Origin of the sequence: Neorhizobium descurainiae (assembly GCF_051400715.1) — a bacterium.
In the GTDB taxonomy this organism is placed as follows: domain Bacteria; phylum Pseudomonadota; class Alphaproteobacteria; order Rhizobiales; family Rhizobiaceae; genus Neorhizobium.
In genome coordinates this window covers 1-110254 of sequence record NZ_JBLFFK010000006.1, presented here as the reverse complement: position 1 = coordinate 110254, position 110254 = coordinate 1, and the positions used below count along the sequence as shown (strand labels likewise).

The window sequence follows — 110254 nt, the reverse complement described above, 5'->3', positions numbered from 1 at the left end:
CTTGGTGAAGCCTTTCGAACCCTCGAGCTGGGCTGCCGCGGCGGAAGGTCCGAAGACCGCGATATCTTCGGCACGAAGGACATCGGCGAGGCCGGCCACCAGCGGCGCCTCCGGCCCGACCACGACGAGGTCGATCTGATTTTCGAGGCAGAAGGACGCGACGGCCGGATGATCGTCGATATCGAGCGCCACGGGATCGGCATGTTCGGCGATGCCGGGATTGCCGGGCGCGGCATAGAACTTCGTGAGTTTCGGGGACAGGGCGAGTTTCCAGGCGAGCGCATGCTCGCGGCCGCCCGAACCGATCAAGAGAACCTTCATGCCTCGCCCTCGTTTGCGCCTGAGGAATTATACTCCGGGCGGTTAAGGGGAGGGGCGGCAAAGGTCAAGAGGCCAAAGCCTTGTGATGGCCTCTCACCCCGTGGCGGACACGCCATGTTCGGTGAGAGCGCCATCACGTAAGCGAAATCTATATTTCTCTTCCCCTCCGCACGTTGCCGTTCCGACGGATGTCGAGTGTCGCCTGGAAGATCTTCCTGTTCCGGTACGCGAGAAAGGGTACCGGTTCGTTCCTCGAGGCTGCGCCGCTCAGCTTTTGATTGAGATAGCAAATGATGGCTTCGAGCTCCTCATCCGCAACCGTCGTTTCGAATGCCAGAGTCCTGGCTGTCTTGCTAGGCATACATACCTCCTTGCTGGCCGCGTCATGCGACTCGGGAAAATGTAATTCCGGACTTGGGAACATGAGAGCGGATAAGTTCTTTTCCACAGCGCTGCGGTTAGCAAATTCTTCAAGCCTGTCCTATTCTGGTACGCTGTCGCGCAAGCTGTGGACCTTCCGCGCCCTTGGTTGCCTTGCCGAAAACTTTCACTATGGTCGCGCCTCCGGTTTCAGAAGGGGACATGCATGGCCGCCGATACCCGTATGCTTGCCGCTGCGATTGCTGCGGAAATCAATGCCCGCCCGGAACAGGCCGCTGCCGCGATCGGGCTGATCGATGAGGGGGCCACCGTTCCGTTCATCGCGCGCTACCGCAAGGAAGTCACCGGCGGGCTGGACGACACGCAGCTTCGCACGCTTTCGGAGCGTCTCGTCTATCTGCGCGAGCTGGAAGCCCGGCGCGTATCGATCGTCGAATCGATCACCTCGCAGGGCAAGATGACCGACGAGCTCTCCGCGAAGATCGCCAGGGCCGCCACCAAGGCGGAGCTGGAAGACCTTTACCTGCCCTACAAGCCGAAGCGCCGCACCCGCGCCGAGATCGCCCGCGAGCGTGGCCTCGGACCGCTCGCCGAAGCGATCTGGGCCGACCGCGCCGCCGATCCCGTAAAGCTTGCCGAAGCCTATGTCGCAGGCGAGGTGACGGACGTGAAGGCGGCGCTCGACGGCGCACGCGACATCGTCGCCGAGACGATCTCGGAAAATGCCGACCTGCTCGGCAAATTGCGCCAGCACATGCGCTCCGGCGCAATCCTTAAGGCCAGGGTGGTCGACGGCAAGCAGGAGCAGGGCTCGAAATTCGCCGACTATTTCGACCATTCCGAACGCTGGGCGACGGCGCCCGGCCACCGTGCGCTCGCCATGCTGCGCGGCTGGAACGAGGAGGTACTGACGCTGACGATCGAGGTGGATCAGGACGATCCGTCGCCGGTCAAGCCGGCGCAGCGCATCGTCGCCGCCGCCTTCGACATCCGCGATAAGGGAGCCGCCGATCGCTGGCTGATGGATGTCGCCGGCTGGGCCTGGCGCGTCAAGCTCTCCGTATCCCTGTCGCTCGACCTGATGCGCGAGCTTCGCGAACGGGCAGAGGAGGAGGCGATCCACGTCTTCGCCCGCAATTTGAAGGACCTGCTGTTGGCCGCTCCTGCCGGTTCGCGCGCCACGATGGGCCTCGATCCGGGCATCCGCACCGGCGTCAAGGTCGCCGTGGTCGACGGCACCGGCAAGCTGCTCGAGACCACGACGGTCTACCCGTTCCCGCCGAAGAACGACGTGCGCGGCACGCAGGCGGAGCTCGCGTCGCTGATTCGCAAGCACGGGGTCGAGCTGATCGCCATCGGCAACGGCACCGGCAGCCGCGAGACGGAAAAGCTGGTGGCCGACATGCTGGCGAACCTGCCGGTGCTTCCCTCCGGAGCCAAGCCGACCAAGGTCATCGTCTCGGAAGCGGGCGCTTCGGTCTATTCCGCGTCCGAGACCGCAGCCGCGGAATTCCCCGAGCTCGACGTGTCGCTGCGCGGCGCCGTCTCCATCGCCCGCCGCCTGCAGGACCCGCTTGCCGAGCTCGTCAAGATCGAGCCGAAATCGATCGGTGTCGGCCAATATCAGCACGACGTCGATCAGGGAAAACTTTCCCGCTCGCTCGATGCGGTGGTCGAGGACGCCGTGAACGCGGTGGGCGTCGATCTCAATACGGCATCCGCGCCGCTGCTCGCCCGCGTCTCGGGCCTCAGCCGCTCGATCGCCGAGGCGATCGTCGTTCACCGCGACCAGAACGGCCCTTTCGGTAGCCGCAAGGAGCTGCTGAAGGTCGCCCGTCTCGGCAACCGCACCTTCGAGCAGGCCGCCGGCTTCCTGCGCATTCCGAACGGCAAGGAGCCGCTCGACGCCTCGGCCGTCCATCCGGAAGCCTATGGGGTCGCCAAGAAGATCGTTGCCGCCTGCGGCCGCGATCTGCGTTCGCTGATGGGCGACAGCGCCGCGCTGAAGGCGCTCGACCCGCGCAGGTTCATCGACGAGCAATTCGGCCTGCCGACGGTGAAGGACATCATCTCGGAACTCGAAAAGCCCGGCCGCGACCCGCGCCCGAGCTTCAAGACCGCGACGTTTGCGGAAGGCGTCAACGAGATCGACGACCTGAAGCCCGGCATGATGCTGGAAGGCACGGTGACGAATGTCGCCGCCTTCGGCGCCTTCGTGGATATCGGCGTGCATCAGGATGGCCTCGTGCACGTCTCCCAGCTCGCCGACCGGTTCGTCAAGGATCCGCACGAAGTGGTGAAAGCCGGCGACGTGGTGAAGGTCCGCGTGGTGGAAGTCGATGTGAGGCGCAAGCGAATCGGGCTTTCCATGCGCAAGGATGGCGGCGAGCCGGCGTCCGTATCGCGCGGCGGCGACCGCGGCAAGCCCGCGAACCCGAAGTTCATGAAGACGGAGAAATCGTCTTCGCAGGGCGCATTCGGCGCGGCACTCGCGGAAGCGTTGAAACGGAAGTAAAAACCTTCGACGTGTCCCGTAAAAATCAATCAGGAGCTGCAGCCGTCAAACATATTTGACGGCTGGATTTTTTGTGTCATTTTTGTGGCGCCGATGTGCTTGCATGTTGTGCGGAATGTACTATTTCTTTGCAATTGATAAGGCAGCCTTAGCATTCCAGGAGGTGAGTCCATGGCCTCGTCCCTTCACAATCTCCTCAACAAAATCATCAAGACCGGTACCCTGACCGTTCGCGGTTCGGGCGGCGAGCAGCGTTACGGCGGAGGCGGGGGCAGGGCGGTGACCCTCCGGTTCACGGACGAGGCTGCCGAACGGGAACTCGTCAACGATCCGCAGTTGAAGCTCGGCGAACTCTATATGGAGGGCCGTCTTCTCGTCGAAGACGGCGATATCTACGAGCTTCTCGCGCTCATCAAGGACAACACGCTGAGCGAAGGCCTGAGCTTCGGCATGATCTGGCACGGCCTTGCCCGGATGATCGTTTCCCAGTTCCGCAACCGCGTGCCGATCAACCACAACCGGCGCAACGTCGCCCATCATTACGACCTGGATGAAAAGCTGTTCTCGCTCTTCCTCGACGAGGACTGGCAGTATTCCTGCGCTTATTTCAATCCGCCCGGCATTTCGCTCGACGAGGCGCAGCTTGCCAAGAAGCGCCACATCGTCGCCAAGCTTTTGGCCGAGCCCGGCCAGAAGGCGCTGGAGATCGGCTCCGGCTGGGGCGGCATGGCCATGTATCTCGCCGAATCCTCCGGCGTCGATGTCACGGGCATCACGCTGTCGACGGAACAGCTCAAGATTTCCCGGGAGCGCGCGGCCAAGCGCGGGCTTGCCAGCAGCGTCCGCTTCGAGCTGCAGGACTATTACTACCTGCCGGCCGACAAGAGCTATGACCGCATCGTTTCCGTCGGCATGTTCGAGCATGTCGGCCGGCTGAACTATCGCAAGTTCTTCAACAAGGTGAACGACGTGCTGACCGATGACGGCGTCATGCTGCTGCACTCGATCGGCCAGCCCTATCCGGCGATCATCAACAATCCCTGGATCGAGAAATACATCTTCCCCGGCGGCTATATCCCGTCGATCGCCGAAGTGATGCCGGCAGTCGAGAAGGCGGGCCTTCTGGTCTCCGACATCGAGATCCTGCCGATGCATTACGCCTATACGCTGCGCCACTGGCGCCAGCGCTTCATGGCGAACAGGGAGAAGGCGGCCGCCCTCTACGACGAGCGTTTCGTGCGCATGTGGGAATTCTATCTCGCCGGCTCCGAAATGGCCTTCACGCACGAGAAATTCTTCATCTTCCAGATGCAGATCGTCAAGAAGCGCACCGCCGTTCCGGACAACCGCAACTATATCTATGAGCGCGAAGCGGAGCTGAAGGCCTTCGAGCAGCGCCGCGTGCCGCTCGACAGGATTGCTGTGTGAGATTTGCCGACGGAGCGCGGACCGCGGAAGGCTGCGGCCCGTGCTTGACCGCCCGCTTCGCCGGGCGCTAGAACCTCGCCATGACGAACGCCGACAATTTCAGCGGCCGCGTGGCCGACGCACCCTCCGACAATTGGGTCTACCGCGTTCTGCCGCGGCCGGCCTGGCCCTATGCCCAGCTTGCCAGATGGGACCGGCCGATCGGCTGGCAACTCCTGATGTGGCCCTGCTTCTGGTCGGCGGCGCTGGCGGCCAATGCCGCTCAGGACGAAGGGATGTTCTCCTTCGGTCTTTTCCTCTTTCACCTCGTTCTCTTCTTCATCGGCTCGGTCGCTATGCGCGGCGCCGGCTGCACCTATAACGATCTCGTCGATCACGACATCGACATGGAAGTGGCGCGCACCCGTTCGCGTCCGCTGCCGTCCGGCCGCATGTCCCGATTCGAAGCGAAGGTGTTCATCGCCGTTCAGGCTCTGATCGGCCTGCTTGTTCTGATTCAGTTCAACGCTTTTTCGATCCTCCTCGGCATCCTGTCGCTGGCGGTCGTGGCGATCTATCCTTTTGCCAAGCGCTTTACCGATTGGCCGCAGTTCTTTTTGGGACTTGCCTTTTCCTGGGGCGCGCTGATGGGCTGGGCCGGTGTGTTCGGCAGCCTCTCATGGGCGGCACTCTGGCTTTATCTTGCAGCGATTGCCTGGACGATCGGCTACGACACGATCTACGCACACCAGGACAAGGAGGACGACGAGTTGATCGGCGTGCGTTCGACGGCGCGCCTTTTTGCGGAGGACACCAAGGCCTGGCTTGTCGGCCTCTACGGCCTGGCGCTTCTGTTCCTGCTCTTCGCCTTCGCGGCGGCGGGCGTCGGGTTCCTGGCCTATCTCGGCCTTTTCACGGCCGCCCTCATGTTCGCCTGGCAGGTGCTGATCCTCGACATCGACAATGCCGACCAGTGCCTGAGGCTCTTCAAGTCCAACAATCGCGTGGGCGCGATCCTGTTCATCGGTCTCGTTCTGTCGCTGGCCGTCTAAAAGGAAAAGCCCGACCGGACCGGTCGGGCTTCCTCCCCTGGCGCGTGCGTTCTGGGCAAAGGGACAAGCAAAGCCCTAGCTGCGCGCGATAATCTCCTTGCCTTCGATCTTCATCGAAACACCCAGGCTGCCGGTGGTGCGGCGGACCAGGAAGCGCGGGCGGCGTGCAGCGAAATAGGAATGGCGCCGGCGCGGCTGTGCGCCGTTGGCGCGCACGTCGCCGATATGGTTTTCGAGCGGGCGGGCCACGCCGTCGGCTTCCACCATCAGCATGGGGATGCGGAAGGCCTCCGCCCAGCTCCGCCAGTCGGCGGCGATGTCGCAGAGGTCGTGAGCCACCAGAAGCGGAATGCAGAGATCCGGGTCTTCATGGTGGAGTTCCAGCGTGACGGTCACTTCACCGTCGCCGTGGTCGATGGCGCGGGCGGCCACGCCCCTGAAGGCGCGGGCCGGAAGGGCGAAGGAGAGCGGCAGACCGCTCGAGGGAAGAACCTTGCGCAGCACGGCGCCGCGCTCGTCGATGGTGATGGTGACATCTCCTGATGTCTCGCGCAGCGCATAGGTAACCTGCTGCGGGAAACGAGACGGATCGAGCCTCAATGTCGATCCTGCCCAAACGGGCTTCAGAACGGTATTGGTCATCGGTATGCTACCCTTGTTTTACCTGAGAGCCGTTGACGGTTTCTCTGCGGGACTTTTGTCCTCTGGCGCCAAACATAGGGGCTGGCATCTTCGAGACTGCTTAAAAATCGCGGTTAAGGAAGCTTTGCCTGCCTGGATGGTTAGCGAAAGGGCACGCTTTTGGGTTTCCGGAACGTGAATCGCCGGACCCTGTGCAGAGTCGGGACATGGACCGGGACATGCGGATGCCGATGGATGGAGACCGCTGAAAAGCCACGGGCAAGGCTGGGTCGCGATACTTGCGGCAGCATCATTCCGACTCGTGGGGCTTGTTCATGGTATCGACCTATCTGACCTTCGATCTTGTCAATCGCGACATACAGAAAAGCCTGAATCAGATCGGCAACCAGACGATGGTCGCCAATGATACCAAATATTACCAGGACAATATCGGCAACGTGAAGACGGTCGACGAGTTCCTCGACGACTACCGCCTGTATTCCTATGCGATGACCGCCTACGGCCTGGAAGACATGATCTACGCCAAGGCCTTCATGAAGCAGGTGCTGGAAAGCGATCTCAGCGACGACAACAGCTTTGCCAACCGCCTGACCGACGACCGCTACAAGAACTTCGCCTCCGCCTTCAATTTCGGCTCGTCCGCCTCCGACACGGCCACCGCCCAATCGGACGGGCAGATGGACGAGCTCTTCGACACTTACGACCGGACGATCGCCGCACTCAACGACACGACCGAGGAGGAGACGCGCTATTTCAAAGTGATGCTGGGCGAGACCGGCAATATCAAGAACGTCGACGAGTTCCTCAGGAACGACCGGCTGCGCGACTATATGTTCACGGCCTACGGTTACGATGCGACATACTATAATTATAACGCGATCCGCGGTGTGCTGACCAGCGATCCCGACGATCCGAACAGCTATTACAACACCGCCTATGGCAGCCGGATCGACCAGTACAATGCGGCAAAGACCGAAGATGCCGAGCTGGTGGAGCGGCAGTCCATCCTCGGCCTGCAGGATTCGATCGCGCTCGGAGAACAGCTCAAGGCCGAGCTCGAAGAGCAGATGGCCGCCAAGCAGGAGGAGCTGGACAACGGCGGCGACCCCGACGTCCTGCAGCCCGAGATCGACGCCCTGCAGGCCGAGATCACCAAGACCGAAAACCTGATCCAGAAGGATCGTGACGCCTTCGAAACGCAGCAGCCCCGGCTCGAGGAATTGAACTCCCGGCTCGTCCCGCCCGAACAGACGAACCAGCGGCGTGCAGAGCTCGCGAAGATCATCGAGAACACCAAGACTGATGTTCCGTTCCTGCAGCTCATGGAGATGCTGGCCGAGGATTTCCACTTCAATGCCGACGGGACTGTTCCGGCCGAAGGGGCCGTGACGCCGGAAAAGCTGCAGGAGATCGTCGGCGGCTATTTCAACAAGCAGACGCGCGTGACGCATGCCGAAGCGATGTTCAATCAGGAATATTTCGAGCAGAAGGTCAAAACGGCGACAAGCGTTTCCGATCTCACCGGCGACCCGCGTATTCTCGACTATATCAAGGCCGCCTTTGATCTGACCGACAGCTATATCGTGAAGTCGACGATCGAGCGGATTTTGATCAATGACGGCGGCATCGTGGAGGAATACGAGGCGGAGCGTCCGCAATACAGGGAGCTTTACGAGGCCTTCAACTTCAATGCGGATGGCACCGTCGCGGCGGGGGAAGCGCAGACCGACTTCCAGACCAACAAGACCCGCAATGACTACATGAGCCGGTGGGACGACAAGCAGGAAGAAGACTACGACAAGGCCGCCAAGTTCTACAAGACGGACATGGCGGCCGTCAAAACGCTCGATGATCTTTTCAGTTCGGATGCCGAGAGCACCCTCCAGTTCGCTTTGGAGGCCGTCGGCATCGAGCCTTCCGAATACTCGGCATACAAGCTCAAGAGCGTGTTGCGAAGCGATCTGTCCGATCCGAACAGCTATGTCTATCAGCTGAAGGACGAACGGCTCGTGACCTTCGCCAAGTTGTTCAACTTCGACAAGGACGGCGATATCACCACGCCGGTGCTGGCCCAGTCCAATGCGACGATTACCAACGTCGCCAAGGACTACATCTTGCGCAAGACCCGCTTCCTCGAAGGCGACGAACTGGAAGCGGCCAAGAAAAAGGCCGAGGAAGAGGCGAAATACTATACGGACACCCTGCAGCGCATCGACAGCCGCGACGAGCTGCTCGCCGACCGCAAGTTGCTCGACATCCTTCTGACGTCGAAGGGCATCGATCCTGAGACGGTGACCGACGATTTCCTGAAACAGGCCTTCAACTCCGATCTCGACGACCCGGAAAGCTTCGTCAACAAGCAGGACGACAAGCGGTTTGCGCAGCTTGTCGGCACCTTCAACTTCGATTCCCAGGGCAATATCGACCGCAGTTCCGTCGGCGAGGCCCAGAACGGCGGCGAGGTGGCCGCAACCCTGAGCCTCTACGTGCGGCAGCTTCTGGAAACGCAGCAGGGCGAGGAAAACGCGGGCGTCCGCCTGGCGCTTTATTTCCAGCGCATGGCCGACACCATCACCGACCCCTACGTCATCCTCGGCGACGAGGCGCTGATGGAGTTCTTCCGCGTCACTTTCCAGCTGCCGCAGGAACTCGGCAACATGGATGTCGATCAGCAGGCGAAGATCGTCGAGAAGAATCTCAATCTCGAAGATCTGTCCGACCCGGAAAAGCTCGACAAGCTGATCGAGCGCTTCACGATGATGTACGACCTGGAGAACACCACCGTGAGTTCGTCGGCGCTCGACATCCTCTATGGCGGCAGCGGTTCCGCAGGCATCAGCGCCGATACCCTGTGGGCATTGTCCCAGATCAAGATGGGTTAAGGCGGCAGAGCCTCTCAGACGTCGTTTTTGCCCGCCGGTTCGAAATTCGGATCGGCATTGTCCGCCAGCCAGTCGAGATCGGCGTGCATCGCGCCGCGGCTTGCCTCCTCCATGCGGCGATACCGGGAAAGCAGTTCCTGGCCGAATTCGGTCAGGCCGGCTCCGCCGCCGCTTTTTCCGCCGTGGCGGGTGAAGATCGACGGCTCGCGAAACATGCGGTTGATCTCGTCGCCGAGCAGCCATGCCCGGCGATACGACATGCCGATCGCCGCACCCGCGGCCCGGATCGAGCCGTGTTCGGCGATGAGCTGGAGAAGCTGCGCCTTTCCGGGACCAAGCCTCACGCCGTTGCCGAGATCGATGCGGATCGTGGTTCGCGCAGACCGGCTCATGGGATCGCCACCACCTTGCCCGGGTTCATGATGCCGGCCGGATCGAAGGCCTTCTTGATCCGCCGCATGAGATCCATTTCGATCGGCGAGCGGATATGCGCGAGCTCGTCGCGCTTCAACTGGCCGATACCGTGTTCGGCCGAGATCGAGCCGCCGGCCGCCAGCACGATGCTGTGCACGATCTCGTTGATCTCCCGCCAGCGGGCGATGAAGGCCCCCTTGTCGGCCGCCATGTCGGCACTGACGGGCTGGGAAATGTTGTAATGGATATTGCCGTCGCCGAGATGGCCGAAGGCGCAGATGCGGGCGCCGGGAACGGCGGCCATGACCGCCTTACCGGCTTCCGCCATGAAGGCCGGGATTTTCGAGACCGGCACCGAGACGTCGTGCTTGATCGAGCCGCCTTCCGGCTTCTGGGCGTCGGACATGCTTTCCCGCATATGCCAGAGCGCCTTCTGCTGGGCGACGGAGGAGGCGATCACCGCGTCGCGGATGAGCCCCGCTTCGAACCCCTGTTCGAGCAGCGACTGGATCATGGTCTCTGCCGTCCCGGCGGAATCGGAGGTGGAGATATCGATCAGCGCGTACCAGGGATGCGGCTCGGAAAGCGGATCGCGCACGCCCTCGATGTGGCGGGTGGTGAATTCGATGCCGATGCGCGGCATCAGCTCGAAACCCGTCAGCGCCGTGCCGCAAAGGTTCGAGGCCCGCTCGAAGAGCTTCAGGGCATCTTCAGGGGAGTCGAGGCCCGCCAGCGCCACCTGGTGGCCGGCCGGCTGCGGAAAGAGTTTCAGGACGGCGCCGGTGATGATGCCGAGCGTGCCTTCCGCGCCGATGAAGAGGTCGCGCAGGTCGTAGCCGGTATTGTCCTTCTTGAGGCGGCGCAGCCCGTCCCAGATCTCGCCCGTCGGCAATACAACCTCCAGACCGAGGCAGAGCTGGCGCATGTTGCCGTAGGCGAGCACGGCGGTGCCGCCGGCATTGGTGGAGAGATTGCCGCCGATGCGGCAGGAGCCTTCCGAACCGAGCGACAGCGGAAACAGCCGGCCGGCCGCCTCGGCCGCCTTCTGCACGTCGGCGAGGATCGCGCCGCCATCGGCGACGAGCACGTTGGCAACGGGGTCGACATCGCGGATGCGGTTCATCCGTTCGAGCGAGACGATCAGGTCGCTGCCGCCGGTGCGGGGCGTCTGGCCGCCGACGAGGCCGGTATTGCCCGTTTGCGGCACGATCGGCGTCCCGGTCTCGCTCGCGAGCTTGAGGATTTCCGAAACCTCCTGCGTCGAGCCGGGCTTCAGCAGCATGGGCGAGGAGCCCTGATAGAGCCCGCGGCCCTCGACGAGATGCGGGGCCATGTCCTGCGGGTCGCGCAGGACATGGCTTTCGCCGACGATCGCCGCGAAGCGGTCGAGAAGCTCTGGTTTCGGTCCGGAAATATCCATCGGCAGCCTCCTCCTATTCCCGTGGCGCGGCGGCGCGGGCCAGCCGGTCGTTGATCGCCTCGCCAAGCCCGTGGTCGGGAATGGGCGTGACGGCAATACGGGCCGCACCGGTCGCATCGGCGCGCTTCAGGTAAGCGAACAGATTTGCCGCCGCCTGCGCAAGATCGCCGGAAGGGCTCAAATCAAAAACCGCGGTGGCAAGCTCTATTCCCTTTACCGGGGCGGAACCCAGCCGGATCAGCGCTTCGCCGGGTTCGACGTGATCGGCGTTGAGCCGGACGGCCGCGCCCGGCGCATAGTGGGAGGCGAGCATGCCCGGCGCCTCGATGATCGCCGCCGGGCCGTCCGGCCGGATCACCGGGAGGCCGGTGGCTTTCTCGATCTCCTCCACCGCGACGCCGCCGGGTCTCAGTAGGCGGATAATGCCGTCCTCGACGCGGACGATGGTCGATTCCACGCCGACGGGGGCTGCGCCGCCATCGACGATGAGCTTGAGCCTGTCGCCCAGGTCCTCCGCCACATGCTGCGCGCTTGTCGGGCTCACCTTGCCGGACGTGTTGGCGCTCGGCGCGGCAAGCGGCTTCCCGAAGGCGCGGATGAGCTCGGATGCGAACCCTTTCGGCAGGCGGATGCCGATCGTGTCGAGACCCGCGGTGGCGAGCGAGTGGATGCCGCTTTCCGGCTTCAGCGGCAGGATCAGCGTCAGCGGCCCCGGCCAGAAGGTCTCGGCGAGCTTTTTCGAGATCGGGTCGAAAACCGCATAGCGCTCGGCCATGGAAAGATCGGCCGCATGGCAGATCAGCGGGTTGAAGCGCGGCCGGCCCTTGGTCTCGTAAATGCGGGCAATGGCTGCCGGGTTGGTGGCGTCCGCGGCAAGCCCGTAAACGGTCTCGGTGGGGATCGCCACCGGATAACCTTCCGCCAAGACGGCTGAGGCCTTGAGGAGCGCGCGTTCATGATCCCGGGTGATGTCGATGATGTCGGCCGTCATGTCCGCCCGTCAATAGCGCGGACCGGGCTTCCGTCAAAGCTTTTTGATGATTTCGCGCAGCGCATGGCTCGATGCGCCGAGCGTCAGCACGTTCTTGATCGCTTCCATCGGATCGTTGGTCTGGAACAGGAGCCCGTTCTTGCGGATCGAGCGGTCGATCCGGAACGGTTCGCCCGGCTCCCCCTCGATCGCCACGGCGAAGTACATGCGCGAATAGGTCGTGCTGATGCGTTCGAAGAACCTTTCCTCCTCGCCGATCTCGGAAAAGAAATTGGCGATATAGAAGGACCAGCTGACCGGCATGCGGCGTCCGAGGAACGTTCTCGCGGCCGTGACATGGCAGTAGCCGAGATGCGGACGCTCGTCGAGCGTGCGGTGGAAGATGATCTTCGGGAACTGGATCGATCGATGGAATGCGTTGATCCGCTCGTGGCTCTTTTCTCCGGCTGCTTCCAGTTTCTTGCCGGTGCGCGCGGCGACGTCCGCATAACCGATATAGCGCCGTTCTGCCGGCACCCAGATGGCGCTGTCGCGGGCGATGCGTCCGGTCCGCAGGAATTCCGAATGCGCGGTAGGCTTCGTCCCCGCCGGCGCGGGAGGCTTCGGCGGAGGAGCTTCGTAGTAGCGGAATTTTCCTTTGGCCTGCACGGGGGCATCGCTCCTGTTGATGCCGGAAATCTTGAGCTTCAGCCCTCAATGACAGGTTTTCCTTTCGCGGGGCTTAAGGGTTTTCCGAAGCCGTCGTCAATGCGGTTGCCGATGTCGCAATGTTGCCTATGCGACACGTGGGGCAGATGATTATATCCGCTGCAAGCTCAAGGTGCCGCCTCGCTAGGGAGGGCGGAGAATTGGGAAGCCGGTCGAAGCCCGGCGCTGCCCCCGCAACGGTGGTGGAGTGTAAGAGGCATGGCACAAGCCACTGGGAAAGAGCCGCAAGGGCCGCCCGGGAAGGCGCCATGCCCGTCCCGCGAGGGACAGCTCCTGAGCCCGGAAACCAGCCTGAGGTGAAAGAGAATTTGACCGATCGCGGCGGGCGCTCGGGACGCGGAGATTGGCGGGGCGAGACCGGCCGGCGTTTCCATGTCCTTCCGCAGGCCGCCCCAAGGCTCGCTTCGACAAGGAAGGCAAGATGGAAACTCGCAGTCAGGTCCTGCGGCAGCTCAAGAACCGCCGCGAAGGCTTCAGCCTCGAACAGGCCTTTTACACCGATCCCGATTATTACAAGCTCGATCTCGAATTGATCTGGTATCGCGATTGGCTGTTCGTCGGCCACGATTGCGAACTGCCCAAGGCCGGCAGCTATTTCACGTTGCAGATCGGCGACTATCCGGTCGTCGTCGTGCGCGGCCGTGACGGCCTGATCCGGGCGCTCCACAATACCTGCCGCCACCGCGGCAGCCGGGTATGCACCAAGGAAAGCGGCTCGGCGGTGCGGCTCGTCTGTCCCTACCATCAATGGACCTACGAACTCGACGGCTCGCTGCTCATCGCCCGGCAGATGGGCCAGGATTTCGACAAGAGAGAGTTCGGGTTGAAGAAGGTCCATTGCGAGAGCGTCGCCGGCTACATCTTCATCTGCCTTGCCAACGAGGCGCCGGATTTCGCGCCCGTTCGCGAGGCGATCGAGCCCTATATGGCGCCGCACCGCCTGTCGGAGGCCAAGGTCGCCCACCAGTCGACGATCATCGAGAAGGGCAATTGGAAGCTCGTCTGGGAAAACAACCGCGAATGCTATCATTGCGCCGGCAATCACCCGGAACTCTGCCGCACGTTTCCGGAAGCGCCTACCGTCACCGGCGTGTCGGGCGCGATCGACGATCCGGTCATCATCGAGCACTGGCGGCGCTGCGAGGCGGCCGATCTGCCGAGCGAGTTCAGGATATCGCCGGACGGCCAGTTCCGCGTCGCCCGCATGCCGCTGATCGAGGGCGCCGAAAGCTACACGATGTCGGGCAGGAATGCCGTGCAGCGAAAACTCTCCGACGACGTGACGATCGATGGGATCGGCACGATGCTGCTCTTCCATTACCCGACCACGTGGAACCACATGCTGGGCGACCATGCGGTCTCCTTCCGCGTCACACCACTCGGACCGGAGGAAACGGCGGTCACCACCAAATGGCTGGTCCACAAGGATGCGGTCGAGGGCGTCGATTACAATCTCGAAGAGCTGACGCATGTCTGGAACATGACCAACGACCAGGACCGCCAGATCGTCGAGGAAAACGCCTTCGGGATCCGTTCGCCGGCATATGAGCCGGGACCTTATTCGGCGATCCACGAGGGCGGCGTCATGCAGTTCGTCGAATGGTATTCGAATTTCATGGTCAATCGCCTTCAGGGCGATCAGACGATGCTTTCGATCGTCGCATGATGCAGTTTGCCCTGGGACCGATCGCTTATTCGTGATTGGCTCCAGCCCGGCCGTCATGGAACCAAGTCCTTCTATCCGCGTTGTTTTCTGCCAATACTTCCTGAAAGGAAACACCAGGATGAGACCCCTCCACCTGCGTTTGACCGCGGCAGCGCTTGCGGTCGCTTCTGCGCTCACCAGCTTCACATCGGCTCAGGCTTTGCAGATGCCTTCGGCTCCCGCCATTTCGGCTGCAAGCGCCGTGACGGATGTCCAGTACCGGGATCGCCGTGACTGGCGGCGCGACCGCTACGGCTGGCATCGCGGTTATCGCGGCTATCGCGATCGCCGTCCGGGCTATCGGTATTACAATGGCTTCTGGTTCCCGCTGGCGGCCTTCGGCACCGGGGTAATCATCGGCGGAGCGATTGCAAATGATCGCGGCCCTTATTCCGGCCGACATGTCGCCTGGTGCGAGAGCCGCTACCGTAGCTATCGCGCATCGGACAATACCTATGTGCCGCGCGCCGGCGTCCGGGCGCGATGCGTATCGCCGTACCGGTAAAAATCGTCTCGGGGCTGGATGTGGAACCCGGTTCGGGCACGCTGCCCGGGCCGGGCTTCCGTTGCTCCGGGGCGTTAATCACGCATTCAGGATGAATTTCCTAGGATCGCCGCGAAGTTACGGTCCGCCGATGGCAGACGCCGTCGAGGCCGGCGAAGGAAACAGAAAACATCGACCAAGGGTTGGGAGAGTTCAATATGACGCTGTTCAAGAAAATTGCGGTCGCGGGCATTTCCGCCGCCGTTCTGGTTGGCTCGCTGATGCCGGCCGGGGCAATGCCGCTGCCGGTCGCTCCGGCGGCCGGGATCGAGGCGAGTTCGGACGTAAATCTGGTGCAGTATCGCCGCGACTGGCGTGACGGCCGCGATTGGCGTGACCGCCGCGATTGGGGTGACCGCCGGGGCTGGTACCGCGGCCATCGCGGCTATCGTGATCGCCGCCCGGGCTACCGTTATCACGAGGGCTACTGGTTCCCGCTGGCGGCATTCGGCGCCGGCGCGCTGATCGGCGGCGCCATCGCTGCCCAGCCGCGCTATGTCGAGCCGGCTCCCGCCCCGGTCTATGGCGGCGGTGGTCTCAATCCGCGCCACTACGAATGGTGCTCTTCCCGTTATCGGTCCTACGATGCCTATTCGAACTCGTTCCAGCCCTATAACGGCCCGCGCCAGACCTGCTACTCGCCCTATTACTGAGGCGAGGGAAATCCCTTTGAAAACCCGTTCGGTGCAAGCCGGGCGGGTTTTCGTTTGCGAGGCCGGGATCAGAGAATGCCGACCCGCCTCAATAGCCACCAGGCGGCGAGCACGGACAGGACGATGAGGCCGAGCGCATAGGCTGTCCCGCCCACGCCTTCCGCGAAGGGCAGGGAGGACGTGTTCATGCCGAAGAAGCCGGTGACCAGCGTCGGCGGCAGCAGGAAGGCCGTCATCAGCGACAGGATGTAGAGGTGCCGGTTCGTCTCGGAGGAGAGCTTCGAGTCGATTTCCTCGTGCAGCAGCCGGGCGCGCTCCTGCAGCGCATAGACGTCGTGGTCGACCGCTTCCAGCCGGCCGACGAGGCGCGAGGCGGCATCGTCGAAACCGGGCGGCATTTCGTCGCCGTCGGCGGCCGCTGCCCGCCGCATCAGCGTCAGCACGGTCCTCAGGTGCCGATGCAGCCTGACCACTGTTCGCCGGACCGGCGCAAGCCGCCGGCGCTCATCGCGCGGCGCATTGTCGTAGACGAAATCCTCGATGAGGTTCAGCTCCTCGGTGAGCTCCATGACGAGGCTGATCAGGGTGCGCTGGAATTCGGCGACCAGCGTTTCGAACACGTCGATCGGCTGCCTGTAGCGCGAGGCGTTCTTTTCGATGGCCGCCCGTGCGCGGTCGATCGACCTGAGCGGCTGCAGCCGTGTGGTGATGATCACCCTGTCGGAGACGAAGAAATGCAGCCAGCCGATATCGCGCGTGTCGCTGTCGAACTCCCGCTGGAAATCGACCAGCGTGCCGTAGACGAGCTGTTCGTCGAGCGTGATGGCTGCGTGGGTGTCATGCGTGGTCAGCGCCGCGATGGCCGGCGGGGTGAGGCCCGGAAAATTTTCGAGGAAAGCGGTGACGCGCGTATCGGCGAGATTGAGGTGAAGCCAGAGGAAGCCCTCGGCCACGTCGAGATCGCTGCGCGCCGCGTCGAGCGGCAATCGGGTGCACGGCGCCGAACCCGGACGGAAGTGATAGGCCCAGACGAGGCCTGGAACGGCGGGGGCGAGGATGGACATGGGCGAGGAATCCGGAAGCATGCGCGTCACTCCTTAGGCCTCTTGTGTAACGCCGGTTCGACAAGATTTTCTAAAGCGAAAGAGATAGTGATGGGAAGCTGCCTGCCGCTGTAGTTGACAATCACATTTACGTTTACGTAAAAGAAAGGGCAGGAGCGGGCAGCATGCGGCAAGGCGCGCATGCGCCAAGGAGGAGCATCATGTACAAGGCACCGGTCGAGGAGATCGCCTTCACCCTGAACCATGTAGCGGGCCTGGCGGAGGCCGTGGAGATCGGCCGGTTCGGCGATCTTTCCGCCGATCTGGTCGATGCGATCCTGGAGGAGGCCGGCCGCTTCGCCGGCAACGAGATGGCGCCGCTCGGCGAGGTCGGCGATCGGCAGGGTGCGCGCCTCGTCGACGGCGAGGTGAAGACGCCGGACGGCTGGCCGGACCTCTACCGCCGCTGGCGCGAGGGGGGCTGGAACGGGCTGACCGCCCCCGAAGCCTTCGGCGGCCAGCATCTGCCGCATATGCTGAACGTCGCGGCGCTCGAAATGTGGAATTCCGCCTCCATGGCCTTCGCGCTCGCGCCGACGCTCACCATGGGCGCGATCGAGGCGCTCGTGGCCCACGGCAGCGACGCGCTCAAGGAAAAATATCTCGCGAAGATGGTCTCCGGCGAATGGACCGGCACCATGAACCTCACCGAGCCGCATGCCGGCTCCGATCTCGGCGTGCTGAAGACCCGCGCCGAACGTCGCGACGACGGCACCTACCGCATCTTCGGCCAGAAAATTTTCATTACCTGGGGCGAGCACGATGCGGCGGATAACATCATCCATCTCGTGCTTGCGCGCCTCCCCGATGCGCCGGCCGGCACGCGCGGCATCTCGCTCTTCCTGGTGCCGAAATTCCTCGTCGGTGACGACGGTTCGCTCGGCCCCCGCAACGACGTCTTTTGTCATTCGATCGAACACAAGCTCGGCATCCACGGTTCTCCAACCTGCACGATGATCTACGGCGACGGGGTTTTCGGCGAGGAGAAGGGGGCGGTCGGCTGGCTGATCGGCGAGGAGAACAAGGGTCTCGCCTGCATGTTCACCATGATGAACAATGCCCGGCTCGCGGTCGGCATGCAGGGTGTGGCGATCGCCGAAGCCGCAACGCAGAAGGCGGTTGCCTATGCCCGCGAGCGGACGCAGGGCAAGGCGCCCGGCTGGTCCGGATCGGACATGAGCCCGATTCTCGAGCATCCGGATATTGCTCAGACGCTCATCACCATGAAGGCGCTGACCCAGGGCGCGCGCGCCATCTGCTATGCCTGCGCCTATGCGATCGACATGTCGCACCACACGGAAGGCGAAGAGGCCCGCCACTGGAGCGAGCGCGCCGCACTCCTGACGCCCGTCGCCAAGTCTTTCGCCACGGATATCGGTGTCGATGTCGCCTCGCTCGGCATCCAGGTGCATGGCGGCATGGGCTTCATCGAGGAGACGGGTGCTGCCCGTTATCTCCGCGACGCCCGCATCGCGCCGATCTACGAGGGCACCAACGGCATCCAGGCGATCGATCTCGTGACCCGCAAGCTGCCGCTCTCCTCCGGCGAGCAGGTGCGCGGCTTCATCGGCGAGATGAAGGAGGTTGCCGACAGGGTGGCTGCTTCAAACGATCCGACTTTTGGCGAAACCGGCGACAGGCTGAAGGCCGCGATCGCCGCGCTCGAGACCGCCACCAACTGGCTGCTGGAAACGCAGGCCGATGGCAGGGCGGCCGATTCGCTTTCCGGCGCGACGCCCTATCAGCGCCTGTTCGGCCTGACGCTCACCGGCTGCTACCTCGGCAAGGGCGCGCTTGCCGACATCGGCGACGGTGGGGCGGAAAAGCGTGTGGCGCTCTGCCGCTTCATGGCGGAAAACCTGCTTGCCGAAACCTCGGCGCTGAAGGACCGTGTCGTCTCTGGCGCCGCGAGCCTCGAAGCAGCCCGCGCAATCCTCGCCTGAAGGAGTTTTCCGTGAGCGACAGCCATATCCTCGTCGAACGCCCGCAGACCCGGCCGGGCGTGATGGTGATCCGCTTCAACCGGCCGGAAAAGAAGAACGCGATTACTTCGGCCATGTACCACCGCATGACCGCGGCGCTGGAAGAGGCGAATGGCGACGAGACGGTGCGTGCCGTCGCCTTCCTGGGTAGCGAGGGCTGTTTCTCGGCCGGCAACGACATGGGCGATTTCCTGACCTATGCCCTCTCGGGTTCCAAGGAGGTGCCCGCCGCAGCCGTTTTCATCAAGGCGCTGGCACTTGCCGAAAAGCCGCTGGTCTCCGGCGTCGACGGACTGGCAATCGGCATCGGCACGACGCTCAACCTGCATTGCGACATGACGGTCGCCTCCGGCCGCAGCCTGTTCAAGACGCCTTTCGTCGATCTGGCGCTGGTGCCGGAAGCCGCCTCCAGCCTTCTGGCGCCGAGGGTCATGGGCCATCAGCGCGCCTTCGCCATGCTGGTGGCGGGCGAAGGTTTTTCCGCGAAGGCCGCACTGGAAGCCGGCCTCGTCTGGAAGATCGTCGAGCCCGAAGTCGTAGAGGCGGAAACGCTCTCGCTTGCCGCAGGCCTGGCCGCCAAGCCGCCACAGGCGCTGAAGATCGCCCGCGATCTGGTGCGCGGTTCCCGCGACGAGGTTCTCGCCCGCATCGACGAGGAACTCGTGCATTTCTCCGCGCAGCTCAAAAGCCCGGAGGCGCGCGCCGCATTCGAGGCCTTCATGCGGCGTTAACGCTGCCGAGCGGGAAAATCCGGCCATCCCCTTCTTTCGGCAGGCGAGCAGGGTTAGTTCTTCTTCCGAAAGGGAGGAATCTCATGCGCAAAATCCTGTCGTGCCTCGCGATCCTGCTGACATCCTGTTCCACGGCCGCGGCGGGGGATTTCTCTGCCGGGGCGCCGATGACATTGATCCAGTACCAGGGCGATACCCGCACGAGGACCGACGATCGCCGGCCGCGACCGCAGCGCTATGTCTGTGTCGTGCCGCCGCGCCAGAGCGACGACCGCAACCGGCCCTATGTCTGCCGCGCCGATGCGGGCCGCGTCGGAGGCCGCTGCCGCTGCCCTAACGTCGTCGGCAATGGCCGGCTGGACCTGGATTTCTAGGAATTATTTCTCCAGCAGCGCCACCGCTTCCACATGCGGCGACCAGAGGAACTGGTCGATCGGCGTCACCGATTTGATGCGATAGCCGCCGTCCACCAATATTCGCAGGTCGCGGGCGAGTGTGACCGGATTGCAGCTCACCGCGGCGATGGCCTTCACGCCGGAACGGACGAGTTCCTTCACCTGTGCCTCGGCGCCGGCGCGCGGCGGATCGAAGACGACCGCATCGTAATTCTTCAGCTCCTGCGGGATCATCGGCCGGCGGAAAAGATCCCGTTTCTCGACGGTGACCGGTTTCAGTCCCTGCGTGTTGCGGGCGGCATGGTCGAGCGCCTTCAGCGGCTTCTCCTCGCTTTCCACCGCATGCACCTTGGCGCTCCGCGCCAACCTCAAGGCAAACGTGCCGGAACCGGCGAAGAGGTCGAGCACGCGTTTCGCCTTGCCCACATGGCCGAGCACCAGCACGGCCATGGCGTCCTCCGCCGGTTTTGTCGCCTGCGTGAAGGCGCCCGGCGGCGGCGAGACTTTCACGCCGCCGAAATCGATCAGCGGCTTCTGCGGTTCGATGACGACTTCGCCGTTGACCGAAACCCGCGCGATACCCCTGAGGCCGAGCACGGTTTCGGTCACGGCGCGCCGCTGCTTGTCGGAAAGCGGCTTCAGCCCATCGACGGCGATGTCGAGGCCCGAGAGTGTTTCGAGAACTGTGATGCGGAAGATATCGGAGCCGGTCGCCAGCGCCTGACCGATCGCCCGGATAGCATCGAGCCGCGCCATGATGCCAGGTGCTGCGATCGGACATTCCTCGATCGAGACGATGTGGTTGGTCTCGGCGCGGTTGAAGCCGAGCAGGAGTTCCTTCTCCGTCTTGCGGGCGGAGAAGACGGCACGCCGCCGCTCGCGCGGATGCGCGGCGATGAGTTCGCCGACTTCCGGCGTGAGGCCCCTGGATTTCAGCGCCTCGACGACCAGTTCGCGCTTGAAGGCGCGGTAGGGCGCCTCCGCCAGATGCTGCAGCGAACAGCCGCCGCAGGCGTCCCGGTCCGGATCGAAATGCCGACAGAGCGGCGCCGCACGGTCCGGCGAGGCCTCGGCGATCGAGATCAGCATGCCGTGATTGCCGTTGCGGGCGATCGCCACCGTCTCCCCCGGCAGCGCATGGGGCACGTAGACCGGTCCCTTTTCGCCCTCGGCAATGCCGTGGCCCTGCGCGCCGAGCCGCGCGATCTTCACTGTTTCTGTGCTCATTCTGGCTTTCGTCCTGCGAGCAGGAATTCCTGGTTGCCGTCGCCGCCGGAGATGGGCGAGGGGATGAGGCCGAAACTCGTCCAGCCCATGTCTTCGGTCAGCCAGCGCTCCAGCTCCGCCGCGACCTGCGGCGCGCTCTCCGGATCACGCAGGAGGCCCCCCTTGCCGATCGCCTCGCGGCCGGCCTCGAATTGCGGCTTGACCAGAAGCACGCATATGGCGCCGGGCGCGGCAAGCTTCAATGCCGGCGGCAGCGCCAGCTTCAGCGAGATGAACGAGACGTCCGAGACGACGAAATCGATCGCGCGGCCGCTAAGATCGGCTGCGGTGAGGTTGCGGGCGTTCAGCCCCTCGATATTCGTCACGCGTGGGTCGGCGGCGATCCGCGCATGCGTCTGCCCGTGTCCCACGTCGATCGCCGTGACATGCGCCGCGCCGCGTTGAAGCAGGACTTCGGTAAAGCCGCCGGTGGAAGCGCCCACGTCGAGACAGGTTTTGCCGGCCGGATCGAGGCGGAAATGATCGAGCGCCGCGACAAGCTTCAGCGCCGCGCGGGAGACATAGGCCTTGGCAGGGTCGTCGATCGCAATTGCCGCGTCAGGAGAAACCACCTGGCCCGCCTTCGTCACCACCTGACCGTTCACGGTCACCGTGCCGCGCGCGATCGCGTCGCGTGCCCGCGATCGGCTTTCGAACAGGTCGAGCGATATGAGAAGCTGGTCGAGGCGTTGGTTTTCAGCGGATTTGGCCATGCCGCCAGTCAATGCCTGCCGGCGGGCCGATGCGCAAGTGTCTCATGGAGTGAAAACTCGTGGGCGTCGTTCAATCAAATTTTAATCATGTTGGGATTCTCTCGCCTGCGGAGGAGCCTGCAATCCTTTGACCGAGAGTGGAAGCCCTCATGGCGCTCAAAAACCTTTCCCTGAACAAGAAGCTCATCATTACTTTCGCGGCGTTGATGTCGGTCTGTCTTCTGGCATCGGCCGGTGTTTACTGGCAGGCGCTGAAGTCGAGCCGCGCTTCCGCCCAGCAGGCCGTTTCGCAAGCCATCATGATGCAGGTGGACAACGCGCTGGAAGCCATGCTTGAGCAGGCCGTCAACCAGCGCGGCTTTCTGCTCTTCAAGAGCGACAGCACCTATAACGACGTCTTCGCCAATCGCGACAGGATGATCGCCGCGATCGATGCCGCCAAGCGGACCGCTGCCGGCATGCCGGATCTTGTCGCCTCGCTCGACGCCATGCGCGCCGCGGCCGACGTCTTCCACACCCAGCTCACGGTGCCGCAGCTCGAGGCCCGCAAGAACACCGACAGGCCGATTGAGGAAATTATCGAGATCGGCCGAAACCAGGCGAGGGGCCAGCTCGACGGGTTCCGCGAGGCAGCCGGAAAGATCAAGAAACAGGCATTCGATCTAACGACCGGCCTGCAGAATACGCAGGCGAACGCCCATCGTGACCTGCTGCTCACGCTGCTTCTCGGCGGCGGCATCGCCGGCGTGATCGCCGTAGCGCTCGTTCTCGCTCTCTCTCGCGCCATCGTCACCCCGATCGTCGGCATGACCGAAGCCATGACCCGGCTCGCCGGCGGCAACCACGACATCAAGGTTCCGGCGCTCGACCGCACGGATGAAGTGGGCCGCATGGCCAGGGCGGTCGCGGTCTTCAAGGACGCGGCGATCGAAAAGCAGCTCCTTGCCCGCGATGCGGATGCGCTGCGCGAGAACAGCGAGCGCGAACGTCTCGCCAACGATGCGCAGAAGGCACGTGAAGCCGCGGAGATCGAATTCGCGATCGATTCGCTTGCCACCGGTCTTGCAAGCCTCGCCAATGGCGACGTCGCCTACCGCCTTGAAAAGCCCTTCGCGGATCGTCTCGACCGGCTGCGGACCGACTTCAACCAGGCGCTCGGCAAGCTGCAGGCTGCACTCCAGGCGGTCGGCGAGAATGCCTCCGCCATCAGCGCCGGCGCCGGCGAGATCCGCGCCGCTGCAGACGATCTCGGCCGCCGCACCGAGCAGCAGGCCGCCGCCGTCGAGGAGACCGCCGCAGCTCTCGAAGAGGTGACGACGACGGTGAAGGAATCCGCCCGCCGTGCGGAGGATGTCGGCCAGCGCGTCGAGCGCACCCGCATCGGCGCGGAGAAGTCGGGCGATGTGGTCCGCCGCGCCGTCTCCGCCATGGAGCAGATCGCGAAATCTTCCGGCGAGATCATCAACATTATCAGCGTCATCGACGATATCGCCTTCCAGACCAACCTTCTGGCGCTCAACGCAGGCGTCGAGGCGGCCCGTGCGGGCGATGCCGGCAAGGGCTTCGCGGTCGTCGCCCAGGAAGTGCGCGAACTGGCCCAGCGTTCGGCCAATGCGGCGAAGGAGATCAAGGCGCTCATCACCACCTCCAGCCAGCAGGTGGATGCGGGCGTGGCGCTGGTCGGCGAGACCGGCCAGGCGCTGGAGGCGATCGTCGGCGAAGTGCAGCAGATCAACGAACACCTGAACGCGATCGTGGTCTCCACCCGCGAGCAGTCGACAGGCCTGCAGGAGATCAATTCCTCGGTCAACAACATGGACCAGAACACTCAGCAGAACGCGGCCATGGTCGAAGAGCAGACGGCCGCCAGCCACAAGCTCGCTCAGGAAGCCCAGGCGCTCGATGCCTTGCTGAAGCAGTTCAACTTCGGCGGTTCCTCGGCGCTCCGCGCTTCCCGCCCGATTGCCGCGCCGGCGGAAGCCCGCCCCGTCGCATCGCCCGCCAATGCGCTGCGCTCCACCCTTGCCCGCGCCTTCTCGGGCAAGGCCGCGACGACTGCGGCCGTCAAGGAAGAGTGGCCGGAATTCTGATCCGCCGGATGGTTTGTGACGTGTTGGAAGGCAGGCCGGAGATTGTCCGGCCTGCCTTCTCTGTTTTCGCAATCCGGTCTATCTTGCCGGCCGTAACGAGGCTGGAGGTAGGATATGCGCTGTATACTGCTCATAGGCGGATTGCTCTCTGTGGCACCGCCGGCATTCGCAAATGATACCACTGCGGAACTGACCACCGGCGGCCTCAGCTATCTCCAGACCTCCGATGTGACGATGGAGCAGGAAAACCTTTATATTTCCCGGAAGGAGGTTCTGGTCGACTATGTCTTCAGGAACACCGGAACTTCGGATTTCGAGAGCATCATCGCTTTTCCGATGCCGGACGTCACTGGCGGCTCGCAAAGCGATATCGCCTATGGAGACCCGGAAAGCGATAATTTCCTCGGCTTTTCGGTCGTGCAGGACGGCAAGCAGATCACGCCGGAACTGCAGCAGCGCGCCATTGCGATAGGCGTGGACAGGACCGACGAACTCGTCTCCCATAAGATCCCGCTTCTCCCGTATAGCGACAAAACGTATGAAGCGCTGAAAACGCTGCCCCAGGACGTGAAGACACGATGGATCGCCGAAGGCCTCGTCTATGTGGACCGCTACGATGCGGGCAAGGGCTGGCAGGAGGATTTGCGGCCGACCTGGACGCTCCGCTCGGTCTATTGGTGGAAGACGATGTTTCCGGCTGGCAAACCCGTACGCGTCAGCCACCGGTATGCGCCGAGCGTCGGCGGCACCGTCGCCATGACCTTCATCGACCAGGGCAAGCCGGGTACGAGCTACAAGGATTATGCCGAACGTTACTGCATAGACGGCGCCTTCATGAAGACGGCGGCCAAGCTCGAGGCGGCGGCCGGCAAGTCCGGCCCGAACTACATGGAGCAATGGGTCTCCTATATCTTGACCACGGGTGCGAATTGGGGCGGCCCGATCGGCAAGTTCAAGCTCACGATCGACAAGGGCCGGCCGCAGGATTACGTCAGCTTCTGCGGCAGCGGGATCAGGAAGGTCGGTCCGACGACCTTCGAGATGACGGCGGAGGATTTTTATCCGGAAAAGGATCTCCATATCCTGTTCCTGACCGCGGCGGACCAATAGGCTCCACGACTGTTGAAGCGGTGTGATCTCTTCGCGACTTGCCGAAGAGCAAGTTGGGGAGGATGATCCCGGACGAGATTTCCGGGAAGCCAGTCATGCGTCGTCCTGCCGATCGCTATGATCCACTCGCGATCATCCTGCACTGGCTGATCGCAGCTCTTATTCTTGGCCTCATGGTGCTCGGCTTTGCGATGACCAGGCCGTCCATCGACCCTGCTCTGCAATTTTCGCTCTTCCAGTGGCATAAATCCCTGGGAATGCTGGCCCTCCTGTTCGCCGTCGTCAGGTTTGCCCATTCGCTGATCCGTGTCCGGGTGACGCCGGTCGCCGGCATGAGCCGGCTTGAGCATCTGGCGGCAAAGGGCATGCACCACGTGCTTGCGGCATTGGCAGTTGCGGTTCCTCTGGCCGGCTGGATGATCGCTTCGGTCTCGCCGCTGGAGATTCCGACCTTCGCCTTCAACCTCGTCGTCATTCCGCATCTGCCGGTGCCGAAGTCGGACGCGGCGGAAGCCTGGTGGACGACGGCCCATGCGGCGCTCGCCTATGCCACGCTGGTGCTCGTGTTTCTCCATTCCGGCGCGGCGCTCTACCACCATTACCGCCGGCATGACGACGTGCTGACCCGCATGATCGGCGGCCGGCGCCATCGGATCAGAACGTCCACCAGGGAGTCGCGGCCATGACCCACAAGACAGCTCTCATCGCGGCCCTGTTTGTCGCCGCGTCGCTTCCCGAGACAAGCCGATCGGCGGTCGAGGTGCCGAGCCTGTCCGAGGTCGCCGGGCGCTATGCCATCACGCCGGGATCGCGCATCGCGTTTACCGTCGATCAGGTGGGCGGCGGCGGCATCAAGGGCGAGTTCGGAAAGTTTTCCGGCACCTTCAATCTCAGGGCCGGCGATCTCCCTCATTCCATGGTGAATTTCGAGCTGAAACCCGAAAGCGTCAGGACCGGCCAGGCGCGGATCGATGCATTCCTGCGGTCAGGTGCGGTCTTCGACACAGACCGCTTCGACACGATCTCCTTCCGCTCGAGCCGTGTGGAGCAGACGGGACCCGACAGCGCCCGTATCACCGGGACTTTGACCGCCAAGGGACGCAGCATGTCCGAAAGCTTCGACGTGAAGTTGACGGCCTGGAGCGGCCGAAAGATCGCCTTCAACGTCAGCGGCAGGATCTTCCGCTCGCGTTATGCGATGGATGTCGGCACGCCGATCTATTCCAACGTCGTCCAGTTCGACATGATGATCGAGGGGCTGCGCAGCTGATCTCAGCCGGCGGCTCCGACGCCGATCCGCGGCTGGCCGAGCGTTTTGAAGACGGTCGAGACGATGCCGGCCCGATCGAGGCCCGCCTTGGCATACATCGCGTCCGGATTGGCCTGTTCCATCCAGATATCCGGCAACACGAGGGAGCGGATCTTCAGCCCGTTGTCGAGCAGGCCTTCCATTGCGAGGAACTGCAGCACATGGCTGCCGAAGCCGCCGACGGAACCTTCTTCCACGGTGATCAGCACCTCGTGGTGATGGGCAAGCTGGCGGATCAGGTCGTGGTCGAGCGGCTTGGCGAAACGGGCATCCGCAACCGTGGTGGAAAGCCCGGCAGCATCCAGGTCTTCCGCCGCCAGCAGACATTCCTTGAGCCGCGTGCCGAAGGAAAGCAGCGCCACTTTTGAACCTTGCTTCACCACGCGGCCCTTGCCGATTTCGAGGATCTGGCCCCGCTCCGGCAGCTCGACGCCGACGCCTTCGCCGCGCGGATAGCGGAAGGAGATCGGTCCTTCGTTATAGGCTGCGGCGGTGCGCACCATGTGCTTCAGCTCCGCCTCGTCGGCGGCGGCCATCACCACCATGCCCGGCAGGGTGGCGAGGAACGTCGTGTCGAAGGAACCCGCATGGGTCGGGCCGTCGGCGCCGACGAAGCCGGCGCGGTCGATCGGGAAACGGACGGGCAGGCCCTGGATCGCCACGTCGTGAACGACCTGGTCGTAGCCGCGTTGCAGGAAGGTCGAATAGAGAGCGCAGAAGGGCTTGTAGCCTTCCGCCGCGAGGCCTGCCGCGAAGGTCACCGCATGCTGCTCGGCGATGCCGACGTCGAACGTGCGGGCGGGGAAGGCCTCCGCCAGCTTGTCGATGCCGGTGCCGTTCGGCATGGCGGCGGTGATGCCGACGATCTTCTCGTCGAGCCCCGCTTCCTGCACCAGCGCCTCGCCGAACACGCTCGTATAGGAGGGCGCATTCGGCTTCGATTTCGCCTGCGCCCCGGTGATGACGTCGAACCTGTTGACGCCGTGATACTTGTCGGCGGCAGCCTCCGCCGGCGGATAACCCTTGCCCTTCTGGGTGACCACATGGATCAGCACCGGGCCGCGGGCATTGTCGCGCACGTTGCGCAGCACCGGCAGGAGATGGTCGAAGGAATGGCCGTCGATCGGACCGATATGGTAGAAACCCATTTCCTCGAACATGGTGCCGCCGGTGACGTAGCCGCGGGCGTGCTCGACGGCGCGGGTGATCGCCTTGTCGATGCCGTGGCCGAGATAGGCCGTCAGCTTCTTGCCGAGCTCGCGGAAGCCCATATAGGTCCGTCCGGAGGCGAGCCGCGCCAGATAGGCGCTCATAGCGCCGGTCGGCGGGGCGATCGACATGTCGTTGTCGTTCAGGATGACGATCAGCCGCGCATCGAGCGCGCCGGCATTGTTCAGCGCCTCATAGGCCATGCCGGCGGACATGGCGCCGTCGCCGATCACGGCCACCACATTCCGCTTCGAGCCGGAAAGGTCCGCCGCCACCGCCATGCCGAGGCCGGCCGAGATAGAGGTGGAGGAATGCGCCGCGCCGAACGGGTCGTATTCGCTCTCCGCCCTGCGCGTGAAGCCGGAAAGCCCGCCTTCCTGGCGCAGCGTCCGGATGCGGTCGCGGCGCCCGGTCAGGATCTTGTGCGGATAGCACTGGTGGCCGACGTCGAAGATCAGCCGGTCGTCCGGCGTGTTGAACACCTTGTGGATGGCGATCGTCAGTTCCACGACGCCCAGCCCCGCGCCGAGATGCCCCCCCGTGCGCGATACCGCGTCGATCATCTCGTCGCGCACTTCCCGCGCAAGCTGCGGAAGGTCGCGGTCGTCGATCTCACGAAGGTCGGTGGGGAGCTTGACCGTGTCGAGCAACGGCGTAGCGGGCATTGATGTCACGGATGGCGGCCTTTGTCTCATCTTGTCCGGAAGTCTGTCCTTCCACAAGATGAGAAGAAAACAGGCTTTTTCAAGTTGTCGCGTGGCAGGTTTCTAATCGATTTTTAGCCGGCGGGCAAAGGGACAAACTCTTCCTCGTCGCCCGGCACGATGTCGAAGCGGCCGGTGCGCCATTCCTGCTTCGCCTTCTCGATCCGTTCTTTCGAAGAGGAAACGAAGTTCCACCAGATGTAGCGCTTGGAATTCAGGGCCGCGCCCCCGAAGAGCATGAGATGACAGCCCGGAGGACCGGCCTCCAGCGTGATCGGGTCGCCCGGCCGGAAGACGAGAAGCTGGTCGGCTGCGAAACGGTCGCCCGCCACGACGAGTTCGCCGGAAAGGATGTAGATCGCCCGTTCCTCGTGATCGGCGGCGAAGGGAAAGCGACGGCCTGCATCGAGGCGGAGATCGACATAGAGCGTGTCGGTGAAGGTCGCGACCGGCGAGGCGAGGCCCTCGAAGGCACCGATCACCACCCGGCCCTTGGCGCCGTCCGCGTCGATCGCCGGCATCGCCTCCTTGCCGGTATGGGCGAAGGCCGGATCGATTTCTTCCCGGTCGTCCGGCAGCGCCAGCCATGTCTGCAGTCCGGAGACGGATTGCGGATGGCCGCGCAGGTTCTCCGGCGTGCGCTCCGAATGCACGATGCCGCGGCCGGCGGTCATCAGGTTGATGTCGCCTGGACGGACGACGAGTTCGGTGCCGAGGCTGTCGCGATGCTTGATCTCGCCGTCGAAGAGATAGGTGACAGTGGAGAGCCCGATATGCGGATGCGGCTTGACGTCCAGCGCCTCGTCGGCGCGGAGCAGCGCCGGTCCCATCCGGTCGAAGAAGATGAAGGGTCCCACGAGCCGCCTCTGGCGCGTCGGCAGCGCCCGCCGCACCGCAAACCCGCCGATATCGCTGGTGCGCGGAATGATCAGGTTCTCGATCGCGTCACAGGCGAAGGCATCACCTGCGGCCGGGTCTTTTCCGGGAAAAAAGGACATGAGCTTCTCCGATTTGGAATGGAGGCAGACTAGCCCGATCATCACGTCTTTGACAGGCTCGAGACTGAAATGCAGTGTTCACTGATCGCACCGGCTCAGCACCACCGCATCTCCCGCCTTTGCCCCGAGCTCGACGCATCCGCCGTCGTGGCAGAGCCGCCACGCGCTCGGCGTCATGCCGGAGGCGGCGAGCGAAATGCGATCCTGCGGCGGCAATGCCGGATGCCAGACCCACCAGCCGTCGCGAAACACCGCATCCGGCCCCGGCTCCATGCCCGCGCCGGAACCCTTGACTGCCGCCTCGCGGAGTTCCAGTCCGGCGGGAGCCACGGCCCAGGTCTCCCGCCATTCGGTCTTCTGCACCGAATGGGTCCAGGAGAGCGAAAAAAGCGAGACGGCAAGCGCCGTCACCTTGCCGCCTGCGAGGATGCAGAGGCTCACCGGCCGCCGCTCAGGTCAGCGCCGGCGCGGCCGGCGCGTTGCGGTTCCGCCACCAGTGCTGCGCCACGATGATGATGCCGAGCGCCCAGCCGAGCTCGTCGGTCCAGGGCAGCGCCATCACGAGGCTCGCGCCGGCGATAAAGGCGAGCAGCCTCTCCCAGAGCGCCATGCGGGCGAACAGGAAGCCGACGACCGCCGTGCCCCAGAGCGCGATCCCGAAACAGGCTTTGAGGAAGAGATAGATCACCTCGACCGGATAGCCCCAGGCGGCGGAAATGGCGCCCGGATCCTGCAGCATCAGCGCCGGCGTGTAGACGGCCATGAAGGGCACGACGAAGCCGGATGTCGCGAGTTTCGTCGCCTCGACCGAAATCTTGAGGCCCGACGTCTTGGCCATCGGCGCGGCCGCGAAGCAGGCGAGCGCCACCGGCGGCGTCAGGTCCGCCATGATCCCGAAATAGAAGACGAACATGTGGCTGACGATCAGCGGCACGCCGAGTTCCAGCAGCGCCGGGCCGGCGAGCGACGAGGTGATGATGTAGTTCGGGATCGTCGGAATGCCCATGCCGAGGATCAGGCAGGTGATCATCGTCAGTACCAGCGACAGGAAGAGATTGTGCTCGCCGATCCGGATGATGGCGCCGACGAAGGTGGAGGCGATGCCGGTCAGCGTCAGCGTGCCGATGACGATGCCGACGATGGCGCAGGCGATCCCGACCGGCAGGGCGTTCTTGGCGCCCTCCGCCATCGCATCGCGGCAGATGGCAAGCGTCTCGCGGCCGCCCTTCACGAAGATGCAGCCGGCGATCAGCGCCAGGATGACGATCGCCAGGAAGTTGACGCCGTAGCGCAGGAAGGAGGCGGCGGCGAGGCCGAGCACGACCCAGAAGACGAGGCGGAAGGCGAGCGGCCCGATGCTCGCGGCAAGCGGCATGCCGAGGACCAGAACCACGACGAGCGCCAGCCCCATCGTGCCCGCGAAGATCGGCGTGTAACCGGCGAAGAGAAGATAGACGAGGGCGGCGAGCGGCAGGATGAGCGGCCAGTGTTCCCTCACGGCCGCCCAGGGGTTCGGCAGCTCGGCCTTGTTCATGCCTTTCAGCCCGGCCTTGCCGGCTTCGAGGAAGACCATCCAGAAGCAGGCGCCGAAATAGAGGATGGCCGGGATGACCGCGGCTTTGACGACCTCCGCATAGGAGACGTTGAGAGTCTCGGCCATGATGAAGGCGACCGCCCCCATGACCGGCGGCATGATCTGCCCGCCCATCGAGGAGGTCGCCTCCACGCCGCCGGCAAAGGCCGAGCGGAAGCCGAAGCGTTTCATCAGCGGAATGGTGAACTGCCCAGAGGCGACGACATTCGCGACGCCCGAGCCGGAGATCGTGCCCATCAGCGCCGAGGACATGACGCAGACCTGCGCCGGTCCGCCGCGCCAGGTGCCGACGAGGCCGAGCGCGAAATCGTTGAAGAGGGCCAGCATGCCGGCCCGTTCCAGGAACGCGGCGAAGACGACGAAGATGAAGATATAGGCGGCCGAGACGTAGATCGGCGTGCCGTAGATGCCCTCCGTGCCGTAGGAGAAATTCTCGATAATCTGCTCGAAATCATAGCCGCGGTGGACGAATGGACCGGGCGCATATTGGCCGAGGAAGCAGTAGGCGAGGAAGATGCCGGCGATGATCGTCAGCGGCAGGCCCATCAGCCGCCGCGCCGCCTCGAAGACGAGCACGATCAGCACGGCTCCGACGATAAGGTCGGGCGTCGTCATGAAACCGCTGCGCAGGATCAGGTCGTGATAGAAGACCCAGTTGTAGACGCCGGTGAGGAAGCCGAGAATGCCGAGCGCCCAGAACCAGATTTTCCCGGCTTTGGTCTTGGCGACGAGATTGCCGAACAGCGCAAACCCGAGGAGCAGCAGGAAGCCGACATGCATGGCGCGCACGATCTGGCTCGCGAGCGTGCCGTAGGCGGCAGTCCAGAGCTGGAAGAGGGTGAAGGCGAAGGCGATCCAGAAGGCGATGCGTCCCGTGAGCCCTTCGCCGAATCCGGCCGGCAGGCCTTCTATGGCTTCCTCGGCGGAATGAGGCGCGTTCTGGCTCTGCATCGTGGTCGCGGACATTCGGGCTCTCAATAAGCTTTCTGGTTTATCGTACCCCCTCTGGCCTGCCGGCCATCTCCCCCACAAGGGGGGAGAGGACCCGCGGCAGCGCCTGTTTTCCGGATCGGAGGCGGTGCGGCGAGTTAAGCCCCTCCCCCTTGTGGGGAGGGGTTGGGGAGGGGACTTGCAGCGTACGCGACTCCAGTCCCTACTTCATCAAACCGGCTTCCTTGTAGTACCGCTCGGCGCCGGGGTGCAGCGGCACGGGCATGCCGTTCAGCGCCTTTTTCGGGTCGATCGCCTTGGCGGCGGCATGCGATGCCGCGAGTTTCGGAAGGTTCTCGAAGAGCAGCTTGGTCATCTGGTAGACCGTTTCGTCGGAAACCTCCGAATGGGTGATCAGGAAGTTGCCGACAGCGGCCGTTTCCACATCCGCGGTCTGGCCCTCGTAAGTCCCGGCCGGGATGACGGCGGAGACGTAAGGCGCGCCGATCTTCTCGACCTCGGCCTTCGGGATCGCCACGACGTTGATCTTCAGCGAGGTGGCGAGGTCGCGGATCGAAGCGACGCCAAGGCCGGCGGATTGCAGCGTGGCGTCGAGCTGGCGGTTCTTGATGAGCTCGACGGATTCGGCGAAGGGCAGGTATTCCGTCTTGCCGAGATCCTTGTAGGACATGCCCGCCGCGGCGAAGATGGCGCGTGCGTTGAGCTCCGTACCAGAGGCAGGAGCTCCGACCGACAGGCTCTTGCCCTTGAGGTCGGCCAGCGTCTTCACGCCGGAATCGGCGCTCGCGACGACCTGGATATAATTGGGATAGATGGCGGCGATGCCGCGCAGCTTGTCCAGCTTTGCGGGAAAGCCCGCTTCCTTGTTGCCCTTCCAGGCCTCCTGGACGGAATCGCCGAGTGAGAAGGCGATCTCACCGCGGCCGGCCTGCAGAAGGTTCAGGTTCTCGACCGATGCCTTGGTGGCCTGCACCTGCGTGCGCGCGTCCTTGATCCCCTGGCCGTAGATTTCCGAAAGCGCGACGCCGAGCGGATAATAGACGCCGGACGTCCCGCCGGTCAGCACGTTGATGAATTCCGCGGCCTTCGTGCCGGCCACCGAAAACGCCGTCGAAACGGCAAGCGTCGCGGCAAACATGAGATTGATTTTGCTGGATTTCGCGCCAAGCATCACGATTGTCTCCTCCCAAAGCAACCATTCGGTAACGGCTATCATGGGGAGGCGGTCACGGTGCGTCAATCGCTTTGTGACGCGATCGTGGCGATGGTCGTACGACTTTGGTGTTATTCGCCGTCGAGCGGCTCGGCGCCCTGCGGTTTGCCGCTGCGGTCGAGGCGGATCTTCTCGATGCGGTTCTCGGCGGCGGTGAGCAGCTTTTCGCAATGTTTCTTCAAAGCTTCGCCGCGCTCGTAGATGGCGATGGATTCGTCGAGCGCCACGTCGCCGCGTTCCAGCCGCGCGACGATGCTTTCGAGTTCCGCGACCGCCTTTTCGAAGGAATAGCCGCTCACATCGCCCGTGGACCCAAGAGTCTCGGTGTTCTCGGTCATTCCTTATCCTCTCATCAGTCTCATGATGTGCATGCCGGCCGATTCGGCCAGGCCCTCCAGATCATAGCCGCCCTCGAGCAGGCTGACGACCCGGTTGCCGGCATATTTGCCGGCGATCTCCATCACCCGCCCCGTCGCCCAGTCGAAATCGTTGCCGACGAGGTTGATCTGCGCCAGCGGGTCGCGGTGATGGGCGTCGAAACCCGCCGAAATCACGATGAAATCCGGCCGGAAGTTTTCGAGCGCCGGCAGCACCCGGGCTTTGAAGGCTTCGCGGAAATGCTCGCTGCCGGTGTCCGGGGAAAGCGGCGCGTTGACGACATTGTTCTTCGTGCCGGTCTCGTCCTTGGCGCCGGTGCCGGGATAGAGCGGCATCTGGTGGGTCGAGCAGAACAGCACGGAAGGATCGTCCCAGAAGATGTCCTGGGTGCCGTTGCCGTGATGCACGTCCCAGTCGACGATCGCGACACGCTCGATCCCGTGTCTCCGCTGCGCGTGGCGGGCGGCGATCGCGGCATTGTTGAACAGGCAGAAGCCCATCACCTTGTCTTTTTCGGCGTGATGTCCCGGCGGCCGGGCGGCGACGAAGGCATTGTCCGCCTTGCCGGTAATGACATCGTCGACGGCTGCCATCGCTCCGCCGATGCCGGTGAGCGCCGCCTGCAAGCTCTTCGGCCCCACATAGGTGTCGGCCTCGATCTGCCGGATTCCGTCCTCCTCCGGAATGTCGCGGATGACGGCGCGAAGATGCTCTTCCGGATGGGCGAGCAGGACCGCATCCTCGTTCGCCTGCGGCGCTTCCTTCCGGTCGAGCTTTTCGAAATTCGGGTGCTGGAGCGCGATATTGAGCGACCGCAGCCGGTCGGCCCTTTCGGGATGCCCTTCCGGTGTCTGATGCTCGAGGAAGATCGCGTGTTCGTAAAGGCGCGTGGTCATGAAGGCGGCCTCGTGAGGTGTGAGCCCGGGGCGGACATCTCCGACATGGCGCAGATGCCGTATTTTTTCAAGGCGAATCCCCTTGCGCCTCCGCTTGTTTGGATCGAAGGAATGGTCTTACATGGGGATATTCAACCTAGAGGGCGTGGTGGCTAAAGATACGGTCAAATCGCAGGAATTCCGTGTCCCGTTCCGCGACGTGGACATGCATGGGGAAATGTCGCGGTCGGCTTACGTTGTCCGGGCGGAGGAGGCCGTGGCGGAATTCTGGCGTCGCCGCAAGCCCCAGAAGGGCGATCCCTTCTTCACCATCGGCAAGATCACCTGCACCTTCCATGCGGCGCTGAGGCTCGGCGACCTCGTGCATATGCATGTCGGCGTCAGCAAGATCGGCGGAAAGTCCGCGGCCTTCCTGGTGCACATGCTGCGCGATGAGGAGGCGGTGGCGGAGGCCGAGATCGTCTGGACGGCGCACGATCCTTCAAGCCGGGAGCCGGTCGCGCTGCCCGAAGACCTGCGCGACTGGTTCTATCAGTATCTGGACTGAGCCTGTCTCGATCAGGCCCGCTGCGGCAGCAGCGGATAGCCGGCCATGACGGCGCGACCGGCGAAAGCCGCGATCAGGGCTTTCAGCACATCGCCCGGGACGAAAGCGAGATCGCCCATGAAAGCGGTCACTAGGCCGGTGCCCGTGCCGTAGGCGAGGTAGGCCACGCCAAGCGCATGATCCACCACGACGCCGCCTGCGAGCGCGGCAAGGAAGAAGCCGGCGGTCTGCACGATGCCGCTCTGGGAGCGGTCCACGAAGCGCTCCGCAAGATAGCCGGTGACGTAGGCTGCGAAGAACCAGCCGACCAGATAGCCCGCGGTCGGCGAGACGAAGGTGGCAAGCCCGCCGCGTCCGCCGGAAAGCACCGGCAGGCCGATCGCGACGAGCAGCAGGACGAGAAGCACGGCAAAGCCGCCCCGCTTCGCCCCCAGGATGACGCCCGCCAGCATGACGCCCAGCGACTGGGCGGTGATCGGCACGGGAATGAAGCCGAGCATGATCGGCGGCACCAGGCCGAGCGCCACGATGATGGCGGCAAACAGGGCGGCCAGAACGAGATCCCGGGTGGACATGATACAGGATTCCTTAATGCTGATAATGAATCACTTTTGCGCCCGGATGCCCCTGGCGTCAATGGCGGCGGCAATCTCGTCGGCGTTTCGCAGCGTCAGGATGATCAAGGGGACCGCGAGCGTCAATGGCCGGGGCTTCAACCCTCGCGCGTGGTGGGCGTCCCGGATGGCCTGGTAGCGGGTCAGAACCTCCGGCACGAAACGCACCACAAGGCCGATCGAAAGGCCGATATCGGCGGCTCGAATGAGGCCCGCCCGTTCCAGCGGCCGGGCCGCCAGGGTTATCTCGTCGATGAAATCGCCGGTGCTCGTGGTGGCCGTCGCGGCTGCCGCCAGGAGGGCCAGCGCCGTCAGCCGCAGCAGGACGATGAGCGCCTGGCCGGGGCTGTTGAGGACGAGCGTGAAGAGGGCGACGATGGCGATCGTCAGCAGGATCGGCCGCAGCCGGAAGAAGGATTGGCGCCATCCAAGTCCGAGCGAGGCATAGATGCCACCGCCACAGGTGGCGGCGGCCGCGAGAAAGAGAGGCGAATCGATCAGGAAGAGAAGGAGGCTCGAAAGCGCAAGCACCACGAGCTTCACCCTCGGCGGGAGCCGGTGGAGAAAAGTATCGCCCTCGACATAGAGCGTCTTCATGCCGCGATTTCCCGGTACCGGGCGATGACCTCTTGCGGAATGCCGTCGGCGGCGAGTTTGCCCTCATGAAACAGCAGCACCCGGTCGAAATCCGCGATCAGCGAAAGGTCGTGGCTGATGACGATGACATTCTCGTCGAGGCCGCCGATCGTGCGCTCCACGAGATCGCGGTTTTTCAGATCGAGCTGGTTGGTCGGCTCGTCCAGGATCAGGATTTCGGGTTTCGTGACGAGCACGGAGGCGAGTGCCGCAAGCTGCAATTCTCCGCCGGAAAGCTCGTGCGCCCGCCTGTCGGCAAGGTGGGAAATGCCGAACCGGAGAAGTACGGCCTCGACCGCCGCCTCCGTCGCCTGCTTCGGAAGTTTCCGGCCCTTGAGGCCCAATGCGATGTCCTCCTTCAGGATCGGCAGGATGATCTGGTTCTGCGGGTTCTGGAAGATGAAGCCGGCCTCGGCGCGCACTTTGTCGCCGTCCTTTGCCGTATCGAAGCCGTTGACGGTAACGCGGCCGGCAGCCGGCACGACGAGGCCGTTGATCATCCGCGCGAAGGTCGTCTTGCCGGAGCCGTTGAGGCCGATCACGCCGATCCGGCGCTGATCAAGCGAAAGCGTCAGCGGATGAAGCACGGTGCGTCCCTCGAAACGCGCTTCGGCCTGTTCGAAACGGATGTCCAAACCTGTCCCTCGATGTCTGGAGCGCTCTATAGACCGGAAGGCGGGCGAGGGGAATTCGGAACCAAACATGAACATTGAATCTGCGGCGACGGCATTCTAGTCTCCTGCGCATGTCGATTCTCATTCCGAACGATCAGGCGCGAAAAATCTTCCTCGAACGGCAGCGGCTTTCCGACCCGCCCGGCCGCGCGCTCACCAAGGCCGGCCTCCTGCAATTGATCGACGACCTCGGCTTCGTCCAGGTGGACAGCATCGCGACCGTCGAGCGCGCCCACCACATGATCCTGTTCTCGCGCAACCAGACCTACAAGCGGGAGCATCTGACCGCGCTTCTGGAAAAGGACCGCGAGCTTTTCGAGCACTGGACGCATGACGCATCGATCGTTCCGGCGCGTCTTTTCCGTTATTGGAAGCACCGCTTTCGCCGCCGCGAGCCGATCATCGCCGAGCGCTGGAGGAAATGGCACGGCGAGGGTTTCGACGCGGCCTTCGAGGAGACGTTCCGGCATATCGCGGAGAACGGCTCAATCATGTCGCGCGACATGAAGGTGGAGGACCACAAGTCCGGTGGCTGGTGGAACTGGCATCCGAACAAGACGGCGCTCGAATATTACTGGCACACCGGCAAGCTCGCGATCGCCGGCCGCACCAACTTCCAGAAGATCTACGACCTGATGGAGCGGGTCATTCCGCCGCGCCATCACGAGCCGGAGGTGAGCCATGCGGAATTCATCGACTGGGCCTGCCGCAGCGCGCTGAAAAGGCTCGGCTTTGCGACCTCCGGCGAGATCGCCGCCTTCTGGGATCTCGTCACGCCACAGGAGGCGAAGGACTGGGTGACCGATCATCGCGGCGAACTGACCGAGGTGCTGATCGGCTCCGCCAATGGCGGCAAGCCGCGCCCGTCATTCGCCTTTGCGGGCTTCCCGGAAAACCTCGGCGACATCCCGGAGCCGCCGGCGCGCGTGCGGGTTCTCAGCCCCTTCGACCCGCTTCTGCGCAATCGCGATCGTGCGGAACGGCTCTTCGACTTCTTCTACCGCATCGAGGTTTTCGTGCCGGAGCCGAAGCGGCAATACGGCTACTACGTCTTTCCGCTCCTCGAAGGCGACCGGATGATCGGCCGCATCGACATGAAGGCCGACCGCAAGGCTGATGCGCTCGACGTCAAGCGGCTATGGCTGGAAAAGGGCGTGCGCGCTTCTGCCGGACGTCTGGAGAAGCTGGAGGCGGAACTGCTGCGCGTCGCGCGTTTCGCCGGGGTCGAGAAGGTTACGTATCAGGAGGGGTGGCGTAACTGACGTCTATGTAGAGGGGTCGACCGGATTGAAATGGTTATATTCCCATCCGGCGCTCAAGATTGACGATCCGCTCTTCCAATTCTCGTAGAGATATATCGTTTTTGTTGCTTTCCTGCAGGGCATTCAAGATCGCATTGTGCTGCAAGACGGCATCTGCTGCCAAGGCGCGGATTGCAGCAGCGTTTTTCTCGCCGGTATTTTCGATCTCTTCGAGCCGTATTGTGATCGCGTCGAGCCGAGATGTCACGTCGGATTTCAATTGAGTAAGTTCGGATTTCAACTGCGTCTGGCCTGATCGCAACTCGATCATATCCTGCCGAAGCAGGTTGTTTTGCTTATGAAGCTTTTCAAACTCGGCATCGTAGCGTCCCACCCCATCCGTCAGTCTGCCGACTTGATTGGTAAGCGGTTGAATAACATCGATAAGCGCCGACATCCGGTTCAGCATCTGACGCTCGAAATCCATCTCTTCGGCCATTTTCGATATCCTCGGTATTCAACCTGCAAGATAGGCCGAGAGTTTGAGACTTACAAGCTCGCGAAATGCCAACCCTCTACCGCGGCCACCTCAAAAACATCGTCGCCAGCGGCGGCAGCACGAGCGACACGGAAACCGCCTTGCCATGCGCCGGCTGGGGCTCCGTCCAGGCTTCGGATTGGCCGAGATTGGACCCGCCGTAGATTTCCGCGTCGGTGTTGAGCACCACTTCCCAGCGGCCTTCCGCTGGAACGCCGATGCGGTAGCCGTGGCGCGGCAAGGGCGTCATGTTCGAGACGATCAGAATATGGGACGACCGGTCCCCGGATGTGCGCAACATACCGTAGACGGAGTTTGCCGCGTCGTCGGCGACCGCCCATTCGAAGCCTTCCGGATGAAGGTCGCCGAACTGCAGCGCCGGTTCGGCGCGGTAAAGGCCGTTCAGGTCGCCGATCAGCCGCTGCACGCCAGCGTGACCCGGCTGGTCGAGCAGGTCCCAGTGGACGGAGCCGTCATGGCTCCACTCGGCACCTTGCGCGATCTCGCCGCCCATGAAGAGCAGCTTCTTGCCGGGATGCCCCCACATGAAGCCGTAATAGGCTCGAAGATTGGCGAGCTTCTGCCAATGGTCTCCGGGCATCTTGCCGAAAAGGGAGCCTTTGCCGTGCACCACCTCGTCATGGGAGAGCGGCAGCATGAAACGCTCGGTATAGGCATAGATCATGCCGAAGGTCATGGCATGGTGGTGATACTGCCGGTAGACGGGGTCGTCCTGCATGTAATGCAGCGTGTCGTGCATCCATCCCATGTTCCATTTGAAATCGAAGCCGAGGCCGCCGTCTTCCGGCTTTTTCGTCACGTTCGGCCAGGCGGTCGATTCCTCCGCTGCGGTGAAGGCATGCGGGCAGCGATCGTGGATGATGCTGTTCAGATGTTTGAAGAATTCCACTGCTTCGAGGTTCTCGCGCCCGCCGTACCGGTTGGGAATCCATTCGCCCTCGTTGCGGCTGTAATCGCGGTAGAGCATCGAAGCGACCGCGTCGACGCGAAGGCCGTCCACGTGGAAATGCTCCAGCCATTCCAGGGCCGAGGCGATCAGGAAACCCTTCACCTCGTTGCGGCCGAGATTGTAGATCAGCGTGTTCCAGTCCTTGTGGAAGCCCTCGCGCGGGTCCTCGTGCTCGTAGAGGGCCGTGCCGTCGAAGCGGGCCAGCCCCCAGACGTCGGTCGGGAAATGCGCAGGCACCCAGTCGAGGATCACGCCGAGGCCGGCCTGGTGGCAGCGGTCGACGAAATAGGCGAAATCCTCCGGCGTGCCGTAGCGGCCGGTCGGCGCGAAGAGGCCGAGCGGCTGGTAGCCCCAGGAGCCGCCGAAGGGATGTTCCATGATCGGCAGCATCTCGATGTGAGTGAAGCCGAGGTTCTGCGCATAGGGAATGAGCCTCTGGCTGAACTCCACCCAGTCGAGCGAACGGTTGCCTTCCTCGCTGATCCGGAGCCATGAGCCGAGATGCACTTCGTAGATGGAGATCGCCCCTTCGCCGGATCGGCTGGCGCTCTGCTTGCGCATCCAGTCCTCGTCGCTCCAGCGGAAGGGTTTCGAGGAGGCGACGATCGAAGCGGTCGAGGGCGCGGCCTCGCTGGCGCGCGCCACCGGATCGGCTTTCTGCGGCAGGAGATTGCCGTTTCCGTCGAGGAGCTCGAACTTGTAGCGTTCGCCATGGGTAAGACGGGGGATGAACAGTTCCCAGACGCCTGCCTGCGGCCTAAGCCGCATCGGGTGCCGCCGTCCGTCCCAGGCATTGAAGTCGCCGACCACCGAGACACGTCGGGCATTCGGCGCCCAGACGGCAAACCGCACGCCCTCGATGCCGTCGATCTCCATGGGGATCGCGCCGAGCGTGCGGCCGAGGTCGTAGTGGGTGCCCTGGCCGATCAGATGCAGGTCGAGATCGCCGAGCAGCGGGGGGAAGGAATAGGGATCCTCCATCTCCTGGATCGCGTCCGGCCAGCCGATACGGAAGAGATAGGGAACGGTACCGCCCCCTGACTTGCCGACCACACCGGCAAACAGACCGCCCTCATGAATGGTCTCGAGCTCCGCCAGCACCTTGTTCGTGCCGGCTTCGACAACCTCCACCGAGAGCGCCCCTGGCAGGAGCGCACGGACGATGATGAGCTCGCCATACTGATGGCGCCCGAGGATGGAGAAGGGGTCGCCGTGCCGCCCATCCACCAGGGCCTGAAGGCCCTCGCGGACCGTGCCGATCATCAGGTCCGTGCGCTCGTATCTCATCAGGCAGTCTCCAGAAGTCTCGATGCGATCGCCGAGAGACCGGCAAGCGGAAGCGGCAGCCAATGGGGACGGCTGCGCACTTCGTAGACGATCTCGTAGGCCGCCTTTTCGAGGAGGAAGAAGTCGAGGATGTGGTCGCGGGCCTCGTTCGAAATCCGCAATTCGTCCGAACTCTCGGTCGCGTCGAAATAGGCCTGCAGGAAGGCCGGTTCCGCCATCTCCATGAAGCGGCCGACGAGCGTGTTGTGACGGGCGTCGTCCACCTCGCTCACCACCTCGCGGTCGAGATCGGCCGAGGCGGCGAGATAGCTGAGCGATCTGAGGAGCCCCGCCACGTCGCGCAGCGGATTGGTCTTCGCACGGCGCTCGGCGAGGTCGCGGGCCGGCTCGCCTTCGAAGTCGATGATATAGGCGTCACCCTCCGAAACCAGGACCTGGCCGAGATGGAAGTCGCCGTGATTGCGCGTCATCAGCGTTCCGTTGAGCGCTTGCGAAAGATGCGCCGCGAGCCGGGTGAGGACGTCCCGGCGCGCGAGCAGCTCTTTCGCCTCGCGCGCCGGCTCCGGATCGAGACCGTCTATGGCGCCGGCGAGGATCGAGAGGCTTTCGGAAATCTGCACGGTCACTGCCTCGCACCAGTTCCTCGCGTCCTCGGCGGTGGCCCAGACCGGTTTGAAAGCCTCGTCGTCGGTTGGCTGGGCGAGCGCCACATGCAGCTCGCCGAGCCGCCTGCCGATGGTGGCCGCAAGATCGACGAGCGGCTTGAAATGCTCGTCCGCCATCTCGCCGTCGGTTCCGGTCACGGTCACCTCGTCGATCGAGCGGCGCAGGTTGCCGAGCATCCAGTTCCAGGCGTCGCCCTGGTTGCGGATCGCGCCCTGCACGATGATCAGCGTGTAACGGCTGCCGTCGGGCGCGATGCGGGCCACCTCTCCGAGTAGCTGCGCCGTATTCTTGTATCCGACATTCGTGAGGTAACGGGTCATCTCCACTTCCGGATGCATGCCGGGAAAGACGTGGCGGATGAGCTTCACCATTGCCATATCGCCCATGATCAGCGAGCTGTTGGATTGTTCGGCCGACAGCCAGCGAACCGGCATGTCGTCGTTGACCCCCAGGCAGTCGAGCTGGTCCGTGCCGAGAAACTCCAGCGTGCCGGCGCGGCCGGAAATGACGGAGCGCTCGCAAAGACCCCGGATGACATTGCGCGCCAGCCCCTCCATGGCAAAGCCGTCGGTCAGGAAGCCGACGCGGCGGCCCTGGCGGATGCGGCCGAGCGCGAGCTGCTGGGCAAGCGCCGTCGGCTGGCCGTCGTCCCAGGAGACGGCAAGCGGCAGCAGATAGGTGTCCTTGCGGCTGTTCAGTTCCACTTCCAGCTCGCCGAGCAAGACGTTGTTGGCGAAGGCCATCGGCGTCGCGGCGACGAGGGAGGCCCGGCTCAATTTCTCATCCTTGGAGCCGAACCAGCGGCGCTTTTTGAGGTAAGGCGGCAGGATTTCGCTCGACAAGGTGCCGGCAAGGCGCGGCTCGTCGATGAGTTCCTGCAAGTCGCGGCGCACCACCATCGTCACCATGTCCTGCATCTGCTCCGGCGGCTCCGTCCGCCAGTCCGGTCCGTCTGCGTCTGCGGCGAGCTGGAACCAGAAGAAGCCGTAGGGCGGCAGGGTGAGCAGATAGGTGAGCTGGCCGATCGGCGGAAATGGCGACATGCCGGTGAGCTCGATCGGGACGCGGCCGGAAAACTGCGCAAGGTCGAGCTCGACGGCTTGCGGCAGGCGCGAAAGGTTGGCGACGCAAAGGATCGTCTCGCCCTCGTGCTCGCGCAGATAGGCGAGGATCTTCCGGTTGCCGGGCGACAGGAACCTGAGCGATCCGCGGCCGAAGGCGGCATGCCTGTTGCGCAGCGCCAGCATCCGCCGCGTCCAGTTGAGCAGCGAATGGGCGTCGGCGCTCTGCGCCTCGACGTTCAGCGCCTCGTAACCGTAGAGCGGGTCCATGATCGGCGGCAGCACGAGCCGCGCCGGGTCGGCTTTGGAAAAGCCGCCGTTGCGGTCCGGCGACCATTGCATCGGGGTCCTTACGCCGTCCCGGTCGCCGAGATAGATATTGTCGCCCATGCCGATCTCGTCGCCGTAGTAGATGACCGGCGTGCCGGGCATGGAAAGAAGCAGCGCGTTCATCAGCTCGACGCGGCGGCGGTCGCGTTCCATCAGCGGCGAAAGCCGCCGGCGGATGCCGAGATTGATGCGCGCGCGGCGGTCGGCGGCATAGATGTTCCAGAGATAGTCGCGCTCCTCGTCGGTCACCATTTCGAGCGTCAGCTCGTCATGGTTTCTGAGGAAGATCGCCCATTGGCAGTTTTCCGGGATTTCCGGCGTCTGCCGCATGATATCGGTGATCGGGAAGCGGTCTTCCTTGGCGATCGCCATGTACATGCGCGGCATCAGGGGAAAGTGGAACGCCATGTTGCATTCGTCGCCGTCGCCGAAATATTCGCGCGTGTCTTCCGGCCATTGGTTGGCTTCGGCGAGCAGCATCCTGCCGGGATGGGTGCTGTCGAGCGCGGCGCGGATCTTCTTCAGGATCTCGTGCGTCTCCGGCAGGTTCTCGTTGATCGTTCCCTCGCGCTCGACGAGATAGGGGATCGCGTCGAGCCGGAACCCGTCGATGCCGGTCTCCAGCCAGAAGCGCATGATACCCAGAAGCTCTTCCAGCACCAGCGGATTGTCGAAGTTGAGGTCCGGCTGATGGGAATAGAAGCGGTGCCAGTAATAGGCGCCGGCGACCGGATCCCAGGTCCAGTTCGATTTCTCCGTGTCGAGGAAGATGATCCGGGTTTCCGGGAATTTCTGGTCCGTATCCGACCAGACGTAGAAATCCCGCTCGGGCGAACCGGATGGCGCGTGCCGCGCCCGCTGGAACCACGGATGCTGGTCGGACGTGTGGTTGATGACGAGCTCGATGATGACCCTCAGGCCCCGCTGATGCGCCGCTTCGACAAACGCGCTGAACTCCTCGATGGTCCCGTAGTCGGGGCTGACGTTGGCGTAATCGGCAATGTCGTAGCCGTCGTCGCGGCGCGGCGAGGGGAAGAACGGCAGCAGCCAGATGGTGTTGGCGCCGAGCGAGGCGATGTGATCGAGCTTTTCGTGCAGCCCCTTGAAGTCGCCGATGCCGTCGCCATTGGCGTCGTAGAAGGATTTGATGTGGAGCTGATAGATGATCGCGTCCTTGTACCACAGCGGATCGGTCTCGTGCGGCTGCGCCGGATTGGGAGCCTGGCTGCGGTTCGTGCCTACCATGTCCATCTGTTTTCCTCCCTATCTCACGCGCCAGATCGCAAAGGGAAGGCCCGCATGGGGATCGAGCCTGATCCTCTGCATCTTGCCGGCAAGGGTGAACCTGTGGCCGGCGATCAGATCTTCGAGGTCAAGCGCTGCATGATCCGGGAGGTTCCATGACCAGAGCGGAATTTCGACATCCGCCTCATGGGCATTGTAGGGATCTAGGTTCACCGCGATCAGCAGGACGTTCTCCCGTCCCGCACTCGCCTTCTCGTAGAACATGACGTTGTCGTTCCAGGCGGTGAGAAGCTGGAGGCCGAGATGCGAATGCAGCGCCGGGTTTTCCCTGCGGATGCGGTTCAGCATGGCGATCTCGGATTTGATGTTGCCGGGCCGGTCGTAATCCCAGGCGCGGATCTCGTATTTTTCCGAGTCCGCATATTCCTTCCGCTTGGCGTCCGGCCGACCCTCGCAGAGCTCGAAGCCGTTGTAGACACCCCAGAGGCCGGAGAGCGTAGCCGCAAGCGCTGCACGGATCAGAAAGGCCGGGCGCGGCGCGTTCTGCAGGAAATCCGGGTTGATGTCGTGCGTGTTGACGAAGAAATGCGGCCGGAAGAACTCCTTCGGCTCTTCGGTGGTGATCTCGCGCATATACTGCTCGAGCTCCCATTTGGCATTGCGCCAGGTGAAATAGGTGTAGGACTGCGAGAAGCCGACCTTGGCGAGCCGGTACATCACCTTCGGCTTGGTGAACGCCTCCGAGAGGAAGACGACTTCCGGATGGTGCGAGCGGATGTCGGCGATCAGCCATTCCCAGAAAGGAAAAGGCTTGGTGTGCGGATTGTCGACGCGGAAGAGCTTGACGCCGTGGTCCACCCATTTCTGGACGATGTCGCGCAGCTCAACCCACAGCGAGGGGATCGCGTCGTGGGCGTAGAAGTCGACGTTGACGATGTCCTCGTATTTCTTCGGCGGGTTCTCCGCATAGCGGATCGTGCCGTCCGGCCGCCAGTCGAACCAGCCGGGATGCTCCGTAAGCCAGGGGTGGTCGGGCGAGCACTGGATCGCCAGGTCGAGCGCGATTTCGAGACCTTCGTCCCTGGCCGCTTCGGTAAGCCGCTGGAAATCGTCGAACGTGCCGAGTTCGGGATGGATGGCGTCGTGGCCGCCCTCTTCCGCGCCGATCGCGTAAGGGCTGCCGGGGTCGCCCGGCGCCGCCTGAAGGCTGTTGTTCCTGCCCTTGCGGTTCGTCTTGCCGATCGGGTGGATCGGCGGGAAGTAGAGCACGTCGAAGCCCATGGCACGGATTTCCGGCAGACGCTTGATGACGTCGTCGAACGTGCCGTGGCGGTTGGGATCGCCGCTCTGGGAGCGGGGAAAGATCTGGTACCAGCCCGCGAAGGCGGCAGCCGTGCGTTCCGCATCGAGGGGGATGGCCTGCGAACGTACCCGATACGGGCGGCGGTCGGCCTCGGCCATCAGCTCGGCAGTCTCTGCGGCGAGCAGGATTTCGATCCGTTGGGGATCCTGCACTTCGGTCAGCCTGTCGAAAAGGGCTTTCAGCCGGGTCTTGATGGAGCCGGAGGAATTGTCGAGCGTATCGAGAACGAGGTTGATGCCTTCCTGGATTTCCAGGCGGAGATCGAGCCGCGCCTCGTGCTTCTTGGTGAATTCGTAGCGGAAGATGGCGAAGGGGTTGCGCCAGCCTTCGATCACGAACTCGTGCCGCCCGAGGCGCTTCGGCGTGAATTCCGCTTGCCAGCGATCGTTTTCGATGAGCTGCATGCGGACCTCGTGCCAGTTCGTTTCGTCGGCCGCGCGCCAGAGCAGCGCCGCCGAAAGCGGATCGTGGCCATCGCCGAAAATGTCGGCCTCGACCCTCACGGTCTCGCCGACGACGCGCTTGACCACGAAACGGCCGTCGTCGACCGAGGGTGCGATCTTCTCGATCGCCAGCCGCGGCGAGGCGGCCGCCTCATTGATGTTCGGGACGGGAACGGCATCGACGACCGGCACGGAGGCCTCGCCCTCGAAGACGCGCAACTCGCCGGGCTTCAACTTGAGCTCGGCGGCAAGGACCTGGCTTTCGTCGTCCGCCGCCGTCAGCGGCAGGAAGGGGGAGGCAGCGTCGCGCAACACGTTGAAAGGCGCGTTCACCGCGCGCCGCAAGTCGCGGTTGAGGACAACGACCCGGATTTTTTCCGAGGCGCGGATGTCTTCCCTGTCGGTCTGCAGCAGCGCGACGGCCGGCGTCTGGCTGGTGGAGATGAGCCGGAGCGGCTGCCGGGCGAAGCCTGCGGCCGTCTTGTTGGTGCCGGCATTGATCGCACGGATATCGCCCGAGAGATCGAACGAGCCTTGCTCCCGCAGGCCGCGCAGGCCCAGCCCGTCGCCGTGCAGCGGATCGAGCGGCACTGCGGCGCCGTATTCGAACCCCATCGGGATCATCAGTCCGCTTGCGAAGGTCGAGGCGAGCTTCAGCGCCCGCACGGCCTTTCGCTGCAGCACCTCGCAACTGTCGGTGCCATGCGCCATGCGCGTGCCGAACGGCGCTTCGGGGAAGGTGATCTGGTAGCCGAGCCCGCGCTGGATCTGGTATTCGTCCATGATCCAGCGCTCCTCCAGGTTCCACCAGGCGAAGGAGGAGAAGCTGCCGTCGAACCCGGCACCCTGGAGCGCCTTGCGGTCTTCGAAGGCGCTGCCCGGCGTCCAGGCGAGAAAGATGGTTTCCGGCGCCGACCTGCGTGTGGAAAGGATGAGATCGTACCAGGCTTCCGGCGCCAGACGGCCGATGCCGAGGCATCGGAAACCGGCGATGCCGAGCCCGGTAAGCCACGCCAGGCGCTTGCGCCAGTCTTCGATATGGCGGGCCTCGCTCAGGAAATCTATCCTGCGGCTGCAGCTTTCCTGCGGCGGGACACGCGGGTCGGCGACGACAGGTCCGGCATGCTTGGCATCGACGGCGACGCGGTCGATCACGAGGTCGAGCATCAGCTTGATATCGTTTTTCCGCGCCGCTTCGATCAATGCCCTGAAACCCTGCTCGACCGAGGTGTCCAGACCCAATTCAGGGTCGAGGCGTTCGAAGCTCCCTGTCACGAAAACGCTGGCGTTGCGGCCGCGCTCGAAGAGGGGAGCGGTCAGCACGGTGTCCAGGCCGAGGTCCTTGGCATGGGCGAAAACCTCGCGCCAGGCATCGAGCCCTTTCAGCATCAGGGGATGGACGTAGTAAATCTGCGGTGGCAGTTGCGAGAGCGATATCCGCGAGGCGAATTGAGGGCGCGTGTTCATCGTTTTTGCCTTGCCGTAGAGTTCTGGCTCTAACGGCAAGGTCGGGAGCTTGTTCCGGCAAAATGACGCGAAGGGGGCGGAAGGCTCCGGAAAGGGGCAATCGCTTGTCCCAGGGAAGGCAGCAATTCCGGGTTGCTGCGGAGGGCATCCGGAAGGACACGATTATTTTGAAAACTCGCAATGAAAAAAACCGGAGCGGAACTCCGGCCAGCTTCATGACAAAGGCTCGAAAACCTCTGATCGTCATGCTCGGGCCTGTCCCGAGCATCTGCAAACTGACGTTTATAGATCCTCGGCACAGGGCCGAGGATGACGCCGAGCAAGACGTGAGGTTTGTCAGCAGTCTGAGCCGGAGCGGAACTCCGGCCTTCGTTGAACTGTCTTTGCGGCGTTACTGCTTTTCGATCTTGCCGATCTTCGCCCAGTCTTCCCAGCGCCTCACGTCCATCGTCGCATAGTCGAGGGTCGCCTGCGGGCTGTCGAGCGTCATCGGCTCGCCGCCATTGGTGCCCACGAACCTGCGGGCTTCGTCGCTGGTGGTGACCTCGGTCATCACCTTGTGCATCTTGTCGAGGATCGGCTTCGGCGTGCCCTTGGGGGCTGCGAGAACCCACCAGATGCGCACGTCGACATTCGGCACGCCTTCTTCCTGGAAGGTCGGAATGTCCGGAACGGAAGAGATGCGTTTTGCCGTGCTGACGGCGAGGATGCGCAGCGTCCCGTCGCGCGAGCGGGCCAGTCCGAAGACCGGGTCGCCGACCATGTAGTCGATCGAGCCGCTGGCGAAATCGTTGAGCGAATCCGCGCTGGTCTTGTAACGCACCTGCAGCGTCTCGAGGCCGCCGGCATTGGCCTTGTACATCTCGGCGAGAATGGTCGCCGGAAAGTTCGGCGTGGCATAGGAAGCCTTGTCGCCCTTTTCCTTCATAGCCGCGGTCAGCTCGGAAATATGCTTGTACGGCGATTTGGCGCTGACCAGCATCATGAACGCCTGACTGAAGACCGGCGCGATATAGTCGAAATCCGTGAGCGGATCGTAAGGCGGCGCCTTGAAGACGTGCGGGGCCGCGGTGAACTGGTCGGCGGAGCCGATCAGCATCGTATATCCGTCCGGCTTCGCGTTCTTCAGCGCCACGACCGAAAGGCTGCCGAGCCCGCCCGGCTTGTTTTCGACGATCACGGTCTGGTTGAGCTTTTCCTCGAGCTTCTTGGCGAAGAAGCGGGCATAGACATCCGCCCCGCTGCCGGCCGGGAACCCGGCAATCAGCGTGATCTGCCTGCTCGGATAGTCGTCGGCAGCACCGGCGCCACCCGGCGCCGCCACGGCGGTAAACATCAGCGCCAGCGCGCCTGCGAGTAATCGTTTCACTGCACTCTCCTCCTAGAGACAGTCCGGCCTATCACGGGCGGGGCCGGATGACGGTGGCGCGAAAACGGTCTCCTCCCCGTTCGCACTGAAATGTAAGGTAGCCATATATTTTGAGGAGCGTCAAACACTCTCCATGCGGGAAAGCCGGCTCCGGCTTAAATCTAATGGGGGAAGCCGGTGCGCTTATGCCGGAACGTTGCAATGCCCGTTCATTGGGCGATTTCCGCGGAAGAAGGCGAGGTGGTGCTTTGGGTGGGTAGCGCTTAGCGGCGCGGCCAATACCGCTTCAACGCGCCGTTTTCACCTTCCAGCGGATCGGTGGCGGGGATGGGAAGACTTTCGATTTTCCGAAGCTGCGCCTCGTCCGCCGGGCCGGTCTGAATGTCGGCATCCTGTCCGGGCGGATAAGCGCCGACCACCAGGAAATCCCGGCTGGCTTCGATCCGCCTGTGGCCGGTTCCTGCCGGCAGGACCAGGCAATCGCCGGCATACACGCTGAGCTCCGCGCCATCCGGCCCGCCGATCAGGAGCCGTGCCCGGCCGCCGGCGATGCCCAGCACTTCGTGCGCGCCTGTGTGGTAATGCTGGTAGTCGAAGACGCCGTTGCGCCATATCCCTTCCCATCCGTTCTCTCGGAACCGGTCTTCGAACTTGGGCGCCATCTCGCCCTCTGCCGGGATCGCTTCGTGATAGATGAGCACCGGCAGGTTCCGGTTGTTGGGCACCCAGTCGCTGGGTTCGAAGGAGACGGTTTCGATACTCATGGCGGTTGAGGGCATGGTCGGGTCCAGACTTGGCGGAACGATTTTAGTGCTTCGGTTCACGGCCGAAATCCTTGCGCAACTCGTCCTTGGCTTTCTCCAGTGTCGCACGCCGTGACTTGGAAAGCTGATCGCCGGCGCGGTTGATATAGAAGTTCAGCATCGACATGGCCGACCGGAACGGACTCGACTTGCGGCGGTGGCTCTCCTCCGCCGAATGCTTCAACGAATCCGCGATCTTCTTGGGGCTTTTCGACTTGAACACGCCTTCTTTCAGATCCATGGCGTCGCTGTGCTCGGTCACGTCCTGCGACCACTTTTTCTTCTTGTTCTTGGGCATGGAACCTCCCGCGAAACGGTGAATACCGTCCGAACCTGCCCGGGAGAATAAGGTTCCATCCTCCTAGTTTGCCGCAGCCGTCGTGTTGCGCACCACAAGATGGGTCTCCAGCACGTAGCGCACGTCGCGGATGGCGCGCGACTGCAGCATGTCGAGCAGCAGCGAGACGGCGACGCGACCCGCTTCCATGGAGCGGTTGGAAACCGAGGTGAGGGCGGGATAGGTGACGGCGCCGAGCACGTCGTCGCAGCCGATCAGGCTGAAATCCGAAGGCACGGAGACGCGCTTTTCCGCAAGCCCAGCAAGCACGCCCTGTGCCGTCAGATCGTCGAAGGCGACGGCTGCCGTGGCGCCCGTGGCGAGGATCGCGCCGACCGCGTTGCGGCCGGAATTGTAGCTCGGCAGCACCGCGGGCACGGTTTCGACCCCGATCCCCAGGCCGGAGGCGGCAGCCCGCATCGCGGAACGCCGCTGCTTGTTGGACCAGGAGGTCGAAGGGCCGCTGACATAGGCGATCTTGCGATGGCCGAGCTTGACGAGATGCTCGACGGCCTCCCGCACGCCCGAGCCGCTGTCGATCAGAACGCGCGGGATGCCGTCGAGATCGCGGTTGATCAACACGAGCGGCAGCTTGCCGGCATGGGCGCGGATGCGCTCGTCCGAAAGCCGCGAGGAGGCCAGCACGAGCCCTTCCACCTGGCCTGCGAACCGGCCGACCAGCTTGTCCTCCTGCTTGGGATTCTCTTCCGTATTGCCGAGGAAGATGCAGAAATCCGAGCGGTCGGCCTCGAGCTGGGCCGCCTGGATCATCGGCGGGAAGAACGGGTTGGCGATATCCGGCACGATCAGCCCGATATTGCCATGCCGGCCGGTGCTGAGCGCGCGCGCCGTGTGGTTCGGCACATAGCCCAATGCCTCGGCGGCTTTCATGATCCGCTCCACCGTTTCCGGGCTCAGCATGTCCGGCCGGGTGAAGGCGCGCGAGACGCTGGAACGCGCAACCCCGGCCGCTTCCGCGACCTGGCTGATGGTGACGCCCTTGGTCCGCTTGATCATGGATTCAGTAAACTCGCCCTCTTTGGCCTCGACTACCACGAATTCCACAGCTCCATCAATTCGGGCTGCAAGACTGACATTCATCCACTTGACATGCAACCGGTTGCATGGAACTCTTTGGCCAACAAGAAAAAGGGGATCTAACAGACGCGGCGACGTGGCTTCGGTTCCCTATGCGACGACATGGAGACCGCGTTGAACCTCGCAACCGCCCTTCGCCCTTCGCCGGAAACGCGGCGGACCTTCGACCGGCTCCTGGTCGAAAGCTTTGCCACACGGGCCGAGATGGGGACAGCCGCCGCGGCGGACATCGCGGCAGCACTTGCCGAGCGCCTCGCCAGGAAGACCAACGTGCGGATGGTGTTTGCGGCGGCGCCCAGCCAGGCGGATATGCTGGCAGCACTTTGCGCCATGCCCGGCATCGACTGGAACCGCGTCACCGCTTTTCATATGGACGAATATATCGGCCTTTCGCCTTCCTCGCCTGCCCGGTTCGGCAACTGGCTGGACCAACATGTCTTCGGCAGGCTGCCTTTTGCCGCCGTCCACCGCATCACGCCGGAGCCGGATGCGGCGGCGGAGATCCGGCGTTACTCCGACCTCCTGAACGAGGCGCCGATCGATTTCGTCTGCCTCGGCATCGGCGTCAACGGCCATATCGCCTTCAACGATCCGCCGGTTGCGGATTTTTCCGATCCGCTGGACGTCAAGATCGTCGAACTCGACGATATCTGCCGGCAGCAGCAGGTGGACGACGAATGTTTCCCCGATCTTGCCTCCGTGCCCCGCGAGGCGGTCACGCTGACGGTGCCGCGTCTCGTCCGCGCCGAGCGGATGTTCTGCGTCGTGCCGGGCCGCGTCAAACGGGACGCGGTTTCGAAAACGCTCCACGGCCCGCTCACCACGGAATGCCCTGCAAGCATCCTGCGCATACATGCCGCCTGCACTCTCTATATCGATAAGGATTCCGATCCCGATGCCTGAACTTAAAGCCCCTGGGCCTGTTATCGATGCGGATGCGCTCTGCGAAGGTTATTTTGCCTCCACCCAGGCCTTGATGCGCCGGGTGCTGGAGGAGGAGAAGGCTCCGCTCGATCAGGCGGCCTCGAAGCTTGCCGATCAGATCGAGGCGGACCGGCTCGTACATATCTACGGACCGGGCGGCCATTCCAACTTGGCTTCGCAGGAAGTCTTCTTCCGCGCCGGCGGGCTGATGCATGTCAGCGCCATACTGGACGAAGGAACGCTGCTCTCAAACGGGGCGTTGCGCTCCATGGCCATCGAACGCACGCCCGGTTACGGCAAGGTGGTGATCGCCAACCAGCGGCTCGGCGAAACAGACCTGCTGATCCTGGTGAATGCCTACGGCATCAATGCGGCGCTGATCGATGCGGCGCTGGAGGCGCGGCGGCGTGGCACGTTCCTGATCGGCATCAGCTCCCGCCAGCACGCCTCGAACACTTCGCCGGATCATCCCGCGCGCCATCCGACCAAGCAGAACCTGCACGACATCGTCGATATCGCCGTCGATACCAAGGTGCCGATCGGCGATGCGGTGGTAACCGTGCCGGGCATGGGCGAGAACATTGCGGCGATCTCCACCTTCGCCAATGCCTTCACGCTGAACTGCCTCGTCATTCGCACGGTCGCCAAGCTCGTCGAACGCGGCATCGAACCGCCTGTCTGGCGCAGCGGCAACGCGCCGGGTGGCGACGAGGCGAACAGCCGCTTCATCGCCAGTTTCCAGGGCCGGGTGAGGGCGCTCTGATGACGACCGTCGAGGGCATCGATCCCCGCACCGGCAAAGGTATTGCGATCGAGATCGCCGACGGGAAGATTTCCGCTGTCCGAGCGGCCGAAAACACAAGCTCTCACTATCTGTCGCCGGGCCTGATCGACCTGCAGGTCAACGGTTTCCGGGGTTTCGACCTGAACAACGGCGAGGTGACGGCGAATGCCGTCCTTTCCCTCTGCGAGGAACTGCTGAGCACCGGCGTGACCACCTGGCTGCCGACAATCATCACGGCCTCGGAAGGCGCGATCCTCCAGGCGCTGGAGGCGATCGCCAAAATTCGCGCCGGTCACCGGCTGATCGCCGAAATGGTGCCGGGCGTGCATGTCGAAGGCCCCTCGATCTCCGACAGGGACGGCCCGCGCGGCGCGCATCCGCTGCGGCATGTCCGGCCGCCTTCGATCGAGGAGTTCGACCGATGGCAGAAGGCTTCCGGCGATCTCGTTTCGATGGTGACCATCGCACCGGAACATGAGGGCAGCATCGATTACATCCGGGCCTTGTCCGCGCGCGGGGTGCTTGTGGCGCTCGGCCATACGGCGGCGACACCCGGGCAGATTCACGCGGCGGCTGAGGCGGGCGCGGTGCTCTCCACCCATCTCGGCAACGGGGCTGCGGCCATGCTGCCGCGCCATCCGAATTTCATCTGGGCGCAACTTGCCGACGACCGGCTGACGGCGAGCTTCATCGCGGACGGCTGGCACCTGCCGCCCGATACGTTCAAGTCCATGCTGCGCGCCAAAGGCATGGAACGTGCGATCCTCGTTTCGGACATGGTTGCGCTTGCCGGCATGCCGCCAGGCCTTTACGACCAGCCGGTCGGCGGCCAGGTCGAGGTCTCGCCGGAAGGGCGCATCGGCGTCGCCGGCACGCCCTATCTCGCCGGCGCCAGCCTGCCGTTGTCCGCCAATGTGCCGATCGCCGCCGGGATGGCCGGCCTGTCCCTGGCCGATGCCCTGCTTCTCGCAACGCAGAATCCCGGCCGCTTCGTCGGCGGGCGGGGGCGGCTGGAGGTCGGCGCGCGGGCGGATCTCATCCGTTTCGACTGGTCGGAGGGCGACCGCGAGCTCAAGGTCCGCGAAGCCTGGGTGCATGGCGCGAAGGTATTCCGCACATGATCGAGGCAGGGGCAGCCATCGTCGATATCACGCCGCCGCCGGGGCTCTTGATGTCCGGCTTCGCGGCCCGTAGCCTGCCCGCGCGGGGTGCTCACGACGCGCTGACGGCGCGGGCGGTGGCGGTCGGAGATACGGCCGTCGTCGTGGCCGACGTGATCGGCATCGACGCGGCGATGAGCGCCCGCATCCGCGAGCGCTGCACGCTGCCCGCCGGAAGCGTGATCGTCGCGGCGCTCCACAATCACGGCGGGCCGGTTTCCATGGCTGGGAGGCTGAGCCTCGCCGCCGACCCGGCCTATCTGGAGCGGCTGGAAGATGCCTGTGTGGCTGCGATCGACAAGGCGGCCGCGGCCCGACGGCCGGCCAACATCACGGCGGGGCAGGGGAACGACCCGGGGATAGCGCGCAACCGGCGCCATCCCGGCGGACCGGTGGACGCTTCCCTGCCGCTGCTGCGCATTCGCGGCGAAGACGGGGCAATGATCGCCCTCGTCACGGCCTATGCCTGCCATCCGGTGGTGCTCGCCGCCGACAACCTGCTGTGGACGGCGGACTATCCGCATTTCGTGCGGCAGACGCTGGAGGAAGCCTATCCCGGCGCGGTCGCTCTCTTCATGACCGGCTGCGCCGGCGACACCAATACCGGCCATTCGGCGCATGCGTCTGTCACGCTCGCCGCCAATCCGGACAGGCCTTATGAGGCCGCGGCGCGGATCGGCCGCAAGGTTGCGGTAGCAGTCCTTGCTGCCTCGGAGCAACCCGTTTCCGATACCGTCATCGAGCGAAATGGAACCGTCGCCCTCGGCTTCCATCGCCGCGAGACGGAGCCTCCGCAAATCCTCGAAAAGCGCTGGCGGGAGGAGGCTCTGACCGCCGAACCGGCGCGCAAAAATCTGCTCGGTTATTGGGCCGTCTGGGCGCGCGATATCGCTCCCGCCGAACCCGAACCCTTGTCCGCACGGGTGACCGTGCTCGATTGGGGTGGCGTGCCCCTCGTGGCGCTGCCGGGCGAGATCTTTGCCGAAACGGCTCTGTCGATCCGCGCCGCGCTCGGCCCCGACAAGCCCGCGTTCGTCATCGGTTTTGCGGACGACAATCCGGGCTATATCCCGCCGGCCGGCGAGTTCCGCCATGGCGGCTACGAGGTGGACGAGGCGCATCGCTATTACGGCCTGGCCGCGACCTTCGCGCCGGGCTCGGCCGAGGCGCTCGCAGCCTGTGCCGTCGAGCTGGCGAACGACAACTGAGGAGGAGCAGGGCGCATGATCCGCACACGACCAAGACCCATCCGATGCTTGACACGCAACCGGTTGCATGAGAGCTTTTCGTCAATAACAAGAGGGAACAGGGACATGAAAAACGCATCAGTGAAAAACAGGATTTCCACCCGCGCTCTGCTTATGGGCACGGCATTCGGCGCCGCTCTGCTTTCCGGCCTCTCTTCCGCTTCGGCGGAAACGCTGACGGTCTGGAGCGGTTATCCCGAAATGGCGCCGTTCTACGAACATGTCGCGAAAGGCCTGAAGGCCAGCCATCCGGACCTCGAAGTGAAGGTCGAGGCGATTGCGCTGCGCGAGCACGAGAAGCGCGTGGCGCTCGGTCTCACCGGCGGCCAGGAAGGAATTACCGTCATCGAGCTTTCCGGCTCGACTGCCACCCGCTACCTCGAAAATAGTCTCCTGCCGGAAGCGCCGGATGATGTGGCGACCTTCGTGAAGGATACTAAGAATTTCGACAAGTTCTTCAGCGACACGGCAAGTTACGACGGCACCGTCTATGGCGTGCCGCTCTTCCGCGGCCAGGGCGCGCTCTATTACAATACCGACATGTTCAAGGCCGCCGGCCTCACCGAGCCGCCGAAGACCATGGAGGATTATTCCGCCTATGCCGAGAAGCTGACCAAGCGCGATGCCTCGGGCAAGGCGACGGTTTCCGGCTGGAGCCTGCGGCTCTCCGGCGGTGGCCAGGGCATTGCCGAAAAGTTCTGGATCAACATGCACCAGTACGGCGGCGCGATCCTGGTGCCGACCGGCGACGGCAAGTGGAAGACCGATTTCGCCAACGAGGCCGGCCGCAAGGCGCTGAAACAGTATCTCGCCAACATCTTCACCACCAAGACCGTCTCGCCGGAAATGCCCGCCGACGCCGATGCCTTCGAGCGCGGCCAGACCGCCATGTTCATCCGCGAATCCTGGGTGATCGGCGATATCGCCAAGAAGGCGCCGGACTTGAAATATGCAACCGCGCCGCTGCCGAAGGGCTCGATCGCGCTGCCGACCAATCTCTATGTCGCGGGCGACGATGCCGATATCGGCTGGGAATTCGCCAAGGCGGCGAATTCGCCGGAAAACCTTGTCTGGCTGCTTGAGAATGTCAGCTGGCTGCCGAACCGTTCGGGCGTCGATTATTCGAGCGTCACAACCAAGCAACCGGCTTTTGCCGCCTTCGTCAACTATCCGCAGGGTTACGAGTTCTTCACGCTGCCGTCGATCGGCCCGATCGAGGAGATCCTGACCCGCGTCGCGGCCCAGCTCGTGGTCGCCTTCGGTGACGCCTCGATGGCCGCCGACGATGCCAAGATCGACGCGTTCCTGAAGAAGGCGAGCGACGAAGTGAACACCATCCTCGATCGCGAAGGCTTGGCTGCGAAATAATCCGCCGGCAACCCTCGCCAATCGCATCCGCCCGGGGCATCATTCGTCCCGGGCGCTCTCCCGAGGATCAGGGTCCGACCCGCTTTGCGGCCGAACCCGCTTATCTACAGGCCATGACGCAATGCTGAAGCGCAAAAGATTTATCTTTGCGATCCTCGCGATCCTGCCGACGCTGGCGATCTTCGCCTATGTGCGGCTTTATCCGATCGCCGACACGCTGAGGCTCAGCCTTTTCAAATGGGATATCCTGTCCAAGAACAAGCCGTTCGTCGGACTTGCCAATTTCCGCGAGCTGATGGGCGATCACCTGTTCCTCGATGCGCTCGTCAATACCACGATCATCGCCTTCGGCGTGCTCTTCCTGACCATCCCGATGGCGCTCTTCATCGCCGCGCTGATCTTCCACCGCACGCGGTCGAAGATGGCCGGCTTCTACGAGACCGCCGTCTTCATCCCGCATGTCGTGTCGCTGGTGCCGGCCGCCATGGCCTGGAAGTGGATTTTCGACGCACGGCTCGGGCCGCTCAACGCACTCCTGAATTTCTTCGGCATTCCGATGCAGAACTGGCTGTTCGATCCGGTATTGTCCGTCATCTGCATCATCGTCCTCTGCTCCTGGCAGGCGCTGGGTTATGCGGTGCTGATCTATATCGTCGGCTTCAAGAACCTGCCGGTCTCGCTTTATGAGGCGGCCAAGCTCGACGGCGCTTCCGGCCCGCAGAGCTTCTGGTACCTGTCGATCCCGATGCTGAAGCCGATCACGCTTTATGTTTCGGTCGTGACGCTGGTCTCCGGCTTCAACGTCTATGCCCAGGCCTTCGTGCTGGCGTCGGATGCGCAGGGCGCGCCGGGAAGGCAGGTGCGCGTGCTGGTCCTCGACATGCTGGAAAACAGTTTCCGCAACTATCGCGTCGGTTACGCGGCATCGGAGGCCGTGGTGCTGCTGGTCATCGTGCTGGTGCTGACGCTCATCCAGTTCTCGATGCTGCGGGAAAGGGGCAGGGCATGACCATTGAAGTTGCCATGAATCAAAAGACCGCGCATATCGAACCCACCGCGCAGGAATTGGCTGAAGGCGTTCGCCTGCGCCGCAAGAAGCGGCTGACGAACCTTGCGATCGATATCTTCCTCGTTGTCGTTTCGATCCTGATGCTGCTGCCGCTCGTCTTCCTGGTGGCGAATGCCTTCAAGACCCCGGCGGAAATGCTTGCCTGGCCGCCGACCGTCATCCCGCGCGACCCGACGATCGCCAATTTCTCGGCGGTGCTCGGCGAGACGCCGCTCATCCGCTGGATCGGCAACAGCCTCGCCTTCGCGGTGCTCTCGACGCTCGCCATCGTCGCGACCTCGGCGATCGCCGGTTACATTTTCGGCAAATTCCGTTTCGGGACCCTGAACGTCATCTTCGCGCTGTTCCTCGCGACCGCGATCGTGCCGTTCGAGGTCTACATGATCCCGCTCTATTTCCAGGCAAGAAGCCTCGGCATCTTGAATTCCGTCTGGGGCCTGCTGCTCGGCTATCTGGTGATGAGCTTCGGCATCTTCCTGATCCGCCAGAACGTCATCCACTCGATCCCCGATGAGCTTCTGGAAGCGGCGCGCATCGACGGCGCCGGCGAGTTCTGGATCTTCCTGCATATCGTCCTGCCGCTCCTGCGTGGGGCGCTGGGTGCGCTCGCGGTCCTTGCCTTCTTCCAGGCCTGGACCGCCTTCGCCTGGCCGATGATCGTCGCGACCACGCGAACGAGCTACACGATCGAGGTGGGGCTGGCACTTTTCCAGACCGGCTTCACGGTCGATCTCGGGCGTCTCAGCGCCGCCTCCGCCACCGTGCTCATCCCGTCCATCCTGCTCTTCGTCATCCTGCGTCGCAATTTCGTGCAGGGCGTTGCCAGCACCGGTCTCAAGGAGTGACGGCAATGGAATTTTTCGAAGAGGCGCGCACCACCTATGCCGCGGCCAATGCCGGCACGCTCTACTGGATGCTGCAGCGGCCGGCGCTCGGCGGCGGGTTTCTGAACACCAAGCAGAACAGTGTGACGCTCACGGATTACGGCGCTGAGGACGGCGTTCGCGGGCCGGATTACACCTATGGCTGGATCCAGGGGCGGGGGCTCGAATCCCTCGTCACCCATGCGGAGTTCTTCAGTCGGGAATTGCCGCCGCTGGCCGAAAAACTCGATGTAGCAGGCCGCCGCCTTTACGATCTGCTCGCCGCTCTGCAGCAGCCTGATGGCCATGCCTATTTCTGCTACGATCGCGACATGCAGCCGGTCTATGCGGATGCCGCCGGCGTCGTGCACAGACAGGAAAAGCCGGCGCTGATCTACTCCTATTCCGATGCCTTCGCGGCCAAGGGCCTGGTGGCTGCGGCGAGCCGCTACGGCCTGCCGGGCGTGACCGATCATCTCGCCTATTTCGGAGAGGTCGTCGCGTCGATCGAGAACGGCCGTTTCCAGATGGACGAGCGCCGGCCGCTGTCGCTCGAAAGCCTCGCCCTCCAGGCGGATGATTTCGGGCCGCGCATGATCCTGCTGGGCGCCGCAGGCCCGCTGAAACGCTTCGGGCACACCGCGCATCTTGCCTTTGCCGACCGCTTCATCGCCCATGTCGTCGACCGGCATTTCGACGCCGGAACCGGCCTGCTCCGAAACGTGCCGGGCGAGGATGCCTGCAATGTCGGCCACGGCATCGAGTTCGTCGGCTTCGCGCTGGACTATCTCGACGACAATACCGACCCGGCGCTGATCGAGACACTGGAACGCATTCTGGTCTCGTCCTTCAAAACGGGCTTCGTCGGGCCGGGCATCACACTCACGGTTTCGGTCGCGTCCGGTAAGCCACTGAGCCCCTATTGCCCCTGGTGGTCGCTGCCGGAGACGATCCGCTCCGCAGCCCTTTGCCACGAGCGCACCGGCAGCGCCGGGAGCCTGGAGGTCTGGAAGGCGGCGCATGCGGCCTTCTTCGAACGCTATTGGCGCGGAACGCCGCCGATCGCCTATCAGACCATGACGAAGGACGGTCCGGTCGATTTCGTGCCCGCCACACCCGACCTTGATCCCGGTTACCACACCGGTCTCAGCCTGCTCGCAGCCATCCGCGCCGCCGACCGGCTCGGGCCCCAGACACACGCAATCTCAGGATGAAATATGGCTTCCGTTGAAATCCAGAACGTCCGCAAGGCCTACGGCGATTTCGAAACCATCAAGGGGGTTTCCGTGGACGTGCCGGACGGCGCTTTCGTCGTGCTGGTCGGCCCGTCCGGCTGCGGCAAGTCCACGCTGCTCAGGATGATCGCCGGGCTGGAGGAAATCACCGGCGGCACGATCCGCATCGGCGGTCGCGTCATCAACGATGTCGAGCCGAAAAACCGCGACATCGCCATGGTCTTCCAGAACTACGCGCTCTATCCGCATATGACGATCGCCGAGAACATGGGTTTCTCGCTCAGGCTGGCGAAGAAATCCAAGGAGGAGATCGCCTCGCGGGTGGCGGATGCGGCGCGCATCCTCGGCCTCACCGACTATTTGCGGCGTTATCCGAAGCAGCTTTCCGGCGGCCAGCGGCAGCGCGTCGCCATGGGCCGCGCCATCGTGCGCAATCCGCAGGTCTTCCTCTTCGACGAGCCGCTGTCGAACCTCGATGCCAAGCTGCGCGTGCAGATGCGCGCCGAGCTCAAGGACATCCACGCCCGCATCAGGACGACGACGGTTTATGTCACCCACGACCAGATCGAGGCCATGACCATGGCCGACCGCATCGTGGTGATGCGGGACGGCATCGTCGAGCAGGTCGGCGCGCCGCTCGACCTTTACGACAGGCCGGTCAACACCTTCGTCGCGAGCTTCATCGGCTCGCCTTCGATGAATTTCCTCTCCGCCAGGGTGGCGGAAGATCGCAGGTCGGTGGTGACGGAGAACGGCGTGAAGCTGCGATTGGGGTCCGAAGCGTCCGCCGCGCCGGGCACTGCGGTGACCTACGGCATCCGGCCGGAGCACCTAACGATTGCGGCCTCGGGCGAGGGCATTCCGGTGACGGTGGGCAATATCGAGCCGACCGGCTCGGAAACCTTCGTGCAAGGCGCGGTGGACGGCCAGAAGATTTCGGCGCAGCTTCGCGAGCGTCTTTTCATCAAGGCAGGCGACGTGCTCAACCTGACGCTCGCACCCGCCAACAGCCATCTCTTCGACGCCGCCACCGGCGTGCGGCTCTAACAAGGTAGGACGACAATGGAACAGACCTGGCGCTGGTTCGGACCGGACGACACGGTAACCCTCTCCCATGTGAAACAGGCGGGCGCCACCGGCATCGTCAGCGCGCTTCATCACCTGAACGACGGCCGCGCCTGGCCGGACGACGAGATTTTGAAGCGCAGGGCGATCATCGAGGAGGCGGGGCTCACCTGGTCGGTGGTGGAAAGCATCATCGTCCACGAGGACATCAAGACCCGCACCGGCCGTTATCGCGAGCTGATCGACAACTACAAGGCTTCGATCCGCGCGGTCGCCAAGGCCGGCATCATGACGGTCTGCTACAATTTCATGGCGATCACCGACTGGACCCGTACCGATCTCGAATACCGGATGCCGCATGGCGGCACTGCGTTGCGTTTCGATATCGTCGAATTCTGCGCCTATGACGTCCTCATCCTGAAACGCCCCGGTGCCGAGCAGGATCACCCCGCAGATCGCATCGAGAAGGCCGAAGCATGGCTGAAGGCGGCGAGCGAAAGCGATCTCGCGCGGTTGGAGCGTAACCTCATCGAATGGGTGCCGGCGCGCGAATTCGTCTACGACCGCCAAAGCCTCAACCGCATGCTGGATATCTACAAGGAACTCTCCGAGGACGGTTTTCGCGAGAACCTCTTCGCCTTCCTCAAGGAGATTGTTCCCGTCGCGGAAGAGGCGGGCGTCAGGATGGCGATCCATCCGGACGATCCGCCGTTCCCGCTCTTCGGCCTGCCGCGTGTGGTCTGCAAGGCGTCGGATGCCCGCGCGCTGTTGGCGGCAGTGAAGTCGCCGTCGAACGGCATCACGCTCTGCACGGGGTCCTATGGCGCCAACCCGGAAAACGATCTCGTCGCCATGGCGGAGGAATTCGCGCCCGATATCCATTTCGCCCATCTGCGCAACGTCACCAAGGAGGGCGACGGCTCCTTCCACGAGGCGGAGCATCTGGAAGGCGACACGGACATGGTGCGGGTCGTGATGGCGCTGACGGCGGAAGAGAAGCGCCGCAAGGCCGAGGGCAGGGCGGACTGGCGGATCCCCATGCGGCCCGACCACGGCCATGCGATCGTCGACGACATAGGCAAGAAGGTCAATCCCGGCTATTCCTGCATCGGCCGGCTGAAGGGCCTGGCGGAGCTGCGCGGCATCATGCGCACGCTGGAAGTGCTTGGGTGAGCTATCTCATGAAGGCAGCGCAAGCCGCCCCCCACCCGGCCTCCGCTGCGCTCGGCCACCCTCCGGGGACGGGTCGACGGCCCCGTCCCGTCCTCCGGACGCCCGAGGGGAGAGGAGGGAATAGAGACGGCGCGGCAAGTATCCCTTCTCCCCAGCGGGGAGAAGGTGGCCCGAAGGGTCGGATGAGGGGGTGCCGCCGTATGACGACAGTGTTTGGCATGGCAGGGAGCACATCATGGCGAAATTGAAAGTGGCGATGATCGGGCTCGGCATGGCGGCGGGGCACCATGCCCGCGCCCTTCTGGACCTGTCGGACCGGATCGAATGCGTGGCGGCCTACAGCCGGACGGCAGCCCGGCGCGACGCCTTTGCCGCGCAATATCCCATTCCGGTCAGCGGCGATCTCGACGCCATCTTCGCGGACGAGGCGATCGGGGCGGTGCTGATCCTGACGCCGCCGAGCAGCCACCTGGAGCTCGTCCGGCGGGCCGCTGCGGCGAAGAAGCATATCCTGCTCGAAAAGCCGCTGGATATCTCCTTGGAGCGCTCCGAGGCGATCGTCCGCACGGCGAAGGAAGCGGGCGTGCTGCTCGGCATGGTGCTGCAGAACCGGTTCCGCGCCGCTGCCCTGAGGCTCGACGGGATCGTCAGGTCTGGCCGGCTCGGGCAGTTGGTGGAAGCGTCTGCCGCGATCCGCAACTGGCGGCCCCAGAGCTATTACGATGTCGAAGGGCGGGGCACGAAGGCGCGCGACGGCGGCGGCGTGCTTCTGACCCAGGGCATCCATACGATCGACCTGCTCTTAAGCCTCGCCGGCACGCCGAAGGATGTCTCCTCCTTCGTCCGCACCAGCCCGATCCACACGATGGAAACCGAAGACCTTGTGACGGCCGCTTTCTCCTTCGAGAACGGCGCTATCGGCACGCTGAATGCCACGACCTGCGCCTATCCAGGCCTGCCGGAGCGTATCGAGCTGATCGGCACCAAGGGCACGGCGGTTTTCACGGGCGACAGGCTCGACGCGGCCTTCATGGACGGCACAAGCTTCACGGAAGGCGGGGAGAAGTCAGGCAGCGGTGCAGGCGCCAATCCCATGGCCTTCGGCCACGGGATGCACTGCGCGCTCATCGAAAACTTCGTTGACGCTGTCCAGAACGGCGCATCCCTGCGCGTCACCGGTGACGATGCCCTGAAGGCGCACCGCTTCATCGAGGCGATCCTGGCAGGCGGCAGATAGGGTCATTCTCGGAGACCGGCTGCCTTGCGCAGTTCCTCGGCCATCTTGGCTCGCCAGTCCTTCCCCGACGCTTTGAACTTTTCAAGCACGTCCTGATCGAGCCGCAGCGTGACGGCCACTTTCGGCGCCTCGACCTTGGGCCTGCCGCGGGCACGACGCATTTCCTCGATCGCTTCGAAGAACTCGGGCGGCATGACTTCTCGCGCCGGGCGCATGCGCGCGAGTTCCTCGTCGGTGAGCGGCGGGCTGTCCACTGCGTCCCAATCTTCCTTGGTGTAGCCGCGACCGGGCTGGAATTCCTTGAGAGTCTGACGCTTCACTGCCATGTCAGAAGCCTCTTTTCTTTCTCGTTGGCGGGCCGGAAACTGATGATGGACGTGGCCTCAGTTCCGAGCGCCGCAAAAATCACGACGGCTGTGCCATCTTCGAAATAGCCGATCGCCTTGATGCGACCGGAATGGCTTCGCTCCATCACGGCTGTTTCCCAATGGAACGCGCCGACATCGAAAAAATCGAAACCGTGTTTCGCGATATTCGCAAGCCGCTTCGGCTCGTCCCAGACGAACTTCATGATTATTCGTACACGAAAAATTACTGCCCCTCAACAGGGCAACAATCTAACGTAGATAATGCCGAATGCAACTACTGGATGCTCAGCAGATCACCGTCTCGGCGATCTTGATGCCGAAACCTTCGAGGCCGACGTAATGACGCTCGCTGCGGGTGAGCAGCTTGATCGAGGTGACGCCGAGATCCTTCAGGATCTGGGCGCCGAGGCCGATTTCCAGCCATTCGCTTTCGCGCGCCTGGGCTTCGGCATGCGCTTCCTGATCCTGACGCAGCTTGCGTCCATGATCCTTTTGGCCGACGCCCACCGAGCCCTCGCGCAGGTAGATGATGACGCCGCGTCCTTCCTCCTCGATCTTCGCCATGTATCGGTCGAGGGGGCGGTAGGCGCCGAACACGTCACGGGTGACGTTTTCGAGATGCAGGCGGACCGGAATGTCGACGCCGTCGCGGATATCGCCGAAGATCACCGCCACATGCTGCATCGGGTCCCAGGGCAGCGAATAGGCATGCGCCTTCGCCTTGCCGTGGGGCGTCTCGACGTCGAAGCTCGACTGCAGCTCGATCAGGGTTTCCTTGCGCTGGCGATAGGCGATGAGATCGGCGACGGAAACCTGCTTCAGTCCGTTCTTGACCGCGAAGTCGGCGACCTGCTGACCGCGCATCACGGTGCCGTCGTCGTTGACGAGCTCGCAGATCACGCCGACCGGCGGGAGATTGGCGAGCCGGCAGAGATCGACGGCCGCTTCCGTATGGCCGGAACGCATCAGCACGCCGCCTTCGCGGGCGATCAGCGGGAAAATATGACCCGGACGGACGAAATCGCTCGGGCCGACATTCGGATTGGCGAGGTTGCGGACGGTCAGCGTCCGGTCATCGGCGGAAATGCCGGTCGTCGTGCCGTGCTTGAAATCGACCGTCACCGTGAAGGCGGTGGTGTGTGCACTGTCGTTTTCCGCCACCATGGCATTGAGGTTCAGCCGCTTGGCCTCCTCGCGCGGCATGGGCGCACAGACGATGCCGGACGTGTGGCGAACGATGAAGGCCATCTTGTCGGGCGTGCAATGCACGGCGGCGACGATCAGGTCGCCTTCGTTCTCGCGATCGTCGTCATCGGTGACGACGACGATTTCGCCGGCTTCGAAGGCGCGGATGGCGTCGACGACGCGCTTCTGGTCATAGGCCATGGATCAGTTCCTAAAGAATGCGCCCGGTTTGTGCCCGGTGGCGCAGATAATGATCGGCGACCGCGCAGGCAACCATCGCCTCGCCGATCGGCACGGCGCGGATGCCGACACAGGGGTCGTGGCGGCCCTTGGTGCGCACTTCGACATTGTTGCCGTCCGCATCGATCGAGTGTCGTTCGGTGAGGATGGAGGAAGTCGGCTTGATCGCAAAACGGGCGACCACGGCTTCCCCGGTCGAGATGCCGCCGAGGATGCCGCCCGCGTGGTTGGAGAGGAAGATCGGCCTGCCGTCATTGCCCATGCGCATCTCGTCGGCGTTCTCCTCGCCGGAAAGTTCCGCCGCGGCAAAACCGTCGCCGATCTCGACGCCCTTCACGGCGTTAATCGACATCAGGAGCCCGGCGATATCCTGGTCGAGCTTGCCGTAGATCGGCGCGCCGAGACCCGCCGGCACGCCTTCGGCCACCACTTCCACCACCGCGCCGATCGAGGAGCCGGCCTTGCGGATCGAATCCAGATATTCCTCCCAGACCGGCACGACCGCCGCATCCGGCGAGAAGAACGGGTTCTGGCCGACCTGTTCCCAATCCCAGTTGGCGCGATTGATCTTGTGCTTGCCGATCTGGATCAGCGCGGCGCGAACGTTGAGGTCCGGCACGACCTTGCGGGCAAGCGCACCTGCCGCCACGCGTGCCGCCGTCTCGCGGGCGGAGGAACGGCCGCCGCCGCGATAGTCGCGGATGCCGTATTTCACGTCATAGGTATAGTCCGCATGGCCGGGGCGGTAGCGGCGGGCGATCTCGCCGTAATCCTTGGAGCGCTGGTCGGTATTCTCGATCAGCATGGAGATCGGCGTCCCGGTCGAGATCATCGTCTCGCCGTCCTCGTCCATCATCACGCCGGAGAGAACCTTGACGATGTCGTCTTCGCGGCGCTGCGTCACGAAACGCGACTGGCCGGGCTTGCGCTTGTCCATCCAGGCCTGGATTTCCGCGTGGGTGAAGCGGATGCCGGGCGGGCAGCCGTCGACCACGCAGCCGAGCGCCGGACCGTGGCTTTCGCCCCAGGTGGTGACGCGGAACAGGTGACCGAACGTATTATGCGACATGGCAGTAAAAAACCGGCTGTGGCGAAGCCGGCCTCCTGCCAGCTCCTGACGCGGTTGTCATATGGAAAAGGTCGCCGGGCGACAAGCTTTTCTTGCGCAAACGGGTACGCCTCGCGGGCGAAAGGCGGGACGACCCTTATGCCGCCGCCTTCCGCCAGCCGACGCGTGCGGCCTCCGTGAAATCCTTGAAGGAGAGCGGCCGGGAGAAGGCATAGCCCTGCAGGAGGTCGCAGCCGAGTTCGCGGAGCAGGCTGGCATGCTGCATCGTTTCGACGCCTTCCGCCACGGTCTCGACGCCGAGCGACCGGGCGATGTCTATGATGGAGCGGACGAGCGCGCGCTCCTGCGGCGAATTGACGATCGGCATGACGAGCTGGCGATCGATCTTGAGCCGCTTCGGCTTCAGCCTCAGAAGGCTGACGATCGAGGTATGGCCGGTGCCGAAATCGTCGATTTCGATATCGATGCCGAGTTCCTTGATGCGTTCGAGGTTTCCGGCCGCCGAGGCCTCGCTCTCGTCGAGGAAGATCGATTCCACCAGCTCGAAGGAGATTTCGCCGGGCGCGATCTTCAGGGCTTTCAGCGTGTCGATCAGCGTCTCGTCATGCAGCCGCTTCGACGAGACATTGACGGAAACCTTGGGAACCGTCACGCCGAGCGCTGCCCAGCGCAGCTTGTCCTTCATCACGGTTTCGAGCACGATCTGGTCGAGCGCGGCCGAGACGTTCAGGTCCTCGGCGATCTTCAGGAACCGGTCGGGGGCAAGCACGCCATGATGCGGATGGTTCCACCGGATCAGCGCCTCGACGCCGGTGAACTCGCTGGTGCGGGCACAGAATTGCGGCTGGTACCAGGTCGTGAATTCACTGTTGTCGATACCTGCGAGGACCTCGTCGGCGGTCCGCTTCTGGCTGACGATCTCGGCCTGCAGATTCTGCGTGAAGAATTCGTACCGGTTGCGGCCCATGCCCTTCGCCCGGTAAAGCGCGATATCGGCGTTGACCAGCATGCGGCGGGCATCGATGTTCAGGCCGCTCGCCTGGGCAATGCCGATCGAGACGCCGCAACGGCAGGAAAACCCCTCGAAATCGATCGGCTGGTGGAATTCCGCGATAATGCGCTGGGCAAGCTGCGCCATCTGTTCGGCGCTGGAATTGCCGGTCGCGAGGATGACGAACTCGTCGCCGCCGATGCGCGCGACCACGTCCGTGCTGCGCACGTTGCGCGACAGGATGCGCGAGGCATGCACCAGCATGGCGTCGCCCGCCGCGTGACCGAGCGTATCGTTGATCTGCTTGAAGCGGTCGAGATCGAGATGCAGGATCGAGAACTTCTGCCGCTCGTTCTGGCTGGAGCGCGACAGCCGGTCGAGCTCCATGTCGAGCTTGCGGCGGTTGGCGAGCAGCGTCAGCGGGTCGTGCAGCGCATTGTGTTCGATACGGCTCTTGGCGAGCTCGAGCTCGGCATTCTTGGCATCCGCCTCGTCCTTGGCCGCCTTGAGCTGCTGGGTGAGGATCGCGTCCTGGGTGATGTCGAAGGCGATGCCCACCACTTTCTTGGTTCCGTCGCGGGTCGTGTGCAGCTTGCCGATCGAACGGATGTAGCGGGTCGATCCATCCGGCTGCGGAACGCGCGCGACGAGCGGATCCGGCCGGAAGGTATCGTTGAAGTGATAGGAGTTCCGCTTCGCGAGATACCGGTCGTCGGGATGGATGAGATCGATCCACTGCTCGGCCCGGACGACGCCGTCGGTGAACGGAATGCCGTGCAGCTGGCACATGCGTTCGTCCCAGTTCTCGATATGCGTGACCGGATTGGATTCCCATATGCCGCAATTGGAGGAAGCGAGCGCAAGGTCGAGTTTGGTCGAAAGCTCTTCCAGCTCCTGTTCGCGGTTCGACAGCTCGTCGAGAGCGAGTTCGAGCTCGGCATTCTTGATATCCGCGTTCTCCTTGGCATTCCGGAGCGTCTGCGTCATCACCATGTCCGCCGTCACGTCCCAGACGATGCCGGTGGTGCGGTGGCTGCCGTCGGCGTTGCGGTAGCTCGCGCCGGCGGACCTCAGATATCGCAGGGCACCGTCCGGAAGCTGGACGCGATAGACTTCGCTGCAAGCCGTATTGCTGCAGGTGCAGTTGAAGAAATGCGTCTCCGCCGCGGGCCTGTCCTCCGGATGGATCGAGTTCAGCCAGTCGTCGAGGCGGTTGCCCTCGCCGTCGGAAGCCTTGCCGTGCAGCCCGGCGGCGCGCTTGTCCCAGAAGAGATGGCTGCTGTCGCCGGTCACCTCCCAGATGCCGATATTGGAAGCCTCCATGGCGAGATTGAAGCGCTGCGACAGATCGATGAGATTGAGTTCGCGCGCCTTCAGTGCCGCGATATTGCGGTTGCGCTCGGTGATCAGCGAGGTCGCGACGAAGATCGGCAGGATGACCGCGAGCCCGGCAAGCGCGATCGACAGGCGGAAGCGCAGCTGGTTCGGCGGCGCCACGTCCCAGCCGGATCGGGGAGCGGCGAGCAGGGTCCAGTTGCCGCCCCTGACCGGTACGGCCCATTTCATCGGAGACTGATTCTCGATCGAATCGTCGCCGTAGAAGGCGAAGTATTCGGGCTTGTCGGCGTCGCGCAGGACCACGTTCAGCCAGCCGAGATCGATGAGGTTCTGCGTCGTTGTCGTGTTCGACGAGAAGGTGACGCCGGAGGCTTCCATGAGCCCCTCTTCGTCGAGGAGGATGGCGATCGCGCCCCAGAGGGCTGCGCCGTCGCCTTCCTTCGGCACGGGCATGACCAGCGTCAGGTGGTCTTCCTGGGAGCCGCTCAGCAGCGACGCCCGATTGCGACCGCCGACCGATTTCAGGTCGTTTGCGAGACGGGGGAGGTCGATATTGCCGGTCGTCCCCGATGCGCCGCGGGCGACGCCTTCGCGCGTGATCACCTGGGCGAGGTCGAAATCCGGCGCGACCGCAACGGCAAAGAAATGTTGCCCGTAGCGAAACTCCTTGTCGACGGAGCGCTTGAAGTCGTCCGGCGAGATCTTTGCATCTTCCGTCAAGGCATGGACAAGGCGATCGGCGACGGCGATATCGGCTTCTATGCGGGAGACAAGCCGCCGCGCCAGGAGGCCCGCCACCCTTTCCGTCGTCGCTCTGAGCTCGCCGCGATAATCATTGGTGTTGTGCCGGTCGAGGAGCACGCCGATGGTAATCACCGCCAGCGCGATGACGAATGCGATCGCTGTCGGCGCCTTGGGGTTCCGGAAAAGGCGCAGAGATTTTGAAGCGGGCGGAAGCCAGAATTTCAATCGCGCAAACCTTTTCGTTAACCTCTGTGACGTCGGAAAAAGCCTATTGGAAGGGGGTTAATTTCCGATTGCACTGCAGCCGGTAAATTTGATAGCCATTTGTTGTGCGGAAATACTTGGCAAGGGTTGGGAAATTCGAGCGCTGCAACCGCAGGATGGCGCTAGGCTTTTGAAAAGTGTTAATAATTAGACCTTCACTTATACTCAAAATGTCATGGTCACGGGCGATTTTCGCCACAATCTGGGGGCTATCTGTGCAACGAAACGAGACAACATCGATCTCATCGAAGGCCCCGACCATGCGTATCCTGATCGCAGCTCTGCTCGCCACGGCCAGCATCTTTTCGCCCCTCAACAGTTGGGCGCAAAGTGCCGACGTGGAGGCTACGATCAAGACCGTGGACGTGAAGTCGCTCAGCCTGACGCTCGACGACGGAAAGATCTATAAAGTGCCCGAAGAGTTCAACTTCGAGGGGCTGAAAGCCGGCGTCAAGGTGCTGGTCTTTTACACGGTCGTGGACGGCAACCGCGTCGTGGATGATCTCGAGATCGTCCAGTAGTTCAAAAGAATTAGCAAAGTATAATTTAGAATACGTGATGGCGGCGCGTTAAAGCCATTCCATCCGGCTATGGTCCGTATCGATCCTGAGGATACGGTCCTGCGGCGTGGGGGCCGCCGCCGCTTCGTCTTCGGGAAGGTCGCCGATCAACCGGAAGAGCGAGCGGATCACCCCGCCATGGCTGATGCAGACGGTCGGACCATCGACGGATTGCAGCCATGCGCCGATCCGCCAGCAGAGGATCTCATAGCTCTCGGCCATCGCGCCCGGCGGGATGAAGCTCCACTTCTCCCCCGCCCGGGCGGTGAGCCTGTCCGGCGACGTACAGGCGATCTCCTCAAGCGTATGGCCTTCCCAGTCGCCGAAGGAGAGTTCCTTCAGCCGCTCGTCGGTACGGTAGGCGAGCGGATCGAGTCCCATGGCGGCACGCAGCCGCTCCATGGTTTCGCGGGTCCGCGAGAGGGGGCTCGCGATGAACGAGAAATCCTCCGCCGTGCCGATCATGCCGCGCAGCCGCTCGCCGTTGCGGGTGGCTTGCGCCCGGCCGAGCGCGTTGAGGGGAGTATCCTTCTGGCCCTGAAGCCGTCCCTCGGCATTCCAGTCCGTCTGCCCGTGGCGGATCATGTAGATGAGCAAGGCGGACGTTCCTGGAAGCTGATCATCAGTCTTTGATGACCGAAATGTCCGGCGCGTCGACGGCTTTCATGCCGACGACATGATAGCCGCTGTCGGCATGGTGCGTCTCGCCGGTGACGGAGCGCGAAAGGTCGGACAGCATATAGAGCCCCACGTCGCCCACCTCCTCGATCGTGACGGTGCGGCGCAGCGGCGCGTTGTATTCGTTCCACTTGAGAATATAGCGGAAATCGCCGATCCCGGACGCGGCAAGCGTCTTGATCGGGCCGGCGGAGATCGCATTGACGCGGATGTTCTTCGGGCCGAGATCGACCGCCAGATATTTCACGCTCGCTTCGAGCGCGGCCTTGGCGATGCCCATGACGTTGTAGTTCGGCATGACCTTTTCCGCGCCATAATAGGTCAGCGTCAGCATCGCGCCGCCGTCGGTCATCAGCTTCTCCGCCCGCCGCGCGACGGCGGTGAAGGAATAGACGGAAATCTGCATGGTCTTGGCGAAATTGTCCGCCGAAGTATCGATGTAGCGGCCGGTCAGTTCGTCCTTGTCGGAAAAGCCGATCGCATGCACGAGGAAATCGATCTTGCCCCAGTGCCTTTCGAGGTTTTCGAAGACCGCGTCGATGGTCGATTCGTCGGCGACGTCGCAATGGCCGGCCATATAGGCGCCGAGTTCGGCGGCCAACGGTTCGACCCGCTTCTTCAGTGCGTCACCCTGATAGGTGAACGCGACTTCTCCGCCTTGGCTGTGAATGGCCTTGGCAATGCCCCATGCGATGGAACGGTTGTTGGCAACGCCCATGATGATGCCACGTTTGCCTGCCATGAGGCCGGAAGCCTGAGCCATACATAGTCCCCTGAAACTTAGACGAATGTTGCCTATGGCATAGGCGGCCCAAGGGTTCAAGCTGGCTTGGATCATCTCGTGTTAGAGGTCGTAACAAAGGGTGCGCGCCGGTGAAAACCGACGCACAACTGTCATATTCGGCCGTTTTCCTCAGACATAAAGCCCGTGGCGCATGTGCCGCATCAGGTCGGTGACCTTCTCGTTCGGCTTTTCCCACAGGATAATCCTGAGCTCGATGACGAGATCGCCGCGGCTGCCGGCATCGTCGAAGAGGCCGAGGCCGTTCAGCCGGATCGTCTGGTCTGAGCCCGACCATGCCGGAATGGTGATGCTGCGGTTGCCCTCCGGCGTCTCCACCGCCGCTTCGGCGCCGAGCACCGCATCCTCCAGCGAGATCGGCAGGATCGTGTGGAGGTCGAACCCCTCGGCCCGGTAACGGGCGTCGCGGGCGATCTTGATCGTAACGAGAAGGTCGCCGGCCTTCATGCCGGGAACCTTGAGGCCCTGGCCCTTGAGCCGCACCACATGGCCTTCCGTCGTGCCTTTCTCCAGGGCGAAGCGCACTTCCCGCTCGTCCGCCAGCTTGACGGTGATCCAGCTCTGCTTCAGCAGGTCGTCGATAGTGACCTCCGCGTCGATGGAAAGGTCCGGTGCCTTTTCGGGAGCCGGTGCGGTGCCGCGCAGCCGGCGCACGAGCGAGGCGACAAGGTCGATGGCCATGGCCGGCAGGGGGGGCTTCTCTCCCGCCGGGTCGGCCTTCCCCGTTTCGGCAGAATCACCGGCGGCATGCGTCTGGGCCTTCGTCTGGCCTTGCGCCTTCGCCTGTTCGGCGGCGGCCGCTGCCCCGAAAATGCGCTCGATCATGTCCTCCGGCGTCTCTCCTGCATGACCCGGCTGGCCTTGGGATTGCCCCTGTGAGGATTGCCCTTGAGAAGATTGGCCCTGAGAAGACTGGCCTGGGGACTGGCCTTGGGTTTGGCCGCGCTGCGCATTGGCACGCGCCAGTTCCTCCATGACCTTTTCGGCATTCGCCTTGGCGGCCTTGGCGCGTTCTGCCGCCTCGCGGGCGGCCTGGCGCTGCTGCATGATGGTCTGCTGCATTTCGGCGGCGCGGTCGTAGCGCTTGCGGCGCTCCGGGTCTTTCAGGACCTCGTAGGCCTGGCCGACTTCCGCAAAACGGCTCGCCGCGGACGGATCGTCCTGGTTGTGATCGGGATGGACGGTCTTCGCCTTGGAGCGCCAGGCCGCCTTGATTTCATCGGCGTCGGCATTGTGCTTCACGCCCAGAACAGAATAGGGATCACGCATTGTGGGACCACCGGTTAACCTGAAGCGGCGGGCCTCGCTCGATCCTTGGGCCCTCCGATACGCATCACAACTCGACAGCCGCTCGCCGGTTCCTCATGATCGGCGGGCAGTCCGTCTGCTCGGGAAAATACCTAGGTCAGAACTCCTGAATCAGGAGTTACATCGAAAGCCTCAGCACTCGTTAAGGTAAAGAAAGCGTTTCGAGCCCGGTTGCGGGGGGTGCGGGAACGTTTTCCCACCCGCAATTGCACCGAAAGAGAGAATGCGCTTCTGCTTTTTCGGAGAAGAGGGAAGAGCCCTATTGCCTGTCGAAGGCGGTCAGCATCCAGTCGCCGCTGCCGGTCAGGCAGGCCTGGCCGGAAAACATCGCGATGCCTTCGTAGGAGTGCCGCGTGGTCATGAAGTCGCGGCAGATATGCCCCTCGTTGCGGGCCTCGCGGATCTGCGAGACGACGCCGGCGCTGCCCGTGGCGGTATTCGCCCAGGGAAGGGAAGCGTTTCCGAGCCTTTCGAGATCGGCGGAGGTGACGGCGTTGCGCACCGTCGTCTCGTCCGAAAGCGTCGCGCCCGTGTGCTGCGGCGCGCCGGGCACGGTGCCGGTCGAGATGTTGCGGTCGACCTTTTCCGCACTGCCGAAGAGATCGAGGCTGCTGGTGCAGCCGGCAAGCGAAAGGCCGACAAGGCAGACGGCGGCGCGCCTGCCGAGCAAAAGTAATCCCTTTGTGCGGCTTTTCGACTTTGCTATCACGTCCACTAGTTTCCTGTCCGTCAACGAGTCACGGGCAATCATCAGATTGGGAGTATTTAAGTCAATATGTCCGAAAGCGGGTTAACAACTGGTGACTTCACGGAAGAGAACGAACCCTTCGCGCTGTTCGGCGCCTGGCTCAAGGAAGCGGAGCGCACCGAGCCCAACGATCCGAACGCGGTCGCGGTCGCAACCGTCGACGAGCACGGCATGCCGAACGTCCGGATGGTTCTCTTGAAGGGCTACGACGAGCACGGTTTCGTCTTCTATACGAATTTCGAAAGCCGGAAGGGCCGCGAAATCCTCGGCCAGAAGAAGGCGGCCATGTGCTTCCACTGGAAATCGCTGCGCCGGCAGGTTCGCCTGCGCGGAGAGGTGGAGGTGGTGAGCGACGCGGAAGCCGATGCCTATTACGCGTCCCGTGCCCGCGGCAGCCGGATCGGCGCCTGGGCGTCGAAACAGTCGCGCCCGCTGGAAGGCCGCTTCGCGCTCGAAAAGGCGGTTGCGGAATATACCGCCAAATATGCGATCGGCGAGATCCCGCGTCCGCCTTACTGGTCCGGTTTCCGCATCAAGCCAGTGTCGATCGAGTTCTGGCACGACCGCCAGTTCCGCCTGCACGACCGCATCGAGTTCCGCCGCGCGGTTCCGGGCGGACCCTGGGAAAAGGTCAGGATGTATCCGTGACGTTGCGATCTTGACCGGTCATCCATTTGTGTATAGGTTATACGAAATTCCGTATAAGCGAGTGAGTGATGGAACGCCTGGCTTTTGACAACATTTTCGAAGCGGTTACCGATGATCCGATCGAAGCGGCCGATCTGCGGTTTCGCTCGGACCTTCTGACGACGCTCGTTGCCATTTTTGAAGACCGGAAATGGAAGCAGTCGGATATCGCCACGGCTCTCGATATTCCGCAGCCGCGGGTCAGTGAACTGATGCGAGGGAAAATCCAGCTTTTCTCGGCTGACAAATTGATCGGTTACCTTGCGAAGCTCGGTGTTCGACTGAGGCCCTCATTCAGTGCCGAGCACCGGGTTGTCTGCGACGTCATCGAGGCCGCCTGATTCACTTGCGGCTTTTAACGATTTGCATCATCGTCTTGTGACGGTCCTGAACGGTCTCCATTGCCTTCCGGTCCACGCCGTTCGTCGTTTTGGTGAAAGCGTGGAGAATGAAGACCGTATCGAGATATTTGGCGCAATAGACCGCGCGATAGGCCGGGCTGCCGTTTTCGATGAGTTCTACAACGCCGTTCCCGATACCCTTCAAATGTTTGAAGTCTGAGAGAGGCGAAAGCCCCTCCTGAACGCGTTGAAGGTCGTTGGCGAATTGGATCTGGATATCCTTCGGAAGCTCCTGAAACGCCTTCTTGGCGGACGAATTCACGAACTCAAAGAATTTTGCCATGTCTACCGCCCGATCGAGAAGGGGATTCCCGAGGCCAGCGCCGAAACGTAGCGCGGCTGCTGGTAGTAACCGTTGAGCGAGATGCGCGGCAGGCCGGTAAGCCGGTTTGCGTGTTTTTCGCCAAGCGTGCCGGGCTGCGTCGTCACCGCGGCCGAGAAGCCGAGTTCCCCGGCGATCGTCGTGTCGCGCTCGGAAACCGCCTGCGGCGTGCCGTAGGGATAGGCGATCGATCGGGGGCGCTCGCCGGTCAGCATCTCGATATAATCCGCCGATTGCCGCATTTCTTCGCGCGCCTCCTCCGCCGAAAGGCGGGCGACCGCCCGGTGGCTTATGGTATGGGCGCCGAGAGAAGCCAGCGGATGCGCCGAGAGCGCCCGAAGTTCCCGGGCATCCATGGTGAGGTCGGCGGTGATCTTCAGCGGATCGACGCCATGCCTCCTCGCCATCGCATCGATGCGGGAAACGGCACTCGCCTCGTCGGTCATTCCGACGTAATGGGAGATGCGGTCGAAAGCGTCGAACCTTCGGGCTTCGGAAGTCAGGTCCACCGCTTCCGGCCCGTCGCCGAAGTCGAAGGTGACTTCGGGCGCCCGCCCGAGCAGTTCGGCAAGCGTCTCCCACCAGAGCGAATGGGTGCGTTCCGCGAACCCGCGGGTCACGAAGACCGTGAATGGGGCGTTGTGGCGCTCGAAAACGGGCAGCGCATATTCGGCATTGTTCCTGTAGCCGTCGTCGAGCGTGAAGGCGGCGAAAGGCCGCTTCGCCGGGCTCGCGAGACGCGCCGGAACCTCCGTCAGAGGCACGAATTCGTAGCCTTCCGCGGAAAGCCGGTCGATCGCCTCGTTCAGGAAATCCGGCGTGACTTCGAGATGGGCGCTGGGCTGCAGGGGGCGGCTCTTCTTCGGCCGGACATGGTGGAGGGTGAAGATCGCGCCGCGGCCGCGTGCATTCGCCATCATGCCGGCGCGTGCCAGGGCGGCCGCCATGTCGAGCCCGCCGGCGACCAGACGGCGCTTGACGTCGCGGCGCCAGAGCGCCTGCAGCCTCTCCTTGGTGTTCCCCACAGCGATCACGCCCACGTTACTACCGAGTGGCGCGACCCTACTCCCGCACGCGTTAAGCCTTGCTGAAGAAACGGGGGCTGAATTCGTCAGGGGCGCAGCGTATCGAAAAGGGGAAGACCGACGATCGCCGCCATGGCGATCAGCAGGAAGCAGATGCGCCGGAAGGTGCCTTCCGAGGCGACGCCGAAAAGCCGCGAGCCGAGGAAGAGGCCGACCCCGTAACCGGGCCCGGCGATCAGCGCGAGCGCCAGCACTTCGAGCGTCAGCAGGTGGCCGACGACATAGGAAACCGCCGAAATAACGGTGGCGAGCCCGAAATAGAGGATCAGGTTTGCCCTGACCGTCAGCGGCGGGATCGCGCCGCCCAGCCAGTAGGCGACGATCGGCGGGCCGGAAAGCTGGGTGGCGCCGCCGAACAGCCCGGCGATCGCCCCGACCACGATGGTCAGCCAGGTCTTCGGCGTCCCATGGTAGCGCCACCCGGAAATCAGAAAGGCGAGCAGGCAGAGAACGACGATCGAGATGAGCCAGCGCAGCGCCGTCGGCTCGATGACCGCAAGCAGCGCCGTGCCGGCCGGCACGCCGACCAGCGCGCCGATGAGCATCGTGCCCACCTCGCGGCGGTTGGCGCGTCGCCAGCCATCCGGCAGCATGCCGAGCGTCGTGATCCCGTCGATGACCAGCAGCAGGGCAGGAGCGATTTTCGGACCGGCTGCCGCGCTGGCGAGTGGCACGAAGATCAGCGCGCCGCCGAAACCGGAAAACCCGCGCGCCAGCCCCGCGATCAGCGCCGCGAAGAACATGAAGGCGAGTTCGGGCAGCCCGTGTCCGGGAAGCAGGGTTCCCACGAAGGTGGAAAACGGATTTTGGGAGTCCATGGAGAGGCCGTGCGGGGGATTCGAGCGATGGCCCGCACCTGGCGGGATTTGGGCTGCGCTGTCAAGCAAACGCTCTGGACAGCAGCCTGGGAATCATCGTTTCCTGTGGAAACAAAAGGAGAACGACATGCTGGAAAGATTGGCCGGCCGGTTCGAGGCCGCATCCGCCGCCTATGCAGATAACCACGGCATCGCCCGCGACCCCGACTGGTTTCTCCTGAAACTTCAGGAGGAGATGGGAGAGCTCACCCAGGCCTGGAACCGCAAGACCGGCCGCGGCCGGAAGAAGGGGCGGAGCGAGGAGGAGCTTGCGCGTGATCTCGCCGACGAGACCGCCGATCTGCTTGGCCATGTCCTGCTTTTCGCCCGCAGCAACGGGATCGATCTTGCGGCTGCGATCGAACGGAAATGGTTGTTCAGGCTGGCGGGAGATTGAGGGTCAGGCGGCTGTATGGCTTCACCCCCCTCTGCCCTGCCGGGCATCTCCCCCTCAACGGGGGAGATCGGCAAGACGCACGGGCTTGTTTCAATCTCAACCGAAGCAATCTTGGCGGCAGTCGATCGGCTTCGGAGCTGGCGGGGCATTGCTGCTATCCGATCTCCCCCCTTGAGGGGGAGATGCCCGGCAGGGCAGAGGGGGGTGAAGCCGCAAGGGTTTTGCCCCACGATGGAATGGCGTTCTACGCCCTCGTGCCGCCCACCGTCACCTGGTCCATCCTTAAATGCGGCTGGCCGACGCCGACGGGCACCCATTGGCCGGCCTTGCCGCAATTGCCGATGCCGGTGTCGAGTTTCATGTCGTTGCCGACCATGGAGACGCGTTTCATGGCATCCGGGCCGTTGCCGATCAGCATGGCGCCCTTGATCGCCGGACCGATCCTGCCGTTCTCGATCATATAGGCCTCGGTGCAGCCGAACACGAACTTGCCGGACGTGATGTCCACCTGGCCGCCGCCGAAGGAGACGGCATAGATGCCCTTCTTCACCGAGGCGATGATCTCTTCCGGCGTCTTGGTCCCGCCGAGCATGTAGGTATTGGTCATGCGCGGCATGGGCGTATAGGCATAACCCTGACGGCGGCCGTTGCCGGTCGGCGAAACACCCATCAGCCGGGCGTTCTGGCGGTCCTGCATATAGCCGACGAGCCTGCCGTTCTCGATCAGCACGTTGTAGCCGGAGGGCGTGCCCTCGTCGTCGACGGTGATCGAGCCGCGGCGGCTGTCGATCGTGCCGTCGTCGACGACCGTCACGCCGGGCGCCGCCACCATTTCGCCCAGCAGACCCGCGAACGCCGAGGTCTTCTTGCGGTTGAAGTCGCCTTCGAGCCCGTGGCCGACCGCTTCGTGCAGCATCACGCCCGGCCAGCCGGAGCCGAGCACGACGTCCATCGTCCCGGCCGGCGCTTCGATCGCGGTCAGGTTGACGAGCGCCTGGCGGAGCGCCTCGTCGGCGCCTGTCTGCCAGTTGCCTTCCGTCACGAAATCGCCGAAGCCGATGCGGCCGCCGGTGCCGAAGGAGCCCGACTCCTGCCGGTCGCCGTCGCCGACGACGACGGAGATGTTGATGCGCGTCATCGGCCTTATGTCCTGCACGCGATGACCGTCGGCGCGCAGGATGTCGACCACCTGCCAGCTTGCGGAAACCGTGGCGGTCACCTGCCGCACCTTGTCGTCCTTGCTGCGCAGATAGGCGTCGATGTCGGTGAGCAGCTTGACCTTTTCTTCGAAGCTCGGGGATCCGATCGGGTTCTCGTCGCCGTAATATTTCTTGTTGGTGCGCTGCGGCGCTGCCGCATAGGAGCCGGAATAGCCGGCGGTGACGGCGCGCACCGCGTCGGAGGCGCGGGAAAGCGCGGCGGCGGAGAGCTCGCCCGCATGCGCGTAACCGACCGCCTCGCCGGCGACCGCCCGCAGGCCGAAACCCTGGTCGGTGTTGAACGAGCCGCCCTTCAGCCTTCCGTTGTCGAAGGTCAGCGATTCCGCCTGGGCATGCTCCAAGAAAAGTTCGCCGTCGTCGGCGCCGGAAAGAGCCTCGGAAAGGATCGAGCGCAGCTTCGTTTCGTCGCAGTCGAAAAGGTTGAGAAGGTCGGTATTCATGGAATGCTCCTTTGGGCGCTGCGGCAAAAGACGCGGGCTCTCACCCGACCGATGTAGGTCCGGGGAGGGGGCGAAGCAAGCCTATCTTCGAACCGACCGTGAGCTCAAAAAGGCCTGGACCTCCGCCGGCATGGTCTGGCGCGGCAGGATGTTGAACGCGTTCGAGCCGCTGAAGAGCATGAAGGAAAGCGGCCGTTCCCAGATTTCGGTGACGTTCTGCCAGGTGAGGTTTCCGCTGCCGAGATCGGAGGCGATGCCGAAACCTTCCGCATCGACGGTCACATCCGCGCGGCGGTCGGCCATGCGCCTGTAGCGGCTGAATGCGTTGGCGGAATGGGCGCGCCAGACGATGGCGCTGAACAGTGCCGGAAAGCAGGCGACGACGATCGCCAGGACGGCGAGCGTGAGATTGCCCTGGATGATGAGGGCGAGGCAGGCCGCCACCATCAGCACGGCGGCGCCCCATTTCATTCTCTGTTCGCGCACCGTGCGCTGAATGACGAAGGCACGCACCGCATCGCTGACGACCTCGTCGTCGAAACGGACGGGGAAATGATGGCTGCCCTGCAATTCCATGAGCCGTCGTACCAGCGCCGATGTTCTCTTTGTTTATACGCCGTTCAGGGAAGGGCGTCGTAGCCTTCGCCGAAGCCGGTCAGCTCGATCGGAATCCCCACCCTGTCCTGGTCGGCGGATTCACGCAGCGCGAAGACGGCGGCCTTGCCGGCGCGCAGGATGCGCATCAGCTCGTCATCGATCTCGACTTCCACGTAGCAGCCCTCGGAAAAGCAGCGGGTGAAATAGGCGCGGCCGATATTGTTGTTGTCGACATAGAGTTCCATGCCGTCCTTCAGGAGCACGCCGAGCGGCGCCAGGATGCGCAGGATCTTCGCCTTGCGGTCGGCCGTCTTCAGGATGACGACGGAAAGGCCGACCTCCGGACGGTCTTCGGCGATCACGTTCTGCATCAGCGCGCATTGCTCGGTCGAAGCGCCGGCGGGGCGGTCGCAGATGATCGACCACGCGCCGTGGTTCTCGCGGACGTTGCCCGGTGGCTTGGGCGGCTGGGGAGACGGTTGCTGGGCCGGTACCCCGGGTGTGCCGCTCGGTTGCTGAGCCGAGCCCTGCGCCGGCTGTGGCGTCGGACGCGGAGCGGGCTGCTGCGCGAACGCCGGGAGCGACAGGGCCGCCGCGAGCATCACGGCAAGGCTGGCGCGGATCAGGGAGGGACGACCCATGGAGACCTCTGGAAGACGAATCAGTGCGGCTATTCTTGTCGTTCGCCGGGCGAAATGAAAAGCCCCGCCCACTTTCCAGCCGAGTACGGCGAAAATGGGACTCCGAATCCGGCAGGGCATCTCATGCATGCTCTGGAGGGGAAATAGCCGTTTTGCGAACATGAGAGGTTATAATGGTGTGGCCCGAAATACCGAAGACCTCAAAAAATGTGGGACAAATTCTGAAATTCCGCTACGCGGCACCCGCCATTCCGGCCCGATTCCAGGCATTTCCGCGAGGCGCAAAAATGCCGCACGGGCTTTTCCCGCCAGATATTGCGGCGGCAGGCAAACTGTGATTGAAGCAGACCATATAGCTTGGATTCTGCGTTCGGTTTGATCGAGATCAGACGCATGGGGAGAATTGTAGTGATGAACAGAGCTTATGCAGTGATGATGGCGCTCATCTGTCTGCTCTTTGCTTCTGCCGGTTATGCGGATCAGCCGCATCCTTGGCAGCTTGACTTTCAGGCGCCCGCCACGCCGATCATGCACCAGATTCGCTGGTTCAACCATTATACCCTGGTGTTCGTCGTGCCGGTCACGCTGCTCGTCCTGGCTCTGCTGGTCGTCGTCGCCGTGAAGTTCCGCGCCAGCGCCAATCCGGTGCCGTCGCGCACCAGCCACAACACGGCGATCGAGATCATCTGGACCCTCGGCCCGGTTCTCATCCTCTTCTTCCTCGCCATACCCTCCTTCAACCTCCTGAATGCACAGCTCGAAATTCCGGAATCGGACATGACGCTCAAGGCCACCGCCACCCAGTGGCAGTGGAACTACGAGTATGAGGGAACTCCCGCTCCGGTCGCTTTCGACAGCTTCATGCTGAAGGAACCCGATCGCGCAGCCGCCGGCAAGACCGATGTCGCCGCTTATCCGCGCCTGCTCGCCGTCGACAACGAGATGGTCGTTCCGGTCAACAAAACGGTCCGCCTGCTGGTGACCGCGGCTCCCTCGGACGTCATCCATGCCTTCGCGATGCCGGCCTTCGGCCTCAAGATCGACGCCGTGCCGGGTCGTCTCAACGAGACCTGGTTCAAGGCCGAGAACGAGGGCCTTTATTACGGCCAGTGCTCCGAGCTCTGCGGCAAGGATCACGCTTACATGCCGATCGCCATCCGCGTCGTCTCCGAAGACAAGTACAATGCTTGGCTCGCACAGGCCGCGACCGACCTGCCGGGCGCCAATAAGGCCCTGATGGCCGCGGTCGACAAGCCGGCGGGCAACCTTGCCGTCGCGGCAAACGAATCCAAGTAATAAAGAGGAGTGAGGACAATGGCTGGACATTCCGCTCACGACGATCACGCTCATGCCCGCACCTCTCACGATGCGCATGCTCACGACGATCATCACGATCATTCCCATACGCCGGGCTTCGCAGCCCGCTGGTTCTTCTCGACGAACCACAAGGACATCGGCACGCTCTACCTGATCTTCGCGATCATCGCGGGCATCATCGGCGGTCTTCTGTCGGTGGCCATGCGCATGGAGCTGCAGGAGCCGGGCATCCAGATCTTCCACGGCCTGGCCTCGATGGTCTACGGTTTCGAAGGTGATGCCGCGATCGACGGCGGCAAGCACATGTTCAACGTGTTCACCACCGGTCACGCGCTGATCATGATCTTCTTCATGGTCATGCCGGCGATGATCGGCGGTTTCGCCAACTGGATGGTGCCGATCATGATCGGCGCGCCGGACATGGCTTTCCCGCGTCTCAACAACATCTCCTTCTGGTTGCTCGTCCCGGCCTTCCTCCTGCTGATCCTGTCGATGTTCTTCGAAGGTCCGGCGGGTGCTTACGGCGTTGGCGGTGGCTGGACCATGTATCCGCCGCTCGCGACCATGGGGCATCCCGGTCCCGCCGTCGACCTGGCGATCTTCTCGCTGCACGTCGCCGGCGCCTCCTCGATCCTCGGGGCGATCAACTTCATCACCACCATCCTCAACATGCGCGCTCCCGGCATGACGCTGCACAAGATGCCGCTCTTTGCCTGGGCCGTTCTGGTCACCGCTTTCCTGCTGCTCCTCTCGCTGCCGGTGCTCGCGGGCGCCATCACCATGCTTCTGACCGACCGCAACTTCGGCACGACCTTCTTCGCGCCGGAAGGCGGCGGCGACCCGATCCTCTACCAGCACCTGTTCTGGTTCTTCGGCCACCCGGAAGTCTACATCCTGATCCTGCCCGGCTTCGGCATCATCAGCCACATCGTCTCGACCTTCTCGAAGAAGCCCGTCTTCGGTTACCTCGGCATGGCCTATGCCATGGTCGCCATCGGCGCCGTCGGCTTCATCGTCTGGGCCCACCACATGTACACGGTCGGCCTGTCGCTCGATGCGCAGCGTTACTTCGTCTTCGCGACGATGGTGATCGCGGTTCCGACCGGCATCAAGATCTTCTCCTGGATCGCAACGATGTGGGGCGGCTCGCTGACCTTCTCGACCCCGATGGTCTGGGCGATCGGCTTCATCTTCCTGTTCACCGTCGGTGGCGTCACGGGCGTCCAGCTCGCCAATGCCGGCCTCGACCGCTCGCTGCATGACACCTATTACGTCGTGGCCCACTTCCACTACGTTCTGTCGCTCGGCGCGGTCTTCGCCATCTTCGCGGCCTGGTACTACTGGTTTCCGAAGATGTTCGGCTACATGTACAGCGAGTTCGTCGGCAAGCTGCACTTCTGGGTCATGTTCATCGGCGTCAACCTGGTGTTCTTCCCGCAGCACTTCCTCGGCCTTGCCGGCATGCCGCGCCGTTACATCGACTATCCGGATGCATTCGCCGGCTGGAACTACGTTTCGTCGATCGGCTCCTACATCTCCTTCGTCGGCGTGCTGATCTTCCTCTTCGGCGTCTGGGAAGCCTTCGCCAAGAAGCGCGTCGCCGGCGACAATCCGTGGGGCGAGGGTGCGAGCACGCTGGAATGGCAGCTTTCCTCGCCGCCGCCCTACCACCAGTGGGAGCAGTTGCCGCGCATCCGCTAAGCGGCGGACGATATCGACAGAGGGCATCGCGGCATCCGCGGTGCCCTGAAAGAGCAGACAGGACGGTTCAATGACGGTTATCGGCAATCACGACGCACTTGGCACCGATGGAGGCACCCGCCTCTCGGAAGCCAGCGCGCGCGATTTCTTCGAGCTCCTGAAGCCGCGGGTGATGTCCCTCGTCGTCTTCACCGCGTTTGCCGGCCTCATGCTCGCGCCCGGAGAAATCAATCCGGTGCTCGGCGTGATATCCATCCTCTGCATCGCGGTGGGCGCAGGCGCGTCCGGCGCGCTCAACATGTGGTATGACGCCGATATCGACGCAGTCATGAGCCGCACCGCCAGGCGCCCCATCCCGGCCGGCCGCATCCTGCCGAAGGAAGCACTGGCCTTCGGCCTGACGCTCTCGGTCTTTTCGGTGGTCATCCTCGGTCTCGCGGTCAACTGGTTCGCGGCCGGACTGCTCGCCTTCACCATTTTCTTCTATGTCGTCGTCTACACGATGTGGCTGAAGCGCTCGACGCCCCAGAACATCGTCATCGGCGGCGCGTCCGGCGCCTTCCCGCCGATGATCGGCTGGGCCTGTGTCACGGGTGGCGTTTCGCTCGACAGCATCCTGCTCTTCATGATCATCTTCCTGTGGACGCCGGCGCATTTCTGGGCGTTGGCGCTCTTCAAGATGCGCGATTACGGCGCGGTCGGCGTGCCCATGATGCCGAATGTGGCAGGTGAAGCCTCTACCAAGACCCAGATCGTCGTCTATGCGGTTCTGACGGCGGTGACCGCCGTAGCACCCATGCTGACTGGTCTGGTCGGCCTCGGTTACGGCCTCTTCGCCGCCATCCTCGGCGCGATCTTCGTCATCTGTTCCATCGCCGTCCGGCGCATGCCCGACGGCGACGAAAGGATGGTTCCGGCGAAGAAGATGTTTGCCTACTCGGTCTTCTATCTCTTCGCGATCTTCTCGGCGCTTCTCGCGGACCGGCTCTTCGAGGGGCTGCCGAACCTCCTTGGAGGTGTGCTGTGATCGAAACCGTCAAGCTCAGCGAGGCGCAGAGAAAGTCGCGCCGCAACCGCAATATCGCGCTTGGTCTGGTCCTCGCCGGCCTGGTGGTTCTTTTCTACATCATGACGCTGGTGAAAATCGGCGGTCTCGGGAACTAGGAGCGGAGCGATGACGGAGGTCCAAAACGGGCAGGTAAAGCGGGTCAGCAACAGCGCGATCTTCGCCGGCTGCGCCGTTTTCGTCGCCGGCATGGTCGGCGCGGCCTATGCTTCCGTACCGCTCTACCGCCTGTTCTGCCAGGTCACCGGCTATAACGGCACGACGCAGCGCGTCGAGCAGTATTCCGACACCATTCTGGACAAGACCATCCAGGTCACGTTCGACGCGAATATCTCGCCGGGCCTGAACTGGGAGTTCAAGCCGGCCAAGGCCGTCAATCCGAAGATCGGCGAGACGCTGCAGGTCGAATATACGGCGACCAACCGTTCGCCGGAAGCGACGACGGGAACGGCGGTCTTCAACGTGACGCCGATGGAGGCGGGCGCCTATTTCAACAAGGTCGAATGCTTCTGCTTCACCGAGCAGACGCTTGAGCCCGGCCAGTCGGTCAGCATGCCGGTGGTGTTCTTCGTGGACCCGGAGATTGCCAAGGCGGCCGAGACCAAGAACATCAAGACGATCACGCTGTCCTACACCTTCTATCCGAGCGAGCCGGGGAAACCGGTCGCCGCTCTGCCGGAAGGCGGGAAGACAGAGGCAGGGAAACTTTAAGAGGGTTCGCCGGGTTCCGGCGGAGCAGGCATTCATCCGGGGATTCTGACATGGCCGATGCGCATCAGAAAAATCACGACTACCACATCATCGATCCGAGCCCGTGGCCGATCCTGGCTTCGCTTGGCGCGTTCGTCATCACCTTCGGCGGCGTCGGCTACATGCGCTATCTGCATGGCAGCGCGTTCAGCATGTTCGGCATCAACCTTGCCACCCCGTGGCTCTTCTACATCGGTCTTGCGATCATCATCTACACGATGATCGGCTGGTGGTCGGACACGATCAAGGAGGGCCGCGCCGGCGCCCATACCCGCGTCGTGTCGCTGCATCTGCGCTACGGCATGATCATGTTCATCGCTTCGGAAGTGATGTTCTTCGTCGCCTGGTTCTGGGCCTTCTTCGATGCGAGCCTTTACGCCAACGAGGCGATCCAGGCGACCCGCACCGAATTCCTGGGTGGCCAATGGCCGCCGAAGGGTGTCGAGGTTCTCGATCCGTGGCATCTGCCGCTCTACAACACCGTCATCCTTCTCTTGTCCGGCACCTGCGTCACCTGGGCGCACCATGCGCTGCTGCACGACGACCGCAAGGGCCTCATCACCGGCCTGGCGCTGACGGTTGCCCTCGGCATCCTGTTCTCCTGCGTGCAGGCTTACGAATACATCCATGCGCCGTTCGAATTCGCAAACTCGATCTACGGCGCGACCTTCTTCATGGCGACCGGCTTCCACGGTTTCCACGTCCTGGTCGGCACGATCTTCCTGGCGGTCTGCCTGCTGCGCGCCATCAACGGCGGCTTCACGCCCGCCAAGCATTTCGGCTTCGAGGCTGCCGCCTGGTACTGGCACTTCGTCGACGTGGTCTGGCTCTTCCTCTTCTTCGCCGTCTATATCTGGGGTGGCTGGGGCGCGCCGCTCGCCCATTGATCCGGGAAGCAGGAATTCGGGAAGGGCGGCGAAAGCCGCCCTTTTTCTTTTGCGAAAATGTACCAAATTTGTTACATGAAGATCGGATGGGCGAAGAGCTGAAGAAAATCGTTGGGCGATTCTACGCTACGGCAGGCGGTCGAAAGCCCGTCCGCGATTGGCTGATGGAGCTTTCGCGTGAAGATCGGCGTCAGATCGGGATCGACATTCAGCGTGTGGAGTTCGGCTGGCCCATCGGAATGCCTTATTGCCGCTCGCTTGGACATGGGCTGTGGGAGGTCCGAAGTGATCTCGCCAGTGGCCGCATTGCAAGAGTGATCTTCTTCATCCACGCAGGAGAGATGATCCTTCTCCATGGTTTCGAGAAGAAAACACAGAAGACGCCAAATCAGGAAATCGAGCTCGCCCTGAAACGAAAACGAGAGATAGAACCATGACCGAACCGAAAGGCTATATCGACCGTAGCGAAAGCTTTGACGATTTCCTCGAGGCAGATGGGCTGCTGGAAGAGACGGAGGCGATCGCACTCAAGCAGGTGATCGCTGATCAGGTTCGCGCTGCGATGATGGAAAAAGGACTGACGAAGAAGGCGATGGCGGAACGCATGCATTCCAGCCGTCAGCAACTCGATCGGCTTCTCGATCCGCATTATCCGTCGGTGACCCTGCTGACCCTTCGCCGCGCGGCGGCGGCGGTCGGAAGAACTCTTCGTATCGAATTGGTTTGATCGATGGACATCCGGACGAAGACCTGGCCGGAGGCCGCCCGCGACAGGGGCCGGACGGTCGCGACCGCTCTCGCGGTGCTGGCGGCGCTGGCCGTTCTTCTGTCGCTCGGCACCTGGCAGGTTCAGCGGCTGCATTGGAAGGAGGGGCTGCTTGCCGATATCGCCGAACGCCGGGCGGCAGCGCCTGTTGCTCTTTCCGAGATAGAGGCGATCGCAAAATCCGGCGGCGACATCGAATACCGGCGGGTCTCGGTGAGCGGCGCCTTCGATCATTCCAAGGAGCGGCATTTCTTCGCCACCTTCGAGGGGCGGACGGGCTTCTATGTCTATACGCCGATGAGGCTTGGCGATGGCCGCATCGTCTTCGTCAATCGCGGTTTCGTGCCTTACGAGATGAAGGACCCGGCGGCCCGCGCGGCGGGAGACGTGCCGGGGGAGCAGACCGTCACCGGCTATGCCCGCGCGCGGCTTGGCGAAAAGCCGTCCTTCCTCGTGCCGGATAACGATCTCGTCAAGAACATCTTCTACTGGAAGGATATCGACGCCATGGTCTCGGCCGCCGGGCTCGATGCTTCGAAGGTCGTGCCGTTCTTCGTGGATGCCGATGCGTCGGTGACCAATCCCGGCGGCTGGCCAAAGGGAGGCGTGACGCAGTTCGACCTGCCGAACAGCCATCTGCAATACGCGGTCACCTGGTACGGGCTGGCCGCGGCGCTGGCCGCGGTGGCCGTGGGCGCCTGGCTGCGGCGCGGGCGTCCCGCTTCTCCCGGACAATGAGCAACATTTTCCTTGGCGCGGTCGGATCGGCTCGCCTATATGGAGCGCGAGCAACGACCATGGGACCGGAATGAACATTCAGGTGAAAAAACCCCCTCTGACGATCCGCCTCTGCGGCCCGCGCGGGTTCTGCGCCGGCGTCGATCGGGCGATCCAGATCGTCGTGCTGGCGTTGAAGGCCTATGGCGCGCCGGTCTATGTCCGCCACGAGATCGTCCACAACCGCTATGTGGTCGAGGGGCTGGAGGCCAAGGGGGCGATCTTCGTCGAGGAACTCGACGAGATTCCCGCCGAGCACCGGGAGCAGCCGGTCGTCTTTTCCGCCCACGGCGTTCCGAAGTCGGTTCCGGAGGATGCCCAGGCCCGCAACCTCTTCTATCTCGACGCGACCTGCCCGCTGGTCTCCAAGGTCCACAAGCAGGCCATGCGCCACCAGCGGCTCGGCCGCCATGTCGTCCTCATCGGCCATGCCGGCCATCCGGAAGTGATCGGCACGATGGGCCAGCTTCCCCCCGGCACCGTATCGCTGATCGAGACGATCGAGGACGCGGACGAATACGCTCCGACCGATCCGGACAATCTCGGCTACGTCACCCAGACGACGCTCTCGGTCGATGACACGGCTGGCGTGATCGCGCGGCTGACGGAGCGCTTCCCGAACCTTTCGGCGCCCGCTGCCGACAGCATCTGCTACGCCACCACCAACCGCCAGGAGGCGGTGAAGGAAGCGGCGCCCGGCTGCGATCTCTTCATCGTCGTCGGAGCGCCGAACTCGTCGAATTCCAAGCGGCTGGTCGAGGTGGCCCTGCGCGCCGGCGCCAAGAGCTCGCTGCTGGTGCAACGCGCGTCCGAGCTGGACTGGAACGAAATCGGCGACATCCGCACGCTCGGCCTCTCTGCCGGGGCTTCCGCTCCCGAAGTCATCGTCGACGAGATCATCGCGGCTTTCAAGGCGCGCTTCGACGCGGAGATCGAGCTCGCCATCACCGCCGAGGAGACCGAGAATTTCCTCGTCAACCGCGAGCTGCGCGGTGTGCCGCTCACGGTGGAGGATATGGCGTGGGTCAACGGGGTGAGAGCGTGAAGGCGCCGCCGGAACGCTCTCCTCTGCCCTCCCGAGCCTTTGTCGAGGGGCAGGGCTATCGCATATGGAATGTCAGCGGTGCGGCATCCTTAACCCTCCCCCTTGTGGGGCTCCACGCACTGCCGAACACCCCCATATGCGTTAGCCCCCCTTGTGGGGGAGATGCCCGGCAGGGCAGAGGGGGGTACAATTCCTCTCGAATGATTCTGCCCACCCACGGACTGTGAGACCATCTTGGCCGTTTATACCGACATCACCGAAGACGACCTGAAGCGTTTCCTGACCGAATACGATGTCGGTGAACTGACCTCCTATAAGGGCATTGCCGAGGGCGTCGAGAATTCGAATTTCCTGCTGCACACGACGCGCGATCCATTGATCCTGACGCTCTACGAAAAGCGCGTGGAGAAAGCCGACCTGCCGTTTTTCCTCGGCCTGATGCAGCACCTTGCCGCCCGTGGCCTGTCCTGCCCGCTGCCTCTGCCGCGCCGGGACGGCCAGTTGCTCGGCGAGCTTTCCGGCCGCCCGGCGGCGCTGATCTCCTTCCTCGAAGGCATGTGGCTGCGGAAGCCGGAGGCGAAGCACTGCCGCGAGGTGGGCAGGGCGCTGGCTGAGATGCATCTTGCCGGCGAGGGATTTGAGCTCACCCGCCCGAACGCGCTGTCGCTCGAAGGCTGGAAAACCCTTTGGGCGAAATCCGCCGATCGCGCCGACGAGGTCGAAAAGGGCCTGCAGGAAGAGATTTCCTCCGAGCTGGACTTTCTTGCCGCCCACTGGCCGAAGGACCTGCCGGCCGGCGTCATCCATGCCGACCTCTTCCAGGACAATGTCTTCTTCCTGGGCGAAGAGCTTTCCGGTTTGATCGACTTCTACTTCGCCTGCAACGACCTGCTGGCCTACGACGTCTCCATCTGCCTGAACGCCTGGTGCTTCGAGAAGGACGGCGCCTACAACCTCACCAAGGGCATGGCGATGCTGGAAGGTTACGGCAGCGTCCGGCCGCTCTCGGACAGGGAGATCGCCGCACTTCCGGTGCTCTCGCGCGGTTCGGCACTGCGTTTCTTCCTGACCCGGCTCTACGACTGGCTGACGACGCCGGCGGGCGCGCTGGTGGTCAAGAAGGATCCGCTCGAATACCTGAAGAAGCTGCGCTTCCACCGGCAGATTTCGTCGGCCGCCGAATACGGGCTCACGGCATGAAGCAGGTGGAAATTTTCACGGACGGCGCCTGCTCCGGCAATCCCGGCCCCGGCGGCTGGGGCGCCATCCTGCGCTATGGCGAGGTGGAGAAGGAAATGTTCGGCGGCGAGGCCGAAACGACCAACAACCGCATGGAACTGATGGCGGCCATCCAGGCTTTGAATGCCTTGAAGACGCCTTGCGAGGTCGATCTCTATACCGACAGCGCCTATGTGAAGGACGGCATTTCCAAGTGGATTTTCGGCTGGAAGAGAAACGGCTGGAAGACATCCGACAAGAAGCCGGTCAAGAATGCCGAACTCTGGCAGCAGCTTGAGGAGGCGCGCAACAAGCACAAGGTGACGCTGCACTGGATCAAGGGCCATGCCGGCCATCCGGAAAACGAGCGGGCCGATGAACTCGCCCGGCTCGGCATGGCGCCGTTCAAGAAGAGGTAGGCTGGTGCAGGGACGGCCGAGGAGGAACCATGGCCCAGAACATCTACGACAAGCCGGAATTCTTTGAAGGCTACAGCCGGCTCGGCCGGTCCGTGCACGGCCTTGCCGGCGCTGCGGAATGGCCGGCGATCCGGTCGCTCCTGCCGGATTTGAAGCAGAAGCGCGTGGTCGATCTCGGCTGCGGTTTCGGCTGGTTCTCGCGCTTTGCCGCGGAAGAAGGGGCAGCCTCCGTGCTCGGCCTCGATCTTTCCGAGAACATGATCGCCCGGGCAAAGGCCGAGAATGCTCATCCGGCGATCACCTACGACATCGCCGACCTGGAACGTGTCGAACTGCAGCAGGCCGCTTTCGATCTCGCCTATAGCTCGCTTGCCTTCCACTATCTGGAGGATTTCGGCCGGCTGGTACGCCGGGTCCACACGGCGCTGATTCCGGGCGGCAAATTCGTCTTCACCATCGAGCATCCGATCTACATGGCCTCGGCCAATCCGGGCTGGCGGACGGATGAGGCCGGCCGGAGATTCTGGCCGGTGGATGGCTATTCGGTCGAAGGAAGACGCACGACCGACTGGCTCGCCAAGGGCGTCGTCAAATATCACCGCACCGTCGGCACGACGCTCAACACGCTGATCGACAACGGCTTCCTGATCCGCCGCGTCGTCGAATGGTGCCCCTCGCGGGAGCAGATCGCCGCCGAGCCGGCGCTTGCGGAGGAAATGGACCGGCCGATGATCCTCATGGTTTCCACGGAACGCTAGTCCATGACGCTGCGCCTCGTCTCGCTCAATGCCTGGGGCGGCCGCGTCCACGAGCCACTGATGCGGTATCTGAAGGAGGCCGATCCGGATGTGCTCTGCCTGCAGGAAGTCACCCATGTCTCAGAGCACGGCGGCGGCTGGTTGACCTTCCGCGACGGCGATTTCGAGCTGCCGCAGCGCGCCAGCCTGCTCAACGACGTTACAGCGATCCTGCCCACCCATCATGCCTTTTTCGCTCCGGCCGCACGCGGCCCGCTCTATGACGGCGATTGCGAAGTGGCGTCCGAATGGGGGCTCGCGACCTTCGTCCGGCAGGGCCTGCCCGTCATCGGCCAGGCGCAGGGCTTCATCCACGGAGACTTTCCGGCCTCCGGTTTCGGCGAACACCCGCGTCCCCGCAATGCCCATGGCTTCCGCATCTTCCGCCCCGAGGCCGGCTCGGCGGTGACGATCGTGCAGATGCACGGCCTGCGCGATCTCGCCGGCAAGGGCGATACGCCCGCAAGGCTGGCCCAGGCGCAGGCGCTTGTCGGGCTTGTCGAAAAGGTCCGGCGGAAGGGCGAGGGGCTCATCGTCTGCGGCGATTTCAACCTCCTGCCGGACAGCGAAACCTTCGCGATCCTGGGCGAACTGGGGCTCACCGACCTTGTCACCACGCGCGGCTTCACCGATACCCGCACGTCCTGGTATCCGAAGCAAGGCCGTTATGCGGACTATCTTCTGGTGACGCCCGAGGTGAAGGTCGAGAGATTCGACGTGGTGGCCGAGCCCGAGGTTTCCGATCACCGGGCACTTCTTCTGGAAATCGCCTGACGGGCGGTTGCGCTTGCCGCCTGAGCCACTATTCTGCCGCAAAATGAAAATCCCGGGAGGCCCGCCCATGATCCTGCATTGCGTCTTCGTTCGGTTCAAGGCGGCCCTTCAAGCGGCCGACAAGCAGGCGATCTACGATGCGGTCGTGGCGCTGAAAAATGTGACCCCCGGCATTCTCGACGTCAAATACGGGTCGAACACCTCGCCGGAAGGCCTGAACGGCGGCTTTCTCGACGGCTTCATCGTCACCTTCGAAAGCCCGGAGGCCCGCGATGCCTATCTCGTCCATCCCGAACACATCGCCGTCGGCGAGCGCATTCTCGCCTCCACGGACGGCGGACTGTCGGGGCTGATGGTCTTCGATATGGCCATCTGACGAAAAGCGGCGAATCTTCGTCCTGTTCCAACGAAAAAGGGCGCCGCCGGGCGCCCTTCCAGAGACAGTTCGGATATCGTTCAGAGCTGTTCCAGCATCGTGGCGGCACCCGAAACGGTCGCCTGGCCGGGACTTTCCTCGATGTTGAGGGACTTTACCACACCGTCTTCGACCAGCATGGAATAGCGCTTCGAGCGGATGCCCAAGCCGCCGGCGGAAAGGTCGATATCGAGGCCGAGCGCCTTGGTGAAGGCGCCGTCCCAGTCGGCGAGGAAGTGGATTTTGCCGGTGCCGCCCGTCTGCTGTGCCCAGGCGCCCATGACGTGCCAGTCGTTGACGGCCATGACGGCGATGTCGTCGACGCCCTTGGCGAGGATCGCGTCGCGGTTTTCGAGATAGCCCGGCAGGTGGTTCAGCGTGCAGGTGGGCGTGAACGCGCCCGGGACGGCGAAAAGGACGACCTTCTTGCCCTTGAAAAGCTGCTCGGTGGTGATCTCCACCGGCCCGTCTGCGGTCTTTTCCTTGAACTTGGCTGCAGGCAGTTTGTCGCCGACGGCTATGGTCATGGGAATTCTCCTCTGTCGCGCGGGATTTTGCGGGCCATATCTCCGGCCCGCCAGTCGCGGCGCACTATAGACCCGGCCCGCCCGATGGCAAGGGCGATCCCGGCGCTCTTCGGAACACCAATTGTTGAAGCCGGCCGATCGCCCCGGCTCATTCGAAAACGAGCGAGGTTTCCATGGCGCGGTTTCCGGCGATCACCAGAATTCCCCAGCGCTTCCCCTTGATGTCGTAGTTCTTGGGAAGTTTTCCGACCGGCATGTCGAGCGAGTAGCTGTCGCCGTCCTGATGTCCGTTGATGCCGTCGAAGAGCACATGGCCCTGCGGCCCGGTGACGATCACCTGCGGCTTGGCGGTCTCCTCCGGCAGCCTCAGCTTCAGGTTCAGGATCTCCCGGCCCTGCGTCATGGCATAATGGGTGACGGCGAAATCGTCGGAAGGCGCTTCCGGCAGTTTCGAGGCGGCCTGATTGATGATCATCGCCTCTTCCACGGGCGTGCCCTTGACCGGCGCGAGCGCCAGCGAGAATTCCGCCTGGAACGGGATGCAGATATTGCGGCAGAGGCCAATGAAGGCGGAGGCGCCGAGGGTCAGCGGCCTGCCGGGATCTTCCACCTTCAGTTCGAAGGGCAGGGCCACCGGGTGATCGTAGCCGATGTCGCGCAGCTTGCCGTTGGCGATCCGCTTCGGCACGGGGTATGAAACATGGGAAAGCGTCGCGCCGCTTGCCTTGGAAAACACCATCTGCGGCGGAATGCCGGCATCGCCCGGTTCCTTCCAATAGGTGATCCAGCCGGGTCTCGGTTCGATCTGCAGCGCGCCGCGCACCGTTCCATCGGGCTCCGGCGGCAGGGCCACGATCCGCATGCGGCCGCCCTCGTTGGTGGCCCAGGGCGTGGTTTCCGCACGGCTGGTCGCCGGGCTGCCCAGGACTATACCCAGGGTAACCCAGGCGACGAGCGCAGCAAGCGCGCGGGCCGGAAAGCTACGGACTGAAATTATCTTCATGGGGCCAAGCGTTTAACCGATCCAGCCGGCGCGGACTAGTCACGAGCCCGCAGAAGCCGATCATTTTCGGTTGATTGATGGGGCGGACTGCCCCATCTTGCTTTGATGATAGATCGAAGCTTCTCCCGTCCGGGTTCGGGCTGGAAGGCAGGCTGGAGGCGTGATGGTTTTCTCGACCTTGAGAGACACATGCGAGCGGGGTTTCCTGGACGGGCAGTTCCTGATCGCCATGCCCGGCATGCAGGACACCAACTTCACGCGCACGGTCGTTTATGTCTGCGCCCATTCTCAGGCCGGCGCCATGGGCTTCATCATCAACCGGCCGCAACCGATCTCCTTCACCGACGTCCTCCTGCATCTGAAGCTTATGGACCAGGCCGACGTGATCATGCTGCCCGGTGATACCCGTGATTTTCCAATTCTTTCCGGCGGTCCTGTGGAGACCGGCCGGGGCTTCGTGCTGCATTCCGACGATTTTTCGAGCGAGTCCTCGATCCCCGTCAGCGACGACATCTCGCTGACCGCGACGCTCGATATCATCCGGGCGATCTGCGACGGTCGTGGTCCCGCGCGGGCGACCATGCTGCTCGGCTATGCCGGCTGGGGACCGGGCCAGCTCGAGCTGGAGATTTCGAGCAACGGATGGCTGAATTGCCCGGCAAACGACGAGCTGATCTTTGACCGCGCGGTGGAAGGCAAGTACGAACGGGCGCTGGCGCTGATGGGCGTCAGCCCGGAAATGCTGTCGAGCGAAGCCGGCCACGCGTGATTTTTGGATTTTGCCTGATTCCTTGAATTTTGAAGGTGCCGGAACGAAGCGACAGGGGCTCGCGTTGTTCTTTGATCGGGACATTGGGGTCCCTTGTCAAAGGAGAAGATACCATGGGCAGCACCAGCGATAAGATGGCCGGCAAGGCCAACGAAGTTTCCGGCAAGGTCAAGCAGGCCGCAGGCGACATGACCGATAATCCGAAGCTTAAGGCGAAGGGCAATGCCCAGGAAGCCAAAGGCCATGCCCAGCAGGCCAAGGGCAAGGTCAAGGACGCTGCCAAGAACGTTGTGGATCGCATGTAGCGGTTTGCCAGGCTCGTAGATCAAACCTGTTCCGGCTCTCGCCTGGAGCAGGTTTTCTCTATCCGCTTCGAGAATCCGGTTTCCCCATGCGCCTCTACGAATGCGATCACTGCGGCCAGACCATCCATTTCGACAACCGGTCCTGCGTCAATTGCGGCCATCGGCTGGCTTTCGTGCCGGAAAAGCTCGCCATGCACGCGCTGGCCGAAGACGAGGGGGAGGGGACCTGGCGTCTCGTCGCGGAGCCCGGATACAAGGTGCGGCCCTGCGCCAACGCCGCCATGGACATCTGCAATTGGACGGTCCCGGCGGCCGATCCGAATTATTTCTGCCCCGCCTGCCGGCATAACCGGCTGGTTCCCGACGCCTCGACCGAGGTCGGCCTCAACCAGTGGCGCCGCATCAGCCAGGCGCAGCGGCACCTTTTCTATTCGCTGCTCTGCTGGAACCTGCCGCGCACCAATCGTGAGGAGGATCCGGAAGGCGGCCTGGTCTTCGATTTCCTGGTGGACGAGGTGCAGCCGGACGGCACCGTGGTGCCGGCCATGACCGGCCACGAGGACGGATTGATCGCGATCCGCGCGGCGGAAGCCGACGACGCGACCCGCGAGCAGGTGCGGGTCATGATGAACGAGCCCTACCGCACCATGCTCGGCCATTTCCGCCACGAGACTGGCCATTACATGTGGGACAAGCTCGTGCGCGACGAGGGAAAGCTGGACGAGTTCCGTGCCGTCTTCGGCGACGAGACGGCCGACTACGGCGAGGCGCTGCAGCGGAACTATGAGCAGGGCCCGCCGCCGGACTGGCAGGAAACCTTCATCAGCACCTATGCGAGCACGCACCCGTGGGAGGATTTCGCCGAATGCTTCGCGCATTACCTCCATATCGTCGATACGCTGGAAACGGCCCGCTCCTACGGCATGTCGATCGAGCCGCGGCAGCATGGGGAACTGGCGGTCGAAGTGGATTTCAACCCCTATCACGCACGAGGCGCCGAACAGCTCGTCTCGGCCTGGATTCCGTTCAGTGTGGCGCTCAACAGCCTGCACCGGTCCATGGGCGTTCCGGACCTCTATCCCTTCATCCTGACGCCGGCGGTGGTCGATAAGCTGGAATTCGTCCACAGGCTCGTTCACGGCCGTCGTTGATTGCCGCGGCCGGCAAAAAATCGGCCCGCCTTCTGGTGGATCAGAAGGCGGGCCAGTCAGTCTAGGGTCAGGTCTATGAAATTCGCAGGGTGCATCCCATCCAATAGAACCGGACCCTAAGGGCGCATTCAAAACCCCGTGAGAATTAAGGGGTATGTTCACGATTTCGTCAACTGGAAATATGCATTTTCATATTTTCGGAAATGCTTCCGTACTCAGTCAACGTCTTTTGGTTGTGTTGCGGGAAGGCGGCCGTGGCCTCCTTTCTCCGGCCGGAAGATTTTCCGGTCAGAAGGTTTTCGTTGTATCGAGCCCCAGGGCGGTGCGGCCGGCGAATTCCTGCTGCGCGCCGATCCTCAAGGGATGATAGCGCGCGCCTTGCACGTCGCGGAACCGCCGCTCAAGGCCCCTGTCCCGGTAGAAGGCGGCGCCGCCTGCCGTTTCCATGGCAAGTTCGGTTGCGGCTATGGCGTGGCGCGCCACCAGCGAACGGCCGATCATGATCTCGTTGGTGGTGGCCGGGCCCGGTTCGCCCCGTTCGGCTGCGGCGATCATCGCGGCATGCGCGTATTGCGCCGCCCTCAGTTCCGTATCCATCCGCCCGGCGAGCGCGATGACATGCGCATCCGGCTTGCGTTTCCTGGCCAGTTCGACGGCGATGTCGCGGGCGCTTTCCGCCACGCCCAGATAGGCGGAATAGATGAGCGGGAAGGCGATCATCGAGATGATGTGGAAGAGCATGTGCCATTCGCCCTGGTTGCGCTTCAAGGCGACCGCTTCTTCCGGAACCACATGGCCTTCGACCGTCACGTCGTTGGAGCCCGTGCCGCGCATGCCCATCGTTCTCCAGGTGTCGAGGACTTTGACATGCGGCGATTTCATCGGCAGGCCGAAATGCAGGACCTTGGGCCCGTCGTCGCCGTCGAAAATCGCGCCCGTCATCAGGATATCGCCCATGGGCGAGCCTGAGGTGAAGATCTTGCGTGCCGTGATCCGGTAGCCGCCCTCGACCTTCTCGGCCTTGCCCGAACCTTCGATCCAGTCGGAACCGCCGCTGGACAGAAGGATGATCCGCTCCGCGGCGACGCGCTTCAGGAGCGGTACCACCGGCTCGGCCTTCTGATGTGTCCAGCGCCAGGCGGGGATTGCCACCTGGTGCGTATGCATGGAAAACGCGAGCGCCGTCGAACCGCAATGGTGGGCGAGTTCCTTGATCATGGCGCAGAGTTCCGCGACCTCCGCACCGCCGCCGCCGAGATCGGCCGGCACGCCTGCCTCCACCAGGCCGGACTCGCGCAGGTCACGGTAGTTCTCGGCGACGAAGGCGTCGTCTTGGTCAGCCGCTGCGGCGCGTTCGGCAAAGGCCGGCCCCAGCGAGCGGGCAATGCCGACCGGCTCCGCGTGGACCGCATCCCGGGGTGAAATTTCGGTTGTTGCAATCATGTTCTGATCCTCCTCCTGTTGTTGAGAATGGACCGATTGTTCGCCGGCGACCAAAGAGCCGCAAGTACAGGAAGTGTACCGCCACTGGCCGATCCCGCTTCCCGCCATCGGATGAGGTGAAAATCGGCAATACAATCAATGGTGCAGGAAAATGGTCTTGGTGCTTCAAAAGAACGGGCTTATTCTACTTCGGATATTGGCGCGGAGGGTTTTTCCATGACGGAAATGACCGGAAGTTACGGCCAGTTCTGCCCGGTCGCGATGGCGGCCGAGGTTTTCTGCACGCGCTGGACGCCATTGGTGCTTCGGGAACTTCTGTGCGGCAGCCGCCGCTTCAACGACCTGCGGCGCGGCGTGCCCCGCATGTCCCCGACGCTGCTCTCGAAGCGACTGAAGGAGCTGACCCAGGCCGGCATCATCGAAAGCCGCAGGGGGCCTGACGGCTCCATCGAATATCACCTGACGCCGGCGGGCGAGGAACTGCGCGAGGTGGTGATGACGCTCGGTTTCTGGGGGCAGCACTGGGTGGAGACGCAGCACTCTCTCCAGAAGCTCGATCCGTCGCTGCTGATGTGGGACATGCGCCGCCACCTCGATCCGGTGCCGCTGCCCACCCGGCGCTGCACGGTTCTCTTCTACTATCCGGAACAGCCGCCGGCGCAGCAGCGCTACTGGCTCGTCATCGACGGGCGCGACGTCGACGTCTGCTCGACGGATCCCGGCTTCGAGATCGATCTCTACGTGACCTCGCCGCTCCGCACGATGACGGCGATCTGGATGGGGATTGCGACCGTTCGGGCCGAGATGAATGCGGGCCGGCTGGAGCTCGACGGCGATACGGACATGGCGAATTCCATGCAGCAATGGCTCGGCCTCAGCCCCTTTGCCCGGGAACAGCCGGGGAGAGGAAAGGCGGCGTGAGGGGCCCGATAGGATTAGATCAAGCACTTCCTATGTGGAGAAAGGCAGCGCGGCATACCAATCTCCCCCCTTGAGGGGGAGATGCCCGGCAGGCAGAGGGGGGGTAACGCCTCAGCCATTCGTCGGCGTAATTTTGCCGCGCCGGCACCCCCCTCTGTCACCTTCGGTGACATCTCCCCCTCAAGGGGGGAGATCGGAGGGAGCTTGCCGCACCGCTTCGCATCCTCATGTGCAACCACTCCGCCGCTCCTGAGGGACGAAGGCAGGCGAGCTAAGCCCGTTTCGTCAGCGGAAAACGTTCCTTCAGGAGCCTGAGCACGGCGTCGGCTGCGGCGGGGGGACCGAAGAGATAGCTCTGGCCGAAATGGCAGCCCATCTTGGCGAGTTCGGCGGCGTCCTCGTCCGTCTCCACGCCTTCCGCCACCACGTCCATGTCGAGCGCGCGGGCCATGGCGATCACCGATCGCAGCAGAACGGCGCGCTTTTCCGTCGCGTCCCTCACCAGTGCCTTGTCGAGCTTGATCGTGTCGAAAGGGAACTGCGTGAGATAGGCGAGCGAGGAATAGCCGGTACCGAAGTCGTCCAGCGCGAGGCTGAGACCGGTTTCCTTGAGTTTGCCGAGCACGAGGCGCGCCTGCTCCGGGTTCTCCATCATGAGCGACTCGGTGAGCTCCAGCTTGATCTGGCCCGGATTGACCTGGGTTTTCTGGATGAGCGCCCGGACGTCGTTGTAGAGGTCGGCGTTCAGGAGCTGCGCGCTCGACAGGTTGACCGAGACGAAGATCGGCAGATCGCCCGTCTGATGCTGCCAGGTCATCAGGTCGGAAGCGGCGCGGTCCATGGCGAAGAGGCCGAGCGGGCCGATCAGGTCCGACATCTCGGCGATCGGGATGAATTCCGACGGCGGAATGCTGCCGCGTTTCGGATGATCCCAGCGCATCAGCGCCTCGAAGCCGGCAAGCTCGCCGTCCTTCAGCCGGATGATCGGCTGGTAGGCGAGCGAAAGCTCCTTGCGCTCGATCGCCCGGCGAAGATCCGTCTCGATCTGCAGGCGGTCGGTGCCGCCGGAACGGAAGGCGGGACGGAAGGGTTCGACGCGATTGCCCCCGGCGCGCTTGGCCCGGTACATGGCGAGCTCCGCATCGGCGAGCATGCCGGCGGCGCTCTCCTGCTGGTCGACCCAGGAGGCAAGCCCGATCGAGGCGGTCAGGATGATCTCCCGATTGGCGAAGTTGATCGGCACCATGATCGCCTTGGAGACCGCATCGGCGAAATCCGCCACCTTGGCGGGATCGCGCTCGGAAACCAGGATCAGGCCGAACTGGTCGCCGGCAAGCCGCGCCAGCGTATCCTGCGGCTTCAGGAGGCGGCGGAGCCGCCGGGTCAGCGCGATCAGGATGTTGTCGCCGGCGGCGATCCCGAGGGCATCGTTGACCTGCTTGTAGCGGTCGAGGTCGATCGCCATGACGGTCGGCCGCACGGTGTCGCCGCCGGGCGCCAGCGTCAGCACCGATTGCAGGCGGTCGAGGAAGACCTGGCGGTTCGGCAGGCCGGTCAGGTTGTCGTGCAGCGCATCCTGCAGCAGGCGTTCGACGGAATTCTTCTGTTCCGTCACGTCGATGATCGTGCCGACGCAGCGGATGATCTCGCCGTTCGAGCCGAGAACCGGCCGGGCGCGGATCTGCAGCCAGTGGAAATGGCCGTCCTCGGCGCGGATGCGGAATTCGTGGTTCAACCGGCCGCGGCGGTGTTCGAGCAGCACGTCGAGCGTCGCGCGGAACCGGTCGCGATCGTCCGGGTGGAGCCGCGGCACCCAGTTGCGGACCGGCCCGTGCATGGCGCCGGCATCGAGCCCCAGGCGCATCGAGATGTCCGGCGTGGTGACGACGCGGTCGCGCGCCACGTCCCAGTCCCAGACGGTGTCGCCGCTGCCGGTCAGCGCCAGCGACTGCCGTTCGAGGTCGGAGAACAGGCCCTGCTGGTAGGCGCCGCCGGCAAAGGCATGCTGCATGACGGTGAAGCCGATCAGCAGCACGATCAGCACGAGCCCGCCGCCGAGCGCCGGCTGAATGATGTCGTTGTCGAGCCTGCCGGTCACCGTCAGCCAGCCGCCGAACAGCCAGACGAGGATCAGCGCCCAGGTCGGCACGAGCAGGATCGCCCGGTCGTAGCGGTTGAAGCCGAGATAGATGATGAGCAGGATGCCGACGGAGCCCGTGAGCGCGAAGGAGAGGCGGGCGATGCCGGCCGCGACGGACGGGTCATAGACCGCCACGCCGCCGAGCAGCACGAGGCCGACGATCCAGGCGAGCGTCGCATATCCCAGATGCACGTGCCAGCGGTTGAGGTTGAGATAGGTGAAGAGGAAGATCACGAGCGAGGAGGCGAGTGCCACTTCTGCACCCGCTCGCCAGATGCGCTGGTCGCTTGAGGTGACGGTGATCAGCTTGTCGAGAAAACCGAAATCGACGCAGATATAGGCGAGCACCGCCCAGGCGAGCGCGGCCGCGGCCGGCAGCATCGACGTGCCCTTGACCACGAAGAGGATGGTCAGGAAGACCGCGAGCAGGCCTGCGATGCCGAGCACGATGCCGCGATAGAGCGTGAAGGAGTTGACCGTATCCTTGTAGGCGTCCGGCTGCCAAAGGTAGATCTGCGGAAGCTGTGGGGTGGCGAGTTCGGCGACGAAGGTGATGGTCGAGCCGGGATTCAGCGTGATGCGAAAGACGTCGGCGTCGGGGCTCGGCACCCGGTCGAGCGCGAAACCTTCCGAGGGCGTGATCGAGATGATGCGCTGCGAACCGAGGTCCGGCCAGAACATCTTGGAATTCGCGAGGCGGAAATGCGGCGCGACGATCACCCGTTCGAGCTGTTCCTCGGAGACGTTGGCGAGCGCGAAGACCGCCCAGTCGCCCTGGTGGCGGGGGGAGCTTGCGCGCACCTCGATACGGCGGCGGATGCCGTCGGCGCCGGCGGCGGTGGAGACCTGAAAGGCCTCGCCCTGGTTGGTGTAGATCTCGGTCGTCTTGGTAAGGTCGAGCGCCGTGTCGTCGCGCGAGATCTTCACCGGCTCGGCGGCGCCCGCGGCCTGCGCGGCGGCGAGGATCACGGCGGCGACGACCATGGCGAGGAGCGCTGGAAGCCAGCGCATCAGCGGCGGAAAACGCAGAATCCGGGCGCTCATGGTCTCATCATCTTCCCGAATTCACCGTCTTCCGGCAACCGGGAGAACATCAGATGGTCGCGCCATTCGCCGTTGATTTTCAGATATTTCCGCAAAAGACCTTCCCGCTCGAAGCCGGCTTTTTCGAGGAGCCGCACACTTTTCCAGTTTTCCGGAATACAGGCTGCCTCGATCCGGTGCAACTGAAGTCCGCCGTAGATATATGGGATAGCCACCTGCAATGCGGCCAACATATGGCCTTGGCCCGCATGTCTTTCGCCCATCCAGTATCCGATCATGCAGCTTTGCGCCGCACCCCGGCGAATGTAGCCGATGGTGAGCCCCCCGAGCAGCACGTTGGCCCGGCGGTCGAAGAGAAGAAGCGGCACCGCGAGCCCGGATGCATATTCCTGCCCGCTTCGGACGACCCGGGAGCGGAACGAGGCTTCCGTCAGTTCGTCGGGCCGCCAGGTCGGCTCCCAGGGCTGCAGGAAGGTGCGGCTTTCTGAACGCAGCCTGTACCACTGCCTGTAATCGGAATAGCGCGGAAGCCGGAGAAGATGGTTCTCGCCGTAAAGCTCTGGTGTGTCCGGCTGTCGTGACAGGAACCGAAACACCGACTTCGTCATCCCATGCTCCAGCCGGAATTCAGCCGGCAGCCTTCTTGGTCTCAAATCCCGGCGTGGAAAGCGCCGCGGTGATGTCGGACATCGGCGCTAGCTGTTCGATCGGCCCGACGGCGGACAATGTCGGAACTGTATCGAAAAACAGCCGTCCGGCAAGATCGGTGAGGCGCTGGGTGGTGATGCCGGCCAGCCGCTCCATCATTTCCGGGTTTGGAATAGGCCGCCCATAGAGCATCATCTGCCGGGCGATCTGGCCGGCGCGTGCGGCCGGGCTTTCCTGACCCATCAGGAGCTGGGCGCGGATCTGCGCCCGGGCGCGGTCGATTTCCTGTTGATCGATCGATTCGGACGCCTTGCGAAGCTCGTCGATCACCACCGGAACGAGGTTCGGCAGCTCGTTTCCGCTCGTCGCGGCATGGATGCCGAAAATGCCGGTGTCGGAAAAGCCCCAATGGAAGGCATAGACGGAGTAGCAGAGGCCGCGGTGCTCGCGCACTTCCTGGAAGAGGCGGGACGACATGCCGCCGCCCAGGATGTTCGCCAGGATCTGCGAACAGTAGAAATCGCGCATGTGATAGGCCTTGCCCTCGAAGCCGAGCAGGACCTGCGCATCCATGAGGTCGCGGTCTTCGCGCACGTCGCCGCCGATATAGCGCGCCGTATCGAAGACGGGCGGGGCGCTCGGGGTGCGGGGCAGCTTGGCGAAACGCTCCTCCACCTGTTTGCAGAAGGCGGCGTGGTCGACCGCGCCGGCGGCCACCACGAACATGCGGTCGGTCGTATAGTTGCGCGAGAGATAATTGCGGATCTGGGCGGGCGTGAAGCCTTTCACCGTTTCCGGCGTGCCGAGGATCGGTCTGCCGATCGTCTGGCCGCGAAAGGCGGCTTCGGAGAATTTGTCGAAGATCACGTCGTCCGGCGTGTCGTTCGCCGCGCCGATCTCCTGCAGGATCACGTGCTTTTCGCGGCGGAGCTCTTCTTCGTCGAATTCCGATTCCGTCAGGATGTCGGCGAGGATGTCGACCGCGAGCGGCACATGGTCCTTGAGCACGCGGGCATAATAGGAGGTCGTCTCCGTCGAGGTGGCGGCGTTGAGCTCGCCTCCGACATTCTCGATTTCCTCGGCTATGTCGCGGGCGCTGCGCCGGCTCGTGCCCTTGAAGGCCATGTGCTCGAGGAGGTGGGCGATCCCGTGCTCGTCTTCGGTCTCGTTACGCGAACCGGACTTGATCCAGACACCGAGTGCGACGCTCTCCAGATGGGGCATGGTCTCGGTAACGACTGTCAACCCGGAGGAAAGCCGGGTGAGTTCTACATTCATCTTTACGTCTTTCCGGCGCGGCCGATGGCTTCAAGCGCGGGCATGCTGGCCGATGAAGGTTTCGACGGCCTTAAGCTCAGGCTCCAAGATATCGAAGCGCTCCTCCCTTTCCATGAGATCAGCGAGCCATGATGGAAGGGCCGGATCAATTCCGCAAGCGGATTTTACCGCGGCCGGGAATTTCGCCGGATGCGCGGTGGCGAGCGTCACCATCGGGCTCGAAGCGCGGGCGTTCCTGCCCGCGACGAAAACGCCGGTCGCCGTATGGGGATCGATGAGGTAGCCGGTCTGCGCAAGCGTCTCGCGGATGGTGGCCGCCACCTGGCGCTCCGTCGCACGGCCTGCGCGGAACTCGCGCTTGATGGCTTTCAGCGCGTCCGGCTGGATTTCGAAGGCGCCGGACTGCTTGAGCCCCGCCATCGCCGAGCGCACGGCGGCGGCATCTCGGCCGTAGGATTCGAACAGCAGCCGTTCGAAATTCGAGGAGATCTGGATATCCATCGAAGGCGAGGTGGTCGCTTTCACGCCGCGCATCTCGTAGCGGCCGCTTTTCAGCGTGCGGGCCAGGATGTCGTTGTCGTTGGTGGCGATCACCAGCCGGTCGATCGGCAGGCCCATCTTCTTGGCGACGTAACCGGCGAAGATATCGCCGAAATTGCCGGTCGGCACGGTAAAGGAGATTTTCCGGTCCGGCCCGCCGAGCGAAACGGCGGCGGTGAAATAATAGACCACCTGCGCCATGATGCGGGCCCAGTTGATCGAATTGACGCCGGAAAGCTTCAGCCGGTCGCGGAAGGCGGCGTCGTTGAACATCTCTTTGACGAGGTTCTGGCAATCGTCGAAATTGCCCTTGATCGCCAGCGCATGCACGTTTCCGGCGGCCGAAGTCGTCATCTGCCGCTGCTGCACCGGCGAGACCTTGCCATGCGGGAAGAGGATGAAGATGTCGGTGCGTTCGCGCCCGGCAAAAGCGTCGATCGCCGCCCCGCCGGTATCCCCGGAGGTGGCTCCGACGATGGTGGCGCGCTCGCCGCGTTCGGCGAGAACGTAGTCCATCAGCCGGGCGAGAAGCTGCATCGCCACGTCCTTGAAGGCGAGCGTCGTGCCGTGGAAGAGTTCGAGCACGAAATCGTTGGGGCCGGTCTGGACGAGCGGCACGACCGCCGGGTGCCGGAAGCTCGCATAGGCCTCGTCGATCATCGCCTTGAACTTGTCGTCGGGGATTTCGCCGGCGACGAAATGCTTGAGGACTTCGAAGGCGACTTCCTGATAGGACTTGCCGCGCAGCGCGCGGATTTCCCTTTTCGTCAGCGCCGGCCATTCGCGCGGCACGTAAAGCCCGCCGTCGCGTGCAAGTCCGGCAAGCATGGCATCCCGGAAGCGGAGGGACGGTGCTTCGCCCCGGGTAGAAATGTAGTCCACGACCTTCAATCCCCAATCGATTTTTATTCGCGCCGCTGATATAGACCAGGAAAATGGGCGGTGAAAGACCGGAAAATGAGATGTCCGGCTCGCCAGAACGTGGCCCGTGAACGGGATGGAAGAGGATAGAGTACGGTGTTTGGCAAGATTTCGCGTGGTCTTCTGGCGGTATCGTTCGTGGCAGTTCTCGCAAGCTGCAATTCCTCATCCCCCACGGAAGGCCTGACGGCCCAGGCTCAGCAGCCCGTGACCCCGGTCGTGCAGGCCTATTGCCCGCAGGTGGTGATGCTGGAGCAGGATGCCATCCACCGCGCCTATGCCCGCGGCGGCCAGGACAATCCGGAAAAGCTGCTCTATCAGGCTTCTTTCGGCGACGTGACGCGGCAATGCACCGCCAACGAGACGACGCTGACGATCAACGTCGTCGCCCAGGGCCGCATCGTCCAGGGGCCTGCCGGCGCGCCGGGGCAGGTCTCCCTGCCGATTCTCGTCGAAGTGGTCGATGGCGACAACGTCATCTATTCGCAGAAGGTCGCCTTCCCGGTCGAAATCCCCGCCGGCGGCACGCAGTTCATCTTCAACAAGCCGGACGTGCAGATCCCGAATGCGGTCGGCGGCGCCTCGCGCTTTACCCGCGTGCGTCTGGGTTTCGATGACGGCCCGGCGAAGAAGCCGGCGCGCCGGAGCTGATCAGAACGCGCCGGTCCATTCGCTGAGCGCGGCGATGACCGCCGGCAGGTCCATCATCCGGGCGATCACCGTTTCGGCGCCGGCATCGGTCAGCCGGTCCGCATGGCTCGGATAGGTGTGCGATGCGCCGGTAAAGCCGACGACGCGCATGCCGGCGGCCTTGGCGCCATGGATGCCGTGAACGGAATCCTCGATCACCAGGACCTTGTCCGGCGAAACCTTGAACTGCTCGGCGGCATGCAGGAAGATGTCCGGCTTCGGCTTCACACGGTCGGGGCCGAGGTCCTTGGCCGAATAGATATGCGGCGCGAAATAGGGTTTCAGCCCGACCTTTTCCAGCATCATGTCCAGCCGGTGGCTGCTCGAATTGGAGCAGATGCAGCGCTGCGTAGTGAGGCGGGCGAGCGCGAACTTCACGCCGTCGATGATCTTCACGTCGCGGGCAAGCCGCGCGTCGAGCAGCTTTTCCGACTTGTCGAGCAGCGTGGCGGAAAGCGGGATGTTGGCTTCCTTTTCGACCGTCAGCAGGATGTTTTTCCAGGTCATGCCGGCGAAGCGTTCGCCCATTTCCTCGACGCTGATCGGATATCCGGCTTCGGTAAGCAGTCTCGATTCGACCTGTGCCGCGATGATTTCGGAATCGACGAGCACGCCGTCGCAATCGAAAATGATGAGGTCGAAACCGCTCATGATGGAATGCCTTCTCCAAAGTAAGGCGGCCTTTTATCCGACCCGCCCCGAAATCTCAATCGATACTCCTGCATGGCTGGGCTAAGCGTGGCGGGCGGCTCTCGACAAGCCGGAAAGCCCCCTCTAAGGAACATGCATGGGCAAGGAGCCGGAAGACACCATCGCCAGCCGCATCAGCCGCGTGCTTGCCGATCGCATCGTGCGCGGCGAGCTTGCTCCCGGCGCGCGTCTTCGTCAGGATCACATCGCCGAGGAATTCCGGACGAGCCACGTGCCGGTGCGCGAAGCCTTCCGCCGGCTGGAGGCGCAGGGCCTGGCGATCAGCGAGCCCCGCCGCGGCGTCCGCGTCGCCTCCTTCGATCTTGCCGAAGTCCGCGAGGTTGCGGAAATGCGCGCCGCGCTGGAAGTTCTGGCGCTTCGCCACGCCGCCCGCCATCTGACGCCCGCCATCCTCGATGCCGCCGAGGAGGCGACCCGCGAAGGCGACGCCGCGGCCGACGTCTTTGCCTGGGAGGAGGCGAACCGCCGTTTCCATCGTCTCGTCCTGACGCCCTGCGGCATGAACCGTCTGCTCGCCTCGATCGACGATCTGCATGCCGCGAGCGCCCGCTTCCTTTTCTCCGCCTGGCAATCCGGCTGGGAAAAGCGCACCGACCATGACCATCGCGCCATCCTCGCGGCGCTGCGCCAGGGAAAGACGGAGGAGGCCGCCGCCATCCTCCAGAAACATGTGCAATGGATCGGCCGCGGCCCGCAGCCGGCCAGGAACGGGCCTTTGCGCGAAACTTTCGCCATTGTCGGCTGAGTCTTCCTTAAAATTATAGATAATCGCCGGGTGGCTTCCGGAAAGGGAGTTTCGCCCCTTCACTGGTCTTTCACGAAAGGTTCGGCTTGCTCGGTCGCGGCTTTCCTTTGGCTGGCACTTGCCTTCCGGTCAAAATTGCGTTCACATATAGATCGTGAGTCAAAATTATCTATAATTTGGAAGGAGACTTCATGTCCTTGCCTCAGCAGATGGCCGCAGGCCGTTTCGATCCCTTGCGCCTTTCCGCCCGCTCGCCGCTCGCTCTCGCCGTCTTCGTGCTCGCCGGCACCTTGGCGCTGGCACTCGCTTCGCAGATCGCCGTGCCGATGGTTCCGGTGCCGATCACCATGCAGACCTTCGCCGTGACGATGATCGGCGTACTTTACGGTTGGCGGCTCGGTGCCCTGACTGTCCTGGTATGGCTCGGCGAGGCTATGCTGGGCGCTCCGGTCCTCGCCAACGGTTCGGGTGGTCTGGCGCCTTTCGCCGGTCCGACGGCCGGATATCTCGCATCCTTCCCGGTCATGGCGGCTCTGGCCGGCTGGCTTTCCGAACGCGGATGGACCGGGCGGCGCGTCGTCGCCAGCTTCTCGGCGCATCTGATCGCCAACCTTCTGTGCCTCGCGCTCGGCTGGGCCTGGCTTGCGGCATTGATCGGCGCCGAAAAGGCGTTCTGGGCCGGCGTTGCTCCCTTCGTTCTCGGCGCTGCGCTGAAATCGGGCCTTGCTGCGGCGGTTCTCGCCGCGGTCGCTTCCCGCAAGCGCGCCGCGGCGGAGTGATGGCGAGGCTGCGTCCGCATCATCTTCTCTGCATGCTGACCTTTGTCGGCGAAGGCTACAGTCCGGCCTTCGTCGCCAACTATCGTCGCCTCGCCGGCCGGATCTCCGCCGGCGAGCCGATCGAGATCGTCTCCGGCCCGGACGATATATGTGCCCCTCTTCTGCAGGACGGGGATGCGCATTGTTTTGGTGCCTCGGTAATGGGCCGCGATGCGGCGGCGCTGGCTGACATCGCCGGCTTGCTGGGGCGCAGGCTGGAGGTGGGATCGGTGATCGCTTCCGATCCGGCGCTGTTCAGGAGATTGCGCCGAGCCTTTTCCCTTGGCACCACGCGTCGCGCCTGCACCGGCTGCGAATGGAGCGGCCTCTGCGATCGTGTAGCGGGAGCGGGATATCAGGGCGCTCTGGTCGGGAGAGGGGAGCTTAATCCGCCGGGAACAGCGTCAGGAATTTCCGCTCGCCGTCCGGCGTGAAGAGCACCGCGCGGCTTTCGCCGCTGCGCCTCGCCCAGCCTTTTTTGAGGAAATGCGACAGCAGCGCCTTGCCGAGCGTGCCGGCGAGATGCGAGCGCCGCTCGCTCCAGTCGAGGCAGGATTTGCAGAGCGGCCGGCGGCCGGAGGCAAGCGATGCGACATCGATGCCGAGCTTGCCGAGTTCGGCCCGGCCTTCCTCCGTCATCGTCAGGTTCTCGCCATCGGTCTCGATTGCGCCGCGAGCGACGAAACTGTCGAGCATCCGGACCCCGTAGTCGCCGGCGAGATGATCGTAGCAGACGCGCGCCTTGCGCAGCGCCGGATCCTTCGGCCCGGGCCGGTGGCGCAGATGCCCGCGGCTTGCAGCAAACCCCATGATGGTTTCGATCAGAGCGCCGGTAGCGGCGTCGGCCAGCGTGAAATACCGATGCCGGCCCTGTTTGCGTTGGGAAATCAGCCCGCCGTCTTCGAGCCTCGAGAGATGCGAACTTGCCGTCTGCAAGGTTACGCCGGCAGCCTGCGCCAGTTCGGTCGCCGTCAGCGCCTGGCCGCCGCTCAGCACGGTCAGCATGTTGGCGCGGGCGGGATCGCCGATCAGCGTTCCGATGCGGGCAATGTCTGGACCTTCCTTCATACTTCGATGTTAACCGAAGCATTCTCGTTCGGCAATATGGCAAAACGTCCTTGTCATCATAGGAGAAAGCCATGATCACCTGTTTCATCCGTTACGAGATCGACCCGTTCAAGGCGGACAAATTCGAGGACTACGCCCGTGCCTGGGGTCAGGCGATCCCGCGCTGCGGTGCCGATCTGATCGGTTATTTCGGCCCGCACGAGGGCTCGGCGACAACCGCTTATGGCGTCTATAATATCGACAGCCTCGCGGCTTATGAAGCCTATCGCGCCCGGCTCGCCGACGATCCGCTTGGCCGGGAGAATTACGCCTTCGCCAAACGCGAGCGTTTCATCCTGAAGGAAGACCGCATCTTTTTGAAGAATATGTCCACGCCCCACGGAGCTTTCGTAAAGCCATGATCGCCGTCATTTTCGAAGTCGTGCCCTATATGGGCGAACGCCACAAATATCTGGATCTCGCGGGCGAACTGCGCTCCGAACTCGAAAAGATCGATGGGTTCATCTCCATCGAGCGCTTCGAGAGTCTGACGATGCGCGGCAAGCTTCTCTCGCTCTCCTTCTGGCGGGACGAGGAGGCCGTGCGTCAATGGCGCAATCTCGAAGCCCATCGCGCCGCACAGCGGGCAGGGCGGAACGGCATCTTCGCCGATTACCGCCTGCGTATCGGCCATGTCCTGCGCGACTACGGCATGTTCGAGCGCGACGAGGCGCCGAAGGACAGCCGCGAGGCGCATGCGGCTTGATCAGGTTTCGTCCAGCGCACGCTGGAAGAAAATGCCGAATTTCGCGTGGCATCAAAAGACCTGCAATGCGGAGTTCTCAATCCTGTCTTTGAGCATTGGATGAAGGCTGTCACGCGTTGTTATGTCAACCGGCAGGTGGAGTTCGTCTTCCAAAAAAAGCTTTATGCCGACTAAGTCGAAGGCGTTGAAGCGGCTCTCCGGGTCATAATCGATGAAGAGATCGAGATCGCTCGTGGGCCCTGCCTCGTCCCGAGCGACCGAACCGAAAAGATAAAGCGAGGTCGCGCCGAGCGCCTTTATGGCGTCGGCCTGCTGTTTCAGCTTCTCGATGGCTTCGTTTCGCTTCATAGCGGATATTTTAGCGTAGTGGCAGCGTTCTTTCCACGCCTTCGAAATAGAAGGCGGGAGTGATCCAAATTTTCAGGTTTCGACCCTAAAGCGGGCACTGGGTTTCTCAAGTCTCGTGCTATACGAGACGCATGGTCGATTTTGCATATCTCGTTGAACCGCCTTTCAACCATCGACAGCCGAATGGAACCGTGACCGGCTGCGACGTCGAACTTGCGCGAACGGTTCTGGCGATGGCTAGCGTTACCGACATCAGCATGGTCGAAACCGAATTCGCGCAACTCCTGCCTGGACTTGCCGATGGCCGGTGGCGGATGACGACGGGCCTTTTTTCGACCGAAGAACGCCGTCGGATAGCCGCTTTCAGCAGACCGATCTGGGCTTTGCCCGACGGGCTCCTAGGTCGGATCGACATTCAGGATTCCCAAATCATCTAATCGGTGATTCATAGGCTACACGGAGGCCTATGAATGG

General features: G+C 63.4%; 110 protein-coding genes and 1 riboswitch (1 of these 111 cut by a window edge). Of the genes, 58 read left to right on the top strand and 52 right to left on the bottom strand.

Going from position 1 to position 110254, the window contains the following annotated elements; genetic code table 11:
- Positions 1–321, bottom strand: partial view of a phosphoribosylamine--glycine ligase gene (gene purD, locus ACMGE0_RS13160; RefSeq protein WP_436816304.1) — the beginning only. It extends 951 nt beyond the left edge of the window; 321 of the gene's 1272 nt are visible here — the first part of the coding sequence; the start codon lies at positions 319–321; its stop codon lies off the left edge, out of view.
- 586 nt (positions 322–907) lie between these two features.
- On the opposite strand from purD, the gene ACMGE0_RS13155 reads away from it, so the two are divergent.
- The 3 genes from ACMGE0_RS13155 to ubiA all read left to right on the top strand — a co-directional run bounded on the left by ACMGE0_RS13155 (position 908) and on the right by ubiA (position 5676).
- Positions 908–3217 (top strand): Tex family protein, encoded by a 2310-nt coding sequence (locus ACMGE0_RS13155; protein ID WP_436816303.1) that lies wholly within the window; start codon positions 908–910, stop codon positions 3215–3217.
- A gap of 171 nt (positions 3218–3388) precedes the next feature.
- Positions 3389–4645 carry a cyclopropane fatty acid synthase gene (locus tag ACMGE0_RS13150; protein WP_436816302.1) on the top strand — a complete coding sequence of 419 codons (1257 nt, stop codon included), beginning with the start codon at positions 3389–3391 and terminating at the stop codon, positions 4643–4645.
- An 80-nt stretch (positions 4646–4725) separates the two neighbouring features.
- The gene (gene ubiA, locus ACMGE0_RS13145; RefSeq protein ID WP_436816301.1) at positions 4726–5676 is read left to right on the top strand and encodes a 4-hydroxybenzoate octaprenyltransferase; all 951 of its coding nucleotides are present in this window, start codon (positions 4726–4728) and stop codon (positions 5674–5676) included.
- Between the two features lie 75 nt (positions 5677–5751).
- On the opposite strand, the gene ACMGE0_RS13140 is transcribed toward ubiA, so the two are convergent.
- Complete coding sequence (locus tag ACMGE0_RS13140; RefSeq protein WP_436816300.1) at positions 5752–6318, bottom strand: DUF6101 family protein; 567 nt, start codon at positions 6316–6318, stop codon at positions 5752–5754.
- 314 nt (positions 6319–6632) lie between these two features.
- Here ACMGE0_RS13140 and ACMGE0_RS13135 point away from each other — a divergent pair, with 314 nt between their 5' ends.
- On the top strand, positions 6633–9200 hold the full coding sequence (locus ACMGE0_RS13135; protein ID WP_436816299.1) for a DUF1217 domain-containing protein: 2568 nt from the start codon (positions 6633–6635) through the stop codon (positions 9198–9200).
- Between the two features lie 14 nt (positions 9201–9214).
- Here ACMGE0_RS13135 and ACMGE0_RS13130 read toward each other — a convergent pair whose 3' ends face one another.
- From ACMGE0_RS13130 to ACMGE0_RS13115, 4 genes are read right to left on the bottom strand one after another with little or no spacing between them, the layout of a single operon-like run.
- On the bottom strand, positions 9215–9592 hold the full coding sequence (locus tag ACMGE0_RS13130; RefSeq protein WP_436816298.1) for a winged helix-turn-helix domain-containing protein: 378 nt from the start codon (positions 9590–9592) through the stop codon (positions 9215–9217).
- Positions 9589–11034 (bottom strand): FAD-binding oxidoreductase, encoded by a 1446-nt coding sequence (locus ACMGE0_RS13125; protein ID WP_436816297.1) that lies wholly within the window; start codon positions 11032–11034, stop codon positions 9589–9591. Before ACMGE0_RS13125 ends, ACMGE0_RS13130 begins: the two co-directional genes overlap by 4 nt.
- Positions 11035–11047: 13 nt before the next feature.
- Positions 11048–12025 carry an L-threonylcarbamoyladenylate synthase gene (locus tag ACMGE0_RS13120; RefSeq protein WP_436816296.1) on the bottom strand — a complete coding sequence of 326 codons (978 nt, stop codon included), beginning with the start codon at positions 12023–12025 and terminating at the stop codon, positions 11048–11050.
- 33 nt (positions 12026–12058) lie between these two features.
- Positions 12059–12673 (bottom strand): DUF6656 family protein, encoded by a 615-nt coding sequence (locus ACMGE0_RS13115; RefSeq protein ID WP_436816295.1) that lies wholly within the window; start codon positions 12671–12673, stop codon positions 12059–12061.
- Positions 12674–12826: 153 nt separating this feature from the next.
- Positions 12827–13042: riboswitch (cobalamin riboswitch) on the top strand.
- Positions 13043–13154: 112 nt separating this feature from the next.
- Here ACMGE0_RS13115 and ACMGE0_RS13110 point away from each other — a divergent pair.
- From ACMGE0_RS13110 to ACMGE0_RS13100, 3 genes are all read left to right on the top strand, one after another.
- The gene (locus ACMGE0_RS13110) at positions 13155–14399 is read left to right on the top strand and encodes an aromatic ring-hydroxylating oxygenase subunit alpha (RefSeq protein ID WP_436816294.1); all 1245 of its coding nucleotides are present in this window, start codon (positions 13155–13157) and stop codon (positions 14397–14399) included.
- A gap of 118 nt (positions 14400–14517) precedes the next feature.
- Complete coding sequence (locus tag ACMGE0_RS13105) at positions 14518–14943, top strand: BA14K family protein (protein ID WP_436816293.1); 426 nt, start codon at positions 14518–14520, stop codon at positions 14941–14943.
- Between the two features lie 197 nt (positions 14944–15140).
- Entirely contained in the window at positions 15141–15635 is a 495-nt protein-coding gene (locus ACMGE0_RS13100; RefSeq protein WP_436816292.1) for a BA14K family protein, read from the top strand.
- Between the two features lie 68 nt (positions 15636–15703).
- Here ACMGE0_RS13100 and ACMGE0_RS13095 read toward each other — a convergent pair whose 3' ends face one another.
- The gene (locus ACMGE0_RS13095; RefSeq protein WP_436816469.1) at positions 15704–16699 is read right to left on the bottom strand and encodes a transporter; all 996 of its coding nucleotides are present in this window, start codon (positions 16697–16699) and stop codon (positions 15704–15706) included.
- Positions 16700–16899: 200 nt separating this feature from the next.
- Between ACMGE0_RS13095 and ACMGE0_RS13090 the strand changes: the two genes are divergently transcribed.
- The 3 genes from ACMGE0_RS13090 to ACMGE0_RS13080 all read left to right on the top strand — a co-directional run bounded on the left by ACMGE0_RS13090 (position 16900) and on the right by ACMGE0_RS13080 (position 19825).
- Positions 16900–18681, top strand: a complete 1782-nt coding sequence (locus tag ACMGE0_RS13090; protein ID WP_436816291.1) for an acyl-CoA dehydrogenase — start codon at positions 16900–16902, stop codon at positions 18679–18681.
- A 62-nt stretch (positions 18682–18743) separates the two neighbouring features.
- The gene (locus tag ACMGE0_RS13085) at positions 18744–19451 is read left to right on the top strand and encodes a crotonase/enoyl-CoA hydratase family protein (protein ID WP_436816468.1); all 708 of its coding nucleotides are present in this window, start codon (positions 18744–18746) and stop codon (positions 19449–19451) included.
- 83 nt (positions 19452–19534) lie between these two features.
- Complete coding sequence (locus ACMGE0_RS13080; protein WP_436816290.1) at positions 19535–19825, top strand: hypothetical protein; 291 nt, start codon at positions 19535–19537, stop codon at positions 19823–19825.
- A gap of 3 nt (positions 19826–19828) precedes the next feature.
- Here ACMGE0_RS13080 and ACMGE0_RS13075 read toward each other — a convergent pair whose 3' ends face one another.
- Together ACMGE0_RS13075 and ACMGE0_RS13070 are read right to left on the bottom strand one after the other, a co-directional pair.
- Positions 19829–21073, bottom strand: coding sequence for a class I SAM-dependent RNA methyltransferase (locus ACMGE0_RS13075; protein ID WP_436816289.1), 1245 nt, complete (start codon positions 21071–21073; stop codon positions 19829–19831).
- Positions 21070–21825: a TlyA family RNA methyltransferase gene (locus ACMGE0_RS13070; protein WP_436816288.1), complete on the bottom strand. Its 756-nt coding sequence runs from the start codon at positions 21823–21825 to the stop codon at positions 21070–21072. The genes ACMGE0_RS13075 and ACMGE0_RS13070 overlap by 4 nt, the downstream gene beginning before the upstream one ends.
- 149 nt (positions 21826–21974) lie before the next feature.
- Between ACMGE0_RS13070 and ACMGE0_RS13065 the strand changes: the two genes are divergently transcribed.
- From ACMGE0_RS13065 to ACMGE0_RS13050, 4 genes are all read left to right on the top strand, one after another.
- Complete coding sequence (locus tag ACMGE0_RS13065; RefSeq protein WP_436816287.1) at positions 21975–23915, top strand: methyl-accepting chemotaxis protein; 1941 nt, start codon at positions 21975–21977, stop codon at positions 23913–23915.
- Between the two features lie 114 nt (positions 23916–24029).
- The gene (locus tag ACMGE0_RS13060; RefSeq protein ID WP_436816286.1) at positions 24030–25025 is read left to right on the top strand and encodes a DUF4424 domain-containing protein; all 996 of its coding nucleotides are present in this window, start codon (positions 24030–24032) and stop codon (positions 25023–25025) included.
- Between the two features lie 95 nt (positions 25026–25120).
- Positions 25121–25711 carry a cytochrome b gene (locus ACMGE0_RS13055; protein ID WP_436816285.1) on the top strand — a complete coding sequence of 197 codons (591 nt, stop codon included), beginning with the start codon at positions 25121–25123 and terminating at the stop codon, positions 25709–25711.
- Positions 25708–26295 (top strand): YceI family protein, encoded by a 588-nt coding sequence (locus ACMGE0_RS13050; RefSeq protein ID WP_436816284.1) that lies wholly within the window; start codon positions 25708–25710, stop codon positions 26293–26295. The genes ACMGE0_RS13055 and ACMGE0_RS13050 overlap by 4 nt, the downstream gene beginning before the upstream one ends.
- 2 nt (positions 26296–26297) lie before the next feature.
- On the opposite strand, the gene dxs is transcribed toward ACMGE0_RS13050, so the two are convergent.
- The 7 genes from dxs to ACMGE0_RS13015 form a co-directional block, all read right to left on the bottom strand.
- Positions 26298–28217, bottom strand: a complete 1920-nt coding sequence (gene dxs / locus ACMGE0_RS13045) for a 1-deoxy-D-xylulose-5-phosphate synthase (RefSeq protein ID WP_436816283.1) — start codon at positions 28215–28217, stop codon at positions 26298–26300.
- A gap of 104 nt (positions 28218–28321) precedes the next feature.
- On the bottom strand, positions 28322–29245 hold the full coding sequence (locus ACMGE0_RS13040) for a pirin family protein (protein WP_436816282.1): 924 nt from the start codon (positions 29243–29245) through the stop codon (positions 28322–28324).
- A 78-nt stretch (positions 29246–29323) separates the two neighbouring features.
- Positions 29324–29686 (bottom strand): DUF1850 domain-containing protein, encoded by a 363-nt coding sequence (locus ACMGE0_RS13035; protein ID WP_436816281.1) that lies wholly within the window; start codon positions 29684–29686, stop codon positions 29324–29326.
- A 10-nt stretch (positions 29687–29696) separates the two neighbouring features.
- Complete coding sequence (locus ACMGE0_RS13030) at positions 29697–31805, bottom strand: TRAP transporter permease (RefSeq protein ID WP_436816280.1); 2109 nt, start codon at positions 31803–31805, stop codon at positions 29697–29699.
- Between the two features lie 187 nt (positions 31806–31992).
- Positions 31993–32928: a TAXI family TRAP transporter solute-binding subunit gene (locus ACMGE0_RS13025; protein ID WP_436816467.1), complete on the bottom strand. Its 936-nt coding sequence runs from the start codon at positions 32926–32928 to the stop codon at positions 31993–31995.
- 146 nt (positions 32929–33074) lie between these two features.
- On the bottom strand, positions 33075–33341 hold the full coding sequence (locus ACMGE0_RS13020; protein WP_436816279.1) for an exodeoxyribonuclease VII small subunit: 267 nt from the start codon (positions 33339–33341) through the stop codon (positions 33075–33077).
- A gap of 3 nt (positions 33342–33344) precedes the next feature.
- Positions 33345–34277, bottom strand: a complete 933-nt coding sequence (locus ACMGE0_RS13015) for a histone deacetylase family protein (RefSeq protein WP_436816278.1) — start codon at positions 34275–34277, stop codon at positions 33345–33347.
- Between the two features lie 121 nt (positions 34278–34398).
- On the opposite strand from ACMGE0_RS13015, the gene ACMGE0_RS13010 reads away from it, so the two are divergent.
- A complete protein-coding gene (locus ACMGE0_RS13010; RefSeq protein WP_436816277.1) occupies positions 34399–34824 on the top strand; it encodes an acyl-CoA thioesterase in 426 nt (141 codons plus the stop codon).
- Between the two features lie 11 nt (positions 34825–34835).
- Here the strand turns inward: ACMGE0_RS13010 and ACMGE0_RS13005 are convergent, their stop codons facing one another.
- The 3 genes from ACMGE0_RS13005 to ACMGE0_RS12995 are packed head-to-tail and all read right to left on the bottom strand — an operon-like array spanning position 34836 to position 36709.
- Positions 34836–35399 (bottom strand): biotin transporter BioY, encoded by a 564-nt coding sequence (locus ACMGE0_RS13005; protein ID WP_436816276.1) that lies wholly within the window; start codon positions 35397–35399, stop codon positions 34836–34838.
- A 30-nt stretch (positions 35400–35429) separates the two neighbouring features.
- The gene (locus ACMGE0_RS13000; protein ID WP_436816275.1) at positions 35430–36035 is read right to left on the bottom strand and encodes a CbiQ family ECF transporter T component; all 606 of its coding nucleotides are present in this window, start codon (positions 36033–36035) and stop codon (positions 35430–35432) included.
- Positions 36032–36709 carry an energy-coupling factor ABC transporter ATP-binding protein gene (locus ACMGE0_RS12995; protein ID WP_436816274.1) on the bottom strand — a complete coding sequence of 226 codons (678 nt, stop codon included), beginning with the start codon at positions 36707–36709 and terminating at the stop codon, positions 36032–36034. The genes ACMGE0_RS13000 and ACMGE0_RS12995 overlap by 4 nt, the downstream gene beginning before the upstream one ends.
- Positions 36710–36819: 110 nt before the next feature.
- Between ACMGE0_RS12995 and ACMGE0_RS12990 the strand changes: the two genes are divergently transcribed.
- Entirely contained in the window at positions 36820–38010 is a 1191-nt protein-coding gene (locus ACMGE0_RS12990) for a winged helix-turn-helix domain-containing protein (protein WP_436816273.1), read from the top strand.
- A gap of 34 nt (positions 38011–38044) precedes the next feature.
- On the opposite strand, the gene ACMGE0_RS12985 is transcribed toward ACMGE0_RS12990, so the two are convergent.
- The 8 genes from ACMGE0_RS12985 to ACMGE0_RS12950 all read right to left on the bottom strand — a co-directional run bounded on the left by ACMGE0_RS12985 (position 38045) and on the right by ACMGE0_RS12950 (position 50885).
- Positions 38045–38488 carry a hypothetical protein gene (locus ACMGE0_RS12985; RefSeq protein WP_436816272.1) on the bottom strand — a complete coding sequence of 148 codons (444 nt, stop codon included), beginning with the start codon at positions 38486–38488 and terminating at the stop codon, positions 38045–38047.
- A gap of 76 nt (positions 38489–38564) precedes the next feature.
- Entirely contained in the window at positions 38565–40784 is a 2220-nt protein-coding gene (gene glgB, locus ACMGE0_RS12980) for a 1,4-alpha-glucan branching protein GlgB (protein WP_436816271.1), read from the bottom strand.
- Complete coding sequence (gene treS, locus ACMGE0_RS12975; RefSeq protein WP_436816466.1) at positions 40784–44086, bottom strand: maltose alpha-D-glucosyltransferase; 3303 nt, start codon at positions 44084–44086, stop codon at positions 40784–40786. The genes glgB and treS overlap by 1 nt, the downstream gene beginning before the upstream one ends.
- Positions 44087–44104: 18 nt before the next feature.
- Positions 44105–47359: an alpha-1,4-glucan--maltose-1-phosphate maltosyltransferase gene (locus ACMGE0_RS12970; RefSeq protein ID WP_436816270.1), complete on the bottom strand. Its 3255-nt coding sequence runs from the start codon at positions 47357–47359 to the stop codon at positions 44105–44107.
- Positions 47360–47750: 391 nt separating this feature from the next.
- A complete protein-coding gene (locus ACMGE0_RS12965) occupies positions 47751–48728 on the bottom strand; it encodes a Bug family tripartite tricarboxylate transporter substrate binding protein (RefSeq protein WP_436816269.1) in 978 nt (325 codons plus the stop codon).
- A gap of 263 nt (positions 48729–48991) precedes the next feature.
- On the bottom strand, positions 48992–49492 hold the full coding sequence (locus tag ACMGE0_RS12960; protein WP_436816465.1) for a cupin: 501 nt from the start codon (positions 49490–49492) through the stop codon (positions 48992–48994).
- A gap of 43 nt (positions 49493–49535) precedes the next feature.
- Positions 49536–49829, bottom strand: a complete 294-nt coding sequence (locus ACMGE0_RS12955; protein ID WP_436816268.1) for a DUF3175 domain-containing protein — start codon at positions 49827–49829, stop codon at positions 49536–49538.
- Between the two features lie 63 nt (positions 49830–49892).
- Positions 49893–50885 carry a LacI family DNA-binding transcriptional regulator gene (locus ACMGE0_RS12950; protein ID WP_436816267.1) on the bottom strand — a complete coding sequence of 331 codons (993 nt, stop codon included), beginning with the start codon at positions 50883–50885 and terminating at the stop codon, positions 49893–49895.
- Between the two features lie 195 nt (positions 50886–51080).
- Here ACMGE0_RS12950 and ACMGE0_RS12945 point away from each other — a divergent pair, with 195 nt between their 5' ends.
- The 11 genes from ACMGE0_RS12945 to ACMGE0_RS12895 all read left to right on the top strand — a co-directional run bounded on the left by ACMGE0_RS12945 (position 51081) and on the right by ACMGE0_RS12895 (position 63091).
- On the top strand, positions 51081–51869 hold the full coding sequence (locus tag ACMGE0_RS12945) for a 6-phosphogluconolactonase (protein ID WP_436816266.1): 789 nt from the start codon (positions 51081–51083) through the stop codon (positions 51867–51869).
- Positions 51862–52653 carry a sugar isomerase domain-containing protein gene (locus ACMGE0_RS12940; protein WP_436816265.1) on the top strand — a complete coding sequence of 264 codons (792 nt, stop codon included), beginning with the start codon at positions 51862–51864 and terminating at the stop codon, positions 52651–52653. Before ACMGE0_RS12945 ends, ACMGE0_RS12940 begins: the two co-directional genes overlap by 8 nt.
- Positions 52653–53795, top strand: a complete 1143-nt coding sequence (locus tag ACMGE0_RS12935) for an N-acetylglucosamine-6-phosphate deacetylase (RefSeq protein ID WP_436816264.1) — start codon at positions 52653–52655, stop codon at positions 53793–53795. Before ACMGE0_RS12940 ends, ACMGE0_RS12935 begins: the two co-directional genes overlap by 1 nt.
- Positions 53792–55042, top strand: coding sequence for an alkaline ceramidase (locus tag ACMGE0_RS12930; RefSeq protein ID WP_436816263.1), 1251 nt, complete (start codon positions 53792–53794; stop codon positions 55040–55042). The genes ACMGE0_RS12935 and ACMGE0_RS12930 overlap by 4 nt, the downstream gene beginning before the upstream one ends.
- A 105-nt stretch (positions 55043–55147) precedes the next feature.
- The gene (locus ACMGE0_RS12925; protein ID WP_436816262.1) at positions 55148–56449 is read left to right on the top strand and encodes an ABC transporter substrate-binding protein; all 1302 of its coding nucleotides are present in this window, start codon (positions 55148–55150) and stop codon (positions 56447–56449) included.
- Positions 56450–56570: 121 nt separating this feature from the next.
- Positions 56571–57458, top strand: coding sequence for a carbohydrate ABC transporter permease (locus tag ACMGE0_RS12920; RefSeq protein WP_436816261.1), 888 nt, complete (start codon positions 56571–56573; stop codon positions 57456–57458).
- Positions 57455–58363 carry a carbohydrate ABC transporter permease gene (locus ACMGE0_RS12915; RefSeq protein ID WP_436816260.1) on the top strand — a complete coding sequence of 303 codons (909 nt, stop codon included), beginning with the start codon at positions 57455–57457 and terminating at the stop codon, positions 58361–58363. Before ACMGE0_RS12920 ends, ACMGE0_RS12915 begins: the two co-directional genes overlap by 4 nt.
- A 5-nt stretch (positions 58364–58368) precedes the next feature.
- Positions 58369–59595 (top strand): AGE family epimerase/isomerase, encoded by a 1227-nt coding sequence (locus ACMGE0_RS12910; protein WP_436816259.1) that lies wholly within the window; start codon positions 58369–58371, stop codon positions 59593–59595.
- 3 nt (positions 59596–59598) lie between these two features.
- Entirely contained in the window at positions 59599–60663 is a 1065-nt protein-coding gene (locus ACMGE0_RS12905) for an ABC transporter ATP-binding protein (RefSeq protein ID WP_436816258.1), read from the top strand.
- A gap of 15 nt (positions 60664–60678) precedes the next feature.
- The gene (gene uxuA, locus ACMGE0_RS12900) at positions 60679–61854 is read left to right on the top strand and encodes a mannonate dehydratase (protein ID WP_436816257.1); all 1176 of its coding nucleotides are present in this window, start codon (positions 60679–60681) and stop codon (positions 61852–61854) included.
- Between the two features lie 235 nt (positions 61855–62089).
- Positions 62090–63091, top strand: a complete 1002-nt coding sequence (locus ACMGE0_RS12895; RefSeq protein WP_436816256.1) for a Gfo/Idh/MocA family protein — start codon at positions 62090–62092, stop codon at positions 63089–63091.
- Positions 63092–63093: 2 nt separating this feature from the next.
- Here ACMGE0_RS12895 and ACMGE0_RS12890 read toward each other — a convergent pair whose 3' ends face one another.
- The 5 genes from ACMGE0_RS12890 to ACMGE0_RS12870 all read right to left on the bottom strand — a co-directional run bounded on the left by ACMGE0_RS12890 (position 63094) and on the right by ACMGE0_RS12870 (position 69218).
- A complete protein-coding gene (locus ACMGE0_RS12890; protein ID WP_436816255.1) occupies positions 63094–63417 on the bottom strand; it encodes a BrnA antitoxin family protein in 324 nt (107 codons plus the stop codon).
- Positions 63408–63662 carry a BrnT family toxin gene (locus tag ACMGE0_RS12885; protein ID WP_436816254.1) on the bottom strand — a complete coding sequence of 85 codons (255 nt, stop codon included), beginning with the start codon at positions 63660–63662 and terminating at the stop codon, positions 63408–63410. Before ACMGE0_RS12885 ends, ACMGE0_RS12890 begins: the two co-directional genes overlap by 10 nt.
- A gap of 82 nt (positions 63663–63744) precedes the next feature.
- Complete coding sequence (gene ribB, locus ACMGE0_RS12880; protein ID WP_436816253.1) at positions 63745–64845, bottom strand: 3,4-dihydroxy-2-butanone-4-phosphate synthase; 1101 nt, start codon at positions 64843–64845, stop codon at positions 63745–63747.
- A gap of 10 nt (positions 64846–64855) precedes the next feature.
- Entirely contained in the window at positions 64856–65953 is a 1098-nt protein-coding gene (gene aroC / locus ACMGE0_RS12875) for a chorismate synthase (protein ID WP_436816252.1), read from the bottom strand.
- Between the two features lie 136 nt (positions 65954–66089).
- Positions 66090–69218, bottom strand: a complete 3129-nt coding sequence (locus ACMGE0_RS12870) for a bifunctional diguanylate cyclase/phosphodiesterase (RefSeq protein ID WP_436816464.1) — start codon at positions 69216–69218, stop codon at positions 66090–66092.
- Between the two features lie 332 nt (positions 69219–69550).
- Between ACMGE0_RS12870 and ACMGE0_RS12865 the strand changes: the two genes are divergently transcribed.
- Entirely contained in the window at positions 69551–69811 is a 261-nt protein-coding gene (locus ACMGE0_RS12865; protein WP_436816251.1) for a DUF1344 domain-containing protein, read from the top strand.
- 48 nt (positions 69812–69859) lie between these two features.
- On the opposite strand, the gene ACMGE0_RS12860 is transcribed toward ACMGE0_RS12865, so the two are convergent.
- The 4 genes from ACMGE0_RS12860 to ACMGE0_RS12845 form a co-directional block, all read right to left on the bottom strand.
- Positions 69860–70447: a histidine phosphatase family protein gene (locus tag ACMGE0_RS12860; protein WP_436816250.1), complete on the bottom strand. Its 588-nt coding sequence runs from the start codon at positions 70445–70447 to the stop codon at positions 69860–69862.
- 25 nt (positions 70448–70472) lie between these two features.
- Positions 70473–71291, bottom strand: a complete 819-nt coding sequence (fabI, locus tag ACMGE0_RS12855; RefSeq protein WP_436816249.1) for an enoyl-ACP reductase FabI — start codon at positions 71289–71291, stop codon at positions 70473–70475.
- 150 nt (positions 71292–71441) lie between these two features.
- Positions 71442–72599: a DnaJ C-terminal domain-containing protein gene (locus ACMGE0_RS12850; protein ID WP_436816248.1), complete on the bottom strand. Its 1158-nt coding sequence runs from the start codon at positions 72597–72599 to the stop codon at positions 71442–71444.
- A gap of 298 nt (positions 72600–72897) precedes the next feature.
- The gene (locus ACMGE0_RS12845; protein ID WP_436816247.1) at positions 72898–73353 is read right to left on the bottom strand and encodes an RT0821/Lpp0805 family surface protein; all 456 of its coding nucleotides are present in this window, start codon (positions 73351–73353) and stop codon (positions 72898–72900) included.
- Between the two features lie 60 nt (positions 73354–73413).
- Between ACMGE0_RS12845 and pdxH the strand changes: the two genes are divergently transcribed.
- Complete coding sequence (gene pdxH, locus ACMGE0_RS12840; protein WP_436816246.1) at positions 73414–74034, top strand: pyridoxamine 5'-phosphate oxidase; 621 nt, start codon at positions 73414–73416, stop codon at positions 74032–74034.
- A gap of 68 nt (positions 74035–74102) precedes the next feature.
- Entirely contained in the window at positions 74103–74414 is a 312-nt protein-coding gene (locus ACMGE0_RS12835) for a helix-turn-helix domain-containing protein (RefSeq protein ID WP_436816245.1), read from the top strand.
- A gap of 1 nt (position 74415) precedes the next feature.
- Here ACMGE0_RS12835 and ACMGE0_RS12830 read toward each other — a convergent pair whose 3' ends face one another.
- The 3 genes from ACMGE0_RS12830 to ACMGE0_RS12820 all read right to left on the bottom strand — a co-directional run bounded on the left by ACMGE0_RS12830 (position 74416) and on the right by ACMGE0_RS12820 (position 76699).
- Entirely contained in the window at positions 74416–74757 is a 342-nt protein-coding gene (locus ACMGE0_RS12830; RefSeq protein WP_436816244.1) for a type II toxin-antitoxin system RelE/ParE family toxin, read from the bottom strand.
- Between the two features lie 2 nt (positions 74758–74759).
- A complete protein-coding gene (locus tag ACMGE0_RS12825; RefSeq protein ID WP_436816463.1) occupies positions 74760–75800 on the bottom strand; it encodes a polysaccharide deacetylase family protein in 1041 nt (346 codons plus the stop codon).
- 107 nt (positions 75801–75907) lie between these two features.
- Positions 75908–76699, bottom strand: a complete 792-nt coding sequence (locus tag ACMGE0_RS12820; protein ID WP_436816243.1) for a sulfite exporter TauE/SafE family protein — start codon at positions 76697–76699, stop codon at positions 75908–75910.
- Between the two features lie 127 nt (positions 76700–76826).
- On the opposite strand from ACMGE0_RS12820, the gene ACMGE0_RS12815 reads away from it, so the two are divergent.
- Complete coding sequence (locus tag ACMGE0_RS12815; protein WP_436816242.1) at positions 76827–77135, top strand: pyrophosphohydrolase domain-containing protein; 309 nt, start codon at positions 76827–76829, stop codon at positions 77133–77135.
- A gap of 244 nt (positions 77136–77379) precedes the next feature.
- Here ACMGE0_RS12815 and tldD read toward each other — a convergent pair whose 3' ends face one another.
- The 3 genes from tldD to ACMGE0_RS12800 all read right to left on the bottom strand — a co-directional run bounded on the left by tldD (position 77380) and on the right by ACMGE0_RS12800 (position 80033).
- Positions 77380–78795 carry a metalloprotease TldD gene (gene tldD, locus ACMGE0_RS12810; protein ID WP_436816241.1) on the bottom strand — a complete coding sequence of 472 codons (1416 nt, stop codon included), beginning with the start codon at positions 78793–78795 and terminating at the stop codon, positions 77380–77382.
- Between the two features lie 81 nt (positions 78796–78876).
- The gene (locus ACMGE0_RS12805; RefSeq protein WP_436816240.1) at positions 78877–79371 is read right to left on the bottom strand and encodes a YcxB family protein; all 495 of its coding nucleotides are present in this window, start codon (positions 79369–79371) and stop codon (positions 78877–78879) included.
- A 44-nt stretch (positions 79372–79415) separates the two neighbouring features.
- Entirely contained in the window at positions 79416–80033 is a 618-nt protein-coding gene (locus ACMGE0_RS12800; RefSeq protein ID WP_436816239.1) for an invasion associated locus B family protein, read from the bottom strand.
- A 173-nt stretch (positions 80034–80206) separates the two neighbouring features.
- On the opposite strand from ACMGE0_RS12800, the gene ACMGE0_RS12795 reads away from it, so the two are divergent.
- The 16 genes from ACMGE0_RS12795 (at position 80207) to ACMGE0_RS12720 (ending at position 91926) form a co-directional block, all read left to right on the top strand.
- The gene (locus ACMGE0_RS12795) at positions 80207–80371 is read left to right on the top strand and encodes a hypothetical protein (protein WP_436816238.1); all 165 of its coding nucleotides are present in this window, start codon (positions 80207–80209) and stop codon (positions 80369–80371) included.
- 73 nt (positions 80372–80444) lie between these two features.
- Positions 80445–81329 (top strand): cytochrome c oxidase subunit II, encoded by an 885-nt coding sequence (coxB, locus tag ACMGE0_RS12790; protein WP_436816237.1) that lies wholly within the window; start codon positions 80445–80447, stop codon positions 81327–81329.
- A gap of 18 nt (positions 81330–81347) precedes the next feature.
- Entirely contained in the window at positions 81348–83051 is a 1704-nt protein-coding gene (ctaD, locus tag ACMGE0_RS12785) for a cytochrome c oxidase subunit I (protein WP_436816236.1), read from the top strand.
- Between the two features lie 70 nt (positions 83052–83121).
- Positions 83122–84078, top strand: coding sequence for a heme o synthase (locus tag ACMGE0_RS12780; protein WP_436816235.1), 957 nt, complete (start codon positions 83122–83124; stop codon positions 84076–84078).
- Positions 84078–84215 (top strand): cytochrome c oxidase system small membrane protein, encoded by a 138-nt coding sequence (locus ACMGE0_RS12775; RefSeq protein WP_143531670.1) that lies wholly within the window; start codon positions 84078–84080, stop codon positions 84213–84215. Before ACMGE0_RS12780 ends, ACMGE0_RS12775 begins: the two co-directional genes overlap by 1 nt.
- A 10-nt stretch (positions 84216–84225) precedes the next feature.
- Positions 84226–84828 carry a cytochrome c oxidase assembly protein gene (locus ACMGE0_RS12770; RefSeq protein ID WP_436816234.1) on the top strand — a complete coding sequence of 201 codons (603 nt, stop codon included), beginning with the start codon at positions 84226–84228 and terminating at the stop codon, positions 84826–84828.
- A 50-nt stretch (positions 84829–84878) separates the two neighbouring features.
- Entirely contained in the window at positions 84879–85754 is an 876-nt protein-coding gene (locus tag ACMGE0_RS12765) for a cytochrome c oxidase subunit 3 (protein ID WP_436816233.1), read from the top strand.
- A gap of 86 nt (positions 85755–85840) precedes the next feature.
- Positions 85841–86191, top strand: coding sequence for a type II toxin-antitoxin system RelE/ParE family toxin (locus tag ACMGE0_RS12760; protein ID WP_436816232.1), 351 nt, complete (start codon positions 85841–85843; stop codon positions 86189–86191).
- Positions 86188–86481, top strand: a complete 294-nt coding sequence (locus tag ACMGE0_RS12755; RefSeq protein ID WP_436816231.1) for a Fis family transcriptional regulator — start codon at positions 86188–86190, stop codon at positions 86479–86481. The genes ACMGE0_RS12760 and ACMGE0_RS12755 overlap by 4 nt, the downstream gene beginning before the upstream one ends.
- Before the next feature lie 3 nt (positions 86482–86484).
- Complete coding sequence (locus tag ACMGE0_RS12750) at positions 86485–87258, top strand: SURF1 family protein (RefSeq protein WP_436816230.1); 774 nt, start codon at positions 86485–86487, stop codon at positions 87256–87258.
- A 70-nt stretch (positions 87259–87328) separates the two neighbouring features.
- The gene (ispH, locus tag ACMGE0_RS12745) at positions 87329–88342 is read left to right on the top strand and encodes a 4-hydroxy-3-methylbut-2-enyl diphosphate reductase (RefSeq protein ID WP_436816229.1); all 1014 of its coding nucleotides are present in this window, start codon (positions 87329–87331) and stop codon (positions 88340–88342) included.
- A 234-nt stretch (positions 88343–88576) separates the two neighbouring features.
- On the top strand, positions 88577–89542 hold the full coding sequence (locus ACMGE0_RS12740) for a homoserine kinase (RefSeq protein ID WP_436816228.1): 966 nt from the start codon (positions 88577–88579) through the stop codon (positions 89540–89542).
- Positions 89539–89979, top strand: coding sequence for a ribonuclease HI (gene rnhA, locus ACMGE0_RS12735; RefSeq protein WP_436816227.1), 441 nt, complete (start codon positions 89539–89541; stop codon positions 89977–89979). Before ACMGE0_RS12740 ends, rnhA begins: the two co-directional genes overlap by 4 nt.
- Before the next feature lie 29 nt (positions 89980–90008).
- Positions 90009–90737: a class I SAM-dependent methyltransferase gene (locus ACMGE0_RS12730; protein WP_436816226.1), complete on the top strand. Its 729-nt coding sequence runs from the start codon at positions 90009–90011 to the stop codon at positions 90735–90737.
- Between the two features lie 3 nt (positions 90738–90740).
- Entirely contained in the window at positions 90741–91550 is an 810-nt protein-coding gene (locus ACMGE0_RS12725; RefSeq protein WP_436816225.1) for an endonuclease/exonuclease/phosphatase family protein, read from the top strand.
- Positions 91551–91617: 67 nt separating this feature from the next.
- Positions 91618–91926 (top strand): Dabb family protein, encoded by a 309-nt coding sequence (locus tag ACMGE0_RS12720; RefSeq protein WP_436816224.1) that lies wholly within the window; start codon positions 91618–91620, stop codon positions 91924–91926.
- Between the two features lie 80 nt (positions 91927–92006).
- Here ACMGE0_RS12720 and ACMGE0_RS12715 read toward each other — a convergent pair whose 3' ends face one another.
- Positions 92007–92492 carry a peroxiredoxin gene (locus ACMGE0_RS12715; protein WP_436816223.1) on the bottom strand — a complete coding sequence of 162 codons (486 nt, stop codon included), beginning with the start codon at positions 92490–92492 and terminating at the stop codon, positions 92007–92009.
- Positions 92493–92640: 148 nt separating this feature from the next.
- A complete protein-coding gene (locus ACMGE0_RS12710; RefSeq protein ID WP_436816222.1) occupies positions 92641–93495 on the bottom strand; it encodes a protein-disulfide reductase DsbD domain-containing protein in 855 nt (284 codons plus the stop codon).
- A gap of 163 nt (positions 93496–93658) precedes the next feature.
- Here ACMGE0_RS12710 and ACMGE0_RS12705 point away from each other — a divergent pair, with 163 nt between their 5' ends.
- The 3 genes from ACMGE0_RS12705 to ACMGE0_RS12695 all read left to right on the top strand — a co-directional run bounded on the left by ACMGE0_RS12705 (position 93659) and on the right by ACMGE0_RS12695 (position 95720).
- Positions 93659–94264 carry a YqgE/AlgH family protein gene (locus ACMGE0_RS12705; protein ID WP_436816221.1) on the top strand — a complete coding sequence of 202 codons (606 nt, stop codon included), beginning with the start codon at positions 93659–93661 and terminating at the stop codon, positions 94262–94264.
- Positions 94265–94377: 113 nt separating this feature from the next.
- Entirely contained in the window at positions 94378–94569 is a 192-nt protein-coding gene (locus ACMGE0_RS12700) for a CsbD family protein (protein ID WP_436816220.1), read from the top strand.
- 86 nt (positions 94570–94655) lie between these two features.
- Positions 94656–95720 (top strand): zinc-binding metallopeptidase family protein, encoded by a 1065-nt coding sequence (locus ACMGE0_RS12695; protein WP_436816219.1) that lies wholly within the window; start codon positions 94656–94658, stop codon positions 95718–95720.
- Positions 95721–96008: 288 nt separating this feature from the next.
- Here the strand turns inward: ACMGE0_RS12695 and ACMGE0_RS12690 are convergent, their stop codons facing one another.
- Positions 96009–97163 carry an acyl-CoA dehydrogenase family protein gene (locus ACMGE0_RS12690; protein ID WP_436816218.1) on the bottom strand — a complete coding sequence of 385 codons (1155 nt, stop codon included), beginning with the start codon at positions 97161–97163 and terminating at the stop codon, positions 96009–96011.
- Positions 97164–97379: 216 nt separating this feature from the next.
- On the opposite strand from ACMGE0_RS12690, the gene ACMGE0_RS12685 reads away from it, so the two are divergent.
- The gene (locus tag ACMGE0_RS12685) at positions 97380–98084 is read left to right on the top strand and encodes a winged helix-turn-helix transcriptional regulator (RefSeq protein ID WP_436816217.1); all 705 of its coding nucleotides are present in this window, start codon (positions 97380–97382) and stop codon (positions 98082–98084) included.
- A 271-nt stretch (positions 98085–98355) separates the two neighbouring features.
- On the opposite strand, the gene ACMGE0_RS12680 is transcribed toward ACMGE0_RS12685, so the two are convergent.
- From ACMGE0_RS12680 to thrC, 4 genes are read right to left on the bottom strand one after another with little or no spacing between them, the layout of a single operon-like run.
- Positions 98356–101208, bottom strand: coding sequence for an EAL domain-containing protein (locus ACMGE0_RS12680; RefSeq protein ID WP_436816462.1), 2853 nt, complete (start codon positions 101206–101208; stop codon positions 98356–98358).
- A 56-nt stretch (positions 101209–101264) separates the two neighbouring features.
- On the bottom strand, positions 101265–101876 hold the full coding sequence (locus tag ACMGE0_RS12675; protein WP_436816216.1) for a GNAT family N-acetyltransferase: 612 nt from the start codon (positions 101874–101876) through the stop codon (positions 101265–101267).
- Between the two features lie 19 nt (positions 101877–101895).
- Positions 101896–103194 (bottom strand): M16 family metallopeptidase, encoded by a 1299-nt coding sequence (locus tag ACMGE0_RS12670; RefSeq protein ID WP_436816215.1) that lies wholly within the window; start codon positions 103192–103194, stop codon positions 101896–101898.
- Positions 103195–103224: 30 nt separating this feature from the next.
- Complete coding sequence (gene thrC, locus ACMGE0_RS12665; RefSeq protein WP_436816214.1) at positions 103225–104625, bottom strand: threonine synthase; 1401 nt, start codon at positions 104623–104625, stop codon at positions 103225–103227.
- Between the two features lie 126 nt (positions 104626–104751).
- On the opposite strand from thrC, the gene ACMGE0_RS12660 reads away from it, so the two are divergent.
- The gene (locus ACMGE0_RS12660; protein WP_436816213.1) at positions 104752–105306 is read left to right on the top strand and encodes a PilZ domain-containing protein; all 555 of its coding nucleotides are present in this window, start codon (positions 104752–104754) and stop codon (positions 105304–105306) included.
- Here ACMGE0_RS12660 and ACMGE0_RS12655 read toward each other — a convergent pair whose 3' ends face one another.
- Complete coding sequence (locus ACMGE0_RS12655; protein ID WP_436816212.1) at positions 105307–105996, bottom strand: HAD family hydrolase; 690 nt, start codon at positions 105994–105996, stop codon at positions 105307–105309.
- Positions 105997–106132: 136 nt separating this feature from the next.
- Between ACMGE0_RS12655 and ACMGE0_RS12650 the strand changes: the two genes are divergently transcribed.
- From ACMGE0_RS12650 to ACMGE0_RS12640, 3 genes are all read left to right on the top strand, one after another.
- Positions 106133–106801, top strand: coding sequence for a GntR family transcriptional regulator (locus ACMGE0_RS12650; RefSeq protein ID WP_436816211.1), 669 nt, complete (start codon positions 106133–106135; stop codon positions 106799–106801).
- 191 nt (positions 106802–106992) lie between these two features.
- A complete protein-coding gene (locus ACMGE0_RS12645) occupies positions 106993–107580 on the top strand; it encodes a biotin transporter BioY (protein ID WP_436816210.1) in 588 nt (195 codons plus the stop codon).
- Positions 107580–108053, top strand: coding sequence for a DUF1284 domain-containing protein (locus ACMGE0_RS12640; RefSeq protein ID WP_436816209.1), 474 nt, complete (start codon positions 107580–107582; stop codon positions 108051–108053). The genes ACMGE0_RS12645 and ACMGE0_RS12640 overlap by 1 nt, the downstream gene beginning before the upstream one ends.
- Here ACMGE0_RS12640 and ACMGE0_RS12635 read toward each other — a convergent pair.
- A complete protein-coding gene (locus tag ACMGE0_RS12635) occupies positions 108004–108687 on the bottom strand; it encodes an ArsR/SmtB family transcription factor (protein ID WP_436816208.1) in 684 nt (227 codons plus the stop codon). The genes ACMGE0_RS12640 and ACMGE0_RS12635 overlap by 50 nt on opposite strands.
- Positions 108688–108758: 71 nt before the next feature.
- Here ACMGE0_RS12635 and ACMGE0_RS12630 point away from each other — a divergent pair, with 71 nt between their 5' ends.
- Positions 108759–109088, top strand: a complete 330-nt coding sequence (locus ACMGE0_RS12630) for an NIPSNAP family protein (protein ID WP_436816207.1) — start codon at positions 108759–108761, stop codon at positions 109086–109088.
- Positions 109085–109432 carry an antibiotic biosynthesis monooxygenase family protein gene (locus ACMGE0_RS12625; protein WP_436816206.1) on the top strand — a complete coding sequence of 116 codons (348 nt, stop codon included), beginning with the start codon at positions 109085–109087 and terminating at the stop codon, positions 109430–109432. Before ACMGE0_RS12630 ends, ACMGE0_RS12625 begins: the two co-directional genes overlap by 4 nt.
- Positions 109433–109483: 51 nt before the next feature.
- Here ACMGE0_RS12625 and ACMGE0_RS12620 read toward each other — a convergent pair whose 3' ends face one another.
- Complete coding sequence (locus tag ACMGE0_RS12620) at positions 109484–109780, bottom strand: nucleotidyltransferase family protein (protein WP_436816205.1); 297 nt, start codon at positions 109778–109780, stop codon at positions 109484–109486.
- 131 nt (positions 109781–109911) lie between these two features.
- Here ACMGE0_RS12620 and ACMGE0_RS12615 point away from each other — a divergent pair, with 131 nt between their 5' ends.
- Positions 109912–110217 (top strand): transporter substrate-binding domain-containing protein, encoded by a 306-nt coding sequence (locus ACMGE0_RS12615; RefSeq protein WP_436816204.1) that lies wholly within the window; start codon positions 109912–109914, stop codon positions 110215–110217.
- Positions 110218–110254 lie beyond the last annotated feature (37 nt).

Excerpts from the sequence above, each read along its gene's own strand:
- ACMGE0_RS13155 (WP_436816303.1), top strand. The coding sequence starts at position 908 with ATGGCCGCCGATACCCGTATGCTTGCCGCTGCGATTGCTGCGGAAATC.
- ACMGE0_RS13150 (WP_436816302.1), top strand. The coding sequence starts at position 3,389 with ATGGCCTCGTCCCTTCACAATCTCCTCAACAAAATCATCAAGACCGGT.
- ubiA (WP_436816301.1), top strand. The coding sequence starts at position 4,726 with ATGACGAACGCCGACAATTTCAGCGGCCGCGTGGCCGACGCACCCTCC.
- ACMGE0_RS13140 (WP_436816300.1), bottom strand. The coding sequence starts at position 6,318 with ATGACCAATACCGTTCTGAAGCCCGTTTGGGCAGGATCGACATTGAGG.
- ACMGE0_RS13135 (WP_436816299.1), top strand. The coding sequence starts at position 6,633 with ATGGTATCGACCTATCTGACCTTCGATCTTGTCAATCGCGACATACAG.
- ACMGE0_RS13130 (WP_436816298.1), bottom strand. The coding sequence starts at position 9,592 with ATGAGCCGGTCTGCGCGAACCACGATCCGCATCGATCTCGGCAACGGC.
- ACMGE0_RS13125 (WP_436816297.1), bottom strand. The coding sequence starts at position 11,034 with ATGGATATTTCCGGACCGAAACCAGAGCTTCTCGACCGCTTCGCGGCG.
- ACMGE0_RS13120 (WP_436816296.1), bottom strand. The coding sequence starts at position 12,025 with ATGACGGCCGACATCATCGACATCACCCGGGATCATGAACGCGCGCTC.
- ACMGE0_RS13110 (WP_436816294.1), top strand. The coding sequence starts at position 13,155 with ATGGAAACTCGCAGTCAGGTCCTGCGGCAGCTCAAGAACCGCCGCGAA.
- ACMGE0_RS13105 (WP_436816293.1), top strand. The coding sequence starts at position 14,518 with ATGAGACCCCTCCACCTGCGTTTGACCGCGGCAGCGCTTGCGGTCGCT.
- ACMGE0_RS13100 (WP_436816292.1), top strand. The coding sequence starts at position 15,141 with ATGACGCTGTTCAAGAAAATTGCGGTCGCGGGCATTTCCGCCGCCGTT.
- ACMGE0_RS13095 (WP_436816469.1), bottom strand. The coding sequence starts at position 16,699 with ATGTCCATCCTCGCCCCCGCCGTTCCAGGCCTCGTCTGGGCCTATCAC.
- ACMGE0_RS13090 (WP_436816291.1), top strand. The coding sequence starts at position 16,900 with ATGTACAAGGCACCGGTCGAGGAGATCGCCTTCACCCTGAACCATGTA.
- ACMGE0_RS13085 (WP_436816468.1), top strand. The coding sequence starts at position 18,744 with ATGGTGATCCGCTTCAACCGGCCGGAAAAGAAGAACGCGATTACTTCG.
- ACMGE0_RS13080 (WP_436816290.1), top strand. The coding sequence starts at position 19,535 with ATGCGCAAAATCCTGTCGTGCCTCGCGATCCTGCTGACATCCTGTTCC.
- ACMGE0_RS13075 (WP_436816289.1), bottom strand. The coding sequence starts at position 21,073 with ATGAGCACAGAAACAGTGAAGATCGCGCGGCTCGGCGCGCAGGGCCAC.
- ACMGE0_RS13070 (WP_436816288.1), bottom strand. The coding sequence starts at position 21,825 with ATGGCCAAATCCGCTGAAAACCAACGCCTCGACCAGCTTCTCATATCG.
- ACMGE0_RS13065 (WP_436816287.1), top strand. The coding sequence starts at position 21,975 with ATGGCGCTCAAAAACCTTTCCCTGAACAAGAAGCTCATCATTACTTTC.
- ACMGE0_RS13060 (WP_436816286.1), top strand. The coding sequence starts at position 24,030 with ATGCGCTGTATACTGCTCATAGGCGGATTGCTCTCTGTGGCACCGCCG.
- ACMGE0_RS13055 (WP_436816285.1), top strand. The coding sequence starts at position 25,121 with ATGCGTCGTCCTGCCGATCGCTATGATCCACTCGCGATCATCCTGCAC.
- ACMGE0_RS13050 (WP_436816284.1), top strand. The coding sequence starts at position 25,708 with ATGACCCACAAGACAGCTCTCATCGCGGCCCTGTTTGTCGCCGCGTCG.
- ACMGE0_RS13040 (WP_436816282.1), bottom strand. The coding sequence starts at position 29,245 with ATGTCCTTTTTTCCCGGAAAAGACCCGGCCGCAGGTGATGCCTTCGCC.
- ACMGE0_RS13030 (WP_436816280.1), bottom strand. The coding sequence starts at position 31,805 with ATGTCCGCGACCACGATGCAGAGCCAGAACGCGCCTCATTCCGCCGAG.
- ACMGE0_RS13025 (WP_436816467.1), bottom strand. The coding sequence starts at position 32,928 with ATGTTTGCCGCGACGCTTGCCGTTTCGACGGCGTTTTCGGTGGCCGGC.
- ACMGE0_RS13020 (WP_436816279.1), bottom strand. The coding sequence starts at position 33,341 with ATGACCGAGAACACCGAGACTCTTGGGTCCACGGGCGATGTGAGCGGC.
- ACMGE0_RS13015 (WP_436816278.1), bottom strand. The coding sequence starts at position 34,277 with ATGACCACGCGCCTTTACGAACACGCGATCTTCCTCGAGCATCAGACA.
- ACMGE0_RS13010 (WP_436816277.1), top strand. The coding sequence starts at position 34,399 with ATGGGGATATTCAACCTAGAGGGCGTGGTGGCTAAAGATACGGTCAAA.
- ACMGE0_RS13005 (WP_436816276.1), bottom strand. The coding sequence starts at position 35,399 with ATGTCCACCCGGGATCTCGTTCTGGCCGCCCTGTTTGCCGCCATCATC.
- ACMGE0_RS13000 (WP_436816275.1), bottom strand. The coding sequence starts at position 36,035 with ATGAAGACGCTCTATGTCGAGGGCGATACTTTTCTCCACCGGCTCCCG.
- ACMGE0_RS12990 (WP_436816273.1), top strand. The coding sequence starts at position 36,820 with ATGTCGATTCTCATTCCGAACGATCAGGCGCGAAAAATCTTCCTCGAA.
- ACMGE0_RS12985 (WP_436816272.1), bottom strand. The coding sequence starts at position 38,488 with ATGGCCGAAGAGATGGATTTCGAGCGTCAGATGCTGAACCGGATGTCG.
- glgB (WP_436816271.1), bottom strand. The coding sequence starts at position 40,784 with ATGAGATACGAGCGCACGGACCTGATGATCGGCACGGTCCGCGAGGGC.
- treS (WP_436816466.1), bottom strand. The coding sequence starts at position 44,086 with ATGGTAGGCACGAACCGCAGCCAGGCTCCCAATCCGGCGCAGCCGCAC.
- ACMGE0_RS12970 (WP_436816270.1), bottom strand. The coding sequence starts at position 47,359 with ATGAACACGCGCCCTCAATTCGCCTCGCGGATATCGCTCTCGCAACTG.
- ACMGE0_RS12960 (WP_436816465.1), bottom strand. The coding sequence starts at position 49,492 with ATGAGTATCGAAACCGTCTCCTTCGAACCCAGCGACTGGGTGCCCAAC.
- ACMGE0_RS12955 (WP_436816268.1), bottom strand. The coding sequence starts at position 49,829 with ATGCCCAAGAACAAGAAGAAAAAGTGGTCGCAGGACGTGACCGAGCAC.
- ACMGE0_RS12950 (WP_436816267.1), bottom strand. The coding sequence starts at position 50,885 with ATGATCAAGCGGACCAAGGGCGTCACCATCAGCCAGGTCGCGGAAGCG.
- ACMGE0_RS12940 (WP_436816265.1), top strand. The coding sequence starts at position 51,862 with ATGCCTGAACTTAAAGCCCCTGGGCCTGTTATCGATGCGGATGCGCTC.
- ACMGE0_RS12935 (WP_436816264.1), top strand. The coding sequence starts at position 52,653 with ATGACGACCGTCGAGGGCATCGATCCCCGCACCGGCAAAGGTATTGCG.
- ACMGE0_RS12930 (WP_436816263.1), top strand. The coding sequence starts at position 53,792 with ATGATCGAGGCAGGGGCAGCCATCGTCGATATCACGCCGCCGCCGGGG.
- ACMGE0_RS12925 (WP_436816262.1), top strand. The coding sequence starts at position 55,148 with ATGAAAAACGCATCAGTGAAAAACAGGATTTCCACCCGCGCTCTGCTT.
- ACMGE0_RS12920 (WP_436816261.1), top strand. The coding sequence starts at position 56,571 with ATGCTGAAGCGCAAAAGATTTATCTTTGCGATCCTCGCGATCCTGCCG.
- ACMGE0_RS12915 (WP_436816260.1), top strand. The coding sequence starts at position 57,455 with ATGACCATTGAAGTTGCCATGAATCAAAAGACCGCGCATATCGAACCC.
- ACMGE0_RS12910 (WP_436816259.1), top strand. The coding sequence starts at position 58,369 with ATGGAATTTTTCGAAGAGGCGCGCACCACCTATGCCGCGGCCAATGCC.
- ACMGE0_RS12905 (WP_436816258.1), top strand. The coding sequence starts at position 59,599 with ATGGCTTCCGTTGAAATCCAGAACGTCCGCAAGGCCTACGGCGATTTC.
- uxuA (WP_436816257.1), top strand. The coding sequence starts at position 60,679 with ATGGAACAGACCTGGCGCTGGTTCGGACCGGACGACACGGTAACCCTC.
- ACMGE0_RS12895 (WP_436816256.1), top strand. The coding sequence starts at position 62,090 with ATGGCGAAATTGAAAGTGGCGATGATCGGGCTCGGCATGGCGGCGGGG.
- ACMGE0_RS12890 (WP_436816255.1), bottom strand. The coding sequence starts at position 63,417 with ATGGCAGTGAAGCGTCAGACTCTCAAGGAATTCCAGCCCGGTCGCGGC.
- ACMGE0_RS12885 (WP_436816254.1), bottom strand. The coding sequence starts at position 63,662 with ATGAAGTTCGTCTGGGACGAGCCGAAGCGGCTTGCGAATATCGCGAAA.
- ribB (WP_436816253.1), bottom strand. The coding sequence starts at position 64,845 with ATGGCCTATGACCAGAAGCGCGTCGTCGACGCCATCCGCGCCTTCGAA.
- aroC (WP_436816252.1), bottom strand. The coding sequence starts at position 65,953 with ATGTCGCATAATACGTTCGGTCACCTGTTCCGCGTCACCACCTGGGGC.
- ACMGE0_RS12865 (WP_436816251.1), top strand. The coding sequence starts at position 69,551 with ATGCGTATCCTGATCGCAGCTCTGCTCGCCACGGCCAGCATCTTTTCG.
- fabI (WP_436816249.1), bottom strand. The coding sequence starts at position 71,291 with ATGGCTCAGGCTTCCGGCCTCATGGCAGGCAAACGTGGCATCATCATG.
- ACMGE0_RS12850 (WP_436816248.1), bottom strand. The coding sequence starts at position 72,599 with ATGCGTGATCCCTATTCTGTTCTGGGCGTGAAGCACAATGCCGACGCC.
- pdxH (WP_436816246.1), top strand. The coding sequence starts at position 73,414 with ATGTCCGAAAGCGGGTTAACAACTGGTGACTTCACGGAAGAGAACGAA.
- ACMGE0_RS12835 (WP_436816245.1), top strand. The coding sequence starts at position 74,103 with ATGGAACGCCTGGCTTTTGACAACATTTTCGAAGCGGTTACCGATGAT.
- ACMGE0_RS12830 (WP_436816244.1), bottom strand. The coding sequence starts at position 74,757 with ATGGCAAAATTCTTTGAGTTCGTGAATTCGTCCGCCAAGAAGGCGTTT.
- ACMGE0_RS12820 (WP_436816243.1), bottom strand. The coding sequence starts at position 76,699 with ATGGACTCCCAAAATCCGTTTTCCACCTTCGTGGGAACCCTGCTTCCC.
- ACMGE0_RS12815 (WP_436816242.1), top strand. The coding sequence starts at position 76,827 with ATGCTGGAAAGATTGGCCGGCCGGTTCGAGGCCGCATCCGCCGCCTAT.
- tldD (WP_436816241.1), bottom strand. The coding sequence starts at position 78,795 with ATGAATACCGACCTTCTCAACCTTTTCGACTGCGACGAAACGAAGCTG.
- ACMGE0_RS12805 (WP_436816240.1), bottom strand. The coding sequence starts at position 79,371 with ATGGAATTGCAGGGCAGCCATCATTTCCCCGTCCGTTTCGACGACGAG.
- ACMGE0_RS12800 (WP_436816239.1), bottom strand. The coding sequence starts at position 80,033 with ATGGGTCGTCCCTCCCTGATCCGCGCCAGCCTTGCCGTGATGCTCGCG.
- ACMGE0_RS12795 (WP_436816238.1), top strand. The coding sequence starts at position 80,207 with ATGGTGTGGCCCGAAATACCGAAGACCTCAAAAAATGTGGGACAAATT.
- coxB (WP_436816237.1), top strand. The coding sequence starts at position 80,445 with ATGAACAGAGCTTATGCAGTGATGATGGCGCTCATCTGTCTGCTCTTT.
- ctaD (WP_436816236.1), top strand. The coding sequence starts at position 81,348 with ATGGCTGGACATTCCGCTCACGACGATCACGCTCATGCCCGCACCTCT.
- ACMGE0_RS12780 (WP_436816235.1), top strand. The coding sequence starts at position 83,122 with ATGACGGTTATCGGCAATCACGACGCACTTGGCACCGATGGAGGCACC.
- ACMGE0_RS12770 (WP_436816234.1), top strand. The coding sequence starts at position 84,226 with ATGACGGAGGTCCAAAACGGGCAGGTAAAGCGGGTCAGCAACAGCGCG.
- ACMGE0_RS12765 (WP_436816233.1), top strand. The coding sequence starts at position 84,879 with ATGGCCGATGCGCATCAGAAAAATCACGACTACCACATCATCGATCCG.
- ACMGE0_RS12760 (WP_436816232.1), top strand. The coding sequence starts at position 85,841 with ATGGGCGAAGAGCTGAAGAAAATCGTTGGGCGATTCTACGCTACGGCA.
- ACMGE0_RS12755 (WP_436816231.1), top strand. The coding sequence starts at position 86,188 with ATGACCGAACCGAAAGGCTATATCGACCGTAGCGAAAGCTTTGACGAT.
- ACMGE0_RS12750 (WP_436816230.1), top strand. The coding sequence starts at position 86,485 with ATGGACATCCGGACGAAGACCTGGCCGGAGGCCGCCCGCGACAGGGGC.
- ispH (WP_436816229.1), top strand. The coding sequence starts at position 87,329 with ATGAACATTCAGGTGAAAAAACCCCCTCTGACGATCCGCCTCTGCGGC.
- rnhA (WP_436816227.1), top strand. The coding sequence starts at position 89,539 with ATGAAGCAGGTGGAAATTTTCACGGACGGCGCCTGCTCCGGCAATCCC.
- ACMGE0_RS12730 (WP_436816226.1), top strand. The coding sequence starts at position 90,009 with ATGGCCCAGAACATCTACGACAAGCCGGAATTCTTTGAAGGCTACAGC.
- ACMGE0_RS12725 (WP_436816225.1), top strand. The coding sequence starts at position 90,741 with ATGACGCTGCGCCTCGTCTCGCTCAATGCCTGGGGCGGCCGCGTCCAC.
- ACMGE0_RS12720 (WP_436816224.1), top strand. The coding sequence starts at position 91,618 with ATGATCCTGCATTGCGTCTTCGTTCGGTTCAAGGCGGCCCTTCAAGCG.
- ACMGE0_RS12715 (WP_436816223.1), bottom strand. The coding sequence starts at position 92,492 with ATGACCATAGCCGTCGGCGACAAACTGCCTGCAGCCAAGTTCAAGGAA.
- ACMGE0_RS12710 (WP_436816222.1), bottom strand. The coding sequence starts at position 93,495 with ATGAAGATAATTTCAGTCCGTAGCTTTCCGGCCCGCGCGCTTGCTGCG.
- ACMGE0_RS12705 (WP_436816221.1), top strand. The coding sequence starts at position 93,659 with ATGGTTTTCTCGACCTTGAGAGACACATGCGAGCGGGGTTTCCTGGAC.
- ACMGE0_RS12700 (WP_436816220.1), top strand. The coding sequence starts at position 94,378 with ATGGGCAGCACCAGCGATAAGATGGCCGGCAAGGCCAACGAAGTTTCC.
- ACMGE0_RS12695 (WP_436816219.1), top strand. The coding sequence starts at position 94,656 with ATGCGCCTCTACGAATGCGATCACTGCGGCCAGACCATCCATTTCGAC.
- ACMGE0_RS12690 (WP_436816218.1), bottom strand. The coding sequence starts at position 97,163 with ATGATTGCAACAACCGAAATTTCACCCCGGGATGCGGTCCACGCGGAG.
- ACMGE0_RS12685 (WP_436816217.1), top strand. The coding sequence starts at position 97,380 with ATGACGGAAATGACCGGAAGTTACGGCCAGTTCTGCCCGGTCGCGATG.
- ACMGE0_RS12680 (WP_436816462.1), bottom strand. The coding sequence starts at position 101,208 with ATGGTCGTCGCCGCCGTGATCCTCGCCGCCGCGCAGGCCGCGGGCGCC.
- ACMGE0_RS12675 (WP_436816216.1), bottom strand. The coding sequence starts at position 101,876 with ATGACGAAGTCGGTGTTTCGGTTCCTGTCACGACAGCCGGACACACCA.
- ACMGE0_RS12670 (WP_436816215.1), bottom strand. The coding sequence starts at position 103,194 with ATGAATGTAGAACTCACCCGGCTTTCCTCCGGGTTGACAGTCGTTACC.
- ACMGE0_RS12655 (WP_436816212.1), bottom strand. The coding sequence starts at position 105,996 with ATGAGCGGTTTCGACCTCATCATTTTCGATTGCGACGGCGTGCTCGTC.
- ACMGE0_RS12650 (WP_436816211.1), top strand. The coding sequence starts at position 106,133 with ATGGGCAAGGAGCCGGAAGACACCATCGCCAGCCGCATCAGCCGCGTG.
- ACMGE0_RS12645 (WP_436816210.1), top strand. The coding sequence starts at position 106,993 with ATGTCCTTGCCTCAGCAGATGGCCGCAGGCCGTTTCGATCCCTTGCGC.
- ACMGE0_RS12640 (WP_436816209.1), top strand. The coding sequence starts at position 107,580 with ATGGCGAGGCTGCGTCCGCATCATCTTCTCTGCATGCTGACCTTTGTC.
- ACMGE0_RS12635 (WP_436816208.1), bottom strand. The coding sequence starts at position 108,687 with ATGAAGGAAGGTCCAGACATTGCCCGCATCGGAACGCTGATCGGCGAT.
- ACMGE0_RS12630 (WP_436816207.1), top strand. The coding sequence starts at position 108,759 with ATGATCACCTGTTTCATCCGTTACGAGATCGACCCGTTCAAGGCGGAC.
- ACMGE0_RS12625 (WP_436816206.1), top strand. The coding sequence starts at position 109,085 with ATGATCGCCGTCATTTTCGAAGTCGTGCCCTATATGGGCGAACGCCAC.
- ACMGE0_RS12620 (WP_436816205.1), bottom strand. The coding sequence starts at position 109,780 with ATGAAGCGAAACGAAGCCATCGAGAAGCTGAAACAGCAGGCCGACGCC.
- ACMGE0_RS12615 (WP_436816204.1), top strand. The coding sequence starts at position 109,912 with ATGGTCGATTTTGCATATCTCGTTGAACCGCCTTTCAACCATCGACAG.